The 98,092-nt window shown below is 74.9% G+C and carries 81 protein-coding genes, 3 tRNA genes, 2 pseudogenes and 1 riboswitch; of the genes and pseudogenes, 47 read left to right on the top strand and 39 right to left on the bottom strand.

All coding sequences use genetic code 11. The annotated features are described in order from the left end of the window. Positions 1-352 precede the first annotated feature (352 nt). Positions 353-1,639: pseudogene (locus ACIQWA_RS28580) on the bottom strand (SpoIIE family protein phosphatase); the annotation flags it as partial. A gap of 170 nt (positions 1,640-1,809) precedes the next feature. Then, a complete protein-coding gene (locus tag ACIQWA_RS28575) occupies positions 1,810-3,159 on the bottom strand; it encodes an NAD(P)/FAD-dependent oxidoreductase (protein ID WP_402487389.1) in 1,350 nt (449 codons plus the stop codon). Between the two features lie 676 nt (positions 3,160-3,835). Between ACIQWA_RS28575 and ACIQWA_RS28570 the strand changes: the two genes are divergently transcribed. Both ACIQWA_RS28570 and ACIQWA_RS28565 read left to right on the top strand, forming a co-directional pair. Next, positions 3,836-4,606: a TetR/AcrR family transcriptional regulator gene (locus ACIQWA_RS28570; protein ID WP_402487401.1), complete on the top strand. Its 771-nt coding sequence runs from the start codon at positions 3,836-3,838 to the stop codon at positions 4,604-4,606. Positions 4,607-4,983: 377 nt separating this feature from the next. After that, the gene (locus ACIQWA_RS28565) at positions 4,984-7,251 is read left to right on the top strand and encodes a sigma-70 family RNA polymerase sigma factor (RefSeq protein WP_402487387.1); all 2,268 of its coding nucleotides are present in this window, start codon (positions 4,984-4,986) and stop codon (positions 7,249-7,251) included. A gap of 198 nt (positions 7,252-7,449) precedes the next feature. On the opposite strand, the gene ACIQWA_RS28560 is transcribed toward ACIQWA_RS28565, so the two are convergent. The 4 genes from ACIQWA_RS28560 to ACIQWA_RS28545 form a co-directional block, all read right to left on the bottom strand. After that, on the bottom strand, positions 7,450-8,154 hold the full coding sequence (locus tag ACIQWA_RS28560) for a DsbA family oxidoreductase (protein ID WP_402487385.1): 705 nt from the start codon (positions 8,152-8,154) through the stop codon (positions 7,450-7,452). 160 nt (positions 8,155-8,314) lie between these two features. After that, positions 8,315-8,803, bottom strand: coding sequence for a universal stress protein (locus ACIQWA_RS28555; protein ID WP_402487383.1), 489 nt, complete (start codon positions 8,801-8,803; stop codon positions 8,315-8,317). A 285-nt stretch (positions 8,804-9,088) separates the two neighbouring features. Next, the gene (locus ACIQWA_RS28550; RefSeq protein WP_402487381.1) at positions 9,089-9,220 is read right to left on the bottom strand and encodes a hypothetical protein; all 132 of its coding nucleotides are present in this window, start codon (positions 9,218-9,220) and stop codon (positions 9,089-9,091) included. 709 nt (positions 9,221-9,929) lie between these two features. Continuing rightward, the gene (locus tag ACIQWA_RS28545; RefSeq protein ID WP_402487380.1) at positions 9,930-12,089 is read right to left on the bottom strand and encodes an asparagine synthase-related protein; all 2,160 of its coding nucleotides are present in this window, start codon (positions 12,087-12,089) and stop codon (positions 9,930-9,932) included. Between the two features lie 782 nt (positions 12,090-12,871). On the opposite strand from ACIQWA_RS28545, the gene ACIQWA_RS28540 reads away from it, so the two are divergent. From ACIQWA_RS28540 to ACIQWA_RS28500, 9 genes are all read left to right on the top strand, one after another. Continuing rightward, positions 12,872-14,299 (top strand): MFS transporter, encoded by a 1,428-nt coding sequence (locus ACIQWA_RS28540; protein WP_360237973.1) that lies wholly within the window; start codon positions 12,872-12,874, stop codon positions 14,297-14,299. A 90-nt stretch (positions 14,300-14,389) separates the two neighbouring features. Further along, positions 14,390-14,459, top strand: a tRNA-Ser gene (locus tag ACIQWA_RS28535). A 434-nt stretch (positions 14,460-14,893) separates the two neighbouring features. Further along, positions 14,894-16,471 carry a TROVE domain-containing protein gene (locus ACIQWA_RS28530; RefSeq protein ID WP_402487378.1) on the top strand — a complete coding sequence of 526 codons (1,578 nt, stop codon included), beginning with the start codon at positions 14,894-14,896 and terminating at the stop codon, positions 16,469-16,471. A gap of 479 nt (positions 16,472-16,950) precedes the next feature. Next, positions 16,951-18,186, top strand: a complete 1,236-nt coding sequence (gene lhgO / locus ACIQWA_RS28525; protein WP_402487399.1) for an L-2-hydroxyglutarate oxidase — start codon at positions 16,951-16,953, stop codon at positions 18,184-18,186. 114 nt (positions 18,187-18,300) lie between these two features. Further along, positions 18,301-19,131, top strand: coding sequence for a tRNA (guanosine(46)-N7)-methyltransferase TrmB (gene trmB, locus ACIQWA_RS28520; protein WP_360237969.1), 831 nt, complete (start codon positions 18,301-18,303; stop codon positions 19,129-19,131). Positions 19,132-19,247: 116 nt separating this feature from the next. Then, positions 19,248-20,606 (top strand): PrsW family intramembrane metalloprotease, encoded by a 1,359-nt coding sequence (locus tag ACIQWA_RS28515; protein WP_402487375.1) that lies wholly within the window; start codon positions 19,248-19,250, stop codon positions 20,604-20,606. Positions 20,607-20,678: 72 nt separating this feature from the next. After that, positions 20,679-20,752: transfer RNA gene (locus ACIQWA_RS28510), tRNA-Met, on the top strand. Between the two features lie 196 nt (positions 20,753-20,948). Beyond that, complete coding sequence (locus ACIQWA_RS28505; protein ID WP_360237965.1) at positions 20,949-21,776, top strand: hypothetical protein; 828 nt, start codon at positions 20,949-20,951, stop codon at positions 21,774-21,776. A 400-nt stretch (positions 21,777-22,176) separates the two neighbouring features. After that, entirely contained in the window at positions 22,177-23,373 is a 1,197-nt protein-coding gene (locus tag ACIQWA_RS28500) for a hypothetical protein (RefSeq protein WP_402487373.1), read from the top strand. On the opposite strand, the gene ACIQWA_RS28495 is transcribed toward ACIQWA_RS28500, so the two are convergent. The 4 genes from ACIQWA_RS28495 to ACIQWA_RS28480 form a co-directional block, all read right to left on the bottom strand. Then, positions 23,370-23,816, bottom strand: coding sequence for a GNAT family N-acetyltransferase (locus ACIQWA_RS28495; protein ID WP_360237961.1), 447 nt, complete (start codon positions 23,814-23,816; stop codon positions 23,370-23,372). The two genes, ACIQWA_RS28500 and ACIQWA_RS28495, sit on opposite strands and share 4 nt — an antisense overlap. A 36-nt stretch (positions 23,817-23,852) precedes the next feature. Continuing rightward, the gene (locus tag ACIQWA_RS28490) at positions 23,853-24,608 is read right to left on the bottom strand and encodes a hypothetical protein (RefSeq protein WP_402487371.1); all 756 of its coding nucleotides are present in this window, start codon (positions 24,606-24,608) and stop codon (positions 23,853-23,855) included. Positions 24,609-24,756: 148 nt separating this feature from the next. Then, on the bottom strand, positions 24,757-25,500 hold the full coding sequence (locus ACIQWA_RS28485; RefSeq protein ID WP_402487369.1) for a sensor domain-containing protein: 744 nt from the start codon (positions 25,498-25,500) through the stop codon (positions 24,757-24,759). A gap of 113 nt (positions 25,501-25,613) precedes the next feature. Beyond that, positions 25,614-26,201 (bottom strand): GNAT family N-acetyltransferase, encoded by a 588-nt coding sequence (locus ACIQWA_RS28480; protein ID WP_402487367.1) that lies wholly within the window; start codon positions 26,199-26,201, stop codon positions 25,614-25,616. Positions 26,202-26,243: 42 nt separating this feature from the next. On the opposite strand from ACIQWA_RS28480, the gene ACIQWA_RS28475 reads away from it, so the two are divergent. Then, on the top strand, positions 26,244-27,161 hold the full coding sequence (locus ACIQWA_RS28475; protein WP_402487365.1) for a hypothetical protein: 918 nt from the start codon (positions 26,244-26,246) through the stop codon (positions 27,159-27,161). Between the two features lie 55 nt (positions 27,162-27,216). Here the strand turns inward: ACIQWA_RS28475 and ACIQWA_RS28470 are convergent, their stop codons facing one another. Continuing rightward, entirely contained in the window at positions 27,217-28,083 is an 867-nt protein-coding gene (locus ACIQWA_RS28470) for a M23 family metallopeptidase (protein ID WP_402487362.1), read from the bottom strand. 12 nt (positions 28,084-28,095) lie between these two features. Then, positions 28,096-28,254, bottom strand: a riboswitch (cyclic di-AMP (ydaO/yuaA leader). A gap of 196 nt (positions 28,255-28,450) precedes the next feature. Here ACIQWA_RS28470 and ACIQWA_RS28465 point away from each other — a divergent pair. From ACIQWA_RS28465 to ACIQWA_RS28415, 11 genes are all read left to right on the top strand, one after another. Beyond that, positions 28,451-28,741: a YiaA/YiaB family inner membrane protein gene (locus ACIQWA_RS28465; protein WP_402487361.1), complete on the top strand. Its 291-nt coding sequence runs from the start codon at positions 28,451-28,453 to the stop codon at positions 28,739-28,741. Between the two features lie 102 nt (positions 28,742-28,843). Then, positions 28,844-29,668, top strand: coding sequence for an alpha/beta fold hydrolase (locus ACIQWA_RS28460; RefSeq protein ID WP_402487359.1), 825 nt, complete (start codon positions 28,844-28,846; stop codon positions 29,666-29,668). A 29-nt stretch (positions 29,669-29,697) separates the two neighbouring features. Beyond that, a complete protein-coding gene (locus ACIQWA_RS28455) occupies positions 29,698-30,276 on the top strand; it encodes a TetR/AcrR family transcriptional regulator (RefSeq protein ID WP_402487357.1) in 579 nt (192 codons plus the stop codon). 1,745 nt (positions 30,277-32,021) lie between these two features. Beyond that, positions 32,022-33,134 (top strand): PP2C family protein-serine/threonine phosphatase, encoded by a 1,113-nt coding sequence (locus ACIQWA_RS28450; protein WP_402487355.1) that lies wholly within the window; start codon positions 32,022-32,024, stop codon positions 33,132-33,134. 52 nt (positions 33,135-33,186) lie between these two features. Continuing rightward, on the top strand, positions 33,187-35,529 hold the full coding sequence (locus ACIQWA_RS28445) for a SpoIIE family protein phosphatase (protein WP_402487353.1): 2,343 nt from the start codon (positions 33,187-33,189) through the stop codon (positions 35,527-35,529). Between the two features lie 308 nt (positions 35,530-35,837). Further along, complete coding sequence (locus ACIQWA_RS28440) at positions 35,838-37,064, top strand: sensor histidine kinase (RefSeq protein WP_402487397.1); 1,227 nt, start codon at positions 35,838-35,840, stop codon at positions 37,062-37,064. A 102-nt stretch (positions 37,065-37,166) separates the two neighbouring features. Further along, a complete protein-coding gene (locus ACIQWA_RS28435) occupies positions 37,167-37,580 on the top strand; it encodes a roadblock/LC7 domain-containing protein (protein WP_402487351.1) in 414 nt (137 codons plus the stop codon). Further along, positions 37,577-37,942 (top strand): DUF742 domain-containing protein, encoded by a 366-nt coding sequence (locus ACIQWA_RS28430; RefSeq protein ID WP_360237937.1) that lies wholly within the window; start codon positions 37,577-37,579, stop codon positions 37,940-37,942. Before ACIQWA_RS28435 ends, ACIQWA_RS28430 begins: the two co-directional genes overlap by 4 nt. Continuing rightward, positions 37,920-38,546: an ATP/GTP-binding protein gene (locus ACIQWA_RS28425; RefSeq protein ID WP_360237935.1), complete on the top strand. Its 627-nt coding sequence runs from the start codon at positions 37,920-37,922 to the stop codon at positions 38,544-38,546. Before ACIQWA_RS28430 ends, ACIQWA_RS28425 begins: the two co-directional genes overlap by 23 nt. Before the next feature lie 1,435 nt (positions 38,547-39,981). Beyond that, the gene (locus ACIQWA_RS28420) at positions 39,982-41,229 is read left to right on the top strand and encodes a cytochrome P450 (RefSeq protein WP_402487348.1); all 1,248 of its coding nucleotides are present in this window, start codon (positions 39,982-39,984) and stop codon (positions 41,227-41,229) included. A 154-nt stretch (positions 41,230-41,383) separates the two neighbouring features. After that, the gene (locus ACIQWA_RS28415) at positions 41,384-41,641 is read left to right on the top strand and encodes a hypothetical protein (protein WP_360237929.1); all 258 of its coding nucleotides are present in this window, start codon (positions 41,384-41,386) and stop codon (positions 41,639-41,641) included. A 193-nt stretch (positions 41,642-41,834) separates the two neighbouring features. Here ACIQWA_RS28415 and ACIQWA_RS28410 read toward each other — a convergent pair whose 3' ends face one another. After that, entirely contained in the window at positions 41,835-42,644 is an 810-nt protein-coding gene (locus ACIQWA_RS28410) for an isocitrate lyase/phosphoenolpyruvate mutase family protein (protein WP_402487346.1), read from the bottom strand. 11 nt (positions 42,645-42,655) lie between these two features. Then, the gene (locus tag ACIQWA_RS28405; RefSeq protein WP_402487344.1) at positions 42,656-43,192 is read right to left on the bottom strand and encodes a carboxymuconolactone decarboxylase family protein; all 537 of its coding nucleotides are present in this window, start codon (positions 43,190-43,192) and stop codon (positions 42,656-42,658) included. 175 nt (positions 43,193-43,367) lie between these two features. On the opposite strand from ACIQWA_RS28405, the gene ACIQWA_RS28400 reads away from it, so the two are divergent. The 4 genes from ACIQWA_RS28400 to ACIQWA_RS28385 all read left to right on the top strand — a co-directional run bounded on the left by ACIQWA_RS28400 (position 43,368) and on the right by ACIQWA_RS28385 (position 46,505). Next, positions 43,368-44,147 carry an NRDE family protein gene (locus tag ACIQWA_RS28400; protein WP_402487342.1) on the top strand — a complete coding sequence of 260 codons (780 nt, stop codon included), beginning with the start codon at positions 43,368-43,370 and terminating at the stop codon, positions 44,145-44,147. Positions 44,148-44,388: 241 nt separating this feature from the next. Continuing rightward, complete coding sequence (locus ACIQWA_RS28395) at positions 44,389-44,565, top strand: hypothetical protein (protein WP_360237923.1); 177 nt, start codon at positions 44,389-44,391, stop codon at positions 44,563-44,565. A 120-nt stretch (positions 44,566-44,685) separates the two neighbouring features. Next, positions 44,686-45,603, top strand: coding sequence for an undecaprenyl-diphosphate phosphatase (locus ACIQWA_RS28390; RefSeq protein WP_402487340.1), 918 nt, complete (start codon positions 44,686-44,688; stop codon positions 45,601-45,603). A gap of 143 nt (positions 45,604-45,746) precedes the next feature. Further along, complete coding sequence (locus ACIQWA_RS28385; protein WP_360237919.1) at positions 45,747-46,505, top strand: glucose 1-dehydrogenase; 759 nt, start codon at positions 45,747-45,749, stop codon at positions 46,503-46,505. Positions 46,506-46,614: 109 nt separating this feature from the next. Here ACIQWA_RS28385 and ACIQWA_RS28380 read toward each other — a convergent pair whose 3' ends face one another. Beyond that, positions 46,615-47,511 carry a sigma-70 family RNA polymerase sigma factor gene (locus ACIQWA_RS28380; protein ID WP_402487338.1) on the bottom strand — a complete coding sequence of 299 codons (897 nt, stop codon included), beginning with the start codon at positions 47,509-47,511 and terminating at the stop codon, positions 46,615-46,617. 173 nt (positions 47,512-47,684) lie between these two features. On the opposite strand from ACIQWA_RS28380, the gene ACIQWA_RS28375 reads away from it, so the two are divergent. Further along, complete coding sequence (locus tag ACIQWA_RS28375; RefSeq protein WP_402487336.1) at positions 47,685-49,145, top strand: PLP-dependent aminotransferase family protein; 1,461 nt, start codon at positions 47,685-47,687, stop codon at positions 49,143-49,145. Here ACIQWA_RS28375 and ACIQWA_RS28370 read toward each other — a convergent pair whose 3' ends face one another. The 10 genes from ACIQWA_RS28370 to ACIQWA_RS28325 form a co-directional block, all read right to left on the bottom strand. Then, a complete protein-coding gene (locus ACIQWA_RS28370; RefSeq protein WP_402487334.1) occupies positions 49,146-49,379 on the bottom strand; it encodes a DUF6126 family protein in 234 nt (77 codons plus the stop codon). Between the two features lie 32 nt (positions 49,380-49,411). After that, on the bottom strand, positions 49,412-50,056 hold the full coding sequence (locus ACIQWA_RS28365; RefSeq protein ID WP_402487332.1) for a helix-turn-helix domain-containing protein: 645 nt from the start codon (positions 50,054-50,056) through the stop codon (positions 49,412-49,414). A gap of 80 nt (positions 50,057-50,136) precedes the next feature. Then, positions 50,137-51,870 (bottom strand): pyruvate dehydrogenase, encoded by a 1,734-nt coding sequence (locus tag ACIQWA_RS28360; RefSeq protein ID WP_402487330.1) that lies wholly within the window; start codon positions 51,868-51,870, stop codon positions 50,137-50,139. 127 nt (positions 51,871-51,997) lie between these two features. Beyond that, a complete protein-coding gene (locus tag ACIQWA_RS28355; protein ID WP_402487328.1) occupies positions 51,998-54,403 on the bottom strand; it encodes a glycoside hydrolase family 65 protein in 2,406 nt (801 codons plus the stop codon). Next, entirely contained in the window at positions 54,400-55,158 is a 759-nt protein-coding gene (locus ACIQWA_RS28350; RefSeq protein ID WP_360237905.1) for a beta-phosphoglucomutase family hydrolase, read from the bottom strand. Before ACIQWA_RS28350 ends, ACIQWA_RS28355 begins: the two co-directional genes overlap by 4 nt. A 101-nt stretch (positions 55,159-55,259) precedes the next feature. Next, positions 55,260-56,060 carry a VOC family protein gene (locus ACIQWA_RS28345; protein ID WP_402487326.1) on the bottom strand — a complete coding sequence of 267 codons (801 nt, stop codon included), beginning with the start codon at positions 56,058-56,060 and terminating at the stop codon, positions 55,260-55,262. Between the two features lie 206 nt (positions 56,061-56,266). After that, the gene (locus ACIQWA_RS28340) at positions 56,267-56,716 is read right to left on the bottom strand and encodes an SRPBCC domain-containing protein (RefSeq protein WP_360237901.1); all 450 of its coding nucleotides are present in this window, start codon (positions 56,714-56,716) and stop codon (positions 56,267-56,269) included. Positions 56,717-56,830: 114 nt separating this feature from the next. Further along, positions 56,831-58,594 (bottom strand): LCP family protein, encoded by a 1,764-nt coding sequence (locus ACIQWA_RS28335; protein WP_402487323.1) that lies wholly within the window; start codon positions 58,592-58,594, stop codon positions 56,831-56,833. Between the two features lie 336 nt (positions 58,595-58,930). Then, positions 58,931-59,074, bottom strand: a complete 144-nt coding sequence (locus ACIQWA_RS28330; RefSeq protein ID WP_402487322.1) for a hypothetical protein — start codon at positions 59,072-59,074, stop codon at positions 58,931-58,933. A gap of 175 nt (positions 59,075-59,249) precedes the next feature. Continuing rightward, positions 59,250-60,191 (bottom strand): LuxR C-terminal-related transcriptional regulator, encoded by a 942-nt coding sequence (locus ACIQWA_RS28325; protein ID WP_402487320.1) that lies wholly within the window; start codon positions 60,189-60,191, stop codon positions 59,250-59,252. Between the two features lie 416 nt (positions 60,192-60,607). Here ACIQWA_RS28325 and ACIQWA_RS28320 point away from each other — a divergent pair, with 416 nt between their 5' ends. The 3 genes from ACIQWA_RS28320 (at position 60,608) to ACIQWA_RS28310 (ending at position 62,537) form a co-directional block, all read left to right on the top strand. After that, complete coding sequence (locus ACIQWA_RS28320; protein ID WP_360237893.1) at positions 60,608-60,844, top strand: hypothetical protein; 237 nt, start codon at positions 60,608-60,610, stop codon at positions 60,842-60,844. A 146-nt stretch (positions 60,845-60,990) separates the two neighbouring features. Further along, on the top strand, positions 60,991-61,893 hold the full coding sequence (locus ACIQWA_RS28315) for a hypothetical protein (RefSeq protein ID WP_402487318.1): 903 nt from the start codon (positions 60,991-60,993) through the stop codon (positions 61,891-61,893). Continuing rightward, complete coding sequence (locus tag ACIQWA_RS28310; protein ID WP_402487316.1) at positions 61,827-62,537, top strand: VOC family protein; 711 nt, start codon at positions 61,827-61,829, stop codon at positions 62,535-62,537. The genes ACIQWA_RS28315 and ACIQWA_RS28310 overlap by 67 nt, the downstream gene beginning before the upstream one ends. Positions 62,538-62,568: 31 nt before the next feature. Here ACIQWA_RS28310 and ACIQWA_RS28305 read toward each other — a convergent pair whose 3' ends face one another. Then, the gene (locus ACIQWA_RS28305; protein WP_402487314.1) at positions 62,569-65,379 is read right to left on the bottom strand and encodes an AAA family ATPase; all 2,811 of its coding nucleotides are present in this window, start codon (positions 65,377-65,379) and stop codon (positions 62,569-62,571) included. Between ACIQWA_RS28305 and ACIQWA_RS28300 the strand changes: the two genes are divergently transcribed. The 7 genes from ACIQWA_RS28300 (at position 65,353) to ACIQWA_RS28270 (ending at position 76,552) form a co-directional block, all read left to right on the top strand. Further along, a complete protein-coding gene (locus tag ACIQWA_RS28300; RefSeq protein WP_402487312.1) occupies positions 65,353-67,629 on the top strand; it encodes a TOMM precursor leader peptide-binding protein in 2,277 nt (758 codons plus the stop codon). The genes ACIQWA_RS28305 and ACIQWA_RS28300 overlap by 27 nt on opposite strands. A gap of 21 nt (positions 67,630-67,650) precedes the next feature. Next, positions 67,651-69,177, top strand: a complete 1,527-nt coding sequence (locus ACIQWA_RS28295) for a SagB family peptide dehydrogenase (RefSeq protein WP_402487310.1) — start codon at positions 67,651-67,653, stop codon at positions 69,175-69,177. After that, the gene (locus ACIQWA_RS28290; protein ID WP_360237881.1) at positions 69,174-69,986 is read left to right on the top strand and encodes an HlyD family efflux transporter periplasmic adaptor subunit; all 813 of its coding nucleotides are present in this window, start codon (positions 69,174-69,176) and stop codon (positions 69,984-69,986) included. The genes ACIQWA_RS28295 and ACIQWA_RS28290 overlap by 4 nt, the downstream gene beginning before the upstream one ends. A 12-nt stretch (positions 69,987-69,998) precedes the next feature. Next, positions 69,999-72,290: an NHLP family bacteriocin export ABC transporter peptidase/permease/ATPase subunit gene (locus ACIQWA_RS28285; RefSeq protein WP_402487308.1), complete on the top strand. Its 2,292-nt coding sequence runs from the start codon at positions 69,999-70,001 to the stop codon at positions 72,288-72,290. Then, positions 72,287-75,199: an NHLP bacteriocin export ABC transporter permease/ATPase subunit gene (locus tag ACIQWA_RS28280; RefSeq protein WP_402487306.1), complete on the top strand. Its 2,913-nt coding sequence runs from the start codon at positions 72,287-72,289 to the stop codon at positions 75,197-75,199. The genes ACIQWA_RS28285 and ACIQWA_RS28280 overlap by 4 nt, the downstream gene beginning before the upstream one ends. Before the next feature lie 24 nt (positions 75,200-75,223). Then, a complete protein-coding gene (locus ACIQWA_RS28275; RefSeq protein WP_360237875.1) occupies positions 75,224-75,586 on the top strand; it encodes a YciI family protein in 363 nt (120 codons plus the stop codon). A gap of 246 nt (positions 75,587-75,832) precedes the next feature. Continuing rightward, the gene (locus ACIQWA_RS28270; RefSeq protein ID WP_402487304.1) at positions 75,833-76,552 is read left to right on the top strand and encodes a G1 family glutamic endopeptidase; all 720 of its coding nucleotides are present in this window, start codon (positions 75,833-75,835) and stop codon (positions 76,550-76,552) included. Positions 76,553-76,608: 56 nt separating this feature from the next. Here the strand turns inward: ACIQWA_RS28270 and ACIQWA_RS28265 are convergent, their stop codons facing one another. The 8 genes from ACIQWA_RS28265 to ACIQWA_RS28230 form a co-directional block, all read right to left on the bottom strand. Next, positions 76,609-77,835, bottom strand: coding sequence for an MFS transporter (locus ACIQWA_RS28265; protein ID WP_402487302.1), 1,227 nt, complete (start codon positions 77,833-77,835; stop codon positions 76,609-76,611). 139 nt (positions 77,836-77,974) lie between these two features. After that, positions 77,975-78,748: an alpha/beta fold hydrolase gene (locus ACIQWA_RS28260; RefSeq protein ID WP_402487300.1), complete on the bottom strand. Its 774-nt coding sequence runs from the start codon at positions 78,746-78,748 to the stop codon at positions 77,975-77,977. Beyond that, complete coding sequence (locus tag ACIQWA_RS28255) at positions 78,738-79,679, bottom strand: Rieske 2Fe-2S domain-containing protein (RefSeq protein WP_402487298.1); 942 nt, start codon at positions 79,677-79,679, stop codon at positions 78,738-78,740. The genes ACIQWA_RS28260 and ACIQWA_RS28255 overlap by 11 nt, the downstream gene beginning before the upstream one ends. A gap of 67 nt (positions 79,680-79,746) precedes the next feature. Continuing rightward, a complete protein-coding gene (locus ACIQWA_RS28250) occupies positions 79,747-80,976 on the bottom strand; it encodes a flavin monoamine oxidase family protein (protein ID WP_402487296.1) in 1,230 nt (409 codons plus the stop codon). Further along, complete coding sequence (locus ACIQWA_RS28245; protein WP_402487294.1) at positions 80,973-82,160, bottom strand: cytochrome P450; 1,188 nt, start codon at positions 82,158-82,160, stop codon at positions 80,973-80,975. The genes ACIQWA_RS28250 and ACIQWA_RS28245 overlap by 4 nt, the downstream gene beginning before the upstream one ends. A gap of 20 nt (positions 82,161-82,180) precedes the next feature. Next, positions 82,181-83,050 carry an ABC transporter permease gene (locus ACIQWA_RS28240; RefSeq protein WP_360237863.1) on the bottom strand — a complete coding sequence of 290 codons (870 nt, stop codon included), beginning with the start codon at positions 83,048-83,050 and terminating at the stop codon, positions 82,181-82,183. Then, complete coding sequence (locus tag ACIQWA_RS28235) at positions 83,047-84,039, bottom strand: ABC transporter ATP-binding protein (RefSeq protein WP_360237861.1); 993 nt, start codon at positions 84,037-84,039, stop codon at positions 83,047-83,049. The genes ACIQWA_RS28240 and ACIQWA_RS28235 overlap by 4 nt, the downstream gene beginning before the upstream one ends. Before the next feature lie 93 nt (positions 84,040-84,132). After that, complete coding sequence (locus ACIQWA_RS28230; protein WP_223886012.1) at positions 84,133-84,501, bottom strand: hypothetical protein; 369 nt, start codon at positions 84,499-84,501, stop codon at positions 84,133-84,135. Between the two features lie 337 nt (positions 84,502-84,838). Between ACIQWA_RS28230 and ACIQWA_RS28225 the strand changes: the two genes are divergently transcribed. Genes ACIQWA_RS28225 through ACIQWA_RS28215 form a run of 3 tightly spaced genes read left to right on the top strand, consistent with a single transcriptional unit; the run spans position 84,839 to position 87,293 of the window. Then, positions 84,839-86,224: a cytochrome P450 gene (locus tag ACIQWA_RS28225; RefSeq protein WP_402487291.1), complete on the top strand. Its 1,386-nt coding sequence runs from the start codon at positions 84,839-84,841 to the stop codon at positions 86,222-86,224. After that, positions 86,221-87,066 (top strand): class I SAM-dependent methyltransferase, encoded by an 846-nt coding sequence (locus ACIQWA_RS28220; RefSeq protein WP_402487289.1) that lies wholly within the window; start codon positions 86,221-86,223, stop codon positions 87,064-87,066. The genes ACIQWA_RS28225 and ACIQWA_RS28220 overlap by 4 nt, the downstream gene beginning before the upstream one ends. A 41-nt stretch (positions 87,067-87,107) precedes the next feature. Continuing rightward, entirely contained in the window at positions 87,108-87,293 is a 186-nt protein-coding gene (locus ACIQWA_RS28215) for a hypothetical protein (RefSeq protein ID WP_360237855.1), read from the top strand. A gap of 250 nt (positions 87,294-87,543) precedes the next feature. On the opposite strand, the gene ACIQWA_RS28210 is transcribed toward ACIQWA_RS28215, so the two are convergent. The 4 genes from ACIQWA_RS28210 to ACIQWA_RS28195 form a co-directional block, all read right to left on the bottom strand. Beyond that, positions 87,544-89,565, bottom strand: coding sequence for a carbamoyltransferase C-terminal domain-containing protein (locus tag ACIQWA_RS28210; RefSeq protein ID WP_402487286.1), 2,022 nt, complete (start codon positions 89,563-89,565; stop codon positions 87,544-87,546). Positions 89,566-89,893: 328 nt separating this feature from the next. Next, positions 89,894-90,403: a hypothetical protein gene (locus ACIQWA_RS28205; protein WP_402487285.1), complete on the bottom strand. Its 510-nt coding sequence runs from the start codon at positions 90,401-90,403 to the stop codon at positions 89,894-89,896. 240 nt (positions 90,404-90,643) lie between these two features. Then, positions 90,644-90,716 (bottom strand) — tRNA-Lys (locus ACIQWA_RS28200). Positions 90,717-90,764: 48 nt separating this feature from the next. Then, the gene (locus ACIQWA_RS28195) at positions 90,765-91,589 is read right to left on the bottom strand and encodes a DNA polymerase beta superfamily protein (RefSeq protein ID WP_402487283.1); all 825 of its coding nucleotides are present in this window, start codon (positions 91,587-91,589) and stop codon (positions 90,765-90,767) included. Positions 91,590-91,701: 112 nt separating this feature from the next. Here ACIQWA_RS28195 and ACIQWA_RS28190 point away from each other — a divergent pair, with 112 nt between their 5' ends. The 3 genes from ACIQWA_RS28190 (at position 91,702) to ACIQWA_RS28180 (ending at position 94,473) form a co-directional block, all read left to right on the top strand. Then, positions 91,702-92,919 (top strand): DNA glycosylase AlkZ-like family protein, encoded by a 1,218-nt coding sequence (locus tag ACIQWA_RS28190; RefSeq protein ID WP_402487281.1) that lies wholly within the window; start codon positions 91,702-91,704, stop codon positions 92,917-92,919. 10 nt (positions 92,920-92,929) lie between these two features. Then, positions 92,930-93,691, top strand: coding sequence for an SDR family oxidoreductase (locus ACIQWA_RS28185; RefSeq protein ID WP_402487279.1), 762 nt, complete (start codon positions 92,930-92,932; stop codon positions 93,689-93,691). A gap of 86 nt (positions 93,692-93,777) precedes the next feature. Beyond that, entirely contained in the window at positions 93,778-94,473 is a 696-nt protein-coding gene (locus ACIQWA_RS28180; RefSeq protein WP_402487277.1) for a tyrosine-protein phosphatase, read from the top strand. A 62-nt stretch (positions 94,474-94,535) separates the two neighbouring features. Here the strand turns inward: ACIQWA_RS28180 and ACIQWA_RS28175 are convergent, their stop codons facing one another. Next, the gene (locus ACIQWA_RS28175; protein ID WP_360237841.1) at positions 94,536-95,000 is read right to left on the bottom strand and encodes an RICIN domain-containing protein; all 465 of its coding nucleotides are present in this window, start codon (positions 94,998-95,000) and stop codon (positions 94,536-94,538) included. Positions 95,001-95,083: 83 nt separating this feature from the next. On the opposite strand from ACIQWA_RS28175, the gene ACIQWA_RS28170 reads away from it, so the two are divergent. Next, the gene (locus ACIQWA_RS28170) at positions 95,084-96,178 is read left to right on the top strand and encodes a hypothetical protein (RefSeq protein ID WP_402487275.1); all 1,095 of its coding nucleotides are present in this window, start codon (positions 95,084-95,086) and stop codon (positions 96,176-96,178) included. A gap of 89 nt (positions 96,179-96,267) precedes the next feature. Continuing rightward, positions 96,268-96,603 (top strand): hypothetical protein, encoded by a 336-nt coding sequence (locus ACIQWA_RS28165; RefSeq protein ID WP_360237837.1) that lies wholly within the window; start codon positions 96,268-96,270, stop codon positions 96,601-96,603. A 60-nt stretch (positions 96,604-96,663) separates the two neighbouring features. Here the strand turns inward: ACIQWA_RS28165 and ACIQWA_RS28160 are convergent, their stop codons facing one another. Next, positions 96,664-97,497 carry a TIGR02452 family protein gene (locus ACIQWA_RS28160; RefSeq protein ID WP_402487273.1) on the bottom strand — a complete coding sequence of 278 codons (834 nt, stop codon included), beginning with the start codon at positions 97,495-97,497 and terminating at the stop codon, positions 96,664-96,666. Between the two features lie 162 nt (positions 97,498-97,659). Here ACIQWA_RS28160 and ACIQWA_RS28155 point away from each other — a divergent pair. Further along, positions 97,660-98,092: pseudogene (locus tag ACIQWA_RS28155) on the top strand (hypothetical protein); the annotation flags it as partial.

The following is a 98,092-nucleotide window of genomic DNA, read 5'->3' as shown; positions in this document are numbered from 1 at the left end:
GATGTTTTCCGCTCCGTTTTCCGGGGCTTCGTCATCCAACTCGCCGGTGTCTTCTGCGGCTTGACGCCCCGTCCGACGTTTCAAACTCTAGCCGATCCCCGCTCCGAAAAGCGAATCCAGCCGCAATCCGATAAAACGCGCACGCCGAACAAGCACCGAGTCGAGACGCGAAAAAGCGAAACGACCGGCACGAACCGGAAGTGGTGTTTCAAGGGATTGGCTGCCTCGGGGCCGTCCGCGCAGATGCGTGTCCGGTGCTCCATGACAGGCAGCTCGAAGAACACTAGACCTCTGGAGTGGCCGAGTCAAGCACGGCAAGCGAATTTTCGGTGCCGCCCTCGGTGTCCTCCGTCCCCTCCTCCGCCGGCAGCTGGAAGGCCAGGACGGCGACGTCGTCGTCGTGCTCCGAGGTCACGCCCATCGCCCGGAGGAGCCGGGCGCAGATCACCTCGGGGGCGCCGACCGCGCCGGTGAGGGTGCGGGCCAGCAGGTCGAGGCCCTGGTCGATGTCCTCGTCGCGGCGCTCGACCAGTCCGTCCGTATAGAGGACGCCGGTGGTGCCGGGGAGCAGGCGCAGGGTGTGGGAGACGTGCAGGCCGTCCCCGGTGCCGAGCGGGGGGCCGTTCTGTTCCTCGCTGCGCAGGATGGTGCCGTCGGGGCAGCGCAGCAGCATGGGGAGGTGGCCGGCCGAGGCGTAGGAGAGGGTGCGGCGGCTCGGGTCCCAGACGGCATAGGTGCAGGTGGCGATCTGGTTGGCGTCGATCTCCATGGCGAGGCCGTCGAGCAGGCGCATCACCTCGTGCGGGGGGAGGTCGAGGCGGGCGTAGGCGCGTACGGCCGTGCGGAGCTGGCCCATCACGGCGGCGGCCCGCAGGCCCCGGCCCATGACGTCGCCGATGACGAGTGCCGTGCGGCCGCCGTCGATGGCGATGACGTCGTACCAGTCGCCGCCGACCGCGGCCTCGGCGCCGCCCGGCTGGTAGGTGGCGGCGACCCGCAGGTCGGCGGGCTGGTCGAGCTTCTGCGGGAGCAGGCTGCGCTGGAGGGTGACGGCGGCCTCGCGCTGGCGGCGTTCGGCTTCACGCAGGCGGGCGGCGGCGAGCACCTGGTCGGTGACCTCGGCCGCGAAGATCAGGACGCCGGCGGGCGGGCCCTCGGCGGGGGTGTCGCCGGTGTCGCCCGGGCCGAGCGGGACGCAGGAGACGTTGTAGTAGCGGTTGCCGGTGAGCCCGAGGATGCAGCGCGCCTTGACGCTGCGGGGCCGGCCGCCGCGGATGACCTGGTCCATCAGGGGCAGGACGCCCATGGTGCCGAGTTCGGGGAGGGCCTCCCCCGCGGGCAGGCCGGTGGGGCGTTCGCCGAAGAGTTCGCGGTAGGCCCGGTTGGCGTAGCCGAGCTGGTGGAGCGGGCCGTAGGTGACGGCGACCGGGGCGGGGATGCGGTTGAGCACCTCGCGCAGGTTCTGGGGTTTGTGGGGGTCGAGAAGTTCGGCGGTGGCGGCGGGGCTGGTGGGGTCCCGGGGGCCGGGGACGACGATGCCGTCGGTGGAGGGCGTGCCCTCGTCGGTGCCGGCCCCGTTGGGTGGGGCGGCACGCCAGGGGACTCCGGTGATCCGCGCGCTCCAGCGCATGAGGTTCAAACGACGGCCGCTTCCTCGTTTTCCAGGCATATCATCACTTTTTGTGTGCACAGCAACACATGGGGTAATGACCAGTTCGGGCTGATCCTGTCAGGCGGAGGCCCGGTTCCGGAAGTCGCGCGCCCGGCGTGGCCGTCGGTTGGGCTCCGGACCTCGGACGGCGGGGTCGCTCATCGGGGGGCCTCCGGCCCGGCGCCGGACGACCGCTCCGGCCCGGAATCGAAACCGCCCTCGAAGGACGAACGTGGGTGCGCCATCGCCCCCAGCGAGACCACCTCGCGGGAGAACACCCCGCCGAGCACCCAGTCCATCAGCACCCGGACCCGTCGCTCCGCGCTCGGCAGCCGCCGCAGGTGGCGGGCCCGGTGCAGCCACCACGCCCGCCGTCCGGTGAGCCGGCCGCCGCGCCGGGTGTGGGCGACGGCCCGGTGCAGCCCGAGCGAGGTGGAACAGGCGGCCGGCCCGGGGCGGTACTCGACCAGGCCCGGCGCGTGCGGCCCGCCGGCCAGCGCGACCGCGATGTTGCGGGCGAGCAGCTCGGCCTGGGCGAAAGCGTGCTGGGCGTTGGGCGCGCAGGGGGCGCCGTCCGCGTTCGGGTCGGGTACGGCGGCGCAGTCACCGGCCGCCCAGACCCCGGGCAGCGCCCGCCCGTCCGGGCCGACCGCCTGGAGGGTGGCCAGGCAGCGGACCCGGCCGGCCGTGTCCAGCGGTAGGTCGGTGTCGCGCAGTAGCGGCGAGGGCCGGACGCCCGCCGTCCAGACCAGGGTGCGGGCACCGAAGCGGCTGCCGTCGGAGAGCGCGGCGACCCCGCCGGCGGCGGACTCCAGGGTGGTGCGCAGGCGGATGTCGACGCCGCGTTCGCGCAGCTGGCCGAGGGTGTGCTCGGCGAGGTCGGAGGACTCCTCGGCGAGGATCCGGTCGCCGGACTCGACCAGCACCCAGCGCAGGTCCTCGGCGCGGACGTTGTGGTAGCTCCGCACGGCGGTGCGGGCCATGTCCTCCAGTTCGGCGAGCGCGCCGACGCCCGCGTAGCCCGCGCCGACGAAGACGAAGGTGAGCGCGGACTGCCGCAGGGCCGGGTCGCGGGTGGCGGAGGCGAGGTCGAGCTGTTCCAGCACGTGGTTGCGCAGGTGCACCGCCTCGCCGACGGTGGAGAAGCCGAGCCCGTGCTCGGCGAGGCCCGGTACCGGGGCGGTGCGGGAGACCGATCCCGGGGCCACCACCAGGACGTCGTAAGGGAGTTCGAGCGGCGCCGGGGTCTCGCCGGGGCTCGCGGCGTCGGCCAGGGCGCGGCGGGCGGCGTGTTCGATCCGGGTGATCCGGGCGGTCACCACCCGGCAGTGCGGCAGGGCCCCGCGCAGCGGGACGACCACGTGCCGGGGGTCGATCGAGCCGGCCGCGACCTCGGCCAGCAGCGGGTGGTAGGTGGAGTACGCCTGGGGTTCGACCACGGTGATCTCCACCTCGCCGCGTCGCAGCTGTTCCCGCAGGCCGCGCTGGAGGTGGAGCGCGGTGGCCATCCCGGCGCAGCCGCCGCCGACGATCAGGATCCTGATGGTGCACCTCCAGCCGGTGTGACGATTCGTCCCGGCCTCGCGGCCGGGGGTGTCCCCCCATCACGCCCCCCTATGAAGGACCGTCGGAGGTGGTCTTGTCCACAGTCCGTACGGGGCTGGTTGCGACGGAAGTGACGGGCGTGGCCAGTTGTGCTTCCCGGGCGACTTTCTGACGTACTTTCGGCTTCGAAGAGCCGTGAACTATGGTCGGATTGTGTGCCGGAGCGGCCACCGCCATGACAACCGGCGGCGACGCACCGTGGAGCGGCCACTACGGCCAGTTCCAGCGTTGGCGCGAGATCCCGACTGGGGGAGAGTCATCCGGGGAAGGGTAGTTCCCGGACGAGGCCCCGGTCGGTGCCGACGCGCCGAGCCGGACCCCGAGGCGGTTCGGCGGCACGACCGTGGTCACCGGAACGCGACGGGCGGCACGAGCAATGGGTCATCTGGTCACTTCTGACGGGCTGGGCTGCACCGGGGGGTGCAGGGGCGGGCGACGACAGGGTCCGGTTTCGGACGCCTGCGGGGGAGAGTTGGGATGATGGAACAGAAGCAGGCATTGGGGCGGGCGAGCACACCGCACGCCGGACAGGGCATGGTCCCGGAGCAGCGCGGCCCGGTGGACCTGCCACCGGGCGGGATGTCGTACGCGGCCGTCCCGTACCGGGCGGAGCCCCCGCAGGCCACCGCGCCGGTGCCCGGGGCCCGGCTCCGGGTCGACGCCCGGCGGAACCTGGAGAGCGTGCTGCGCGCGGCCCGGGAGGTGTTCGGCGAGTTCGGCTACGGCGCTCCGATGGAGGAGGTGGCGCGCCGGGCCGGGGTCGGGGTCGGCACGGTCTACCGGCGCTTCCCGAGCAAGGAGGTGCTGGTCCAGCGGATCGCCGCCGAGGAGGTGGCCTGGCTGACCGCGCAGGCGCGGGAGTCGCTGTACGGCGGCGACGGCGCCTGGGAGGCACTGGCCGGCTACCTGGCCCGGGCGGTCGGCACCGGGGCCGGGCGGCTGCTGCCACCGGAGGCGTTCCGGTACGCGGAGGAGCTGGGCCGGGTGCCCGAGCAGCGGGCGGCGGAGGCGTCGGCGGCCGTCCGCTTCGACCTGCGCGGCGAGGAGGCGCGGTCCGGGGCGCCGGTCGAGCCCTCGGCGGCGGACGCCGATCCGCGGCTGCTGCTGCAGCTGTTGGCCGCCCTGGTGGCGCGGGCCGGTGCGGCGGGCGAGTTGCGGCCGGGCGTCACGGTGTCGGACGTGGTGCTGGTGCTGACCGCGTCGGTGCCGGTGCACGCGGCGCGGCCCTCGGTCACGGCGCCGCCGTCGGCCGGGTTCACGGCGACCGGCCCGCAGCCCGACGGGCAGCCGGCTCCGGGGCCGTCGGACCGGCTGCTGCAGCTCCTGTTGGACGGTCTGCGGGCCCGCTGACCCCGGCTCGGACCGCCCCGGGGAACGGGGCAGTGCCGGTCGCGTCGGTACAGGCACGGTCGACGCGCCCGACGGGCACGGGAGTTGGACGGGACACCGGCGCGCGGACAGGTAACGCGCGCCGGGTGCGGGCGTCGTGCGACCCCGCGCAACACGCTGGGAGAACACGACGCGACCGCCCCTCGGAAGAGTGGGTACCGGCCGGTCCGGCTACCGCCCACCCCTGCGCTATGCCATCCTTTGCCCGTGGTTGGAGCCAATGTCCCGATGCGCGCCCTTCGCGCGCCGTCGGCGCCGTACGCCGGGGAACCGTGCGCCTACGCACTCCCGCGCGCCCTGCCACACTACGGGGGCTGTCGTGGAATCTGGGGTCCGTTGTGAGCGCCGAGGAACAGAACGACTACGGGTACGGCCTCGACTTCGGGGGCTACTCCGGTAGCGCGGCCGAAGGGTCCGCCGCGGGCCTCGGCGGCACCGGCGCCGCCCAAGTACCCGGCGCCGCAGCCGGTTCGGGCTCGGCCTCCGGTTCGAGTCCCGGGTCCAGTCCCGGTTCGACCGCCGGTTCGAGCCCCGGACACGTCCCCGACCAGGCCGGGATGCCCAGCCGCGAGACGCTGTCCGCCGCCGCCGCGCTGCCGCCCGGCCGGGTGCCCGGCCAGGCCCCCGCCGGCCGCGGCCGCGTCGCCCCCGAGGCCTTCGTCGGCGACGGCCGGACCGCCCGGCCCACCGTCCCGGCCCCCGCCGACCCGGTCGACGGCGACCGCCCGCCCTCCGACGCCGAGTTGACCGCCCGGGTCCGGGCCGGCGACGACCGCGCGTACGAGGAGATCTACCTCCGGCACGCCGACTCGGTGCGCCGCTACGCCCGCACCTGCTGCCGGGACAGCTTCACCGCCGAGGACCTCGCCGGCGAGGTCTTCGCCCGCACCCTGCAAGCGCTCAAGGCGGGCAAGGGGCCCGAGTTCGCCGTCCGCGCCTACCTGCTGACCGCCGTACGCAACGTCGCCGCCGCCTGGACCCGCAGCGAGCGGCGCGAACAACTCGTCGACGACTTCGGCGTGTTCGCCCAGACCTCGGCCGCCGTGGTCGACTACGACCTGGCCGACCCCGGCGCCGACGCCTGGGCGATGGCGATGGCCGACCAGCGGATGGTCATGCAGGCCTACGCCGAACTGCCCGAGGACGACCGGGTGGTGCTCTGGCACACCGAGGTCGAGCAGGAATCGCCCAAGACCGTCGCCGTGATGCTCGGCAAGACCGCCAACGCCACCGCCGTACAGGCCCACCGGGCCCGCGACCGGCTGGCCGCCGCCTTCCTCCAGGCCCACGTCTCCGGCAGCCAGGCCAGCAGCTGCGAGGCCTACGCCAACCGGCTCGGCGCGTACGCCCGCGGCTCACTGCGCAAGCGGGCCTCGGCCGAGGTCGGACGGCACCTCAAGGAGTGCGACCGCTGCACGGCGGCCTGCCTGGAACTCACCGAGATCAACACCGGCCTGCGCGCGCTGCTGCCCGGCGGCGTGCTGGTCTGGGTCGGGGTCGGCGGGTTCAGCGCCGTCGCGGCCGCCGTGGGCGGGGCCGCCGCCGTCGGCGGTGCGGCCGCGGCGGGTACGGCGGCCGCCGCGGCCGGGTCCTCGGGCACCTCCGCGGGAACGGCCGGAGCGGCCGGCGCCGCGGGTGCCTCCGGCGCGTCCGGCGGCGGGGCCGGCGCGGGTGCCGTGGCCGGCGAGGGCCTCGGCACCGCCGCCAAGGCCGGGATCGCCGCCGCCGTGGCGGTCGCGGCCGCCGCCGTGGCCGCGTACGCGCTGACCGGCTCACCCGAGCCGAAGCCCCCGGCCGCCGCTCCCCCCGTCACCACCGCGCCGGTCGCCCCCGCACCGGTCGCCCCGGCCCCGGCGGCCCCCGCGTCCGCACCGCCCGCCCCGGCCCCCAGCAGCGCCGCCCCGGCGCCGGAGCCGCCCGCGGCCAGTCCGAGCGCCACACCCAGCCCCAGCCCCAAGCCCAGCGCCAGGGCGAGCCGGCCGCCGGCGGCCACCCGGGCACCGCGGAGCGAGCCGCCCGCGGTCACCCCCGAACCGCCCGCCGTCCCCACCCCGACCATCCCGCCGGTGCCGACGCCCGAGGTGCCCGTCGTCCCGACGCCGACCCTCCCGCCGGTGCCCGAACCGACCGTCCCCACGCCCACCCCGCCCGTGCCCAGCGACTACTGGGGCGACTCGCTGCCCGTGGTCAAGCCCGGCCACCACCGGGCCCCGCCCGAGGGGCCGAGCATCCGGCAGCAGGGCAGCGACCGGTTCTGGCAGCGCGACGGCGGCTGGATCGGCGGCGAGTACCAGCGCCACGCCATCACCGTGCACGCGCCGGCCACCACGCTGATCGACCTCAACCGCAGCTGCACGTCCTTCGACGCGGTCGCCGGGGTGGACGATGCCACGCTCAGCCCCGGCGGGGTGGTCTTCACCGTCCAGTCGGGCGACGGCGGCACCCTGTGGCGCTCCCAGGTGCTCGCCGCCGGGGACGACGCGGTGCCGGTGCACGTGCCGCTGGCCGGGCAGAAGTCGATCCGGCTGGTGGTCACGCCGGCGAGCGGGATCTGGTCGGCGCTGAACGTCGCGGACTGGGCGCAGGCCCGGTTCCGGTGCACGTGACGGCCTGAGAGGCGTGACGGCGGGATGGCGTGACGGCCTGAGAGGCGTGACGTTCGGGATGTGAAAGGGCCCGGGGCCCGTTCCGGCTGGTTGCTCGGAACGGGCCCCGGGCCCTTTGTCACTCGGCTGCTGTGCGACGGGCGTCGGGTGACGGGTGACGCCTGGCGTCGGGTGCCCGAGCGCCGCTGCGCCGCTGCGTCAGATGGCGCAGGAGCCGTCCGCACAGGCCTCCCCGGCCGGGGCGACCTGCACCGGTGCCGGACGGCGCTCGCCGATCTCGGCGGCGACCTGCTCCAGCACCTTGCGGAAGGTCTCGGCCTCCTGCCCGCCCTGGACCGCCCACTTGCCCTCGAACACGAAGGTCGGCACGGCGGTGATGCCCAGCTCGCGGGCCTCGGCCAGCTGCGCCCGGACCTCGGCGGTGCCCTCGTCGCCCGCCAGGTAGGCCGCCACCCGTTCGCGGTCCAGGCCCGCCGCGACGGCCACCTCGGCCAGCGCCGCGCGGTCGCCGACGTCCACACCGTCGGTGAAGTGCGCCTTGAGCAGCGCCTCCTTGAGCCGGCCCTGCACCTCGGCGCCGTACTCGGCCTCGGCAAGGTGCAGCAGGCGGTGGCCCAGGAAGGTGTTGGCGTGCAGGGCGGCGTCGAAGTCGTAGGTGATGCCCTCGGCCAGGCCCAGCTCGGCCACCCGCGCGTCCATCGCGACCGACTGCGGGCCGTAGCGCTCGGCCAGCCAGGCGCGGTGCGGGCTCGCCGTCGCCGGAGCGTCGGGGACCAGCTGGTACGGGCGGTAGACGACCTCGACGGCCTCCTTGCCGGGGAAGTCCGCCAGGGCCTGCTCGAAGCGGCGCTTGCCGATGTAGCACCAGGGGCAGGCGATGTCGGACCAGATCTCGACCTTCATGATTCGGGGGGCTCCAAGGGGCGTCTCGTGGCGGATGTACGAGATAGGTGAACGATGAACCATCTCGGTACATTCCCGGCACCGCGCCCGGGGCCGCCGGGGCGGTCAGCCTTCGGCCCGCCCTCGGTCAGCCTTCGGTCAGCCTTCGGTCAGCCCTCGGTCAGCCCTCGGCCGGCGCGGGGACCACCAGGACCGGGCAGGCCGCGTGGTGCACCACCGCCGAGCTCACCGAGCCCAGCAGCAGCCGGACGAAGCCGCCGTTGCCCCGGGTCCCGACCACCAGCGTGTGCTGCCGGGTCGACGCCTCCAGCAGCACCTCGATCACATTGCCCAGCACCACGTGCAGCGACAACTCCCCCTCGTACGGCCGGACCCGCTGCCGCAGCACCGTCCCCACCGCCCGGCGCAGCCCGTCCGCCATGCTCTCGACCAGCGTCTCCACGCTCTCCTGCACCAGCTCCGCCATGCCCGGCGGGTAGCCGGCCGGCGCCGGGTTCACCACGGCCAGCACGTACAGCGGAAGCCCGAACAGCTCCGCCTCCGTCATCGCCCGGTCCAGGGCCCAGAGCGAACCGTCCGACCCGTCGCAGGCCGCCAGCACCCCGGGCGGCCTGCCCGTCGGCGGCCGCCCCAGCACCGACAGCACCACGGGAACCTCCCGCCCCGGGCCCACACCGCCCACCGCACACGCTCCTCACCGCGGACACACAGCCCCGCCATCATCCCGCCCGGCCCGCTCCCCGCCCGGCGACGCCGCGCCGAGCGGGGAGCGGGCCGGGCCGGGGGCGGGGCGGGGACACCCCGGCGGCCCGTCCCTGGCGGGCTGCCGGGCGCCACCGACACCTAGGCCCACGCCACGGACGGAGCCCCGGCACGTCCGCGCCCGGTCGGCCAGGGGCCGACGGGGTGGGGACGGGGCGAAGGGTGCGGGCCGTCAGCGGGCGACCGCCACCGCCCGGCGCCCGGGCACGGGGGCCGGGACGAGGGCCGAAGCGGCTGCCGGGGCCGAGGTCACCGGAGCGGTGGCCGGGGTGGTCCGCCGGGCCGGGACCGTGTGCTCGGCCACGGACTCGGCGTGGCGGCCCGGGCGCTGCGGGGGTGGTGGACCGGGGCACGGGGGCCGGCGGGCAAGGGCGGAGGTCAGGGGTGCGGGCCAGCCCCCGTCGTGGCGGCAGAAGGGGCGGGACGGGAGGTCGGGCCCGCCGACTTCTGGTGACCGCGCAGGCCCGGAACGGGCTCGGCCGAGACGGACGGAGCGCAGCGGCAGGCAGACCAGGCGCAGATGAAGGGCCCCAGAGCTCCGGAGCAGCGGGCACGCGCGAGCGGGAACCGCACCGAGGGATCGCACGGGGAGGGGGCCGTGCACCAGAAGTCGGAGCGGCCGACTTCCGGTGCACGGGAAGGCACGCGACGGGACGGGACATCGCCCAGGGTGACCGGAGATCAGGGGGTCAAGGCCGGGGGCTGGGGATGGGCAAGGCCGGTCCAGCAGGCGCCGTGGCGGCGGAAGGGGAGGGACGGGAGGTCGGGCCCGCCGACTTCCGGTGACCGCGCAGGCCCGGAACGGGCTCGGCCGAGACGGACGGAGCGCAGCGGCAGGCAGACCGGGCGCAGGAGAAAGGCCCCGGGCGGCGGGCATGGGCGAGTGGGGACCGCACCGAAGGGACCGTGCGGGGTGGGGGCTGTGCACCGGGAGTCGGAGCGGCCGACTTCCGGTGCACGGGAAGGTGCCCGGCGGGACGGGACATCGGCCAGGGTGACCGGAGATCAGGGAGTCAGGGGGTCAGGGCCGGGGCCTGGGGGTGGGGGAGGCCGGTCCAGCAGGCGCCGTGGCGGCGGGCGCGGAGGCGGCGGAGCCAGAGTTCGGTGGAGACGAGGTCGGCCAGGCCGGCCAGGGCGGCCGGGGAGAGGGGGGTGGCGGGGTCGGTGGAGTGGGCGAGGCCGGCGCGGACGGCGGGGAGGTCGATGAGGCCGGCCTCGGCGAGCAGGGGGGCGTCGAAGAGCTCGGCGAGGCCGTCGGCGGCGAGGCGCAGGCCGGCCCGGGCGGGGGCGGTGCGGTCGGGGCGGGGGCCGCGGCCCCAGTCGGGGGGCAGGTCGGTGCGGCCGGCGCCGGTGAGGACGGCGTGCAGGAGGGCGTGCCGGGCGCCGGGTTGGAGGCGGACGTCGTCGGGGAGCAGCCGGGCGGCGCGGACCACCTGGTTGTCGAGGAAGGGCGCGTGCAGCCGTTGGCCGGGCTGTTCGGCGGCGTGCAGGAGCGTGCGGTAGGAGCGCGCCTGGCGGTAGAGGGCGTGCCGGGCCCGGTGCGCGCCCGGGTGTTCCTCGGGCGCCGGTCGGCGCGCCGCCAGCCGCAGCCGTAGGGCGACCGAGGAGAGCGCCTCGTCGGAGAGCCAGCGGGCGGCCGGGCCGGGGACGCACCAGGCGAGGTCGACGGCCGAGCGGTCGCCTGCGGTGCCGGCGCCGTCGGGGACGTGCCGGGCGGTCAGCTTGGCGGCGGCCTCGTCCAGTGCCTCGGCGTAGCGGACCCGGGAGAGCCGGTGGGCGGCCCGGACCACGGTGAGCGGGGTGCGCAGCGCGCCGGTCAGCACGCCCGCGGCGGCCCGGTCGGCGCCGGCCAGGGCGGCGACCGGGGGCAGCAGTTCGCGGGGCCGGCCGGCCCGGATCAGGTCGGCGAGCCGGGCCGGGTGGCCGTCCAGGACCTGGCGGGCGCCGTAGCCGGTGAGGTGGTCGGCGCCCCCGGCGTCGAAGCGGGCCCCGGCCCGGGCGGCGGCGACGAGTTCGGGGCCGGGCTCGTCGGTGAGCGGGCCGGACTGCGGGTCGGTGCGCAGGACGGCGTACGGGAGGGTGTCGGGGCCGGGGTCGAGCACGGTGTGCCGCAGCCGCGGGGTGTCGGGGGCGAGCGCGAGGCTGGTGGGCGGTTCGGTCTCGCCGAGCGTGACGGCGGCCAACTGCTCGGGGACGGAGGGGCCCTGGGCGGCCTCCCGGGCCCAGGAGCCCTTGACCGCGCCGCTCCTGGCCCCGGCGGCACCCCGGCCGCCGGTCGCGGCCGGCCCGGTCGGCGCGCCGGGAGCCCCGGCCGGCACCGGCGGCAGCGGTACGGCGGCCGCGAGCAGGGCCACGGTGGCGGAGGCCGTCCCGTACGAGAGGTCGACGCCGAGCCGGGCGCGCCCGGCCGGGTCGGTGGCCGGGGCGGGGGTGCGGACCCGGGAGCGGACGGACTCCAGCAGGGCGCGGGTGAGTTCGCGGATGGCGGGGGCCTCGTCGCGGGGCTGTTCGGCGCCGGGCGGTTCGTCGTAGGCGTCGAGGTACGGGCGGCCGCCGCGGATGGCGAGCACGTGGCCGGGCGGCACCCGCTGGACGCCCAGGTACGGCGTGCCGGTGCCGAGCGCCTCCGGGGACTCCGGGCAGGCGAGCCGGGCGGCGAGGTGGCCGGTGTCCAGCGCGGCGCCGACCAGGTCGGCGAGCGGGAGGGCGGCGGTGGCGTAGGCGGTGCCGTCGGCCCAGGGGGTGTGGAAGACGGGCTGGGCTCCGGCGAGGTCGGTGAGCAGCAGGGTGGAGCGGGTGCCGGTGCGCAGCACGACGGTGTAGCTGCCGGGCCAGGCGGTGAGGTGGCGGACGGCGCCGCCGCGGGCGCCGGCCAGGCCGGCGGCGAGTTCGGCGTCGGTGGCGCCGCAGTGGCCGAGGACGGCGAGCCGGGTGGTGGCGGGGGTGTCCTCGACCGGGTCGGGGGCGGTGGGGCCGGTGCTGACGGCGGGGCGGGCGCCGGGGCGGAGGGTGACCAGGCGGATCTCCTCGGGCCGCCAGTCGCCCACGGCCCAGAGCGGGTTGGGGCCGGTCCACAGGGGGCGGGCGGCGATCGGGGCGACCGTGGCGAGGGCCTCGTGCACCGGCGCGCCCGCCCGGGGCGTGCCCGTGCTCCAGCCCGTCAGCCACCGCATCGCGCCTCCACCGGACGAGGACCTGCACTCGCGCGGCGCGTCCGGCGCCGGGCGGGCGGCCGGGTGGGGGTGCCGGGGGCGGCCCGTGGGCGCGTCCGGGCGTGCCCGCGTTCCGGCGCGCCGTCTGGGGACATCGTGCCACCACCGGGCGCTGCCGGGGCCGGTGTTGTCGGTTCCGCTTCCGTTTCGCGGGGCCCGGTGCGCGGTGTCGGGCGCGGTGAGGCGGCGGGGAGGCGGTGGGACGGCGATGGGGACGGCGACGGGGGCGGCGACGGGGGCGGGGTGGGGGTGGATTCGGGCGGGCCGGGCCTCCCCCTCCCTGGCCCGGACCGCCCGGGCGCACGCCCTTGACATGGGCATCGCGAGATGGCCGAAAGGCGTCGCCCCGCCCGGGAGGGCATCCGCATGCCCTCCCGGACTTCGCCGCCGCCCGCGGGGATTGAGGCGGCGGCGTCCCCCGGCCCGCCGGGTCCTCGACGGCGGGCCGACCCACGACCACCAGCGAATCGCCGAGTGGCCGGTCGGGCCAGGGGGCACGGCCGGGCGCACGTGAACACGGGACCGGAGCACGGCGCTCCGGCGCGCGGCGCGGCCGAACCGCTCCGGGTGGTCCGGACCAACCCCCGCGACGATCCGGCGCGGCAGGGCCGGGTGCGCGATCCCGCCATCCGGAATGCGGCCTCTTAACCGTCGGAACGCGTCCGACTACTCTAGGTACAGCAGCTACGGCCCGGTGCCGCCCGGGCCCCGCGCACAAGGCCGCAGGAGGTGCCGCCGCCACCATGACCGTCAGCCCACGAGGACCGAACGAACGGCTCGGCACGCTCCTGACCCTCGCCCAGATCAGCAACGCGGGACTGGCCCGGCGGGTCAACGACCTCGGCGCGCAACGCGGTTTGACGCTGCGCTACGACAAGACCTCGGTCGCCCGCTGGGTCAGCAAGGGCATGGTGCCGCAGGGGCCCGTCCCGCACCTGATCGCCACCGCGATCGGCGGCAAGCTCGGCCGGCCCGTCCCGCTGGAGGAGATCGGCCTGGGCGACACCGACCCGGCGCCCGAACTCGGCCTGGCCTTCCCGCGCGAGGTGGCCGACGCGGTGCGCTCGGCCACCGACCTGTTCCGGGTCGACCTCGACCTGCGCCGCGGGCCCGGCGGCGGCCGCTGGAGCGACAGCCTGGCCGGCACCTTCTCGGTCGCCGCGTACGCGACGCCCGTCTCCCGCTGGCTGATCAACCCGGCGGACGGCTCGGTGGCCCGCGAGGCGCCGCGCTCCCCCAGCGAGAACTCCTCGTACCGGGTCGGCCACTCGGACGCGGTCAAGCTCCGCGAGGCCGCCCAGGAGGCCCGCCGCTGGGACTCCAAGTACGGCGGCGGGGACTGGCGTTCGTCGATGGTGCCGGAGTGCCTGCGGGTGGAGGCGGCGCCGCTGCTGCTGGCCTCGTACAGCGACGCGGTCGGCCGGGCGCTGTTCGGCGCGACCGCCGAACTGACCAGGCTGGCCGGGTGGATGGCCTTCGACACCGGCCAGCACGAGGCCGCCCAGCGGTACTACATCCAGGCCTTGCGGCTTGCCCGGGCCGCCGCCGACGTACCGCTCGGCGGCTATGTGCTGGCCTCGATGAGCCTCCAGGCCGGCTACCGGGGCTTCGCCGAGGAGGCCGTCGACCTCGCCCAGGCCGCGCTGGAGCGCAACCGCAGCCTGGCCACCGCCCGGACCATGAGCTTCTTCCACCTGGTGGAGGCACGGGCCCAGGCCAAGGCCCGCAACGCGGCGGCGTGTGCGACGGCGCTCGGCGCGGCGGAGAGCGCACTCGAACGAGCGCGCGCCGGGGACCCCGATCCGGCCTGGATCGACTTCTACGCCTACGACCGGCTGGCCGCCGACGCCGCCGAGTGCTTCCGCGACCTCGGCGTGCCCTCCAAGGTCCGGCAGTTCACCCGCGAGGCGCTGGCCAAGCCCACCGAGGGCTTCGTCCGCTCGCACGGCCTGCGGCTGGTGGTCTCGGCGATGGCCGAGGCCGAGGCGGGCAACCTGGACGCCGCGGTCGCCGCCGGCGAGCGCGCCGTCGAGGTGGCCGGCCGGATCTCCTCGCAGCGCAGCCGGGAGTACGTGGTGGAGATGCTGCGGCGACTGGAGCCCTTCCAGGGCGAGCGCCGGGTCCGGGAGCTGACCGAGCGGGCGCGGGCGGTGATCGTCGCTCCGGCGTGAGCCGCTCGGGACGCCGTACGAGGACTTCGCGGAACCCCCGCGATAAATGGGGTGCGCCTGCGGGAGGGGCCTGGATAAGGTCTCTCTCGTCCAGGTGCGCAGGCAGAGGTTACTTCCACTCTTAATGGGCGTGTCGCGGGTTCGAGTCCCGCCACCGGTACTTCTCGTGCCGGTGTAGCTCAGTTGGCAGAGCAGCTATGTCACCTCAGCCGTCCTTGAACTCTGGACACCTACACGTGAATAGAATTCCGCACCTCCCGGTGCGACGGCGGCGGTTACTTCTGTGGAGTGCCCCCTTTTCGGGGCGCGTTGAAGCAAACCCAAAAACCGCAGCCGAATCCATTGATCTCGGGAGGCAGCTGCGCTTCGGAGTGCCCGGTGCGCAGGCGGGGGTTACTTCGGATCTTGCGGTTCCGGGTTCAAATCCCGGGCGTGCCGTGCGCGAGCGCGGCCGCTAGCTCAATCCGGTAGAGCACAAGGCATATACCTCCGCCGACGCCGGTCGTCGCACGACGACCGGCACGATCTCGGGCACCCCGGCCGCAGCATGCCTCCCTCCCGCTGACGACCGAGCACGCCGAGGGGGGCTGCAGCATGTCCAGGTTCAACATCCGCAAGACCAAGGCGAGTCCGAAGTCACCGGTGACCACGACCGGGAAGCGCACCGCCAACCACAACGGCGGCACCGGTCACGTCCGGGACGCCAAGTCCGAGCTCTTCCTGCTCGCCGTGGCCAACATGGTCGGGCAGGACACCTTCTACGAGCGCGGCGGCGCCCGCGACGACCGCTACACGGCGCTGGTGCGCGAACTCGCCGTCAGCGACCCGGAGTGGACCCTCGGGCTGCTGCGCTGGCTGCGCCACGGTGCGCAGCTGCGCACCGCCGCACTGGTCGGCGCCGCCGAGTTCACCCGGGCCCGGCTGGACGCCGGTGCCCACGGGCACTCCCGGCAGGCCGTCGACGCCGTGCTGCGGCGGGCAGACGAGCCCGGCGAGCTGCTCGCGTACTGGACCTCGCGCTACGGCCGGGCGCTGCCCAAGCCGCTCAAGCGCGGTGTCGCGGACGCGGTGCGCCGGCTGTACGACGCCCGCGCGCTGCTCAAGTACGACACCGCGGGCAAGGGCTACCGCTTCGGCGACGTCCTGGAGTTGACCCACCCGGCGCCGGACCCGGCCAAGCCCTGGCAGGGCCCGCTGTTCCAGTACGCGCTGGACCGCCGGCACCGGCCGGAGGAGGCCGCGCCGCCCGCCGCCGACCGGATGCTGACCGCCAACCGCGAGCTGCTCGCGCTGCCCGTCGAGGAGCGCCGGGCGGCCGTGACGGCGAAGGACGGCGCGGAGCGGCTGGCCGCCGCCGGGCTGACCTGGGAGGCGCTGGCGGGCTGGCTGCAGGGCCCGATGAACGCCGAGGTCTGGGAGGCGGTCATCCCCTCCATGGGCCCGATGGCGCTGGTCCGGAACCTGCGCAACTTCGACCGGGCCGGCGTGTCGGACGAGGCCGCGGCCGAGGTGGCCCGGCGGATCTCCGACCGGGGCGAGGTACGGCGCTCGCGCCAGTTCCCGTTCCGGTACCTGGCCGCGTACCGGCACGCGCCCTCGCTGCGGTGGGGGCACGCGCTGGAGACGGCGCTCGGCCACTCGCTCGCCAACGTGCCCGAACTGCCCGGCCGGACACTGATCCTGGTCGACCGCTCCGGCTCGATGTTCGACCGGCCCAGCGCGCAGACCCAGCTCAACCGGGCCGACTCGGCGGCGATCTTCGGCACCGCGTTGAAGGTGCGGGCGGCCGAGGCGGACCTGGTCGAGTTCGGCAGCCTCAGCCGGGTGGTCGAGGTCGGCCGCGGGGAGGCGGTGCTGCGGGTGCTGGAGCGCTTCTCCAGCCTCGGCGGCACCAACACCGCCCAGGCCGTCCGGGACCACTACCGGGGCCACGACCGGGTGGTGATCGTCACCGACGAGCAGCCCGGCGCCGGTTACGGGGGCCGCGACCCGCTCTCCGCGATACCGGCCCACGTCCCGGTCTACACCTGGAACCTGGCCGGCTACGCGACGGGCCACGGCCCGAGCGGCGGTGCCAACCGGCACACCTTCGGCGGCCTGAGCGACGCGGCCTTCCGGCTGATCCCCCTCCTGGAGGCGGGGGCCGACGCCGGCTGGCCCTGGGAGGTCTGACCACGACGCGGCCGGCCGGGGGGCGGCGGCGCCGCGCGGGGCCGGGGGCCCGGCGCGGCGGTGCCACGGCCGCATACGAGAGGTGTGGCGCGCGGAGTCGGGGGACTCGGTGCGCCGCACCACGGCCGGTCCGGGGGGACCGGCCGATGCCCCGGGGGGCGAGGTGGGCGGCAGGACACTGCCGCCCACCTCGGCATGCGCCGGGTCGAACGGACGAAGGACGCGTACCCGCGCAGCGGAGCCTTGACGGGCCGACCGATGCGCGAGATCCGACGCGTGACGTCCCACGGACGCATGACGTCCCACCGACGCGTGACGTCCCACCGACCCGTGGCACCCGCCCCGCCCCGCCCGTCACGCGGTCTCGACCCCCGCCCGGAGCCGTGGCAGCATCTGCGGCGGAAGCCGGGGCGGGGGCGGCGCGCGTCGCCCGTACCGGCCTCGGCGACGGCGACCCGGCGGTGGACGAGGAGCGCAGCGTGGCGGACGACTTCGATGTCCTGGTGGTCGGCGGCGGGATCGTCGGACTGGCCACGGCGTACGCCCTGACCCGGGCCAGGCCCGGACTGCGGCTGGCCGTGCTGGAGAAGGAGAACGGCTTCGCCGCGCACCAGACCGGGCGCAACAGCGGGGTGATCCACAGCGGCGTGTACTACCGCCCCGGCTCGTACAAGGCCCGCTTCGCGGTCGCCGGCGCCGCCGAGATGGTCGAGTTCTGCCGCGAGCACGGCCTCCCGTACGAGGTCACCGGCAAGCTGATCGTGGCGACCGACGACGCCGAGCTGCCCCGGCTGGCGGCGCTGGCCGAGCGCGGGCGGGCGAACGGCATCCCGGTCACCGAGCTGGACCGGGCCGGGATCGCCCGGTACGAGCCGGCCGTGGTCGGGCGGGCCGGGCTGCACGTCGGCACCACCGGCATCTGCGACTTCCCGGCGGTCGCCACGACCTACGCCCGGCTGGCCCGGGAGGCGGGCGCCGAACTGCGGCCCGGCACGGCGGTGCGGGCGGTGGCCCGGCGCCGGGACGGGGTGACGGTCGGCACGGCCAGCGGGGAGCTGCGCTGCGGGGTGCTGGTGAACTGCGCCGGGCTGCACAGCGACCGGATCGCCCGGCTGGCCGGGGACGACCCGGGGGTGCGGATCGTCCCGTTCCGCGGGGAGTACTACGAACTGTCCGAGCACCGGCGGGACTTGGTCCGCGGCCTGGTGTACCCGGTGCCCGACCCGGCCTTCCCGTTCCTCGGGGTGCACCTCACCCGGGGCATCCACGGGGACGTCCACGTCGGCCCGAACGCGGTGCCCGCGCTCGCCCGCGAGGGGTACGACTGGCGCACCGTCCGCCCGGGCGACCTGGCCGAGACCCTCGCCTTCCCCGGCACCTGGCGGATCCTGCGGCGGCACTGGCGGTACGAGGTCGGCGAGTTGCACCGCTCGCTGTCCAAGCGGGCGTTCACCGCCGCCGTCCGACGGCTGCTGCCCGCCGTGACCGCCGCCGACCTGGTGCCGACCACGGCCGGGGTGCGGGCCCAGGCGGTGGCCCGGGACGGCTCGCTGCTGGACGACTTCGCCTTCGCCGGCTTCGACCCGGCGGACCCGCGCTCCCCGCGCCGGGCGGTGCACGTGCTGAACGCCCCCTCCCCCGCGGCGACGGCCTCGCTGCCGATCGGCCGCGAGGTGGCCCGCCGGGCCCTGGCCGCCCTGGAGGCCGGCGGCTGAGCCCGGCTGCCCCCGCCCGGGCCGGACCGGGGGCCACGGTCGCCGGGACCGGTGGATGAACCCCGTCACACACCCCTCCGGGCGCCCCGCGCGGCCCCGTAGACTCGGGTGATTGTGACTGCCACCGCCCCGATCCCCCAGCAATCGCCGTCCGCCCGGCTGTCCGCGGCGCCGGCCGCCTACCCCGCGCCGATGTACCCGCACAAGGCCACCGAGGAACAGCACCGGGAGCGGCGGATCCGCAGCTTCCAGCCGCGCCGGGGCCGGATGACCAACGCCCAGGCGGGCGCCCTGGACCGGAGCTGGGAGACGTACGGCGTCCCGATCGACGGCACCCCGCTCGACCTCGGGGAACTGTTCGGCGGTCTGCCGGTCACCCTGGAGATCGGCTTCGGCATGGGCGAGACCACCGCCGCGATGGCCGCCGCCGACCCGTCGACCGGCATCCTGGCCGCCGACGTGCACACCCCCGGCCACGGCAACCTGCTCGGCCTGCTGGAGCGGGACGGTTCGCAGAACGTCCGGCTGGCCGCCGGCGACGCCGTCATCCTGCTGCGCGACATGCTGCCGGACGCCTCGCTGGCCGGCCTGCGGGTCTACTTCGCCGACCCGTGGCCGAAGCCCAAGCACCACAAGCGCCGACTCGTCCAGCCGTCCTTCCTCGACCTGGTGCTGCCCCGGCTCGCCCCGGGCGCCCTGGTGCACTGCGCGACCGACTGGGAGCCGTACGCGGAGCAGATGCTGGCGGTGCTGTCCGCCTCGCCCGAGCTGGAGAACCTGCACCCCGAGGGCGACGGCACCGGCTGGCTGGAGCCCGCGGACCACCCGGACGGCAGCGTCCCCGGCTACGCGCCCCGACCGGACTGGCGGCCGGTCACCAAGTTCGAGCGGGCCGGGATCGCCAAGGGCCACGTGGTGCACGACCTGCTGTTCCGCCGCCGCTGACCCGTCGGCAGCCGTTCGAACGGGCCGCGGCGGGCTGACCGGCCGGTCGCGCCCGGGACGAACGGTTCGTCCCGAGTCCTCCCGACGGGCCGCCGCCGTGGCCTACCCTGAGCCGCATGGGCAGCCCGCCCGGCGGCGGGCCCCGGGCGACCGTCCGCACCGCCGCCGACGCACCGGGTACGGTCCCGCGCACCGGCGTCACCCGGACCATCCCGGGGCCGCGGAGGCGCCGGGCCGACCGGCTGCTGTCCCGGCCCGGCAGAGCGGCACCGGCCGCCCCGCCCGCCCTCGTCGCCGGTCGGCTCCCGGCCGGCCCGACCGCGGCGGCCCCGGGCCGCGGCCGCTCGCTGGCGCTCTCCTCCGTCACCACCTCCGCCGTCCTGACCCTGGTCTGCTGCGGGGTGCTGATCCTGCACCTGGTCCAGCGGCAGACCGGCACCGTCGGACTGCTGGTGGGACTGGGCCTGGCGATGGTGCCGCTGCCCTTCGTGCTGGGCGGCCTGGCCTGGCTCAACCTGACCGCCCGGGTGCCGCTGCGGCACACCGTGTTCTGCCTCGGCTGGGGTGCCTGCGCGGCCACCACGGTCGCGATCCTCGCCAACAACTGGACCGCCGACTACCTGACCGCCCACCACCACGCCTTCGGCGGGCTGCTCGGCGCCGGTATCGCCACCCCGGTGATCGAGGAGAGCGCCAAGGCCACCGCCCTGCTGGTGCTGCTGCTGCCGCTCGGCCAGCGACTGCGCTGCCACGGCCGCCGCTCCGGCCGCCCCTGCGCGCCGCTGTTGCACCGGGCGCCCGCGCCCCGGCGCCCCCGCCCGTACCAGCGCCGCCCGGCCGGGCCGCACGCCCGGGGCCGGCTGCGGCTCCGCCCGTACCTGCGACCACTGCCCTACCTGCGCCCGGCCCCGCCCGCCCCGGCCACCCCGGGCGGCCCGGGTGGCGCGGGTGGCGCGGGTGGCACGCACCGCCGCTCCCGGCCGCGCACCCTGGCCGCCGGGGTGGTGCTCGGCGGGATGACGGCCTGCGGCTTCGCCTTCACCGAGAACGCCCTCTACCTGGGCCGGGCCTTCACCACCGACCAGCGCAACCGGCTGGACAGCATCGGCCTGGGCGATCCGCCCAGCCTGCGCGACTTCGACAGCACCGTGCAGACCTTCGTGCTGCGCGCCCTGCTCTCCCCGTTCGCCCACCCGCTGTTCACCGCGCTCACCGGGATCGGCCTGGCCGTCGCCCTGACCAGCGGGCGGCGCTGGCTGGCCCGGCTGGCCGCGCCCGCCGGGCTACTGCTGGCGATGGTGCTGCACGGCACCTGGAACGCCGCCGCCGACCTGGGGACGGACGGGTTCCTGGTGGTCTACGGGGTGCTGATGGTGCCCTGCTTCGTGGCGCTGGTCGGCTTCGCGCTCTGGGCCAGAGCCCGCGCCGTGCGGCACGGCGGGCGGTCCGGGGGGCGGTCCGGGGGCCGGCGCTGAGCGTGAGCGGAGGCCGTTCTGCAGAACCGATTTCCCATCTCGGCGACTTCCCCGTAGTGTGGTGTTCACCGACGCGGGGTGGAGCAGCTCGGTAGCTCGCTGGGCTCATAACCCAGAGGTCGCAGGTTCAAATCCTGTCCCCGCTACTCAGTAGCCGTAAGGGCCCGGAGGATTCGTCCTCCGGGCCCTTATGCGTTCCCAGCACGGGTAGAACACGGTCCCGCCACGAAGCGGTAACGGCGCCCTTTTTCAAGATCTGCTGTCAGACCGCTCCCCCATACTGAGGAAAAATTCATCCAAGTGGGGGGCGGCGGGACCGTTCCCTGGACAAGGAACGACCTCATGCTGTCGAAGCGCCTGGTGAGCACTGCCACGATCTGCCTCCTGCTGGGGGCCGGCACGGCCGCCTGTGGCGACAACAAGGACTCGGACAAGGCCGCGGCGCCTGCGGCCACCACCGCCGCGGCGGCCGCGACCCCGACCGCCACGCCGACTCCGACTCCGACCGTGGCGAAGCTCGACACCGACAAGCTGACCGCCCAGGAGATCGAGAAGCAGGCCCGGCAGGCGCTGGCCGCCGCCACCTCGCTCAAGATCGCCGGCAAGATCCCCACCGACGACGGCGTCATGACCATGAACATGGCCATGGACACCAAGGGCAACTGCCAGGGCACCATGGCCATGCCCGGCGTCGGCTCCTTCGAGCTCATCAGCGACGGGAAGCAGTCCTTCATCAAGCCGGACACCCAGTTCTGGAAGACGTTCAGCGGGCCCAAGGGCGACGCGGTCGCCGAGCTCTTCAAGGGCCGCTACCTGACCGGCTTCGACGGCGACCCCAAGATGAAGCCGATGATGGACTTCTGCAAGCTCACCTGGGCGAGCGACATGCTCCAGGACGACGCGGGCAGCACCCCGACCAAGGGCAGCGCCGGGACCGTCAACGGGGTCAAGACGTTCAGCCTCAAGGAGAAGGACGACAAGGGCGAGGAGTCGCTCCTCCACATCGCCACCGAGGGCAAGTTCTACCCGGTGCGGATGGAGAAGACCACCGGCGCGGACAAGGGCCAGATCGACTTCACCGACTACGACAAGCCGGTCACCCTCCAGATCCCGTCGCCCGACAACGTGATCGACTACACCAAGTTCCAGGACAAGGTGAAGGGCGCCTGAGCGACGCCCGCGAATAATCCGTTGCCCTCCCGACAGGGGGCTGCCTACAGTGGCGGCACACTGAAAGGAGGTGATCCTGAATTGAGTTCCATCAGGATGCGTGAGGTGGCTGCTCGCTAGAGCCGCCCCTGCCTGCGCAGGGTGAGGCCCCTGGCCTCCGGCAGGCGAAATCCACAGCAGTCACCCGGCCCGCAGGCTCACCGGTACATCCCCGGTGCCTCGGCGCCAGGCCAGTGCACGGGCCGGCGTCGAGGAGCAGCCTGCGGGCCGTCTGCGTTTGCGCCGGACCGTCGTAGCGGCGGCGCCCCCGGGTCGTTCCCGTGCTGGGGCCGCGGCGCTAGAGTCGGCGCGGGCCCTCGGCCACGACGGGGCGCAGCGGCGCGGACACAGGGGGTGGGCGATGGCGAGGGCGCGGCGACGGGCCGGCGGGTCGGCACTGCGGACGGCGCAGTGGACGGCCGCCGGGGTGCTGACCGGCACGGGCCTGCTCGGCCTGCTGCTGTTCGCGCTCGGCCGGGCGCAGGCCTGGCAGGCGCTCGGCGGCGGCCTGGTGGTGGCCGGTGCCTCGACGGTGCTCGGCGGCGCGCTGGGCTTCCTGTTCGGGGTGCCCCGGGTGAAGAACGGCTCCGGCGAGCCGCAGGGCTGGTACGCGCCCAACACCAATCTGGAGCAGGTCTCCGACTGGCTGACCAAGGTGCTGCTGGGCGTCGGGCTGACCCAGCTCGGCTCGCTCGGCGAACGGCTGCACCAGCTCGGTACGGCGCTGGCGCCCGTGCTGGGCGGGGAGGACGCCGCGGTGCCGTTCGCGGCCGCGCTGGTGCTCTACTTCCTGGTGCTGGGCTTCCTGGCCGGCTGGCTGGTGACCAGGCTGGCGCTGCCCCGGGTGCTGACCGAGACGGACGAGGCGCTGGACCTCTTCCTGGCCGGGCAGGACCGCGACCGGCGCGGCGACAAGGTGGGCGCCGACGACCTGCGGGTACGCGCGATGCAGCAGCTCGGGCTGCTCGGTGGCAGCGCGGAGCAACCCGCCGCGCTGGCAGCCCAGTTGCCGCCGTCCTCGAACTCCCCCGCCGGGCCGGACGGCGTGGTGGCGGAGGTCCGGTCGACCGCGACCCGCTCGGCGCTGACCGCCGACCAGGTGCGGGCCCTGTTCGCGGACGGTTCGGAGGGCCGCCGGATCCAGGCCCTCGCGCTGATGCAGGGCGATCCGTCGCTGGCGGACCTGCCGAGCGTGCTGGAGGCGATCGAGCACCCGCGCTCGGGGTTCGAGCAGTACCACGCGCTGTTGGCCGCCCGGGGCCTGCTCTCCCGGCTGCCCGGAGCGGAGGCGCAGCGGCTGCGGGATGCGGTGGCGGCGCAGTTGGTCGACCCGCGGGGCATTCCGTACGGGTCGGACCGCAGTTGGCTGGCGGAGAAGATACTGTCCCGGCTGCGGGCGGTGGCCTTCGTCCCGGCGCAGCCGACGGGGGCCGCGGCGGAGGGCTCGGGGCCTGCGGCGTCCGAAGCGGTGGCATCCGGGCCTGCGGCATCCGGGCCGGCGGCATCCGGGCCAGGGGCGTCCGGGCCCGCGGCTGTCGACCCGCCGGCGAACCCCTAGACGGTGAAGCGCAGTTCGGGCTGCGACCAGGGGGTCTTGGGCTGCGGCGGGCGGGTGCCGGTGCGCACGGCGCCCATCTGGAGGTAGAAGCCCTCGGCGGGCGGGTGCGAGACGACCTTGACCGCGGCGATCCCGGCGGCCCGGGCCCGGTCGAGCATGTCGGCGATCAACGCCCGTCCGATGCCCAGCCCTTGGGCGTCGTCGGCGACGAACATCAGGTCCAGTTCGGCCGGTTCGTGGATCAGCCCGTAGAAGCCGAGCAGCCGGTCGTCGGTGCGGTCCACGGCCATCCGCACCTCGTGGCGCTCGATGTAGTCGGGCCGCACGGCATAGCCGTCGATCATCGCGAAGTAGTCGCCGCGGTAGGCGGCGGAGGCCTGGATCAGTGCGGTGAGCCGGTCGGCGTCGGCGGGCTGGGCGGGCCGGATCGTGGTCTCGCTCATGTGGGCGAGTATAGGGGCAGACCCGCCCAGTGACCATTACAGAGGGTGTGCCGGTGCGGGCCCCCGTGGTCCCCCGCCGGCGGCCCGGAGCACCAGGATCCTGCGGGTGCGGCCGTCCTCGCGCGGCACCCGGCGGACCTCGCTGGCGATCCGGCGCTCGCCGAGCGCGTACCGCAGCCGGTCGAGGTGGCCGCAGCGGCGGCCCCGGCCGTCGTGCAGCGGCTGGACCCGCACCTCCCCGTCCGCGGCCGTCACCCGGACCAGCTCGGCCAACGCGGCCAGCTGCCGCTCCGGGCCGAACAGTTCGGGGTAGGCGAAGATCAGGTAGCCGCTCAGGGTGAGCGCGAAGGCGCCGTCCGCGAAGGGCAGCCGGGGCAGCGCGGCGGCCAGGTAGCACTGCGGGTGGGCGGCCGAGTCGGCGGCGAACAGCCGACGGGCGCGGTCCCAGCTGCGCAGGTAGCGCTCCGGGCGGGCGGGGCCGCGCGGGCGGGGCGAGGGGTACAGCTGTGGGCGGGCGGCCATCGCGCTGGCCATCGACGCCCGGGCGGCCAGGGCCCTGGCGGCCAGCTCGGGCGGCGGCAGCGCGTACGCCGGGTCGACGGCGATCACCCGGCAGCCCAGCTCGCGCGCCTCGGCGGCCAGGCCGGACGCACCGCCCGGGCAGTCCAGCAGCGGGCCGGGCAGGGCGGCGAGCCGGGCGCGGGTCAGGCCGAACAGGGCGCAGTACTCGTCCAGCGGGCGGGAGGTGACCAGGACGTCCGGCGCGGGCACGGGGGTGGGGGCGGTCGCCACCCGGTCATCCGAACACGGGCCCGCCCCACCCGCATCCGGAGCGCGTCCGGAGCACGGGCGGGGCGGGAGCGGCGCAGGGGCGGGGGCGGCGCAGGGGCGGGCGTACGTGGGAGGTGCGGGAGTACGTGGGAGGGCGCGGGGCCGGGCCTCAGCGGCCGAGCAGCCCCCGGGCGGCGGCCCGGTTGACGTTGGTCAGACCGCGGACCAGCCGCGCGGTGAGGAAGATCAGCAGCACCCCGATCGCCGAGAACGCGGCGATCTGCCAGGTGCCCTCCACGTAGTAGACGTGCCGGACGTGGTGGCTGTCGGTGAAGTCGAACAGCTGGTACCCGCGCCAGGGGGTGTAGCGCGGGAAGACCCAGTGGTAGAGCGGGTAGAGCGCCATCGCCCAGCCGAGCAGCAGGAACGTCAGCGTGAGGCAGAAGCTGAACACCGCCCAGGGGAACATCACCACCTGGTACAGCACGGCCTTCCAGCCCGCCCCGTCGGCCAGCCGCGCGGTGACCGAGCCCCAGCCGCCCGGGCGGACCTGGCGCACCGGCGCCGGGCCGGGCACGTCCAGGGCGAGCATCCCGCGCACCCGGGCCCGCTCCGCCCGGCCGAAGCCCCGGGCGGTGCTGGTCAGGGCGGCCAGCACCGGCAGGCCGAGGACGGTGACGAAGGTGCCGACGCCGAGGCTGAACAGAACGATCGCGAGGACGAAGCCGACGATCGCGATCGGCAGCCCGATGAGCGCGTAGCCGACCTCGCGGTAGTAGTGCCCGGAGAACGGCGCCCGCCAGAAGCCGGGCGGCTCCTCGGTGCGGTGGGCCCTGGCCGGGCGGGCCCCGTCGTCGCCGTAACCGCCCGGGGCGTCCCATCCCTGACCCAGCGTGCTGCCGCTGCTGCTCATTTCCCGGTCCCCGGCCCCTCGTAGTCCTGGTCTTCCGTACTTGCTGACGTGGTCCAGTCTGGCCGGGGCGCGGCCCGGCAAACATCCGGCCGACCGGCGGATCGGGGGTGGGGTTATCCCCCCTGCGGTGGGCCGGCCGGGCCGGACCACTCGTCGGCGAGCAGTGCGTACCGGTACGAGTCGCGCCAGGCGCCGCCCTTGTACAGGTCGTGCCGGACGCGCCCCTCCAGCCGGAAGCCGAGCCGGGTGAGCACCTTGGCCGAGGCCTCGTTCTCGACGTCGACCCGGGCGGCCAGCCGGTGCAGGCCGAGCGCCCCGAAGGAGAGCTCGCAGAGCAGTCCGGCGATCTCGCCCGCGTAGCCGCGGCCCCACACCGGGCGGCTCAGCACGTAACCGAGGTGGGCGGAACGGTACTTGCCGAGGGTGAGGCTGGCGTGCGCGATCGGCAGCGCGTCCTCCGGGTCCTCGGCGTCCTCGCGCCGGACGACGGCGAGCCGGTAGACGCCCCGCTCCTCGGCCATCGCCTCCTCCAGGTAGAGCTCGAGCTGGTCGGCGCAGGTCTCGCGGTCGCGCGGCTCGAAGGGGAGGTAGCGGGTCACCTCCGGATCGCCGTACAGCGCGTGCAGCGCGTCCACCTCCTCCGGGGTGTGGCGGTACTCGCGGAGGGCGAGCCTGGGGCCGGCGAGGCGTACGGGGACCATGGCTGCCGACCCTACCGGCGTCCGGCGGCTACCGTTCGGAACATGAACGACGAAGACCTGCGGCTCGCCCCGCGCACCAGGGCCGCCGACCTGCTCGCCTGGGCGGCCGGCCAGGACCGCGCGCCGGTGGCCGAAGCGCCGCTGCGCGCGGTGCTGGCGCTGCTGGAGCTGGGCGGGGGCAGGATGCACGACGGCTGGCCCGAACTCACCTCCGACGAGGTGGAGCACCTGCTGTACGAACGGCTCCACCTCTACGTCCAACCCGCGCCGGAGCAGGACCCGCTCGCGTACGGCGAGGCCGTACGGCTGCTGGTCGACCACCAGCGGGCGGCGAAGCGGCTCAACGCCAAGCGCCAGGAGCGGCTGCACGCCGAGGCCGAGTGGCAGGGTGAGGTCGCGGCCGGGCTGCTGCGCCGCGCCGACCTGGTGACCTGGCCCCGGCTGTACGCGGTGCTGCTGCACGCGCACGGGGTGGACGTGACAGATCCGGCGACCGTCCGGGACTGGCTGGCCGGCTTCGCGGCGCTCGACGAGGAGCAGCGGCTGGCCGGGTACGAGGCGCTGACGCCGACCGGCTGGCTGGACGACCCGGACGAGCAGGGCTGGGGGCCGGGCCGGGTGCTGTCCGTCGGCATGGCCACCGACGGCGCGCGGCTGCTGCTGGAGCAGGGCCTGATGCGGCGCAGCTACCGCAACCTGGCCGAGCTGAACGCGCTGGGGCGCCCGATGCCGGACGAACTGGCCGGTGGCTTCGAGGAGTTCGAGGCGGCGGCGGCCGAGGCGGCGCTCGACCTGCTCGGCGAGTGGACGGTGCCCGGGCTGCCGCGGCTACTGGTGGAGGAGTTCCCGGAGCTCGCGCCGGAGCCGGGGGCGGCCGAGATCGACGCCTACCTGGCGCAGCTGCCCGCGGACGAGCAGGAGGAGCTGGAGGAGCAGGACGAGCAGGACGAGCAGGAGTGAGCTGACGCGGCAGGGCCCCGGGCGCGCCGCCCGGGGCCCTGCCGCGTCATCGGTCCTACGGGGTGAGGCCGCGCTGCTGGAGCCAGGTCTCCGGGTCGACCGGGGCGCCGCCGCCGGGGCGGACCTCCAGGTGCAGGTGCGGGCCGGTGACGTTGCCGGTCGCGCCGACCTTGCCGATCTGCTGGCCGGCGGTGACCTTGCCGGAGCCCTTGATGATCGAGGAGAGGTGGCAGTACCAGATCTCGGTGCCGTCGGGCAGGGTCTCGACGATCCGGTAGCCGTACGAGCCGGACCAGCCGGCCGAGGTGACGGTGCCCTGGCCGACGGCGTAGACCGCGGTGCCGGTGTCGGCGGCGAAGTCCAGGCCGGTGTGCAGGTGGGCCCAGTAGCGGGCGCTCTGGCCGTAGTGGGCGGAGAGGTTGTAGTCCTTCACCGGCAGGGTGAGGGCGGCGGCCTTGGCCCGCTCGGCCTCCTCGGCGGCGCGCTTGGCCTCCGCCTCCTTGGCGGCGGCCTTGGCCTCGGCCTCCTGGGCGGCCTGGACCCGGGCACCCTCCTCGGCGGCGGTGCGCTGGCTGTCGGCCTGCTGCTGGATCCGGGCGGCGAGCGCGAGGCCGGGGTCGGCGGCCAGGGCGACGGGCGTCTCGTCCGGGGCCTCGACGGCGGGTGCGGCGGCCGGGGTCGCGGAGGCGAAGCCGGTGGCGCCCAGGGTCGCGGCGACGGCGGTGACGCCGAGCAGCGGGGAGGCCCCGCGGGCCTGACGCGGCATCCGGTGGCGGTTGGCCTCGGCCTCCGGGGCGAACGGCTCGGCCGGTCCGGCGGACCCGCCGTCGCGGGGCTCGGCACCGTGCGGGCCGGGGTGGTCGAGGAGCTGGGTACCGGCTGCGGGGCCGGCCGGGTGTGCCGGGGTGTGCGTCGACGCCACGGAGGCGCGCTCCTTTCCTTCCTTCGCGCCTACCGGGTTAGCTGACGGGTTCGGAGCAGGAAGGTCTCCTACGGCCGGGCCGGAGCCCCGCCGATTCACCCCAAGGAACGTGGTTCCCCGGCTCCCTGACCTGCCCGGAGGCCGGTCGGCGGGATTAGGCGACGGCGCACGGTGCCGTCTGGGTACGGCGTTGACGACCGCGCTGCGTTATCAAACGTTAATCCTAGGACGCTCTGATTCCAAGCCATCCGCCCGGGGCCACTGTGGAACAGGTGATCGGACGTCAACGAACGACCCCTCAGCCACCGGGCCCATCTGAGTACTCCTACTCATGTGCGACCCGGCCGCCCCGTCGCATCCTGGCGCCATGAGCGCACCGATGCAGTCACGGACCACGGCCGCGTACTTCGTCCAGGCCGTCCTCTCCTTCGCCCTCTCCGGCACCGCCCTCGCCGCCGGGATCGCCTACCTGCCGGTGGGCGGCTGGACCCGGGCCTTCCTCGGGATCGGCCTCCTCTACACCGTCACCTCCTCGTTCACGCTGGCCAAGGTGATCCGGGACCGACAGGAGTCCTTGGACACCGTCGCCCGGGTCGACCAGGCCCGGCTGGAGAAGCTGCTCAGCGAGCACGACCCCTTCCGGGTCGAGGGGGCGTGAACGGGAAGCGCCCTCGTCGTCGGCCGGACGCTTGACGGCTAAGGCTATTAGCCTTAGCTTTATGGCTACAGGCAGAAACGAGCGAGCCGGCGGAGGCCCACCATGAACGGCACCAGCACCCCGAGCACCCAGTTCCTCGACGTCCCCGGCGGCCGCCTCGCGTACGACGACACCCGGCAGGGCGACGGCACCCCCGTCGTCCTCCTCCCCGGGATGCTCGACTCCCGCCACGCCTACCGGCACCTGCACCCGCTGCTCACCGCCGCCGGCCACCGGGTCGTCACCATGGACCTGCGCGGCTTCGGCGACTCCTCGATCGTCTGGGACGACTACGGGCCCGCCGCCATCGCCACCGACGTCCTCGCCCTGCTCGACCACCTCGGCATCGAACGGGCCGTCCTGGTCGGGCAGTCCTACACCGGGGCGACGGTCGTCAAGGTCGCCAGCGACGCACCCCAGCGGGTCGCCGGGATCGCCCTGATCGACGCCTTCGTCGAACACCGGTCCAACGCCCTCATGCGGGGCGTCATGGTCGCCATGGGCGCCGCCATGGTCCGGTGGCCCGGCGTCTGGGGCTTCTACCTGCGCAAGATGGCCTACCCCGGCCCCCGCCCCGCCGACCTCGACGGCTACGTCGACGGGCTCGTCGCCGCCCTGCGCACCCCCGGCCGGCGGACCGCCACCCGCGGCCACGTCACCGGCGACTCCGCACCCGTCGGCTGGTGCGCGGCCGTCCGCTGCCCGGCCCTCGTTCTCATGGGCAGCAAGGACCCCGACTTCCCGAAGCCCGAGGCCGTCGCCGACCTCCAGGCCGAGAAGCTCGGCGCCCGCAAGGTGATGATCGAAGGGTCCGGGCACTACCCGATGGCCGACAACCCGCAGGCCGTCGCCGACGCCCTGCTGCCCTTCCTCGCCGAACTCGCCTGAACCCCCGCCCGTACGGAGAGAACCAAGCCATGCCCCGCGTAGGACTGACCCCCGACCAGGTCGTCGACCACGCCCTCGCCCTCATCGACGACCAGGGCGGTGAAGCCCTCACCCTCGCCTCCGTCGCCACCCGGGCCGGCGTCGCCACCCCCTCGCTGTACAAGCACGTCAGCGGCGGACTCGGCGAGTTGCGGCGCCTCATCGCGGTCCGGGTCACCGAGGAGCTCGCCGACCGGCTCGCGGACGCCGCCGTCGGCCGCAGCGGGGACGACGCCGTCACCGCCGTCCTGCGCGCCTACCAGGCCTACGCCACCGCACACCCCCACCGCTACGCCGCCCTCCCCCAGGCCCCCCAGCCCGACGACGACCTCACCCGCGCCGCCACCCGGCTCGTCGGCGTCATCGTCGCCGTCCTCCGCGGCTACGGCCTCGACGGCCCCGAAGCCATCCACGCCGCCCGCACCGTCCGCTCGCTCGCCCACGGCTTCGCCTCCCTCTCCATCGCCGGCGCCTTCCAACTCGCCGAGGACCCCACCACCTCCCACGACCGCCTCATCACCACCCTCACCACCGCCCTCCACACCTGGCCCGGAACGGCCACCGCCTAGACCGCGCCCCGCGGCTCAGGCCGGGGCCCGCGACGCTCCCCCAGCCTTCGGCCGGGAGGTACCCCCACCGCAGAGACCCTGGCCGAAACCCGCGCAGCACCCCGTGAGAAAGGGGCCACCGGGCGCCCGGTGGGCGCGCCAGAAGTCGGCCCCATCGACTTCTGGCGCGAGGCAGGCTGAGAAGGGGTCTTCCGGCGCGGGCAACCGGGGCGCTGGAAAGGCACGACCCCACCAGGCGGGCGCCTCTGCAAGGGAAGTCGGCCCAGCCGACTTCCTGATACGCAGAAACGGCGGAGGGAGCACGGAGCTACGGGGCCTCGGCGGGTGGCGGCGCCTACTGGGCGCGGGCGCGCGTCAGAAGTCGGGCGGACCGACTTCTGGTGACCGCAGGCCCAGAACGGGCCTGGCGGAGACGGCCGGAACGCAGCAGCACGCAGACCAGGCAGAGGAGAACGGGCTGCGGGGCGGCAGGCATCGGCGGGCGGGCAAGCCGGGAGGTGCCCAGGAAGTCGGCCCGGCCGACTTCTCGCGCAGCACCCCGTGGGAAAAAAGAGGCCACCGGGCGACCAGCCGCGCCTCTCGGGCCTCGGAGGAACGCGGCGGCGGCAGTGAGCGCGCCAGAAGTCGGCCCCATCGACTTCTCGTGCGAGGCAGACCGAGAAGAAACCTTCCGGCAGAGGTAGCCGGGGCATTGAAAGAGTGCGGCCCCACCGATCGACGAGATCCGGCGGGGCCCCTCCGCGAGGAGGCCGACTCTCCCACGGGCGGGGGCTGCGCGCGGGAAGTCGGGCCGGCCGACTTCCTGTTACGCGGAAACGGCGGAGGAAGCACGGGGCTACGGCGGAGGGCGGCGCCTACTCGGCGCGGGCGGCCGGGATGCTGCGGTAAGAAGCGGCGTACCAGAAGTCGGGCGGGCCGACCTCTGGCGTCAGCGGGCCACCTGCCCCGAACCGTCGGGGCGAGGAAACGCAGCAAGGAAACGCAGCAGCATCGGCGGCCGGGACTCGGGCGCGCACCAGAAGTCGGGCGGGCCGACTTCTGGTGACCGCAGGTCCGGAACAGGCCTGGCGGAGACGGCCGGAGCGCAGCAGCACGCAGACCGGGCAGCGGAGAACGGGCTGTGGGGCGGCGGCAGGTGGGGACGGGCGGCCACCGTGCTGAGGGGGCGGGCAAGCCGGGAAGTGCGCGGGAAGTCGGGCCGGCCGACTTCCTGTTGCGCGGGAGCGGCGGGGGGAGCACGGGGCTTCGGCGGGGGGCGGTGGCTACTGGGCGCGGGCGAACGGGGCTCGGGCGCGCGTCAGAAGTCGGGCGGGCCGACTTTTGGTGACCGCAGGTCCGGAACGGGCTTGGCGGAGACGGGCGGGGCGCAGCAGCAAGGAGACCGGGCAGGGGAGAAGAAGGGGCTGCGGGGCGGCAGGCGCGGGCGGGCGGCCACTGTGCTGAGGGGGCGGGCAAGCCGGGAAGTGCGCGGGAAGTCGGGCTGGCCGGCTTCCTGTTGCGCGGGAGCAGCGGCGGGGGGAGCGCGGGGCTTCGGCGGGGGGCCGGGGCTCGGGGGCGCGTCAGGAGTCGGGCGGGGTGACTTCTGGTGACCGTGGGCCCGGAACGGGCTTGGCGGGGACGGGCGGGGCGCAGCAGCAGGCGGGGCTGCGGGGCGGGAGGTGGGGGGTGGGAGGGGAGGGGTTAGTGTGGCCGGGCTGACTGGTGGTCATGACAGGGGACCGCCCACGCCTTCGCGGAGGTCCCGGGTGCCCGCACTGATAGCGAGGGTGCGGCGGTGGTACGGCCGGTTGCTGGACGGGGACGTCCGGGCCGGGCGGGTGGCGCTGGGGGTGCTGCTCGGAGTGACGGCGGTGCTGGGCGTGTTGCCGGTCCTGTTGCCGTACGGGTGGCCGCCGTCGGCGCTGGTGCTGCCGGTGGTGGGTGGCGGGTTGGTGCTGCGGCGCGGGCAGTTGCGGGTGCTGGTGTGCGCGGCGCTGGCGGGCGGTCTGCTGGGGGCGGTGGTGCAGGACCCGCACGGGGTGCGGCTGGGGGTGACGGTGGTGGTGGCGGCGACGGGGGCGACGGTGCTGACCGCGAACCGGTTCCGGGACCGGCTGGGGCTGCGCGGCACCCAGGGCGATTCGATGCTGCTGGAGCTGGCGGAGCACAACCGGGCCCTGGCCCGGCTGCCGGAGCGGCTGCTGGACTGGCACTTCGACAGTGCGCTGGCCCCGGCGGGCGGCGCGTCGTTCTCCGGGGACTTCCTGCTGTGCGCCCACCGGCCGGAGGAGGACCTGCTGGAAGTGGTGCTGGTGGACGTGTCGGGCAAGGGCACCCGGGCGGCGGCCCGGTCGACGCACCTGTCGGGGGCGTTCGCGATGCTGCTGGGCCGGGTGCCGCCGGAGGCGTTCCTGCCGGCGGCCAACGACCACCTGGTACGGATGGGCTGGGAGGACGACTTCGCCACGGCCGTGCACCTGGCGCTGCACCCGGCGACGGGCCGCTACCGCCTGTTCAACGCGGGCCATCCGCCGCCGGTGCGGTTCTGCCGCCGGTCGGGCTGGGTGCCGTCGGAGCACGGCGGTCCGGCGCTGGGGCTGGTGCCGGGGGCGCCGTACCCGGGGGTGCCGGGGCGGCTGGCGCACGGGGATTCGCTGCTGCTGTTCAGCGACGGCCTGGTGGAGGTGCCGGGCCGGGACCTGGACGAGGGGGTGGGCCGGCTGCTGGCGGCGGCCGAGCCGGAGGTGCGCACCCACCGGACACAGCAGCAGCTGGTGCGGGGTGCGGCGGGGCGGCTGGTGCGCACGGTGGCGCAGGACGTGGCGGACGACCGGACGCTGGTGCTGGTGCGACGGCTGGGCACGGCCGCGACCGGATGAGGCTCCGGGCCGGACTCCGGCCGCGGCTATGGAAATGGGGTATGAAGATTTAGTGCCCATCCCCGAGGACGAGAGCCGGACGCCGGCCGGCAGCCCGGCCGCCCGCGGCCCGGCCACCCGCAGCCCGATGCGCTGCGTGCGCCTGCTGCTCGGCTGCACCAGCGCCGCCGAGCTGCTCGGCACCGTCCTCGCCGAGGGCCCGAACTGGATCACCGGCGAAGGCTCCGCGCTGTACCTGCTGGACCCCGCCGGGATGCTCCGGCTGACCGCCTCGCACGGGCTGCCGGACTGGGCGCACGAGCGCTACGGCCTGGTCGACCCGGCCGGCGAGCTGCCCGCCGCGATGGCGCTGCGGCTGCGCCGCCCGTACCTGCTCGGCCCGGAGCACACCAGCGTCGACTACCCGAACCGGAACGCCGGGCTGGGCACCGGGATGGTCGCCGTGGTCAGCCTGCCGCTGGTGGTGGACGAGCGGTCGATCGGCGTGCTGGCCCTCGCCCTGGCGCACCGGGGCACCGTCCCGGGGCGCGACCTGGACGTGCTGGAGACGATCGCCGGGGCCTGCGCCCACCGGCTGCACCACCTGCTGGACCACACCCTCGACCACACCGGCGACCGCGCCGGAAACCACCCCGGCGACCGCACCGCAGGCCACACCGGCGACCGGCCCGCGCAGCGGCTCGCGCCCGCGCCGGACGCCGCCCCGGCCCGCCCGCTGCTGTCGCTCGCGGTGCGGGCCGCCGGGCACGGCGCCTTCGAGCGCGACCTGGTCACCGGGGAGAGCTACTGGGACGCGGCCGCCTTCGCGGTGGCCGGCCGGCCCGTCGAGCCGGACGGGACCGCCCCGGAGCTGGAGCGGATCGTCCACCCCGAGGACCTGCCGGACGTGCAGGCGGCCCTGGCGGAGGCGCTGGCGAGCGGCGGCCGCTACCGGATCGGCTACCGGCTGCTGCGCCGGGGCGGGAAGGTCGCGCGGGTCGAGGAGTCCGGCGAGGTGATGCTGGACGTGCACGGCCGCCCGGTGCGGATGGCCGGGCTGCTCGCCGACGTGGAGCACCGCCGGGCCCGGGACGCCGAGCCGCCGCACGACCCGGCCGGGGCCCGGACGGCGCTGCTGCTGTCGCTGACCCGGGCGCTGTCCCGGGCGGTGACCGTCCGGGACGTCACGGCCGCCGTCACCGACGTGGCCCGCCCGGCCCTCGGCGCCGCCGGCATCGTGCTGGACCTGGTGGACGAGGGCCGGCTGCTGCCGGTCTCGCACACCGGGTACGGCGGACCGCGCCGGGCCGAGCTGACCCGGCTGGCGGACCTCTCCGAGCAGGTCCGCTCCGAGCAGGTCGGCTCCGAGCAGGTCCGCTCAGAGCACGCGGTCTCCGAGCAGGCCGTCTCCGAGCAGGTGAGCCAGCCCTCGCCGCCGGCCCGCTCGGCCCCGCTGTTCAGCGAGCCCGGCGCCGGGCCGGTGGGGGCCGACGCCCCGGCGGCCTGGGCGGTGCTGCCGCTGGTCGCCTCCGGCCGGCAGGTCGGCTCCTGCCTGATCACCTTCGCCACCGAGCGCGTGTTCAGCCGCGCGGACCGCACCCTGTACTCGACCTTCGCCGGCATCCTCGCGCAGTCCCTGGAGCGGGCCCGGCTGTACGACACCCACCACCACCGGGCCGGCGAGCTGCAGCGCGCGATGCTCCCGCGCACCCTGCCCCGGCTGCCGGGGATCGCCAGTGCCGCCCGCTACCTGCCGAGCACCGAGGGCATGCAGATCGGCGGCGACTGGTACGACCTGCTGAAACTGCCGGACGGCCGGATCGGGCTGGTGATCGGCGACGTGCAGGGCCACAACGCCGAGGCGACCGCCGTGATGGGCCAGCTGCGCAGCGGCCTGCGGGCGTACGCCACGGACGGTCACGACCCGGCGGCGACCCTGGCCCGGACCAGCCGGCTGCTGTCCGAGCTGGACACCGAGCTGTTCGCGACCTGCCTCTACCTGACCCTGGACCCGGCCGACGGCGGCCTGACCGCGGCCCGGGCCGGGCATCCGGCGCCGGTGCGGATCGCCGCCGACGGCACGGCCGTAGAGCTGGAGCTGCCGGGCGGCCCGCCGCTGGGCGTGGACCCGGGGCAGCCGTACCCGCTGGCCACCGCCCGCTTGGCGGGCGGCGAGACCCTGCTGGCCTACACGGACGGGCTGGTCGAGGACCGCGAGGAGGACTACGACGAGTCGGTGCACCGGATGATCGGCGGGCTGGAGCTGTGGGCCCGGCGGACCGGCCCGGAGCGGATCGGCGCGGCCCCCGCGCTGGAGCGGCTGGCCGACCTGCTCACCCTGAACGTGACCGAGCGCCGCTCCCGGCCGGACGACGTGGCGCTGCTGCTCCTGCACCGGATGCCGCCCGACGCCTGACCGCGCGCTCCTGCACCGGATGGCGCCCGACGCCTGACGGCGCGCTCCTGCACCGGATGCCGCCGGTTCGGCGACACCGTGCACACCGGCCCCACACATCCCGGGACCCGAACCGGCCACCACGCGTCACGTCGAGGGAGGTCAAAAGACCCTGGACGAACGATCGGACGGCTTGTCAGGGCTCCGCGGTCGGGGTCGAACGACGCCGGAACGGCGGCGTATTGACTCGATATTGACGAGATCCGGTCACATGGCGAGATCCGTTCACACCTTCGTAGGATCATCGCCCTAGAATTCGCGGCGTGACGATGACTCAGTGGTGCGCAACGGCTACCGGCGTGCTCGCCGTCCTCGCCCTCGTGGCCGCCGCGCGGTACCGCGCCGTGTCCGTCACCCAGCGCGGCCGGGCCGACCGGCTGGCGGGCGAACTCGCCCGGCTCGAGGAGCAGCTGACCGCCGAACTCTCCCGCCGGGGCGCCGACCTGGCCGCCGTCCAGCAGGAGCAGGAACTCACCGCCTCCAGCCAGCGGGCCTTCCTCAGCGTCGCCCGCCGGATCCTCGTCATGGCCCACGACCAGCAGGCCCTGCTCGACGAGATGGAGCGTACCCACGACGACCCGGCGCTGCTGGAGGGCCTGCTCAAGGCCGACCACGCCGCCGCCCAACAGGCCCGGCTGGCCCAGACCCTGGCCGTGCTGTGCGGCGCCCGGGCCGGGCGGCACTGGCCGGAGCCGGTGTCGCTGGAGGACGTGGTGCGCGGCGCCCAGTCGCGGATCCTGCCGTTCCAGCGGGTGGTCGTCCGCAGCCGGATCGAGACCGCGGTGGTCGGCGCCGCCGCCGAGGCGCTGATCCACGCCATCGCCGAACTGCTGGACAACGCGACCCGCTACTCCCCGCCCAGCACCCAGGTGTTCGTCACCCTGATGCCGGTGCACAACGGCGCGGTCATCGAGATCGACGACGGCGGCGTCGGCATGCCGGAACAGGCCGTCGCCAAGGCCGCCGCCGCCCTCGCCGGGGGCAGCAGCCTGGAGGTCTCCCGGCTCGGCGAGGTGCCGCAGCTGGGGCTGGCCGCCGTCGGCCGGCTCGCCGAGAGCTACGGGTTCCGGGTCACCCTCAGCTCGGCGCCCTCCCCGTACGGCGGCGTGCGGGTGGTCGTGCTGCTGCCGAACGCCCTGCTCACCGAGCCGCTGCCGCCCACCGTGCCCGGACTCGGGCCGGACGACCGGGCGTTCACCCCCGACCCCCGGCCGGCCGTCGGCCCCGACCACCCCGGCGCCGCCCACCCGCTGGTGGAGACCCCGCCCGCCGGCCGGGCCCCGGCGCCCGACTCCCCTCCGCCGCTGCCCCGCCGGAGCCACCGGCGCGACCGCGCGAACCGGCCCGCCCAGCACGCCGCTCCCCCGCCCCCGCCCGAGCCGCCGTACCGCTCGGCCCGGGACGCCCAGGCGTTCATGGCGATGTTCCAGGCCGGCACGGCCAGCGGCCGGTCGGCGGCCCGCACCCGGGCCCAGGGCCCGCCCGGCCCGCACTGAACCCGGCCCGCCCTGAACCCGCCCCGCCCTGAACCCGCCCCGCACTGAACCCGCCCCGCTCCCCCGACCTCCCCCGACTTCCCCATCGCCCCGGAGAGTTCCATGACCACCACCCCCGATCTCGGCTGGCTGCTCGCCGACATCATCGCCGTCCCCCAGGTCCAGCACGCCGTCGTCGTCTCCAACGACGGCCTGGAGATCGGCCGCAGCGCCGACATCGCCCGGGAGGACGCCGAACGGCTCGCCGCCGCCTGCTCCGGGCTCCAGTCGCTGGCCCGCGGCGTCGCGACGGGCTTCGGCGGCCCCGGCAGCGCCACCCGCCAGATCATCATCGAGTACGGCGGCGGCTACCTGTTCATCGTCGCCGCCGGGGCCGGCGCCCACCTGGCCGTGGTCACCAGCGAGGCGGTCGACGCCGGGCTGGTCGCCTACCAGATGCAGGTCCTGGTCGAACGGATCGGCGCCCACCTCACCAGCCCGCCGCGCGTCGATCACGCGGCGGGGGGCCACCGGTGAACGGGCCGGTCCGGCCCTACGTCATCACCGGTGGGCGCAGCCGCCCCACCCGCGCCGACCTGGCGATCGAGAGCCTGGTCAGCGCCCTGCCCGGGCCGTTAGGGCCGGCCGATCCCCCGGAACTGCCCGAGCACGCCCTGCTCAACCGGGAGCACCGGCGCATCCTCGGGCTCTGCCACAGCCTGCTGTCCGTCGCCGAGGTGGCGGCCCACCTGGGGCTGCCGCTCGGCGTCGTCAAGGTGCTGGTCGGCGACCTCTGGGACCTCGGCGCCGTGCAGGTGCTCCCGCCCGTCCCGCAGGCCGAACGCCTGCCCACAACCCTCCTGGAAGAGGTGCTCGTTGGCCTCCGCCAACTCCGCTGAAGCCCCCACCGACGCGCCGGCCGGACCGCAGTACCTGCCGTCCACGGTGCAGGGCGCGGTGAAGATCCTGGTCACCGGCCCGTTCGGGGTCGGCAAGACCACCCTGGTCGGCTCGCTCAGCGAGATCACCCCGCTGCGCACCGAGGAGACCATGACCGCCGCCAGCAGCGGCGTGGACGACCTCACCGGGCGCAGCGGCAAGACCACCACCACGGTCGCGCTGGACTTCGGCCGGATCACGCTCAACTCCCGGCTCGCGCTGTACCTGTTCGGTACGCCGGGGCAGCAGCGCTTCTGGCCGCTGTGGGACGACCTGTCGCGTGGCGCGCTCGGCGCCATCGCGATGGTCGACCTGCGCCGGCCGGACGAGGCCTTCGACGTGCTCGGCCGGTTGGAGGAGCAGCGCATCCCCTTCGCGGTGGCCGTCAACACCTTCCCGGACACGCCGAGTTACCCGGAGGAGGAGCTGCGCTCCGCGCTGGACGTGCTGCCCGAGGTGCCGATCCTGTACTGCGACGCCCGGGACCGGCGGCAGTCCTACGACCTGCTGATCGACTTCGTCGACCACCTGCACCGCAGCTCGCTGCTGGAGCTCCAGCCGTGACCGCCCCCGAGCCCCCGCGGTCCTCGGGCTGCCCGGTCGCGCACGGCACCGGCGGGCCGCACGGCGCCGGCGGGCCGCAGGGCACCGGCGGCCCGTACGGCGTCGGTGGCCCGTACGGTGCCGGTGGCGCGTACGGCGTCGCCGGTGGGTACGGGACCGGAGCCCCGTACGGCGCGCCGCCCGGTGCCGGGCTGCCGGTCGGCGTCCCGCTCACCCCGCTGCACGGGCAGGCCGTCGCCGACGACCCGCACGGTCTGTACGCCCGGCTGCGCGAGCGCCACGGCCCGGTCGCGCCGATCGAGCTGGAGCCCGGGGTGGAGGCCTGGCTCGTCCTCGGCTACGCCGAACTGCTCGAACTCACCCGCAACGAGGCGCTGTTCTCCAAGGACTCGCGGCAGTGGCGGGTGCCCGCCGAGGGCCGGCTGGCCGCCGACTCCCGGCTGCAGCCGATGACCGCCTGGCGGCCCACCCTGCTCAACCTGGACGGCGCCGAGCACCAGCGGCTGCGCGCCGCCGTCTCGGACACCCTGGCCCAGATCGACCACCGGCAGCTGCGCGAGACCACCGAGGCCGCCGCCGACGGGCTGATCGACAGCTGGGGCCCGGACGGCACCGCCGACCTGATCGGCCAGTACGCCCGCGCCCTGCCGCTGCTGGTCTCCACCCAGCTGGTCGGCCTGCCCACCGGCAGCGGGCCCCGGATGATCGAGCTGATCAGCCACTTCGTCGACAGCGGGCCCGAATCGGTGCGCGCCGCCGGGGAGTTCCAGAACACCCTGACCGAACTGGTCCGGCAGCGCCGCACCGCCCCGAGCGCCGACCTCACCTCCTGGCTGCTCGCCCACCCGGCCGCGCTGACCGACGAGGAGGCGGTGCACCACCTGGTGGTGCTGATGGTCGCGGGCAACGAGACCTGCATCAACTGGATCGGCAACACGCTGCGGCTGCTGCTCACCGACCGCCGCTTCCGGGCCACCCTGACCGGCGGGCGGCTGACCGTCTCCGACGCGCTGGAGGAGGTGCTCTGGCGCGACCCGCCGACCCAGAACTTCCCCGGCCGCTGGGCCACCGGCGACACCGTCCTCGGCGGCCAGTACATCAGCAAGGGCGACATGCTGGTGCTCGGCCTGGCCGCGGCCAACGCCGACCCGGCCGCCCAGGGCGCCTCCTCCGCCGCCCAGGGCTCGCTCGGCGGCAACCGGGCCCACCTCGCCTGGGGCGCGGGCCGGCACGTCTGCCCGGCCCAGCACCCGGCCCGGATCATCGTCGAGACCGCGATCGAGACCCTGCTGCACCGCCTTCCGGACCTCCAACTGGCCGTACCGCCGGGCGAGTTGTCCTGGCGTCCGTCCCCGTGGTCGCGGGCCCTGGTCGCCCTTCCGGTGCTCTACAGCGCCTTCACCCCGCCCCGCCCGCCCGCCCCCGAGAGGCCCGCATGGACACCGCCGACGACCCCCGCGGCTCCCGCCCCGAGCCCGTCCGGCTCGACCCCTACGGACGCGACCAGCACGGCGAGAACGCCCGGCTCCGGGCAGCCGGCCCGGCCGTCCTGGTGGAGCTCCCTGGCGGGGTGGTGGTCTGGGCGGTAACCCACCACGACACCCTCCAGGCGCTGCTCGCCGACCCCCGGGTCGGCAAGAACCCCCAGCTGTGGACCCTCTTCCGGGAGGGCCGGCTGCCCTACGGCTGGCCGCTGCTCAACTTCGTCGCGGTGCCCGGCATGATCACCGCCGACGGCGAGGACCACAAGCGGCTGCGCGGACTGGTCAGCCAGGCCTTCACCCCGCGCCGAACAGCCGCCTTGGCCCCCGCGATCGAGGCCCGGACCGTCGCACTGCTCGACCGGGTCGCCGAACTGGAGGGCGAGTTCGACCTGCGCGAGCACTTCGCCTACCCGCTGCCGATGCAGGTGATCGGCGAACTCCTCGGTCTCGCGGCGGAGCAGCAGGACGAACTGCACCACCTCTCCGACACCCTGGTCTCCAGCTCGGCCACCCCCGAGGCGGCGCTCGCCGCCCAGCGGGACCTCAACGCGCTGCTGGCCTCGGTGGTCGCCGCCAAGCGGGCCCGGCCCGGGGACGACCTCACCACCGACCTGATCGCCGTCCGCGAGGCCGGGGACGGGCTCAGCGAGGCCGAACTGGTCGGCACCCTGCTGCTGATGCTGGTGGCCGGGCACGAGACCACGCTCAACCTGATCACCAACGCGGTCCGGGCCCTGCTCGCCCACCCCGACCAGCTGCGACTGGTGCTGGACGGCGCGCAGCCGTGGTCCGCGGTGGTGGAGGAGACGCTGCGGTACGACTCACCGGTCGGCCAGTTCCCGCTGCGCTACGCGAGCGAGGACATCGAGGTCGGCGACGTGGTGATCCGCCGCGGCGAGGCCCTGCTCGCCTCGTACGCCGCGGCCGGGCGCGACGCCGGGCACTACCCGGACGCCGACCGCTTCGACCTCACCCGGCAGCCCGCCCGGCACCTCTCGCTCGGGCACGGCCCGCACTTCTGCCTCGGCTCGGGGCTGGCCCGGCTGGAGGCGGAGACGGCGCTGCGGCACCTGTTCGCGCGGTTCCCGGCGCTGGCCCTGGCGGAGGGCGAACGGCCGGAGCCGATCGGCTCGTTCGTGAGCAACAGCGTGCGGACGCTGCGGGTGACGGCCGCAGGGGCGGGAGCGGCAGCAGGGTGACGGCCCGAGGGGCGGGAGCGGCAGCAGGGTGACGGCCCGAGGGGCGGGAGTGTGACCCGCAGGACGGGTGCGCGATCCGGGGGCGGACCCGGCGGCGGGGGTGACGGTGGCCGCCAGCCGGTTACCTGAGGGCGGCCCGGTCGTTCGGCAGGGCATGAAGAAACTCGCCACCCTCGCCGCCCTCACCATGGCGGGCCTCGCCCTCGCCGCCCCGGCGGCCTCCGCCACCAGCCAGGTCGCCAGTTCGCCGGACGCCACCGGCGGCCTCACCGACGGTCTCAACCTCTCCCCCGCCGACCTCGCCCTGCAGACCGCGGGCAAGCTCCCGGTGGTCGGGCACACGGCCGACGAGGTGGAGGCCATCGGCACCAACCAGATGTCCCACCCGGGGATCAGCGGGCAGATCGGCTGACCCGTCCGGCGCCCCTGACCCGTCCGTCGCCCCTGACCCGTCCGGCGCCCCCTGACCCGTCCGGCGCCCCCGGGCGACCCGCCGCTCCGGGGCCGCCCGGGCGCACCGTGGAGCGGGCGGCCGACCGACCCCCGTGCGGTCCGCCGCCCGCTCCTGCCTGTCGCCTGCTCCCGTCCCACGCCCGGGCCGGGGCTCAGCCCGTGAACAGGCCGTTGAGCTCCGGGTAGGTCAGCCCGCCGTCCAGGGAGGCGTACGTGCCACTCGCGTACACCTCTTCGGCCGCCCGGCGCACCGCCGCGTAGGCCACCTTGGCCAGGCCCGGGCCCAGGCTGATCCGGGCCACGCCCAGCTTCGCCAGCTCGGCGACCGTGGGTGCGCCCGGCGCCGCCAGCACGTTCAGCGGGGCCGGGACGGCCGCGACCAGGGCGGCGATGGTCTCCGGGTCGGCGACACCGGGGACGAACACGCCGTCCGCGCCCGCCTCGACGTACGCCCGCAGCCGGCGGACCGCCTCGTCCAGCCGGCCCTCAGGCTCGCCCAGGCCGTGCAGGAAGACGTCGGTCCGGGCGTTCAGGAACAGCGGGACGCCGGCCGCGTCGGCCGCCGCACGGGCCGCCGCGACCCGTTCCGCGGCCTGCTCCGGGGTGTGGTCCGCGTCCTCCAGGTTCACCCCGACCGCGCCGGTGGCGAGCAGCGCGGTGACGGTCGCGCCGACCCCGGCCGCGGTGTCCGCGTAGCCGCTCTCCAGGTCCGCGGTGACCGGCAGGTCGACCGAGCGGACCACCTCGGCGGTACGCGCCAGCACCTGCTCGCGGTCGGCGCCGCCGCCGTCCGGGCTGCCGAGCGACCAGGACACGCTGGCGCTGGCCGTCGCCAGCGCCCGCGCCCCGGCGCCGGCCACCAGCCGGGCGCTCGCCGCGTCCCACACGTTGGCCAGCACCAGCGGCTCGCCCGGGCGGTGCAGCTGCCGGAGCAGCCGGGCCTTCTCCTGCTGGGTGGTCATGGCGGCCCCGCTCACTTCGCGGCCGGGCTCATGCGGGTGGACACGCCGATCCGGTTCCAGGCGTTGATGGTGGCGATCAGCGCGATCAGCTGGGCCAGTTCGGCCTGCTCGAAGTGCGCGGCGGCCTCGGCGTACACGGCGTCCGGCACGTGCCCCTGGGTGAGCAGGGTGACCGACTCGGTGAGGGCGAGGGCGGCGCGCTCACGGGCGGTGAACCAGGGGGTCTCGCGCCAGGCGGGGAGGGAGACCAGGCGGTGGTCCTGCTCGCCGTTCTTGCGGGCGTCGGTGGCGTGCATGTCGATGCAGAAGGCGCAGCCGTTGATCATCGAGGCGTGCACCTTGACCAGCTCGGCGAGGACCGGGTCCAGGCCCTGCCGGGAGGCCCGGTCCACGGCGATCATGGCCTGGTAGAACTCGGGGGCGAGCCGCCCCAGCTGCAGGCGCAGCTCGGGGGCGGGCACGGCGGAGTCGGTCTGGTGCGTCTCGGTCTGGTGCGGCTCGGTCTGGTGCGTCTCGGTCTGGTGCGTCTCGGTCTCGTTCGTCGTCACGGTCGCCAGCCTAGGGGCCGACTGGCCCGCGCCACTGGTGCATTTGCCGCCCGGATCCTTGGGCCACTTCCGGCACGCGAACGGGCGTGCGAGGATCGCTGGTGGATCTTCGCATCTTCGGAGCGGATCGGACCAGCGGATCGGACCGGCGGATCGGACCAGGGGGAACGGGACCGTGTGCACGGCGTTCATCAGCATCGAGCCGGAGGCAGCGGTACCGGTGCTGCTGCTCTCCGTCCGGGACGAGTACCTCGGCCGCGCCTGGCTGCCGCCGGACCACCACTGGCCGCAGCGGCCCGAACTGCTCGGCGGACTGGACCTCGCGGCCGGCGGCACCTGGCTGGCCGTCGACCCGACCCGGCGCACCGCCGCCTGCCTGCTGAACGGCTTCGGCCCGCTCGCCCCCGCCGACAGCCGGCTCAGCCGCGGCGAACTCCCGCTCACCGCGGTCCGCGAGGGCGGGATCGGCCACCTCGACCTCACCCCGTACGACCCCTTCCACCTCGTCCAGGTCCGCCCCGACGGCGCCCGGGTCACCAGTTGGGGCGGCGGCCGGCTCGCCGAGCACGAACTGCCCACCAGGCTCAGCGTGGTGCTCAACGACGGGCTGGAGGGGATGGCCGCCAACCGCACCGCCTCCGAGCGGATCCGCTCGCTGATGGCCGCCCGCGCCGACCACTTCCGGGCCCGGTTCCGCGCCGAACCCCGGCCCAACCCCACCGCCGACAGCCCGACCGAACGGGCCTGGGGCGGCTGGCTGCCGGTCATCACCGGCGACGGGCTGGCGCCGGACGAGGACGCCGCACTGATCCAGCGCCGGGACTTCGGCGACGGGCGGATCTGGGGCTCCTCCTCGATCTCCCTGCTGGCGCTCGGGCCGGACCTGCTGCGCTACGACTTCGCCACCGCCCCGGTGCCCGCCGACGGGTCGGGGTGGCGGCGGGTGGAGGTCTGACGGGACGGACGTGCGTCTTGGTCGGACGTACGTCTTGATCGACCGTCCGATCGTCCGGACGCCTGGCCGATACGGACGTCCGTGTCAGACCAACGTCCGTGTCAGACCGACGTCCGTGTCAGACCGACGTCCGAGTCGGACGATCGTCCGCGCCAAGTCCCTGAAAAGGACTTGAAGCTGACGCTGCGGGAGGCTGCATCGTAGGGCTCCGTCGACCCCTCGCCCCAGAAGGAGGCGCCCGATGGGCCGCCCGCCCCGCCTGTCCGCCCTGCTGGCCGTCGCCCTGCCGCTGCTGGGCGTCCCGCTCGCCGCGACCGCCGGTCTGCTGCTCGGCGCCGCCGTGCACCGGAGCGTGCCGTTCGGCAGTCTGCTGGGCACCGTGGTCGGCGCGCTGTTCGGGTGGGACGGGCCCCGGTGACGCCCGGACATACGCTCGATGAACTTCTGGGAGCGGGCCTGCCAGGCGTCTACATGCCCGTAGTAGCTTCGCGGTGGCCACCGGGATCGGGCGGCCGCAGACCCCGAGCGAAGGTGCGCGATGTCCACCCTGACCTACCCGGAAGCGATAGGCGTCGGCCTGCTGCAGGGTGTGACGGAACTCTTCCCGGTCTCCAGCCTGGGCCACAGCATCCTGCTCCCGGCCGTGCTCGGCGGGAAGATCCAGCAGGACCTCGACATGACCGCCGACGGCTCCCCCTACCTCGCCGCGCTGGTCGCCCTGCACCTCGCCACCGCGCTCGCCCTGGTGGTGTTCTTCCGGCGGGACTGGGTCCGGGTGGTCAGCGGCCTGGTCAGTTCGATCCGGTACCGCCGGGTGCAGACCCGGGACGAGAAGCTCACCTGGCTGCTCATCATCTCCACCATCCCGGTCGGCGTGGCCGGACTCGTCCTGGAGAAGGCCCTGCGGCACGCCCTCGGCAAGCCGCTGCCCGCCGCCGTCTTCCTCGCCCTCAACGGCCTGGTGCTGCTCGGCGCCGAACGGCTCAAGCGCGGTGGCAGCGGCCGCCGCCGGGCCGGGTTCGCCGCCCCCGTCGACGAGCCCGGCCTCGACCCGGCGATCGCCTCCGACATCCGGCTGACCAGGCTCGGTTACGGCCAGGGCGCCTGGATCGGCGCCGCCCAGATCCTCGCGCTGTTCCCCGGCATCAGCCGCTCCGGCGTCACCATGAGCGCCGGCATCCTGCGCGGACTGCACCACGAGGACGCCGCCCGGTTCTCCTTCCTGCTCGCCACCCCGGTCATCCTGGCCGCCTCGGCGCTGAAGGTGCCCGAGCTGTTCAAGCCGGAGAACTCCTCCGTGCTCGGCCCGGTCGCGGCCGGCAGCGTCTCCGCCTTCGTGGCCGGCTACATCTCGGTGCGCTTCCTCACCAAGTACTTCGAGACCCGCAGCCTGACCCCGTTCGCGGTGTACTGCTTCCTGGCCGGCCTCGGCAGCGCGGTCTACCTCTCGGTCTGAGGCCCCACGCAGCTCCGGCACCCGCCCGTCCCGCCTGTCCTGTCCCGCCCGTCCCGACCGTCCCGCAGGAAATCCCGCGCGCCGAACGGTCGCCTCGGCGACCATGTCACCGGCAGGACAGGCGACTTCACGGTGGAGGAACGGTGGCAGGACAGGTGCGCGGGGTGGCCGAGGGCAGGGCGGCGGTCGTCACCGGCGGCTCGCGGGGCATCGGACGGGCGATCGTCGAGCGGCTGGCGCGCGAGGGCGCGGACGTCGTCCTCGGCTACGCCACCGACCGGGCGGCCGCCGAGGCGGTGGTCGACGCGGTCGCGGCGGGCGGCGGACGCGCCTGGGCCGTACCTGCCGACCTCGGCGAGCCGGGCGCCGCCGAGCGGCTGATGGCCGCGGCCGAGGAGCGGCTCGGCGGGCTGGACATCCTGGTGAACAACGCCGCGCGCTCCTTCACCCCCACCCCGCTGGCGGACCTCGACGACACGGCCTTCGACGCCGTGCTGGCCGTCAACACCCGCGCCGTGTTCGCCACCGTCCGCTACGCGGCCCGCCGGATGCGCGACGGCGGACGGATCGTCAACATCTCCAGCGTGAACACCGCCCGCCCCGTCCCCGGCATCGCCGCGTACGCCGCCAGCAAGGGCGCCGTCGAGCAGCTCACCGCCGTCGCCGCGGCCGAACTCGGCCCGCGCGGCATCACCGTCAACACCGTCTCCCCCGGCGCCACCGACACCGACCTGCTGCGCGCCACCAACCCGCCCGAGGCGCTCGACCGAGTCGCGGGGATGACCCCGCTGCGCCGGCTCGGACAGCCCGAGGACATCGCCGACGTGGTCGCCTTCCTGGCCGGGCCGGACGCCCGCTGGATCACCGGGCAGAACCTCCGCGCGACCGGCGGCCTGGGCTGACCGACGGCCTGGGCCGACCAGCAGCCTGGGCCGACCGACGGCCGTACCCGATGCCCCCCGGGCCGTCCGGCGAACTGCCGTACGGCCCGGGGGAGTTGCCGGACGCGACTCAGGCGCCGAGCCCCAGGGCGCCCAGCCGGGCCGGGTCGGTGAGGATGTCCAGTCCGGTGATCCGGCCGCGGTGGATCGTGAAGGACATGACCGACAGCGGACGGCCCTCGGCGAAGGACACCACTCCGGGCGAGCCGTTGACCAGCACCAGGTGTCCGTCGGCGGCGAACCGGGCGAAGGCGATCGCCTGGGCGGCGACCTCGGCCGCGCCCCGGCGCAGCGCGCTCGGCACCAGCGTGCCGCCGTCGGACCGGGCCACCACCTCCGGGTCCAGCACCGCCAGCAGGGCGTCGAAGTCGCCGCCCCGGGCGGCGGCCAGGAAGGCCTCCACCACCGCGCGCTTGAGCCCTTCGTCGGTGTCGCCGGCCGGGGTGGCGCCCTGCACCCGGCGGCGGGCCCGGCTGGCCAGTTGGCGGGTCGAGGCGGCGGTCCGGCCGAGCACCTCGGCGATCCCGTCGAAGGGCACGTCGAACATGTCGTGCAGCACGAAGGCCAACCGCTCCGCCGGGGAGAGCGTCTCCAGCACCACCATCAGCGCGATCCCCACCGAGTCCGCGACCAGGATCCCGTGCACCGGGTCCAGCGCCGCCGACCCGGTCACCACCGGGTCCGGGAGCCGCACCCGCCCCTCCTGCTCGGGCAGCGGATCCTCCCGCCGGGAGACCCGGGAACGCAGCTGGTCCAGGCAGATCCGGCCGACCACCGTGGTCAGCCAGGCCCCGAGGTTGCGCAGCTCGCCCGCGTCACTGCGGCTCAGCTTGAGCCACGCCTCCTGGACGGCGTCCTCCGCCTCGGCGACCGACCCCAGCATCCGGTAGGCCACGGAGCGCAGTTGGGGGCGCTCCGCCTCGAACCGCGCGGCCAGCAGCTCCGCTTCGGAGTCTTCCTCGCCCATCTGTCACATCCTCGCCTCGGAATCCGTCGGATCGCTGACGGGCACCGACCGTCCCGACCATCCCACTGGTCCCACCAACCCCGACGACCCCACCCGATTCTGCCGAACCCGAAGGAGGGCGGCCACCGCTTCGAGCACATCGGCACCCACCGCGACAGGTCAGAATGGGGCCCGTGAACGGCTCCTGGACCTCCTTCGGCGGCGATCTGCACCTGGACCTCACCGAGCGACGCGCTGCCGGCGCCGGCCTGCGGGCGGCGCTGGAGGACGCGCTGCGCGAGGCGGTGCAGGACGGGCGGCTGGCGCCCGGAACGCGCCTGCCGTCCTCGCGGGCGCTCGGGGAGGACCTCGGGATCGCCCGCAACACGGTGGTCGAGGCGTACGGGCAGCTCGCCGCCGAGGGGTGGCTCAGCTCGCGGCAGGGGTCGGGGACCACCGTGGCGCGGCGGGCCGTACCGGTGCGGGGCGCGCGGTCCGCACCGGCCGGGGGGCGGCCGCGGAGCGTCCGGCACGACCTGATGTCCGGGCGGCCCGACCTCTCGCTGTTCCCCCGCACCGCCTGGCTGGCAGCCGCCCGCCGGGCCCTCGCCACCGCGCCGCACGACGCGTTCGGCTACGGCAGCCCGCTGGGCCGGATCGAACTGCGCGAGGCGCTGACCGGCTACCTGGCCCGGGTCCGCGGGGTCCGCACCGACCCGGACCACCTGCTCGTCTGCGGCGGCTTCCAGCAGGGCCTGGGCCTGCTGTGCGCGGCGTTGAAGGAGCGCGGGGCCCGGTCGCTCGGGGTGGAGGCGTACGGGCTGCCGCCGCAGCACGCCGTGGTGCGGGCCGCCGGGCTGGCGACCGTCCCGCTGCCGCTGGACTGCGAGGGCGCCCTGGTCGACCGGCTGGACGCCGGCCCCGCCGCCGTCCTGCTCACCCCGGCCCACCAGTACCCGACCGGCGCGCCGCTGTCCGCCGACCGGCGGGCGGCCGCGGTGCGGTGGGCGCGCGAGCAGGACCGGTACGTGATCGAGGACGACTACGACGGCGAGTTCCGCTACGACCGGCAGCCGCTCGGCGCGATGCAGGCGCTCGACCCGGAACGGGTGGTGTACGCGGGCACCGCCGCCAAGAGCCTGGCCCCGGGCCTGCGGCTGGCCTGGCTGGCACTGCCGGACGCGCTGGTGGAACCGGTCGCCCGGTTGAAGGCGCTGGCGGACATGATGTCCCCGGTGCTGGACCAGCTGACCCTGGCCGAGTTGATCACCTCGGGGACGTACGACCGGCACGTGCGGCGCTGCCGACTGCACTACCGGCGCCGACGGGACCGGCTGGTCGCCGCGCTCGCCGAGCACGCCCCGCGGGTCGAGGTCACCGGCATCGCGGCCGGACTGCACGCCGTCCTGCAACTCCCGCCCGGTGCAACGCCGGAGGCGGAACTGCTGGCCCGCGCCCAGGCCGCCGGGCTGGCCCTCAGCGGCCTCGCATCGCACCGCGCCGACCCGACGACGCCGGGGGCGCCGGGGGCGCCGGGGGCGGAGGGGGCGGAGGAGAAGGCCGGGCCCGCGCTGGTGATCGGTTACGCGTCCCCGCCGGAGCACGCCTTCCCGGCGGCCCTGGAGGCCCTCTGCCGGGTGCTCCGCGACGCCTGACTACCTGTTGCGGGTGCCCAGTTCGAACAGCAGGATGATGAACCCGGCGAAGAGGTGGCAGCCCACGGTGTAGATCACCAGGCGGTGGTAGACCCGCTTGTTCGCCCACTTGCCGGCGTCCACGGTCTTCGGGCCGGCGGCGGTGTCGGGGGCCGCGGTGCTGGTGGCAATGGCGTTGTCGGCAGTGGTGCTGCCGGCAGTGGCGCTGTTGGCAGTGGTGGTGGGATCGGCCATGGTGATCTCCTCCGAGGTGGTCCGACGGCGGGTCAGTGGCTCGCGGCGGGGCCGCCGCCGAGGCAGAGTTCGCCGCCGGGGCTCTGCAGCAGGGTGTGGACGAAGAGCAGTTCGACGCCGGTGCCGGATTCGGCGGCGATGCAGTGCGGGGTCAGCGAGTCGTAGTGGGCGGAGTCGCCGGGAGCGAGGTGGTGGACGCGGTCGCCGAGGGTGACCCGCAGCTCCCCGCGCAGGACGTACAGCCACTCCTCGCCGGGGTGGACCCGGACCACCGTGTCCTGGACGCCCGGCGGGACGTGCACCCGCAGGGCCTGCATGGCGCGGCCGGGGGCGCCGGCCCGGCGGTAGCCCCAGCCGCCGGCCCGGCCGGGCTCGATGGCGCCGCCGCGGACCACCGGGTCCGGTTCGACCAGGGCCTCGCCGAGCAGCCCGGAGACCGAGGTGCCGTAGGCGCGGGCCAGGCCGAGCAGGACGGGCAGCGAGGGCTGGCGGCGACCGGTCTCCAGCCGGGACAGATAGGCTGGGGAGAGGCCGATCCGGCCCGCGGCGACCTCCAGGGTGAGCCGACTGCTGAGCCGGTGCTCGCGGAGGCGGGCGGCGAGGCCGGCGACCTCCTGGTCGTCGATCCGGCCGTCGTCGGCGGGAGTGCCGGTGGCACCGGTGGTGCTGCTGGTCATGTGAACCAGTGGACACCCGCCCTGCCGCAGCGGCAAGAAATTTGCCTCAGGGGCAAACCGCTACCGCTGGCACGAGAGGTTCACGGCCGAGGGATGTTCCGCAGGTTGCTGCGCGCCAGGTCGACCATCCGCCCGACCCCGCCGGACAGCACCGTCCGCCCGGCCGCCAGCGCGAAGCCCTTGACCTGGGCGGCGGTGATCCGCGGCGGGATGGACAGCGCGTTGGGGTCGGTGACCACGTCCACCAGGGCCGGCCCGGGCCGCTCCAGCGCCTCCGCCAGCACCTCCCGGACCCTGGCCGGCTCGGTGACCCGCTTGGCCGGGATGCCCATCGCCCGGGCGATGCCCGCGTAGTCCACGTCCCCGTTGTCGATCTCGTACTCCGGGTAGCCGGAGACCAGCATCTCCAGCTTGATCATGCCGAGCGCGCCGTTGTTGAAGACCACCGTCTTCACCGGCAGCCGGTGCTTGGCCACCGTGAGCAGTTCGCCGAGCAGCATGCCGATCCCGCCGTCGCCCGCCATCGCGATCACCTGCCGCCCGGGGCAGGCGAGTTGGGCGCCGATCGCGTGCGGGAGGGCGTTCGCCATCGAGCCGTGCAGGAAGGAGCCGATCACCCGGCGGCTGCCGTTCGGCTGGAGGTAGCGGGCGGCCCAGACGTTGTTCATGCCGGTGTCCACGGTGAACACCGCGTCCTCGGCGGCGACGTCGTCCAGCACCGAGGCGACGTACTCCGGGTGGATCGGCAGGTGCTTCTCGATGTCCCGGGTGTAGGCGCCGATCACGTCCTCCAGCGACTTGCAGTGCTTGCGCAGCAGGCCGTCCAGGAAGGAGCGGTCCGACTTCGCCTCCAGCAGCGGCAGGACGGCCCGCAGGGTGGCCGCGACGTCCCCGTGCACGGCCAGCTCCAGGGCGGTGCGCCGGCCCAGCCTGGTCGCGTTGTGGTCGACCTGGACGGTGTGCGCCTGCGGCAGGAAGGAGTCGTACGGGAAGTCGGTGCCGAGCAGCAGCAGCAGGTCGGCGGAGTGCAGCGCCTCGTGGCAGGCTCCGTAGCCGAGCAGGCCGCTCATCCCGACGTCGTACGGGTTGTCGTACTGGATCCACTCCTTGCCGCGCAGTGAGTGCCCGACCGGCGCGTGCAGGGCCTCCGCGACCGCCATCACCTCGGCGTGCGCCCCGCGCACCCCGGCACCGCAGAACAGGGCGACCCGGCGGGCCTCGTTCAGCAGCCGGGCCAGCTCCTGCACCTGGGACCAGGGCGGCGCGGCCACCGCCTGCTCGGTGAGGAAGTGGCTGCTGCCGGTCGGCCCGGCGGCGGGCAGCGCGGCGACGTCCCCGGGGAAGGCGAGCACCGAGACGCCGTGCGAACCCAGCGCGTGCTGGATGCCGACCCGCAGCAGCCGGGGCAGCTGGGCGGGGGTGGAGAGCATCTCGCACCAGTTGCTGCAGTCGGTGAACACCCGCTCGGGGTGGGTCTCCTGGAAGAAGCCGGTGCCGATCTGCTCGGAGGGGATGTGCGAGGCCAGCGCGAGCACCGGCAGGCCGCTGCGCTGGGCGTCGTACAGGCCCTGGACGAGGTGGGTGTTGCCGGGGCCGCAGGAGCCGGCGCAGACCGCGAGCCGGCCGCTGAGCTCGGCCTCGGCGGCGGCCGCGAAAGCGCCGGCCTCCTCGTTGCGCACGTGCACCCAGCCGATGCCGTCCGCCCGGCGGATCGCGTCGACCACCGGGTTGAGGCTGTCCCCGACCACGCCGTAGACCCGCTCCACCCCGGCCTGCCGGAGCACCTCCACCATCTGTTCGGCCACGGTCGCCACGGGCGCACCCCTTCGCCGGGCGCCGGGCGTCGGCCGGGCGCCGGTTGTCACCGGACGTGCCCACCCTCCGGGGTGGGGGCCCGCCCCGCATCCGGAGCGGGCCCGAACAGGCGAGCGAGCGGCGCGGCTACTCCGCCGCCAGGTGGTCCTGCTGGCCGAGCTTGCCGGTCACCAGGCCCGCCTGGGGCTGGCGGCGGGCCGGCTCGCGGCCCGGCGGCTGGACGCAGCGCTCCTGGGCGGGCGGGACGGTGGTGGGCACGGTGACCGGGGAGCCGGCCTTGACCTGGACCGTCTCGCCGTCGTGCCGCAGGTGGATCACCTCGCCGCGGCGCAGGGTGTAGGTGGTGCCCTCGTGGGTGATCCGGACGCCGAGCAGGTGGCCGCGGACCAGCAGCGAGAAGCTCAGCCGCATCAGCCCGGAGGGCAGCCGGGGCCGGAAGTCCAGCGTCTCGCCGTGGTCGCGCAGCCCGCCGAAGCCGGCCACCAGGGCGATGCAGGCCCCGGCGAGCGAGGCCATGTGCAGGCCGTCGCGGGTGTTGCCGCCGAGGTCGTGGAGGTCCATCAGGGCGGCTTCGGCGGTGTAGTCGTAGGCGAGGTCGAGCTGCCCGACCTCGGCGGCGATCACGGCCTGGGTACAGGCGGAGAGCGAGGAGTCCCGGACGGTGAGCCGCTCGTAGTAGGCGAAGTTGCGGGCCTTCTGCTCGTCGGTGAAGGCGTCGCCGCGGGTCTGCATGGCGAGCACCAGGTCGGCCTGCTTGACCACCTGCTTGCGGTACAGGTCGAAGTACGGGTAGTGCAGCAGCAGCGGGTACTTCTCCGGCGGGGTGCCCTCGAAGTCCCAGACCTGGTGGTGGGTGAAGCCGTCGGCCTGGGGGTGGACGCCGAGGTCCGCGTCGTACGGGACGTACATCGCGGCGGCGGCGTCGCGCCAGGCGGCGGTCTCCTCGGTGTCCACGCCGAGCGCGTCGGCCTCGCGCGGGTGGCGGACGGCGGCCTCGGCGGCGGCGCGCAGGTTCGTCTGCGCCATCAGGTTGGTGTAGACGTTGTTGTCGGCGACGGCGCTGTACTCGTCGGGGCCGGTGACGCCCTCGATCCGGAACCGGCCGGCGCTGTCGTGGTGGCCGAGCGAGCGCCACATCCGGGCGGTCTCCACCAGGAGTTCGAGGCCGTACTCGCGCTCGAACTCCGCGTCCCCGGTGGCCCGGACGTACCGGGCGACGGCGGCGGCGATGTCGGCGCCGATGTGGAAGGCCGCGGTGCCGGCCGGCCAGTACCCGGAGCACTCCTCGCCGCGGATCGTCCGCCAGGGGAACACCGCACCGGCCAGGCCGAGTTGGGCGGCGCGTTCGCGGGCCAGCGGGAGCGTGGTGTGCCGCCAGCGCAGCGCCTGGTTGACGGCGCCGGGCAGGCAGTAGGTGAGCACCGGCAGGACGAAGGTCTCGGTGTCCCAGAAGCTGTGCCCGTCGTAGCCCGGGCCGGTCAACCCCTTGGCGGGGATGGCGCGTTCCTCGCTGCGGGCACCGGCCTGGAGGACGTGGAAGACGGCGAACCGGACGGCCTGCTGGAGTTCGACGTCGCCCTCGATCTCGACGTCGCTGGTCTCCCAGAACTCCCTGAGGTAGTCGGCCTGTTCGGCGACCAGGCCGTCCCAGCCGGTGTACCGGGCGGCGTTCAGCGCGGCCTCGACCTGGTCCCGGACGGCGGGCAGCGAGCGGGTGCCGGACCAGCCGTAGGACATGAACTTGACCAGCCGCAGCCGCTGTCCGGGCGCCAGCACGGTGGTGACGCTGATCCGGCAGTGGTCGGCCTCGGCCTCGGCGACGGTGTCCAGCCGCTCCGGGCCCTCGATGACGTGGTCCATCCCGGCGGCGACCCGGATGCCGCTGAACCGGGTGCGGTGCACCAGCACGGCCTTGGTACCGCTCGCGTGGTGCGCCTCGGCCTGCAGCGGCGCCTCCAGCACGGCGGAGGCCCGCGGGTCGCCCTCGGGACCGCCGGGCAGCTGCTCGTTGGCGACCAGTTCGGACTGGAGCACGATCCGCACCGGCCCGTCCACCGCCTCGACGGTGTACTCCACGGCGGCGATGGCCCGTTGGGTCAGCGAGACCAGCCGGGAGGAGCGCACCCGGATGGTCCGCCCGGCCGGGGAGGTCCACTCGCACTCCCGGTGCAGCACGCCCTCGCGGAAGTCCAACCAGCGGGTGTGGCTGACCAGTTCGCCGTAGCGCAGGTCGAAGGGCTCGTCGTCCACCAGCAGCCGGATGATCTTGCCGTTGGTGATGTTGATGACGCTCTGGCTGGACTCCGGGTAGCCGTAGCCGCCCTCGCCGTAGGGCAGCGGGCGCAGTTCGAAGACACCGTTGAGGTAGGTGCCGGGCAGGCCGTGCGGCTCGCCCTCGTCCAGGTTGGCGCGCAGGCCGATGTGGCCGTTGGAGAGTGCGAAGACGGACTCGGCGCGGGCCAAGGAGGCCGGTTCCAGGCCGTGTTCGGTGATCTGCCAGGGATCGATGGTGAAGTTGTCCGCCGGGCTCATGCCTGCTCCCCTTCGTCCTCCGACAGCAGTTCGGCGAGGTCGTCGACGACCACGGTGGCGCCGTCGCGGCGCAGTTCGGCGGCCTGCCCGGTGCGGTTGACGCCGACCACCGCGCCGAAGCCGCCGGCCCGGCCGGAGGCGACTCCGGCCAGCGCGTCCTCGAAGACGGCGGCGTGCGCGGGCTCGACGCCCAGCTCGCGGGCCGCGTACAGGTAGGTGTCCGGGGCGGGCTTGCCGGGCAGGGCCCGCTGCTTGGCGACCACGCCGTCCACGATCACGTCGAACAGGTCCAGGATGCCCGCCGAGCGCAGCACGTCCCGGCAGTTGGCGCTGGAGGAGACCACCGCGCGGGGCAGTCCCAGCTCGCGCAGCCGGTGCACGTACGCGACCGAGCCCTCGTACGGGGCGACGCCCTGCTCGCGGATCAGCCGCAGCACGGTGTCGTTCTTGGCCCGGCTGACGCCCTGCAGGGTGCGGGTGTTCGGCGGGTCGTCCTCGGTGCCCTCGGGCAGGTCGATGCCCCGGCTCCGTAGGAAGGCCCGGGTGCCGTCCAGGCGCGGGCGGCCGTCCACGTAGGTGTCGTAGTCGGTGACGGCGTCGAAGGGGACGAACGGCCCGCCGGTGCGGGCGGCTTCGGCGCGCAGGAAGGCGTCGAAGGTGTCCTTCCAGGCCGCGGCGTGCACGGTTGCGGTCCGGGTGAGCACCCCGTCGAGGTCGAAGAGGAAAGCGCGGATGTCGTCCGGTAGCCCCAGCATGGGTGCAGTCTGCCCCGGGAACGCGGGGGATGCCGCCCATTCCCGGCGGCGCGTCGCCGGAAGGGCGGCATCCGGTCGCCCGCCGCGTCCGGGGGCGGCGGTTACGGCGAGTCCGGCAGCTGCGCCTCGGGCAGCTGGACGACGACGAACAGCGCGCCCTGCGGGTCCCTGACCACGGCCATCCGGCCGGACTGCATGTCGAACGGCGGCTGGAGCACCGAACCGCCGGCCTTGACCAGGGCATCCACCGTGGAGTCGGTGTCGTCCACCGAGAAGTACGTCATCCAGTGCGAGGGGGTGCTGGGCTCCAGGTACCCGGGGATCGCCTGCATGCCGCCCACCGTGCGGTCGCCGACGTTCAGCGAGTAGTAGCCGTCCATGCCCTGGACGGTGGCCGGGCGCAGTCCGAGGGCCGACCGGTAGAAGCGGCCGGCCGCCTCGGTGTCGGCGGTGTTCAGCTCGTTCCAGAGCAGCGCGCCGGGCTCGTTGACGACGCCCGCGCCGATGAAGTCCATCGCCTGCCAGACCCCGAACCTCGCGCCGACCGGGTCGGCGGCGACCAGCATCCGGCCCATCGTGCCGACGTCCATCGGGGAGTAGACCATCGTGCCGCCGGCGCCGGTGATGGCGGCGCCGGCCGCCTCGACGTCGTCCGAGGCCAGGTAGGTGGTCCAGCCGACCGGCGGCAGCGGCTCGCCCTCGGGCGCGGACTGCTGCATGATCCCGGCGACCGGGCGGTCGTTGAGGGTACACACGGAGTAACCGCCGAACTCGGCCGGGCCGAGCTCGCCCTGCCAGCCGAACAGGTCGCGGTAGAAGTCGAGCGCGGCCTGCTGGTCGCTCGCCATCAGGTCGATCCAGCACGGGGTGCCCGGCTGGTACGGATCGGTCACTGGGGGCATCGCGGGGCCTCCCGGAGGCGGTGGTGGGCGGCTGGGTCGTCGGGCGGGCGGGCGGACGGCCCGTACAACGGCGGTACGACGGCGGTACACCGCCCACCCTCGGGCCGGCACCGGCTTCCCGCCACCGGACGGCGCCCTGGTGGGCGACCGGTGGCGGGGCGGTGGCGGGGTGGTGGGCGCCCGGTGCCCGGGCCGTGGCCGGGCGGTCACTCCTCGTCGTGGCGCAGGGCGGTGACGAAGAGCGGTTGCGCCTTGCCGCTCTGCGCGTAGTCCTTGAGCCGGACCAGCAGTTCGGCCCAGGTACCCGCCACCATCGGGACGCCCTCCTCGCTGCCCGGCTGCCAGCCGCCGTGCCGGAACAGCAGCCGGGTGCGGCCGGGGGCGTCGGGCTGGTCGGAGAGCTCCCAGCTGATCCAGGTGCCGGCCCAGTGCGGCGGGAAGGCCCCGGCATTGGCCCACAGCACCCGGTCCCGGTCGGCCCGCTCGCGGCGCAGCCGGAACGGCTCGGGGACCCCGGGGAAGTCGAGCAGCAGCACCTCGCCCTCGCGGTCCACCCCGGTGGTCCACCAGCCGGTCAGGCCGTCGTGGGTGTTGAGCGCGGCGAGGACGGCGTCCCGGGACGCGGCGATGTCGAACTGCATGGCGATCTCGGGCATGGGGTCCGCCCTTTCGGTGCCGTGGCCGGTGGGTCCCCCGCTACCGCCACCATGGCACGACCCCCGGAGCCACGCGCTCCGGGGGTCGTGCGGTCGGTCGTCCGGCGGGCGGGATCAGCCGCCGCTGCCGTAGGTGGTGTTGGCGCAGATGTCGTCGTCCGCCGAGCGGGCGTCGTTGGTGACGGTGGTGGGCAGCGGCTGCGCGGGCGTCTGGGCACCGGCGGTGGCGGGCGCGCTGGACGCGCCGGCCCCCATGCCGTTGGCCGCGGCGAAGTCCTGGCCGACGATCAACGAGATGCCGCGCGAGCTGCCGGGCTCCAGGCTGGCGCCCGGGAACAGCGCGGCGAGCTTCTCGGCGTTCGCCTTCTGGCTGGAGCTGTACTCGATGGTGGTCGTCCGGTACTTGGTGTTCGCCGCCTGGCCCGCGGTGCTGGCCGTGTACTTGGCGCCCTTGAGCAGGTCGGTCGCCTTGCCGGCCAGGCCGTTGACCAGCGTGCCGTTGTAGACCGCGACCTTGACCGAGGCGTTGGAGGCGTCCGCGGCCGCCGCGGCGGGCGTGCTGGGGGTGGTCGGCTGGGGGGCGGCGCTCGGGCTGGCGGCGGCGTCCGGCTGCTGGCCGGTGGCGTTCTGGCCGTCGATGGTCTGGTCGGCCTTGAGGGTCTCCCAGAGCTTGTTGGCGTCCGGCTGGACCAGGTCGATGTTGGCGTCCTGGGTGCGGTAGCGCCAGGGCGCCGTCACGAACTTGAGGTCGTGCATGTCGATGTTCTTCAACGACAGGCCGAAGGAGAGCAGCTTGTCCGCGGAGTCCAGCCCCGGGTCGACGGTCAGCGACTTGGTGGCCGCGTCGGCCAGCGGCAGCAGGTTGGTGGGGCTGAGCCCGTCCTTCTTCATCTTGGTGGCGAGCGAGCTCATGAAGGCCTGCTGGCGCTTCATCCGGCCGATGTCGGAGCCGTCGCCGATGCCGTGCCGCAGGCGGACGTAGTCGAGCGCCTGCTGCCCCTGGACGGTCTGCTTGCCCTGCGGGAGGACGAGGTTGCCCTTCTTGTGCAGGTTGGGGTTGATGTCCCCCTCGTAGATCGGCTTCGGCAGGCAGACGTCCACGCCGTTGACGGCCTTGGTCATCGCGGAGAAGCCGTTGAAGTCGACCACGATGGTGTGGTCGACCCGGATGCCGGTGACCTTCTCCACCGTGTTCTGGGTGCAGGCCGGGTTGCCGTCGTCGCTGCCGCCGACCGAGAAGGCGGCGTTGAACAGATCGTTGCCGCCCTTGGTCCACTTGCCGTTGGGGAGCTTGCAGGACGGGATCGGCACGATCGTGTTGCGCGGGATCGAGATGCCCACGGCGTGTTTGTGGTCGGCGTAGACGTGCAGCAGGATCGTGGTGTCCGAGCGGGCGCCGCCGTCCTCGCCGCCGCCGAGGTCGGCGTTGTTCTTGCCGCGGCTGTCGGAGCCGATCAGCAGCACGTTCACCGGCTTGTTGCCGTCCGCGTCGGCCTTGGCCTCGGGCGGGCGGTCGGTGGCTATCGCGTCGGCGTCGAAGGACTTGATGTTGGCGTTCAGCTTGTAGTAGATCGCGCCACCGGCGCCCGCGATCAGCACCAGCACGCCGGCCGCGGACCAGGCGACGATCTTCTTCACGTTCTTCTTGGGCTTGGCGCCGCGCCGCGCCGCCGCCCGTCCGCCGGTGCCGCCGCCGGGGGTGCCGGAGCCGGCGGAGCCGCTGTCCGCCCGGCCGCCGCCCTTGCCCTGGGCGGCGCGGCGGGCCTCGGCCCGGCCGCCGGAGCGCGGTCCGGGCACGCCGCCCGCCGCACCGTCCGCCGGGAGTGCCCCGGGCGCGTCCTCGCCCCGAGCCGGGCTCTCGCCCCTGCGACCTGCCATGCGCGTACCTTTCACCGACGGAAGCGACGCCCCGGACGATCTGGCGCACCGCACCCAGGGAGACGACCCGAACCGCTCCCTGGTTGTACGTACGAAGGTCAGTACAGACCGACCATCGTGGCTTCCGATCATATGGAGATCGAAGGTGATCACCGACCCCCGGTGCACCACCCACCCCGGCGGCCACGGGACGATCCCGTCACAGACCATCTGAAAAGGGCTGATTCCGGCGGACCGCGGCGCCGGCCCGGGAGGGGGCGGAACGGACGCCGGAAGGCGGTCGGAAGGGGGCCGGAAGGGGGCCGGAAGGGGGCCGGAAGGGGGCCGGGAGCCGGGTCAGAACACGCAGGGAATGCCGCCGTCGGCCTGGGCGTCGACCATCGGGCCCTGCTGGGCCACGTTGGTGCCGGGGTCGGTCGGGGCACCGGTGGGGCGGTCGGAGGCGACGCCGGTGAACCCGGTACCGAGGGTGACGACCACCTTGTCCGGGCCGGCCGAGGCGGACTCGGTGGCGGTGACGCCGTAACGGGCGGCGATCCGGTCGGTGGATCAGGCCAAAACGATTCGACGTCAAACCGGCGGCAGCGCAGGCGGTTTGACGTCGAATGCCCGGACTTGGGCCGCAGGCGGGTGGCGCGGTCGGGACGCGGCGGGCTCAGAGCCAGCCGCGCCGGCCGGCGAGCAGGCCGGCCTCGAAGCGGCTGCGGGCGCCGAGGCGGTCCATCAGGTCGGCCATCATCCGGCGGGTGGTGCGCAGCGAGACACCGAGGTGCTTGCCGGCCGCCTCGTCGGTGTAGCCCTGGCCGAGCAGGCGCAGCAGTTCCTGCTCCTGGCGGGTGAGGCCCTCCTCGTCGCGCTCGGTCGGGGTGCCGAAGGGGGTGGCGTCGGACCAGGTCTGGTCGAAGAGCGAGACCAGGGCGGCGAGCACGCCGGGTGACGAGATCTGGACGGCGCCCTTGAGGGTGTTGGCGGGGTCGATCGGGACGAGGGCGACCTGCCGGTCGATGACCAGCATCCGCAGCGGCAGCGCGGGCACGGTGCGCACCTCGCAGCCGAGGCCGGTGAGCCACTCGGCGTGCTGGACGGTGGCCCGGTCCTTGCGCACCGCGTCCAGGTAGACGGTGCGCATCGACACCCCGCGGGCGAGCAGCTCCTCGTTGTCGGGGCGGCTGGCCTGGAGGGAGGCGGCGGGCCGGGCGCGGCCGGGGGCGAAGGTGAGCAGTTCGTCGCGGACGGAGCTGACCAGTTCCTCCATCCGGGCCTGCACGGTGGCCATGCCGAGCAGTCGCTCCAGCTGGCTGTCCTCGGCCGACTCGTCGCGGAACTGGGCGAGCATGCCGGAGATCTCGGCCTGGCGCCGCTCGAACTCCAGCTGGGCGCGCTGCTGCACGGATTCGTAGTACCGCAGCAGGGCCGGGAGTCCGACCCTCGGGTCGACCGGCCGCAGGGCGCCGGAGGGCGTGCCCGGGGCCTCGACCTCGGAGGGGCGGAGCAGGCGCAGGTCGGCGAGCTGGTCGAGGGCGGCGCGGACCTGCGCCCCGGTGAGGCCGAGCTTGCCGGCCAACCCCTCGACATCCAGTTGAGGATCCGTCAGCATCAATCGATAGACCGCTTGCGCGGCATCGTCGATCCCCCGCGTCATCGGCGCACCACTCCCCCGCAGCCGGTTACCGATTTCCGGCACTTGGCCGGACAAGTCCGCTGCCCGATCATGCCAGGACGGACAGGTCAGGGACAACTGCGGAAGCGTTTCTTTCGGGCCCCCGGATCGACCGGCCGGGATAAAGGTAATGAGAAGGTAATGGCACCAAGGTGCCACCGCGATCTTCCTGCCGCCCCGAACACCTTCCGGCAGCCCTCGACATCCTCCAGACTTTCGGTTGTCGGGGAGCCGCGAGCTCCCCGGCCGGGCCCGCCGATGATTACGGACCGTCATCACCGACGGCCGACCGATCAGGTCGGTGAATTGGCCGGCACCCGCTTCCGAATCGCACTTTGTCCTGGGGGACCCTCATGCTGCTTTCGTACCGCAAGCTCGCCTGTACCGCCGCCGTCGCCGCCGTCGCCGCCGCCTTCGCGAGTGGCGTGCTGACCGGCGCCGCGTACGCCACGCCGGGCTCCGCCCCGGCCGTCGGCCCGGCCACCGCCTCGGTGCAGCAGTTCACGAACGGCCTGACCACCCACCTCCGCGCGTCCCAGCTGGAGATGCTGCACGGTGCCGCGACCCCGGCCGACTGGCACTGGAACTGACGGCCGCTTCCGCAGGCCACGACGGCTGACGCCACCCCCGCCACGACCGGCCGACGGGCAGTACGGCCGGGCGGCGGGGAAGGCCCGTCGGCGGAACTCCGGACCGCCGCATAAATTGAATGTGCAACAATCCGCCAGGAGCGACAGTGCCGGTTATCGAACCGATCGTGCTGGACTTCTTCGGCTCGGAGATCGCCCTCGTCCGGGCCGACCGCGACGAGATCTCGTTCCATTTCGGGCCGCACCTCACCGGGATTTCCCGGGACCCCGACCAACTGCGGGTGGAATTCTCCCGCACCCCGGGGAAGGACGCGCCCGGCGATTTCCTGGTGCGCCGCAGTGACGGAACGCCATTGCTGCGCCGCACCTTCCGGGGCTGGGGGAACCTCCCCGGCGCGGTGCCGCCGTTCGCGGCCCTCCAGGACCGGTTCTGCCTCACCCCCGCCGTGGTGCTGGCCAAGGGCGACGCCACCGTGGCACTGGTCGGCGGACCGTACTCGGAGCAGGCCAACGTCGGCGCCGCGCTGGCGCAGCGCTCCTGGGCGTTCGTCTCCGGACGACTGCTGGTGCTGGACCGCCGCACCGGGCACGTGCTGCCCTACCTCGCGCCCTTGGAGGCGCGCGGGCCGGCCGCGGCCCGGCTGCGCGGCGCCGGGCTGCCGGACGGCACCTGGCGCACCGTCACCTCCCCGGTCGGCGGCGAGGTGCTGCTGGTGCGGCCGGAGAGCCTCGGCCCGGTCGTCCCGGTCCGGGCCCGACTGGCCCCGCCCGCGCTGGTCCGGCTGTGTCGCAGCGTCGACGAGGAAGTACGGCTGGCACCATGGGAGTTCACCACCAGGACCTGGCCGGCCGGGTCCTCGGGACTGCTCGCCGACGCACCGACCCACTGCCTGCACCTGCCCGGCGTGAGCGGGGCGGAGGAGGCCGCCGGACTGATCGATCACGCCATGACCCACGCCATGACCAAGGAGAAGGACGACTCGTGCCTCGACGTACCAGCTATGCCATCGGCGCACCGTGCTGGGCTGACTGCATCACTCCCGATCTGAGCGGCAGCCGGGAGTTCTACTCGGCGCTGCTGGGCTGGGAGTTCGTCACCGAGTCGCCGGACTACCAACTGGCCGTGCTGGGTGGGGAGGTCATCGGCGGATTCGGCGCCGCGCCGGTCGGGCTGCCGCCGCAGGCCGCGTGGAACGTCTACCTGGCGACCAAGGACGCGGAGCACTGCTGCGTGCAGGTCGGCCGGCTGGGCGGACGCGTGGTGATGCCCCCGGTGCCCGCCGGGGAGAACGGCCGGCTGCTGCTCGCCGTCGACTCCTCCGGGGTCACGGTCGGCTTCTGGGAGGGGGCCCGGGCCGAGGGCGTGGTGCTCGCCGACGAGCCGGGCGCGATCTGCGGCCACGAGCTGCGGGTGCCGTCCGCGACCCAGGCCGAGGCCTTCTACGGGCCGCTGTTCGGCTACCGGCTCGGCGCGGAGGGGGAGTTCACGCTGGACGGCTTCGTGCACGCGCGCGTGGTGGAGAGCGACCAGGGCCGTCCGTGCTGGCTGCCGCACTTCGGCGCGGTCGACCCGGCGGACGCCGTCCACCGGGCGGTCCGGCTGGGAGCCCGGTTGATGCGGCCCGGCACGGACGAGCCGCCGGTGCTGCGCGACCCGTGGGGCGCGGAGTTCGGACTCGTGGCGGCGCTCTGAGCCGGGCGCGCGCCTCGGACGGACGCGTCTGTCACAACGCCTTGACCGCGGCCCCCAGTTCGGGCCGGCCCTTGATCGCCAGCTTGCGGTAGATCCGGCCCAGGTGGGTGTCCACCGTGCGCTTGCTGAGGCAGAGCCGCTCGGCGACCTCCAGGTTGCTCAGGCCCTGCAGCACCAGCTCGGTGACCCTGCGTTCGCTCGGGGTCAGCCGGACCGGACCGGCGTCCCGGGTGCCGATCGCCGGGCCGCCGCGCTCCTCGACCGGGCGCGGCCGGGCGTCACCGCCGGGCAGCGGGTCGGCCGCGATGGTCCGGGCGGCGGCGTGCTCGCCGAGCGCCTGGTAGGCCTGGGCCGCGTGGGCGCGCCACGGCACGCAGGCCGGGTCGGCCACGCCCCGGGCGGCCAACTGGTGCCCGCACTCCAGGAAGAGCCGCAACGCCTGCTGGTGGTCGCCGCGGTGCGCGGCGACCAGGCCGCGGGCCTCCAGCAGCACCGCGCGCAGCAGCGGGTGCGCCTCGGCGGGCAGCTCGACCCCGGCCAGTGCGGCGGCGTCCACCGGCAGGCCGCGGCGCAGCCGGGCCCGTACGGCCAGCGCCTGCGCGGCGCCCGCGAGGTCCTCGGCCCGGATCTGCCGGGCCAGGTCGGCGGCCTGCTCGGCGTCGGCGAGCGCGGCGTCGGGGCGGCCCTGCCGGTGGGCGATGTCGGAGCGGGCCAGCAGGGCGAGGGCGAGTTCGCCGCGGTGGTTCCAGCGCTGGGCGGAGCGGACCGCCCGCCCGGCCCAGGCGGCCGCCTCGTCCAGCCGCCCGGTCCAGGCGTAGGCCATCGCGGCGCCCAGCACCTCCGTACCGGCTTCGGCGGGCGAGACCCGGCGCACGCAGCGCCCGGCCAGCCGCACCGCCGTACGGGGCTGGCCCCCGGCGGCGGCCAGCGCGGCCAGCGCCCCGAGCAGGGCGGTGCCGGCGGGCTCGGCCGGTTCGGCGCGCAGGGCCGCCAGGGCGGGCCGCAGGGCGGTGCGCCGGCCGGTGAGGGCGGCCTGGGCGGCGAGCGGCAGCAGCAGTTCGGCCGGGGGGCCGGGGGTGGCGGCGAGCGCCGCGGCGGCCTCGGCGAACGGGACGGCGGCGGCGCCGGCCGCGCTGAGGGCGAGCACCGGCCCGGCGAACGGCCGTAGCAGCCGGGCCCGTTCGGCCGGGTCGGGGGTGGCGGCGAGGCCGGCGGCGCAGCGGGCGGCGGCGGCCACGTCGCGGTGGAGTTCGACGGTGCCGAGCTGCCCGGTGAGCGAGCGGACCAGCTCCGGGTCGGCGGCGTCGGCGAGGGCACGCTGGAGGTAGCGGGCGGCGTCGTCCCAGTGGCCGTCGGCGGCGGCGTCCCGGGCGGCGGTGCGCAGGACGGGGACGGCCCAGTCCAGCCCGGTGGTGCCGGAGGACATCAGGTGTTCGGCGGTGCGGGCGGCGGGGGCGCCGAGCCGGGCGAGCAGGGCGGCGGCCCGCTCGTGCAGGGCGACCAGGACGCGCGGGTCGGTGCGGGCCAGCACGGCGGTGCGGACCAGCTCGTGCCGGAAGGTCTCCGGCGGGCCGGGTTCGATCAGGTCGGTGCGGTGCAGCGCCTCCCGGGCCTCGTCGGCGAGGAGTTCGCCCTGGCCGGTCAGCAGGGCGGCGGTGGCGAGGTCGGCGCCGGTGCCCAGGACGGCGAGGCCGGTGAGCAGTTCGGCGGCCCGGGGGTGGCTCTGCCGCAGCCAGCTGAGGGTGGTGTCGGCGAGGGTGCCGGCGCCGATCCGCAGGACCGTGTCGAGGTCGGGCGAGCCGGGGTTGATCCGGGCGGCGGCCAGCCGGGCGGTGAGCTCCTCGACCACCAGCGGGTTGCCGCGGGAGAGGTCGTGGCAGACGGCGGCGAGTTCCGGGTCGACCGGGGCGTCGAACTCCTCGGCGACCCGCTCGGCCACGCAGCTGTCGCAGAGCGGGCCGGGGGTGAGGGTGCGGGCGTGGCGCAGGGCGGCGAGTTCGGCGGCGAGCGGGTCGGCGGCCTCGTCGGCGGTGCTGGCGAGCAGGGCGACGGGCAGGCCGTCGAGCCGGCGGGCGAGGTAGGAGAACCACTGCCGGGACTCCTCGTCGGCCAGGTGGAGGTCGTCCACGGCCATCACGACGGAGGTCCGGGCGGTGAGTGAACGGGCCGCGTGGAAAAGGTCGTTCAGCACCCTTTCGCGCCCGTTGCCGGTGTTTTCGGAACCAGCCGGGAGGGCTCTTCCGAGGGCGTCCGGCAGATCTCCGCCGAGGGCCGTCGCAGGGAATTCCCGGGGTGTTTCGCCCGGGAATTGCGGAGCCGGCGCCGGATCTGTTGTCATGCGCATGAAGGGGTCGAAGAGCTGGCGCACCACGCCGTACGGAAAGTCCCGCTCGTTGTCGTGACATCGGGCCCGCAGCACCACCGCGCCCTCCGGCAGCCGGGCCAGCGCGGCCCGCAGCAGCGCACTCTTCCCCGTCCCGCGCGCGCCCCTGACCAGCACGACAGCGGAACGGCCGGCGGCCGCCCCGGCCACCGCGCGCGCCAGCTCCGCCAGCTCCGTTTCCCGGTGCAGCAAAACTCCAGTCGGCACCGCAACCCCCCGTCGTACCCGCGTGCGGACACACCAGTATCGCCTGTCGCACCCCCCTGTCAACGCACCGGGCGAATACGTACCGGGATACGTACCGGCCGAGCGGAATACGCAATTCCAGGCGATGCGTAACTCGACGGCGCCGACGGATATGCAGTATGTACAGCCCAATTGGCGCCGTGCTCGAATACTCGCGACGAACTTGTGAACACAGGGGGATGACTTATGGAGCGACCGCGGCTCAAGGCCCATTTCCTCACCGAGACGGTGGGCGAAAAGGTCTTCCTGCTCGGAGAGGGTCAGGACTACCTCGTCCCGGGGGCCGCCGCGGTGCGCCTCCTGCCCTACCTGGACGGACGGCGCACCGTCGCCGAGATCCTCCAGGAACTGGGCGGCGAGGTCCCGCTCGGCCAGGCGCTGACCGCACTGCGCCGCTACGAGGCCGCCGGGCACCTCGCCGAGGGCCGGCCCGAACTGCCGGACCACGTGCTCGCCTACTGGGACGCCCAGGGCGTCGACCCGGCCGTCGCCCTGGAGGCCGCCCGGGCCACCGAGCTGCTGGTGCTCGCCCTCGGCGCCGCCGAGGCCGCCCCGCTGGTCGAGGCGCTCACCGCCACCGGCCTGCGCGCCCGCGCCGTCACCGAGGACCAGGCCGTCGAGGGCGGCCCGGACACCATGGTCGTCGTCCTCACCGACGACTACCTGGCCCCCGCCCTGGAGCGGCTGAACACCGCCCGGCTGGCCGACCGGCGCCCCTGGCTGCTCGCCAAGCCCACCGGCACCTCCCCCTGGCTCGGCCCGCTGCTGCGCCCCGACGAGACCGGCTGCTGGACCTGCCTCGCCCAGCGGATCAGCGGCAACCGCCAGGTCGAGCGCTACCTGGCCGGCAAGCGCGGCGAGACCGTGCCGCTGCACCCCACCCGCGCCGCCATCCCGGCCGGCCCGGCGATGACCGCCCAGCTGCTCGCCACCGAGACCGCGCGCATCCTCGCCGACGAGTGCTGCTCCGCCCTCTCCGGCACCATGGTCAGCCTCGACCTCAACACCCTGCAGACCACCGAGCACACCCTGGTCCGCCAGCCCCAGTGCCCCAGCTGCGGCGACCCGGCGCTGCTCACCGAGCGCAGCCCCAAGGTCGTCCTCCAGCCCAGCCCGGCCCGGCACACCACCGACGGCGGCTACCGCGTCCAGGCCCCGCAGTTCACCTACGACCGGCTCAAGCACCACATCAGCCCGCACCTGGGCGCGATCACCCGGCTCGGCGCGCACGACGACACCGGCAACGGCATCACCTACAGCTTCACCGCCGGCCACAACTTCGCCATGGTCAACGACAACATGGACCTGCTGCGCCGCAACATGCGCGGCCAGAGCGGCGGCAAGGGCCGCTCCGAGATCCAGGCCAAGGTCAGCGCGATCTGCGAGGCGATCGAGCGCTACTCGGCGGTCTGGCGCGGCGAGGAGCCGGTGGTGCGCGCCGCCTACCGCGACCTCGACCCGGCCGTCGCCGTCCACATGGACGCCCTGCTCCAGTTCTCCGACGCCCAGTTCGCGAACCGCGCCGAGTGGAACGCCGACCCCAAGCACCGGCTGCACCTGGTGCCCGACCCGTTCCCGGTCGACGCCGAACTGGACTGGACCCGCGCCTGGTCGCTCACCCACGACGAGGAGCGGCTCATCCCCTCCGGCTACGCCTGGTACGGCCACCCCGACCTCCAGCAGCACTTCTACTGCGTCGGCGACTCCAACGGCTGCGCCAGCGGCAACACCCTGGAGGAGGCGATCCTCCAGGGCTTCTGCGAGGTCGTCGAGCGCGACGCGGTCGCCCTGTGGTGGTACAACCGCACCTCCCAGCCCGAGTTCGACCTCGACTCGCTGAACGACCCGTACGTGGACACCATGCGCGCCTTCTACGCCTCGGTGGACCGCGAGCTGTGGGTGCTCGACCTCACCTCCGACCTCGGCGTGCCGGTGTTCGCCGCCGTCTCCCGGCGCCTCCACGAGGTCGAGGACATCATGGTCGGCTTCGGCGCCCACCCGGACCCGCGGATCGCCGCGATCCGCGCACTCACCGAGGTCAACCAGTTCCTGCCCTTCATCGACCGGCGGGACGAGAACGGCAACACCCTCTACCGCACCGACGACCTGGAGACCCTGGAGTGGTGCAGGACAGCGACCGTCGCGGACGAGCCCTGGCTGCTGCCGGGCCGCGAGCTCGCCGCCACCACCCTCGCCGACTTCGCCCCGCTCGAAGGTGACGACCTCGCCGGACACGTCCGGGACTGCGTCGAGCGCGCCCGCGCCGCCGGCGTCGAGGTGATCGTGCTCGACCAGAGCCGCCCCGACCTCGACCTCGCCGTGGTCAAGGTGATCGCCCCCGGCATGCGCCACTTCTGGCGCCGCCTCGCCCCCGGCCGGCTCTACGACGTGCCGGTCCGCCAGGGCCGACTGGCCGCTCCGCGGACCGAGGAGCAGCTCAACCCGAAGAACGTCTTCTTCTAGGAACGGCCGGGTACCGACGCGATGACCACCGCCCTTGACCGGATCCACCTGCCCGCCGCCGCCCGTACGGTGCGCCGGCTGCGGCTGCGCCCCGACGGCGCGTTCGCTCCGCTCGGCCCGAAGGCCGTCCGGCTGACCGCGCCGGTCGGTGCGCTCAACCTGCCCGACCTGGCGCCCGGCGCCCGGGAGGCGGTGGCCGCGCTGGCCGCCGGGGAGCACACCGAGGAGGAACTGGCCGCCCTGGTCGCGGCCCGGGACGGCGACGCCGGGCTGCTGCGCTGGCAGCTGACCCGCCGCCGGCTCGGCATGGCCGGGATGCTGGAGCACTCCGTCCACCTGGCCGTGGACGGCCCGGACGGCACCGCCGGCACCGACGAGCCGCTGGCCCGGCTGCGCCCGGTCGGCCGGGGCGCGGCCGAGCCCGGCCCCACCCCGGACCCGACCGGGCAGGTGAAGCTGTCCCGCTTCGCCACCGCCGCGGTCGAGGACGGCGCCCTGCTGGTGCGCTCCCCGGGCAGCCCGCTGGCCGTCCAGCTGACCACCCGGGCGGCCGGCCTGCTGGCCGCCCTGGCCGGCTGGACCAGCCCCGCCGCACTCGCCCAACTCCCGGGCGCCCTGCCGCTGGACGCCGTCCGGCAGACCCTGCGGCTGTTCGCCGCCGCCGGGCTGCTGGCCTACGGCGCCCCCGGCGCCGAGCCCGAGGCCGAGGAGCAGCGGTTCGCCCAGTGGACCGCCGCCGACCTGGCCTTTCACTCCCGCACCCGGCGGCCCACCAGCGTGGCCGGCTACGGCGGCACCTACCGGTTCGGCGACCGCTTCGCCCCCGAGCCCGCCTCGCCCGCGCCGTTCGCGGGCGAGAAGGTCGCCCTGCCCGTCCCCGACCTGGACGAACTCGCCCGCACCGACCGGCCGTTCACCGAGGTGCTGGAGCAGCGCCGCTCGGTGCGCGACCACGACGAGCAGGCGCCGATCACCCTGGAGCAGCTCGGCGGGCTGCTCTACCGCAGCGCCCGCCGGCGGCAGACCTTCACCGGCGGGGACGGCCAGGAGCTGGCCGACCGGCCGTACCCGAGCGGCGGCGCGGTGCACGAGCTGGAGCTGTACCCGCTGGTGACCTCCTGCGCGGGCCTGGAGCCCGGGCTGTGGCACTACGCGACGGACCGGCACGAGCTGGAGCTGGTCAGCGCGCCGAGCCCGGCCACCGCCCAACTGGTCAGGAGCGCCCGCGAGTCCTGCCTGATGCAGACCGACCCGCAGGTGGTGCTGCTGGTCACCGCGCGGTTCGGCCGGGTGATGTGGAAGTACGAGACGGTCGCCTACCCGCTGATCCTCAAGCACGTCGGCGCGCTCTACCAGACCCTCTACCTGGTCGGCACCGCGATGGACCTCGCGGTCTGCGGTCTCGGCGGCGGCGACGCGGCCGACTTCGCCGCGGCCAGCGGCCTCGACTACTTCACCGAGGGCACCGTCGGTGAGCTGGTGATCGGCAGCCGACCGCCGACGCTGCGCCAGGACGTCGGCGTCCCACGGAGAGAAGCCAGAAGATGAAGTTCCGTTTCAAGGCGCTGCAGCGGATGCGCGAGCCGGACGAGCTCGACTCGCCGACGCTGCTCGCCGCACCGCGGGGCTGGATCGCCCTGTTCGTCGTGATGATCACCATGGCCGCCGCGCTGCTGTGGACCTTCGCCGGGACGATCCCGATCACCGTCGACGCCCCCGGCCTGCTCACCCATCCGCACGGCACCGCGATGATCCAGAGCCCGTACGGCGGGATGGTCCGCACCGTCCTCGCCAAGCCCTCCGACCAGGTCCGGCAGGGCCAGTCCGTGGCCCGGGTCGAGGACACCGAGGGCCACAGCCGGGAGATCACCAGCCCGTTCGGCGGACGGGTGGTCGGCCTGTCGGTCACCGACGGCCAGGTCGTCGCCCCCGGCTCGCCGGTCGCCTCGGTCGAACGGGTCGACGACCCGCAGGAGCGGACGGTCGCGATGGTCTTCGTGCCGGCCACCCGCGCCGTCGGGCTGGAGCCCGGCGACCAGGTCGACCTCAACGTGTCCACCACCCCGGCCGGCGCCTTCGGCCTGCTGCGCGGCACCGTCAGCTCGGTCAGCCCGTACGCGCTCACCCGGGAGGCCGTCTCCGGCCTGGTCGGCGGCGACCTCGCCGCCCAGCGCTACCTCGGCAAGGACGCGCCCCGGCTGGTCGTCGTCGACCTCACGCCCGACCCGAACACCCCGAGCGGCTTCGCGTGGACCTCCCAGAGCGGCCCGCCGAACCCGCTGGGCACCCAGGTCGCCGTCACCGCCACCATCAACGTCGGCAAGCAGACCCCGTTCAACCTGATCCTCGGCCGCTGAGAGGAGGCACCGATGACCGCCACCGTCCCGGAGAGCACCCGGGCCTCCGCCCCCGTGCCGGAGCCGGACCCGAACAAGCCGGAGAAGTCGAAGCGCCGCCGCGGCCGCCCCACCCGGGCGGCCGCGCCGCGGCGCTGGCGGCACGCCGTCCCCACCGTCCTGCAGATGGAGTCGGTGGAGTGCGGCGCCGCCAGCCTCGCCATGATCCTCGGCTACCACGGCCGCTGGGTCCCGCTGGAGGACCTGCGCGGCGTCTGCGGGGTCTCCCGCGACGGCGCCCGCGCCTCCACCCTGCTGAACGCCGCCCGCACGTACGGGCTCACCGCCCGCGGCTACCAGACCGAGGCCGAGAAGCTCCGCGACCTCGACGGCCCGGTCATCATCTTCTGGGCCTTCCAGCACTTCATGGTCGTCGAGGGCATCCGCACCCGGTACGGCCGCACCGTCGTCGCCGTCAACGACCCGGCCAGCGGACCCCGGCTGATGGAGTGGGACGAGTTCGACTCCGGCTTCACCGGCATCGTGCTCTCCTTCGAGAAGGGCCCCGACTTCCGGCCCGGCGGCGACAAGGGCGGCATCGGCCGCGCCCTGCTGGAGCGCCGCCTCCCGACCGGGCGCGCCATGCCGCTGGTGCTGCTCGCCAGCCTGCTGCTGGTGCTGCCCGGCATCGCGATCCCCGCCTACACCCGGGTGTTCATCGACCGGGTCCTGGCCGGCAGCGGGAGCGGCTACCTCCTCCCGCTGCTGGCCGCCATGACCGGCACCGCCGTCGTCGTCTTCGTGCTGACCTCCGTCCAGCGGCACTACCTGCTGCGGATCGAGATCCGGATGGGGCTGGTCAGTTCGGCCCGGTTCTTCCGCCACCTGCTGCGGCTGCCGGTCGACTTCTTCCTCCAGCGCCGCCCGGCCGAGGTCGCCAAGCGGGTGTCCGGCAACGACGTGGTCGCCGAGATCCTCTCCCGGGACCTCGCGCTCACCGTGATCAACCTCGGCCTGGTGCTGTTCTACGCGGCCGTGCTGATCCGCTACGACATCCTGCTCGGCGTCGTCGGCGTCGGCATGGCGCTGCTCAACGTGGTCGTGCTGCAGGCCGTCGCCCGGGCCCGCACCGACGCCGTGGCCGCGCTGCGCACCGACCGCGGCAACCTCACCGCGACCACCTTCACCACCCTCTCGCTGATCGAGACCGTCAAGGCCACCGGCGCCGAGCAGGACGCCTTCGGCCGCTGGGCCGGCTTCCTCGCCAAGGTCGTCACCGCCAAGCAGAAGCTCGGCATCCCCAGCGCCGTGCTCACCGTCGTGCCGCCGATGCTCGCCGCGCTCAACAGCGGGCTGATCCTGCTGGTCGGCGGCCAGCGGGTGGTGGACGGCGCGATGAGCGTCGGCATCCTGGTCTCCTTCCAGACCCTGCTGGCCGCGCTCAGCCGCCCCGTCACCCAGCTCACCAACCTGGGCGGCCGGCTCCAGGACGTCACCGCCGACATCAAGCGGCTGTACGACGTCGAGCGCTACCCCGTGGCCGCCGCCTTCGCCCGGCCCGAACCGCCCGCCGGGCCCAAGCTCGACGGCACGCTGGAGTTCGAGTCCGTCCGCTTCGGCTACAGCCCGCTCTCCGAGCCGATCATCAAGGACCTCAGCCTGACCGTCGTCCCCGGCCGCCGGGTCGCCGTGGTCGGCGGCTCCGGCAGCGGCAAGTCCACCCTGGGCCGGCTGCTCACCGGCCTGTACGCCCCGTGGTCCGGCCGGATCCTGCTCGACGGGCGCCCGCGCGAGGAGATCTCCCGTACCGTGCTGGCCTCCTCCCTGGCCTACGTCGACCAGGACATCTCGCTGTTCGAGGGCACCGTCCGGGACAACCTGACGCTCTGGAACGACGACGTCCCGGACGAGGCGGTCACCGCCGCACTGCGCGACGCCGCCGTCTTCGACACCGTGATGACCCGCCCCGGCGGCATCCACAGCCCGGTCCTGGAGGGCGGCCGCAACTTCAGCGGCGGCCAGCGCCAACGCCTGGAGCTGGCCCGGGCGCTGGCCGGCGAGCCGACCCTGCTGGTGCTCGACGAGGCGACCAGCGCGCTCGACCCGGAGACCGAGCGGGTGATCATGGACAACCTGCGCCGCCGCGGCTGCGCCTGCCTGATCATCGCCCACCGGCTCTCCACCGTCCGCGACGCCGACGAGATCATCGTGCTGCACGAGGGCTCGATCGTCGAACGCGGCACCCACGACGAGCTGTTGGCGCTCGGCGGGCACTACACGGCGCTGATCGAGTCGGCGCGCCGCGAGGAGGAGGACGAACTGTGAGTCTGTCCACCGAGGCGTTCTCGCCCGCCCTCACCGAGGCGGCCGAGGCGCGGTCCGAACGCTACCTCGTGCTGGACGACCCCGGGCAGCTGCTGCTGGTCCGCTCCGGGGCCGTCGACCTGTTCGCCGTCCGGCTCGACTCCGGTGCGCCCCAGGGGCGTTGGCACTTCCTCTGCCGGATCGAGGCGGGCACCCTGGTACCCGGCGCGGCCGCCGACGGGGCCCGCCGGGGCATCGTCGCCCGCCCGGTGCTCGGCGCCGACGCCGCCTTCCTCCCCGCCTCCCGGGTCGAGACGCCGGGCGCCGACCGGAGCCGGGAGCAGGACGGACCGCGGCTCGCCGCCGACCAGTTCCTGGCCGGCCTGGCCCGCGGCCTCACCGCGCTGGCCGGCGCGCTGCGCGACACCCTGCCGCCACGCGAGTTCACCCCGCTCGACCCGGCCGGGCCGACCGCCCTCAAGAAGGGCCAGGCCCTGCGCTCGGTGGACGGCCTCCAGTGGGTGCGGGTCGAGCAGGGCACCGTCGAGGCGCCCGAGGGCGCGACCGGCGAACTCACCGAGGGCGCCGAGGTCCTGCTGACCGAACGGGACTGGCTGGTCGCCGCCGGCCCGGCCACCGTCCGGGCCCGCTCCCCGCGCGAACTGCTCGACCAGGGCGGACTCTGGGAGCGCCTGGCCGCCCACTGCGGGCGACTGCTGGACACCGTCGACCGCCGGATCGAGGGCCGCCGCGACACCGAGACCGAGCAGATCGCCGCCCGCCAGGAGCGCGACGCCGGCACCCTCGCCGACTCCGCGCGCGGCTTCGAGACCATCCTGCGCGACACCTCCTCCCGGCTGCGGATCGGCGACGCCACCGGCGACGAGCCCACCCTGGCCGCCGCCCGGCTGGTCGCCGCCCACGAGGGCTTCGGCGTCACCGCCCCGGTGGCCGGCACCGGCCACCACCACCGGCTGGACCGGCTCCAGGCGATCGCCCTGGCCTCGCACGTGCGCACCCGCTCCGTCCGGCTGGACGGCACCTGGTGGCGGGACGACCTCGGCGCGATGGTCGGCTACCGCAGGACCGGCGCCCCCGTCGCCCTGCTGCCGCTCGGCACCGGCTACGTGCTCGCCGAGGGCGGCAGCGTCACCCCGCTGACCCCGAAGCTCGCCGCCGAACTGCAGAACAAGGCCACCGTCCTCTACCGGCCGCTGCCCTCCGCCGTGCGCTCCGTCTCCGCCCTGCTCCGCTTCGGCCTGCGCAACAACCGGCAGGACCTGTGGATGTTCACCGGGATGGCCGCCCTGGTCGCGCTGATCGGGCTGCTCGTCCCGATCATGACCGGCGAGGTGCTGGGCACCTTCGTCGCCCACGCCCAGCGCAACCTGATCACCGAGGGCGCCCTGGTCGTCATCGGCTCCGCGATGGCCGTCGCCGCCCTCTCCATCGTGCAGAACATCGCCGTGCTGCGGATCGAGAGCCGCTCCACCGCCGCGATGCAGGTCGGCGTCTGGACCAGGCTGCTCTCGCTGCCCGCGCCGTTCTTCGCCAACTACTCCACCGGTGAGCTCGGCACCACCGTGCTCGGCGTCAGCGCCGCCCAGGAGACCCTCTCCGGGATGATGACCACGGCGACCCTGGGGCTGCTGACCGGCCTGGCCAACCTCGTCCTGGTCTACTTCTACGACCTGCGGCTGGCCGGCCTGGCCACCCTGCTGGTGCTGGTCGGCGTGGGCGTCGGCCTGGCCGCCGGCCGGCTGGAGGTCCGCTGGCAGCGCCGGCTGTACTCCCACGAGCAGGCCATGTCCGCCCGGGTCTTCCAACTCCTCACCGCCGTGCCCAAGTTGCGGGTCACGGCGGCCGAGGACCGGGTGTTCGGGGTGTGGGCCGCCGAACTCGGCAAGGGCCGCGGCCTGGCCGCCTCCTCCCGCCGGGTGCAGAACGCCGTCACCACCTTCAACGCGGGCTTCCCGCTGGTCTGTTCGGTGGTGGTGTTCGGGGTGATCGCCGGGCCGCTGGAGGGCGACGTCCCGGTGCCGGTCTTCCTCTCCTTCTTCACCGCCTTCAACCTGCTGATCGCCTCCAGCCTCCAGTTCACCTCCGCGGCCGTCACCGCGATGGGCGTGGTGCCGATGCTGGAGCGGCTGCGGCCGATCCTGGAGGAGAAGCCCGAGGTCGACGACAGCAAGGCCGACCCGGGCGACCTCTCCGGCCGCCTCGGCCTCAGCCATGTGACCTTCCGCTACGGCGAGGACGGCCCGGCCGCGCTCCAGGACGTCACCCTGAGCATCGAGCCCGGCGAGTTCGTCGCCGTGGTCGGGCCGTCCGGCAGCGGCAAGTCCACCGTGCTGCGGCTGCTGCTCGGCTTCGAGCGCCCGGAGAGCGGCACCGTGCTCTACGACGGCCAGGACCTCGGCGAGCTGGAGGTCTCCGCGGTCCGGCGCCAGTGCGGGGTGGTCCTGCAGAACGGCGCCCTGCTCGCCGGGGACATCAAGGCCAACATCGTCGGCTCCACCAACCACACCCTGGACGACGCCTGGGCCGCCGCCGAGATGGCCGGCATCGACAAGGACATCGCCGCCATGCCGATGGGCATGAACACCGTGCTGTCCGAGGGCACCAGCACCCTCAGCGGCGGCCAGCGCCAGCGCCTGATGATCGCCCGGGCCCTCGTCTCCCGGCCCCGCATCGTCTTCTTCGACGAGGCCACCAGCGCCCTGGACAACCCCACCCAGCGGCTCGTCACCGAATCCACCCGAAGACTCAACGCCACCCGGGTGGTGATCGCCCACCGGCTGTCCACCGTCGCCGAGGCCGACCGGATCATCGTGATGGACCAGGGCCGGGTGGTGCAGCAGGGCCGGTACGAGGAGCTGTTGGCCGACCGGGACGGGCTCTTCGCCCGGCTGGCGAGCCGACAGATGTAGCAGCTGGACGGAGAAGAGGGAACGATGGAATACACCCTGCTCATTCACGGCGACGAGCGGGTCTGGAACGGACTGGGCGAGGCCGAGCAGGCCGAACTCGACGCCGCCCACGCGCGGTTCGGACGGGCGCTGCACGAGGCCGGCGTCACCGTCCGCTACGGCGGCGGCCTGCGCCGCAGTTGCAGCGCCCGTCTGGTGGTGCCCGGCGGCATCCCGGGCGGCGCGCAGACCCCGGTCTCGGACGGCCCCTACCGCGAGGGCCACGAACACCTCGGCGGTCTCTGGGTGATCGACGTGGCCGACGAGGCCGAGGCCGTCGCCTGGGCCCGCTGGATGCCGGCCGCGCCCGGCGACCTGGTCGAGGTCCGCCCGGTCCGGGTGACCTGATCCCCTTCCGCCCCGGTTCGTACCGCGCCCCGTCGAGCAACTGCCGCCGGGGCGCGGTCGGTTGGCGGCTCGGACGGTTCGTCAAGAAGTGCACTCGACCGTGCAATGGCTTGGCCAACCTTCCCCCTGATCCTCTTGCCCCGGTCATGACAGTCGGCTCAAGCTGTACTGCCACCCGTCAACGGCCGCCCCCAAGGCCATCGTTGGCGCGTGCGCTCCTGTTCGTCCCCTCACGAAGGAGCCACCATGCGCAGATTCCTGGTCCGCGTCGTCACCCTCGCGGCGGCCGCCACCTCGCTGGCCGCCCCCGCCGCCCCCAGCACCGCGGCAGCCGTCCAGGGGCTCGCCTTCCGCCCCCTCTCGTACAACACCAACGGCTACAACTGGGGCGGCTACGCCGCGACCGGCAGCGGTTTCAGCTCGGTCTCGGCGTCCTGGACCGAGCCCGCCGCGACCTGCAACTCCACCAACGACCTCTACGCCCCGTGGGTCGGCATCGACGGGTACGGCTCCTCCAGCGTGGAGCAGACCGGGGTGGCCACCGACTGCTCCAGCGGCAGCCCGGTCAACCAGGCCTGGTACGAGATGTACCCGGCGGCCCCGGTCTACCTGAGCCTCAGTTCGTACCCGGTATCGGCCGGCGACCACATCAGCGCCTCGGTGACCTACGCCGGCAGCAGCCGGTACACCCTCAAGCTGACCGACTCCTCCAAGGGCTGGACCTACACCACCACCAAGTCCACCAGCGCCCAGCGGACCAGCGCCGAGGTCATCATCGAGTCGCCGACCGGCGCCTACCCCGACTTCGGGACGTTGAACTTCACCTCGGCCACCGTCAACGGCAAGTCCCTCGGCTCGTTCAGCCCGGTCGCCCTCGACCCCAGCTCCAACAGTGGCTACGAGGCCACCACCAGTGGCCTCGGCTCCGGCGGCACCAGCTTCAGCGAGACCTTCCTCCAGGAGTAGCGCCCCCGGTTCCGGAGCGGGAAGTCGGTGGGGCCGACTTCCCGCTCCTCGGGCTTTCAGGCGGTGGCCTTTCCGGGGGTGGCCTTTCCGGGGGTGGCGCTGACGGACCGCGAGCCGACCTGCGCCACCGCCGCGGCGAGGAGCGCGACGCACCCGCCGACCACCAGCACCGCGGACGGCGAGGAGGCGTCGACGACCGCGCCACCGGCCAGGGCGCCGAGCGAGATGGTGGCCTGGAAGGAGGAGGTGAACACCACCGTGGCCGCCTCCGGGGCGCGCGGGGCCGCGCGGACGAACCAGGCCTGCACGCAGACCGGGACGGCGCCGTACGCGAGGCCCCAGGTGACGAGCAGCAGCACCGCACCCGGCCGGGACGCCCCGAGGACCGGGAGCAGCAGGACCGAGGCCGCGAGCAGGCCGATCGCGAGGGTGAGGGCGCCGCGGCGCCGACCGGCCCACAGCCCGCCCGCGAAGTTGCCCGCGACGCCGGCGGCCCCGTAGACCAGCAGGAGCACGGAGACGGCGTCCGGCCCGGCGTGTGTCACGTCCTCCAGGAAGGGCGTGACATAGGTGTACGTGCCGAAGTGGGCGGTCACCAGCAGCAGGGTGACGACCAGGCCGGCCCGGACCGGCCCGGTGCGCAGCAGCCCGCGCAGCACGGCGAGGCGGGTGGGGGCCTGCGGCGGCAGCGCGGGCAGGGTCACGGCGAGGGCGGCGGCCACGGCGAGGCTCAGCAGCGCCATCGCCGCGAAGGCGGCCCGCCACCCGGCCAGGTGGCCGAGCAGGACCCCGGCGGGTACGCCGAGGACCGAGCCCAGGGGTACCGCCGAGAAGATGACGGAGTTGGCCCGCGCCTGCCGCTCGGCGCCGACCAGACGCGGGGCGAGCCCGGCGCCGAGCGACCAGAACGCGCCGATGACGACCCCGAGCACGATCCGGGCGGTGAGCACCGCCCAGTAGCCGGGGGCGAGCGCGTTGAGGAGGTCGGCGAGCGCGAGGGCGAGCATCAGGCCGCAGAGCACGGCGCGCCGGTCGGCCCGCCGCACGGCGACCGTGACGGCGGGGGCGGCGACCGCCGCGACGGCGCCCGGCAGGGTCATCATCAGCCCGGCGGTGCCGTCCGAGATCCGGAAGGTGGCGCCGATCGGGGTGAGCAGGCCGATCGGCAGGATCTCGGTGGTGACGATGGCGAAGATCCCCGCCATGACGGAGCCGACGGCCGGCCAACCCCGGCCTGGCGTACGGGCGGTGGCGGGTGAGGTGGGGCGGAGGGTGGTGGACACCCGTCCAGTGCAGCAGCGGGCCGGCCCCGGCGCTGGCGTGAATGCGACCTGGACGACCCTGGACTCGGGCGAGGTGGACGACCCCGGGCTCGGGCGAGGTGGACGGCCCGGGGCTCGGGCGAGGTGGACGGCCCTGGGCTCAGGCGAGGTGGTCCGCGAGCAACTCGGCGCAGGCGTCGGGGCGTTCGAGGAGCGGGAGGTGGCCGGTCTCCGGCAGGGTCGCCAGCCGGCAGTCCGGGACGGTGTCGCGGAGCAGCTCGGCGTTGCGGGTGAAGGCGGGCATGTCCTCCTCGCCCAGGACGACCAGGGTGCGGGCGGTGATCCGGCGCAGGTCGTCCACCGTGTGCCGGTGGGCGGTGAGGGCGTCCATGGCGCGGTTGCCGAGCTCGGCCCAGCTGTGCCGGGCGACCACCTCCCGCAGGGCGGCGCGGAGTTCGGGGTGGCGCCGGGTGCCGGTGAAGATGTCCGGCGGGGACTGCATCCAGAGGTCGGCGAGCTGTTCGCCGGGGCCGACCATGCGGTGGAGCATGGTCAGCTGCCGGTAGCGGACCCGGGCGGAGTCCTCGTTGGGGGTGCCGGCCAGGGTGGGGGCGGCGAGGACCAGCCGGTCGAGCGCTCCGGGCTGCTGGATCGCGAGCTGGAGGGCCGAGACGGAGCCGAAGGAGAGGCCGACCAGTCGGCGGGCGCCGGTCTCCTTCGCCACCTCGGCCAGCTGCCCGGCCAGGGCGGGGAGCGTCAGCCCCGGGGGGAGCGGGGCGGAGCCGCCGTGGCCGGGCAGGTCGACGCCGATGTGGGTGAAGCCGGGGAGGCGGTCCCACAGCGGCTGCCAGGTGGTGGAGTCCATGGTGTAGCCGTGGATCCACAGCACGGCCGGGCCCTCGCCCTGGCGGCGGAGGTGCAGGTCAGTCGTCAAGTCGGGCTCCGAAGTCGGCGCAGAACCGGCGGAAGGCGAGCACCGGCTCGTCGCGGGCGTCGTAGCGCGGGGTCATGGTGTGGTCCAGGTGCTCCCAGACCACCTTGTCCTCGGCGAGCGCCTTCTCGCTGCCGCCGAGCAGGGCCGGCAGCGCCGCCCGCTGGTCCTCGCGGACGCCGATGGCGACCCGGGCGACGCAGCCGCCGTCCCCGGTCGGGACGGAGCCGGTGACGATGACCTGCCGGGTCTCGGGCGGGCCGAACTCGGTGACCACCACGTTGGGGCTGAACGCCTGGGCGTGGAAGCGCGGCTTGAAGTCCCAGCGGACCCGGCCGGTGCGCACCGCCTCCCAGCGGATCTCCTCCAGCGTGCGGGCGTCCTGCCAGGGCGAGGTCTGCATCAGGAACTCGCCCTCGATGACGAGCTCGCCGTGCTCACCCGCCCGAGTGGCCATCCCCCGGTTGCCGGGGACGCCGTGGACGGCCTTGAAGTGGTCCGGGTCGAAGGCGTTCTCGACGACGTACTCGGACGGCACCGCGACCGGCAGGGCGACGGCCGCGACCAGCGGGTACTCCTGCTGCCAGCCCTGGACCGACCGCTCGAAGCCGCGGTCGCCGTCCGGGTGCTCGGAGAGCCGGACGAACACGGCGTCGCCCCACTCCAGCACCCGGTGCTCGGCGACGGACCAGTGCTTGGACGGGTCGCCGAGGCCGATCCGCTTGCCGTGGAAGGGGCAGACCACGCAGTCGCCCTCGCGCCGCCCGCCGTAGCCCAGGTGGGCACCGCGGTGCGGGCAGTTGGCGTCCAGGACGCGGACCCGCCCGCCGTCGCGGACGGCGATCAGGCGGCGCGGACCGATCGCCAACGGGGTGATGTCGTCGGCCAGTTCGGATCGGAAGGCCAGCAGGTACCAGCCGTGGTGCACGGTCATCGGGCTCACGTTCATCGGAGGGCGTTCATCGGCGGGCGATCATCGGAGAGCGTTCCTCGGCGGGCGTTCACCGGAGCGCCTTGAGGACTTGTTCGGCGGCCCGCTCGCCGCTCGCCAGGGCGCCCTGCACCCAGGGCAGTTGCTCGCCCGCGACCGTCGCCTCCCCGGCGAAGAAGAGGGTGTCGTCGACCGGCTCGGCCCACCGCCCGGCGGCGTCCTCCAGCCCGGCCCGGGGGGCGGTGAACGCCCCGCGCGCGTACGGGTCCTGGCCCCAGTCGGCGACCGCGACGTCCAGCACGGTGGCACCGGAGGTCCAGGGCAGGGCGGTGGCCAGCAGCTCGGCCAGCGCCGTACGGTCGGACTGCGCCGTACGGTCGGCGACGGCCGCGCGCAGCGATGCCGCGGCGCCCGCCTTGGCGACCACCAGCACCTCGGGGCGCCCGGCGGCGCAGCGGGTGAAGCCGGTGCGGCCGTCCACGTCGAAGACGATCACGGTGTCGGGCGCGGGCCGGTCCAGGGTGACCACCGCGCAGCAGCCGTCCCCGGCGGGCAGGTCGGCGGCGGCCGCCAGCTTCCACGCGGGCAGGCCGGGCATCGCGGCGGCCGGCGGGACGGTGAGCACGACAGCGCGGGCGACCGCGCTCCCGGCGTCCGTCCGTACCGTGACCCGACCGGGCTCGTACGACAACTCCCGGACCACCGAGCCGAGTCGGACGTCCAGCCCCCCGGCCAGCCGCTCGGGCAGCCGGGCGAAGCCGCCGTCGACGGCGAACTCGCCCTCGCCGACGGCGTCCCCGCGGTGTGCGGCGGCGACTCCGGCGGCGCTCAGCTGCTCCGGGTCGGTGGCCCAGTTCTGCCGGAACCACTCGGTGGCGGCCGCGGCCTCGGCGCCGGTGCTGCCGCAGGCGCGCAGCCAACTGCCGACGGACAGGCCGGTGACACCGGGCGTGCGCAGCAGTGCGGCCTCCAGCTGCCAGGGGGCGCGGCGGCCGGTGCTCAGCGCGCCCATCGACCGCTCGGCACCGTCCTCGACGATCCGGGCGGTGACCCGGCGCGGGACGGCCGCGGTACGGCCGGGGCCGAGCAGTTCGTGGACCGGGTTGTGCTCCCCGTGCACCACCTGGGCGCCGAGTTCCAGCGGCGGGCCGCCGTCGGCGGGCCGGAAGGTGTGGATCCGCCCGCCGAGCCGCTCCCGGGCCTCGTGCACCACGACCCGCAGGCCCTCCCCGGCCAGCAGTCGGGCGCAGTTGAGCCCGGCCGCTCCGGCACCGACCACGATCACGTCGTAGGTGGTCACAGCCCACCCCCGAGCTCGATCGGAAGGGCCCGCAGTCGGCGGGGGACGAGGCACTGGTCCCAGTCCGGGGCGCCGTCCGGGCCGCGCAGGGCCGGGAAGCGGCGGACCAGCCGGGGCAGCAGCAGGGCCGCGGTCTGCCGGACCAGCGGGGCGGCCAGGCAGAAGTGCGGGCCGCCGCCGAAGCCGAGGTGGGGGTTGGGGCTGCGGTCGAGGCGCAGCGCGTCCGGGTCGGCGAAGACCTCCGGGTCGCGGTTGGCGGCGGTGAGCACCGCGAGGACCCGGGCGCCGGGCGGCAGCACCCCGCCGGCCAGTTCGACCCGGTCGGTGGTGACCCGGGCGGTGAACGGGATCGGGGCCTCCAGCCGGAGCAGTTCGTCCACCGCGAGGCGGGCGAGGTCCTCGTCGGCGGCGGCGAGCCGGGCGACGGCCGGGCGGTCAGGCAGCAGCAGGTGCAGCGCGTTGCCGATGAACTCGGCGAGCGGCTGCCAGCCGCCGATCACGGCGAGGTTGAGGACGCCGAGCATCTCGGCGCGGCTGAGCCGGTCGTCGGCGGCCAGGGCGGCCAGCGGGACGTCCCGGCCCTCGACCCGGGCGGTGTGGCCGTCCAAATAGTGGGTGAGCGCGGTGGCGGCGCTGCGGCCGAGGGCGGCGCGGGCCGGGGGCACCATCGGGTCGAGGTTGACGGAGGCGGCCCGGGCGAGCGCCTCGAAGCGCTTCAACTCGGCTGCGGGCAGGCCGAACAGCCGCGCGTACACGGCGGTGGCGAGCGGCCGGCCGAGGTCGGCGACGGCGTCCACCCGCCCGCCTGCCGGCAGCCGGTCGAGCAGCGCGTCCACGTCCGCGGCGAGCCCGTCGGCGAGGGAGCGGACGGCCGCCGGCCCCAGGAGCAGCGCCCCCGGGGCCCGGAGCCGCTGGTGGTCCGGCGGGTCGGTGGTGAGCATGGACGGCGGCAGGGCGTCCTCGCGGGCGCGCTCCCGCTGGCCCTGGGCGGCGGAGAAGCGCGGGTCGCGCAGCACCGTCGCGCAGTCGGCGTGCGCGGTGACCAGCCAGAGCCGGGACGCGGGGTCGTGGTGGACCGGGTCGTTGGCCCGGAGCCACCGGTACGCCGGGTGCGGGTTCGCCCGCCCGGCGGGGGCGAACGGGTGGATCAGGTGCTCCGGCAGGCGCACCGGTGCCGTCGTCATGTTCCAGCTCCGAGGAGGTCTCAGCGGACCCGGGGTCCGCGCCAGCGGAAGGAGAAGGCGGTCAGCACCAGGCCGGCCAGCGACCAGGCGACCAGGACCATGGCGATGTGGCCCAGTTCCCAGTTCCCGGCAGGCTCCACGGCGGTGAAGGAGTCCGGCAGGAAGACCGAGCGGAAGCCCTGGGCCATCCACTTGACCGGGAAGAACGCCGCCACCGTCTGCATCCAGGCCGGGAGTTGGCCGAACGGGAAGAACACGCCGGAGATGAACTGCAGCACCATGAAGACCGGGGTGACGATCGCCGCCGCGGACCGGCTGTTGGGGATCAGCGCCGAGTAGGCGGCGCCGGCCATCGCGCAGGCGACGGTGCCGAGCGCGAGGTCCCAGCCGAGGGTGAACCAGCGTTCCGGGGTGCTGGGCAGCGGCAGCCCGAACAGGGCCAGCGCGATGCCGATCAGCAGCACGGCCTCCAGCGCGGTGGTGACGATGACCCGCACCAGCTTGCCGACGAAGTACGCCGACTTGGGCATCGGGGTCATCGCGAGCCGGCGGACGGTGCCGGTGTCGCGCTCGATCGCGATGTTGATCGCGAGGCCGGAGAAGGAGGTGCTCATCACGCCGGCGGCGATGATGCCGGCCATGAACACCTGCTTGAGGTCGGTGTCGGTGCCGGCCACCTTCCCGGAGAAGATCGAGCCGAAGACGACCAGCAGGATCACCGGGAACATCAGGGTGAAGACCAGCGACTGCTTGTTCCGGAAGAACGCGCGCAGTTCGACCTTCGAGCGGGCCGCGCCGGCCCGCCAGATGCCGGGCAGCCGGCCGGTGTGCCGGGCCGCCCGGGGGGTGCCGGTGACCGGGGCGGTCGTGCTGGGCTGGGTGAGGGTCATCGCGTGCCCGCCTCGGAGATGAGCTGGGTGGTGTCGGCGCCGCGGTCGGTGCCGTCGGCGTGCTCCCTGATCAGGTCCAGGTACACGTCCTCCAGGGTCGGCCGGTGCACCCGCAGTTCGGGCAGCTCGCCCACCCCCGCCTGGTGCGCCCACGGGACCAGCGCCGCGAGCAGCGCGGTCGGGGCGTGGGTGCCGATCCTGAGCACGCCGTCCGCGCCCACCGGGGCCGGGTCGGCCCCGGGTGGCAACGACGGCAGCGTGCGGCCGGCCAGCTCCGGCGGAATCCGGAAGGAGACCGTGGTCGGAGTCTGCGTTCGGCCGCCGAACTCGGCCAGCGGCCCGCACTGGACCACCCGGCCGGCGACGATCACCGCGGCGCGCTCGCACAGCGCCTCGGCCTCGTCGAGGTAGTGCGTGGTGAGCACGGTGGTACGACCGCGCTCGGAGAAGTAGCGGACCAGGTCCCAGGCCTCCCGGCGAGCCACCGGGTCCAACCCGGTGGTGGGTTCGTCGAGGAAGATCAGGTCCGGGTCGCCGACGATGCCCACCGCGACGTCGAGCCGACGGGCCTGTCCCCCGGAGAGGTCGGTGCTCTGCTTCTTCTCGTGCTTGCCCAGTCCGACCATGTCGATGACCTGGCCGACCGGGAGCGGGTTCGGGTAGAACGCCGCGAAGTGCTCGACCACCTCACGGACCGTCAGGTCCGAGTAGGCGCCGGTGGTCTGCGGGACCACCCCGATCCTGGCGCGCCAGTCGCGCCGGTCCTCGGCTGGGTCACAGCCGAGGACCCGCACGTCACCGCCGGTTCGCTGGCGGACGCCTTCCAGGATTTCGACGGTCGTCGTCTTGCCCGCGCCGTTCGGCCCGAGCAGGGCGAAGACCTCACCCTGGTGGATGTCCAGATCCAGACCCTGGACCGCGTGCCAGTCGCCGTAGCTCTTGCGAAGGCCGCGGACTGAGACGGGGTGTTCCCCGACGGCAGTCGCCACTGTGGATCGCTCCTTGGTGGGGTGATCAGGTCGGCCTGGTCATCAGGTCGACCGGCCGGGCGCCTTGCCCGGCTTGCGGGTTTCCCGGCTGGATCAGGTGCAGCAGCAGCACGGGCAGCAGCAGGAGTTGCCGCCGGCCGCGATGTCCGACAGGTCGCCCTCGCTGAGCTCGGCGGTGTCGATCTGCGGGGTCTCCGGGATGTGGAACTCGTAACGGCCGGTCGCCAGACCGATCTCGTACAGCTCCACCTGCACCTCGAGGTTGCCCTCCTGCTCGCCCTCGGCGGCAGTCTGGACGATGACGATCTCGGCGTCGGCCGGGAGCTCCAGGCCGGCCTCGGCGAGGGCGGCGCGGGCGTCGGTACGCAGGCGGGCCGCGTACTCCTCGCTCGACCAGGCGCTGATCAGGGCGCGGGTGTAGCCGTTGACGAACTCGGCCCGCTTCCTCTGGTCCAAAGCCATGAGAATTTCCTTTTCTCTGGTTTCCGGTTGGCCGTCGGCCGGCCTCGGCACTTTCGTACTTCCCGGCGCTGCCGACGAATGAAGAATGACACGGCCGCAATTGGCCGCCAAGACCTCACTTCCGGTGCCCGGACTAAGTATTGAGCACGTGCGGCCGGTGCGGTAGATTTCAGGCGTCCCGCGCCCTTGAATACGCATCAGAATACGTATCGACATACGCATCCGAATGCGTACCGGGAAATCGACGGGAAATGCGTACGTACGTGTTCGCCGGGCGCGTACGCATTCCGGAAGTCCCGGGTGAGCACCGAGAGGAAACACGGGGGTGGTCCGCACCGTGCCTACGCACACCGTCCCGCCAGGCCCTGCCGACGACATCGACATGGCGCTGATGAGGGAGTCGCCGCTCGACTTCATCACCGGCCTGGCCCGCAGCTACGGCGACGTCACCCGGCACCGTGCCGACGGCGACACCGTCTACCTGCTCAACCGGCCCGAGTACGCCCGGCACGTCCTCAAGGACAACGGCGCCAACTACACCAAGGAAGGCACCCCGGACGACGCCATGCTGCGCCCGCTGCTCGGCAACGGGCTGCTGACCAGCAACGGCGCCGACTGGGCCCGCCAGCGGCACCTCACCGCGCCCGCGTTCCGCCCCACCGCCGTCCGCACCTTCGACGGCATCGTCACCGACGCCACCGCCGGGATGCTGGAGCGCTGGCGGCCCGCCATCGAGGCCGGCACCCCGCTGGAGGTGGACCAGCACCTCACCGCGCTCACCCTCGGCATCCTCACCCACGCCATCCTGGGCGCCGACCTCGACGGCATCGGCGAGGGCTTCGCCCGCGCGGTGGACGCCGTCAACCGCTGCATCGGCCACTACGTACCGACCCCGGACCCGGACCCGGCCGACACCGCCCGCCGGTACGCCGACTTCGGCCGCGCCCGGGTGTTCCTCAACACCGTCACCCGCACCCTGATCGCCGCCCGCCGCGCGGGCGGGGGCAGCACGGGCGGGGGCGCGGGCGGAGGCAGCGCGGGCGGAGGCAGCACGGGCGGCGGCGCCGCCGGAGCGGGCGGCGACCTGCTGGACACCCTGATGTCCAGCCACCACCTGGTCTCCGACGAGGACCTCCGCGACCAGGTACTGACCATCGTGATGGCCGGCCACGAGACCACCGCCAAGTCCCTGACCTGGACCCTCTACCTGCTCGACCGCCACCCCGAGGAACTGGCCAAGGTCCGCGAGGAGGTCGACCGCGTCCTCGGCGGCCGCCCGCCGACCGCCGCCGACCTGGCCGCGCTGCCGGCCTGCCGGCGGGCGATCCAGGAGGCCATGCGGCTCTACCCGCCGGTCTGGCTGATCTCCCGCCGGGCCGTCGGGCCGGACGTCATCGGCGGGTACCACGTCGAGCCCGGCACCCTGGTCTGCGTCAGCCAGTGGGTGCTGCACCGCCACCCCGAGTACTGGGAGCGGCCGGACGCCTACCTCCCGGACCGCTTCGACGGCGCCGACCTGCCCAGCCACCTCTACCTGCCGTTCGGCGGCGGCGACCGGATCTGCGTCGGCCAGCACTTCGCGATGCTGGAGGCCGTCCTGGTGCTCGCCTCCCTGCTCCAGTCCGTCCGGCTGGAGCTGGTCGAGGGCTTCCCGGTCGAACCCGAGGCCCTGGTCACCCTCCGCCCCAAGCACGGCATGACGATGATCGCGAGGCCCCGATGAGCACGCCCGTACGACCGGTCGGCGGTTCCTACGACCCCGCCCGCACCACCGGCGGCGGCCTCGCCGCCGAACTCGACCGGCTGGAGGCGCAGGCCGCGCTCTCCTTCCCCGAGGAGCTGCGCATCCTGCGCGAGCTCGGCCTGTCCTCGGCCCGCACGGTGCTCGAACTCGGCGCCGGGCCGGGCGCGGTGACCCGCCGGCTGCGCGCCGCGCTGCCCGCCGGTACCGAACTGGTCGCCGCCGACATCGACGGCGAACTCCTCGCCCACGCGGCCGGCCCCGGGGTGACCCTGCTGGTCGCCGACGGCGCCGAACTGCCGCTGCCGGACGCGAGCGTGGACTTCGTCCTGCTGCGCTACGTCCTCCAGCACGTGCCCGACCCGGTCGCGGTGCTCGCCGAGGTCCGCCGGGTGCTGCGTCCCGGCGGCACCGTCGCCGTCACCGAGGTCGACTCCGCGCTGTGGGGCGCCGCCGAGCCCTCGTACCCCGAACTCGCGGGCGTGCACGCCAAGATGGCCGCCGCCCAGCGGGCCGACGGCGGCGACCGCTCGATCGGGCGCCGGCTCCCCCGGCTGCTGCGCGCGGCCGGCTTCGAGCGGCCGGTGCTGCGCCCGTTCGCCACCACCAACGACGACCACCCGACCGACGCCTTCGCCCCGCAGCTCGGCCCGCGGCGCCTGGAGCCGCTGGTCGCCCGGGGCGTCCTCTCCCTGGCCGAACTCGCCCTCGCGGCGGACCGCTGGAACCGCTTCCGGTCGGACCCCGACGCCTGGGTGATGCTGCTCGGCCTCACCGCCGCCGCGACCGCACCCGCGGGCCGCGGACCGCAGGAAACCGCCTGACCGCACCACACCCCTCCCGGAAACCGGAAAGGAACACCTCCATGCACCCCAAGGTGAAGATCTTCATCACCATCTTCTGCTACATCAGCGCCGTCGCCGGCCTGGTCACCGCCGTGATGGACGCCAGCCACAAGCCCGCCGACACCACCTCCGCGGTGGTCGCCGGTGTGCTCGGGGTGGCCTTCCTGCTGGGCGGCCTGGCGCTGACCCGGAAGCCGCGCTACTGACGATGGCGCCCGGAGGCTTAGCAGCGGGAACGGGTCGGGGGGGGGGGGGGGGGAAGCCCCCCCCCCCCCCCCCCCGCCCCCCCGCCCCCCCGCCCCGCCGCCCCCCCCCCCCCGCCCCCCGCCGCCCCCTTTAGGGCGGTTGCCCGGGGGGGGGGTTGGGGGGTTTGGGGGGGGGGGGGGGGGGCTCCCACCCCCCCCCCCCCCGACCCGTTCCCCGACGGCTCAGCGACCCTTGCTCAGCGACCCTGGCTCAGCGGCCCTTGCGCAGCGGGTTGATCACCCCGAACGCCCCGGTCAGCGTGGACGGGTCGACGAAGGAGCCGCCCGGCCCGTGGGTGCGGACGAAGTTGTTCACCAGCCCGGAGAACGACGGGTCCACCTTCGCCCGGTACGCCGCCAGCAGGTTCACCCGCTCCGGCGTGGACAGCTCCTGCTCGGCGCGCAGCTGGTGGCTGCGCGAGAGGTGGTACATGCCCTCGACGGTGTAGCCGGCGTCCAGCCAGCCCTGCCACAGCGCGTCGCGGTCCGCCTCCTGCCCGGCGAAGTGCTCCAGCGCGCGCGGCCGCGGCTCGGTCGGGGCCACGGGCGCCGGCACCCCGGCGGTCGGCACCGGCTCGGCCCGCAGCTCGACCCGCCGCCCGCTCAGGTAGAGCACCGAAACACCCTTGCGGACACAGAAGTTGAGCGCCTGCGCGGCCTGGTCGACGACCGCCTCGGCCTTGTCGTTGAGCGAGGTGTTGCACAGGATCGGCACCCCGGTCGCGGCCCGGAAGGCGTCCAGCGCCCGGTGCAGCCGCGGGTTGGACGCCGCGGTGACGGTCTGGTGCCGGGCCGAGCCGTCCAGGTGGACGATCGCGGGCACCAGCTCCCGCACCTGCGGCCGGACCTGCACGGCCTCCAGCATGTACGGCGACTCGCGGTCGGAGGCGAACCAGTCCCCCGCGTGCTCGGCCATCACCATCGGCGCGACCGGCCGCCACCACTGGCGCCGCTTGTACTCGTTCAGCAGGTCCTTGACCTTCGGCGAGCGCGGGTCGCCGAGCAGGCTGCGGTGGCCCAGCGCGCGCGGCCCGAGCTCGGCCCGGCCGTCCACCCAGGCGACCACGCCGTCCGAGACGTCGGCGACGAAGCGCTCGTCCTCGAAGTCCGTCACCGAGACGATCCACGGCGCGAACTCGGCCAGCGCCTCCTCGGTGTCCAGGACGTCCCGGCCGTAGTACGGGGAGGTGATCCGCAGCTCGGAGCCGTCGAGCGCGCCGGCCCCGTACAGGCCGAGCAGGCCCAGGCCGATGCCCTGGCCGGAGTCGTTGGCGCACGGCGGGGTGACCAGGCCGCGGAAGCCGAAGCGGTCCATCAGCAGGGTGTTGGTGGGGCAGTTGAGCGCGTAGCCGCCGGTGGTGGCCAGGTGGGTGTCCTCGGCGCGGATGCCGCCGACCTCCAGCAGCCGCTCCACGTTGCGGATCGCGACGCCCTCGCAGCAGCGCTGGATCACCTTCATCACGGCGCTGCGCAGGTGGTCCTCGCGGCTGAGCGAGTCGTCCAGCTCCGCGTCGGCGAGCTGCTCCTCGGCGGCGTCCACCACCGAGCGCACCAGGTCGTGGGCGGCCTTCCAGGGCTGGGTCGCCGAGCCGCCGAAGAAGGTGACCCCGGCGATCGCGGCCTCGGCGTCGAACTCGATCGCGGCCGTCGAGGCGGAGGCGAGCGCCATCAGCGAGCCCGGCTCCAGCCCGAACACCGTCTCGGCCGCGGTGTACAGCGGCCCGGGGGACTCCACCGGCTCGAAGGTGATCTCGCCCTGCTTCACCACGCAGCCCGCGTACCAGTACGGGTTGGGGCGGCTCTCCTGGGCGTAGTCGGGCAGCGCGTCGATCGCCAGGCCGACGATCTGCCCCTCACGGAACAGCGGGACGTCCCGCAGCACGCCGCTGAACAGGTGCGCCAGGCTGTGCAGCGGGAAGTCCTCGGCCCCGGCCGGCTTGGGCACCGGCTGCGCCTTCGGCAGGCCGGGCGTGCCCCAGGTGGCGGTGACGTCGTCGAGGGTCAGCCCCTCCTCGGCCAGCAGCGCCGACAGGAAGGCCGCCGAGCGGCCCTCGGTGTACAGCGGCCAGAAATGGTGCTTCTGCCCGCTGACCCGCTCCAGTTCCCAGACCCGGACGAGTTCGACGTCCGCCCCGTCCCGGCGCCACAGCGCGACGTTCTGGTCGTGCCGGACCGAGAAGACCGCACCCGGCCCCGGCGGCGTGAGATAGGCGGAAAGGAAATGCTCGGCCACGGTTACCTCTTATTCCTCGGTCTGCCAGGTTCTGTCAGGACGAGGTATTTCCGGCCCGTGCGCGAAGGGATGTCCCGGGATTTCCGGTACCCCGCCCGGGCCGGCCGCCTGCCCCCGGCACCAGCGACTACCCGGTCATTCGACCACGCGTGCGGAGGCCCGGTACATACTGAAATCCCCGTTTACGCACGGCCCCGGGCCCGGGCGTACGCATGCGCAGCGGGGGCCTCGGCGGCCTCCCGGCAGAACGGCCCGGGCCCCGGGCAGCGGCTGATCCACTGCCCGGGGCCCGGGCCGTTGGTGGGGAAGTTCCCGGCGCTCCGGGAGGTCAGGCGCCGGCGCCCGCCCTGGCGTCCTGCGCGGCGAAGAACTCGTCGGCGATCGCCCGGGTCCGCGGCAGCTCGGCGACCGGCTCGCCGATCACCCGCCCCGCCAGCTCCGTGGCCAGCCGGATCACGTCCTCCCGCAGCTCGGCCTCGGCCAGCACCCGGTCCGCCGCCAGCTGCACCTGCGCCTCGGCCAGCATCCCGTCCCGCAGCGCCTGCCCCTCGGCCCGCAGCCGCGCGATCAGCGCCGCCCCCTCCTCGGTGGCGGTCTGCCGGATCGCCGCCGCCTCGTGCCGCGCCGCGAGGAGCTCCGCCTGGAACTCCTCGTACACCCGCCGGGCCTCCGCCCGCGCCTCCTCGGCCCGCTCGACACCCCCCTCGGTGGCGTCCCGCCGCTCCCCCAGCACCTTCTCGATCCGCGGCAGCAGCACCGCCCCGAGGATTCCGAATATCAGGAAGAAGCAGACGAGTCCGATCACCAACTGCGCTGGATCAGGCTTCAAAGGTCCCATGGCCGCATGGTAGTTGAGTCCACATCACTCAATCCGGGCGGGGCCTTCCACCGGGTCCGCGCCGGTCGGGCGTGCCCGCACCGGGGGCTCCGGCCCGTCCACCTGGCCGCGGGCACCGGCGGATTCGAGGTGATCACCGGTGCCGGCGTCGGCCTCTACGGCCTCTGGCGCGCCCACCGTTGAACGGCCGGAAACGGCAGCATCCCGGCCGATCGTGCCGGCCGGGATGCTGCGCTGATGTGGGCCACCAGGGGCTCGAACCCTGAACCTACGGATTAAAAGTCCGCAGCTCTGCCAATTGAGCTAGTGGCCCGCGGCCCTGCGCCCCGGAGGATCCCGGGTGGAGAGGGCCACGGCGATCCTACCCGGTGGGCCCCAGGGCTCCGCCAGTGGATTGGGTGGGCGCGCCGGGTGCCGGGGCTGCGGCCCGGGGCGGGGCGTAGTGGGCGGCGCGGACGCGGCGCAGCCAGGCCTCGGCGGGGCGGGGGTCGGGGGCGTCGGGCAGGACGCCGGGGCCGGCGAGCCGGTCCGCGGCCTCGGCGAGCAGCTGTTCGGCGGTGGCGGGGCGGTCGGCGATGCGTTCGCCGAGCTCGCGGACGCGCTCGGGGTCGGGCAGCCGGATCAGGTTGCGGCCGGTGCGGTGCAGCCGGACGGCCTGCTCGACCAGCCGGACGAGGTGCCGGGCGTGCTTGGCGGCCCGGCGGCGGGTGGCCGGGTCGGTGGTGTCCCGGGTCAGCAGCTTGCGGAACTGCTGGTCCGCGTAACCGAGATAGGCCCGGCGGACGGCGGGGGCGCTGAGGAAGCTCGACCGGATCGCGACCAGTTCCCGGCCGAGCGGGGTGGCGGTCTCGTACAGCTCCTCGGGCAGCCAGACCAGTTCGGAGGCGGTCGGGTTGCAGGACAGCGCCAGGCGGCACCACTTGGCGGCCTCGTGCAGGGTGACGTCCGGCTCGGTGGTGACGTGCGACTCGGCCGGGCGGTGCAGGCCGTGCAACTCCTCGGTGGGGACGGCGAACAGCCCCAGCCGGTCGACGTCGGAGCCCGCGTGGGCGAAGCCGTAGGCGGTGGAGCCGACAATGCCGGAGAGCAGCACAGTGCCGGAGAGCAGCACAGTGCCGGAGAGCAGCACAGTGCCGGAGAGCGGCACGGTGCCGGAGAGCGGCACCGTGCCGGGTGCGTCGGTCATGCGTCCTCCTCTCGATCACCGGTTCCGCCGGGTACCGCATCCTCCCCGGAACGGGCCGCGCCGGGCGAGCGATTTCCGGTCCGGGGCCCGCCCGGCCGCCGATACTGGGCCCATGGAGCACGATCCCCGCCCGGAAGCCGTCGGTGTCGAGAAGCTGCGGGCCTGGTGGTCGCACCGGCAGTGGCTGGACCGCCCGCACCCCGGCGCGTCCGCCGCCGAGGTGCTGGCCGCGACCGGCTGGGCCCGTTCGGTCGGCGGCGCCGCCCCGTACCTGGGCCTGTTCGCCCGGGCCGGGCTGGGGCGGGCGGCCGTGGACGCGGCGGTGGCCGACCTCTCGGTGCACGAGCTGCCGTCCGCCCGGGGCTGTACGTACCTGCTGCCGGCCGCCGACTTCGCGCTCGGCCTGGCGGTCGGCGCGGCCGCCCCGGAGGGCGAACTGGCGGCCGCGGCCAAGCACCTGGGCGTCGGCCGGGACGAGGTGGAGCAGCTCTGCCTGGCCGTCGAGCGGGCGCTCGCCGACGGCGGGCCGCTGGATCCGACCACGATCCGGGAGGCGGTCGGCGACGCCGTCCGGCCGCTCGGCGAGCCGGGCCGCAAGCGCGGCCTGGCCACCACCCTGCCGCTCGCCCTCGGGCTGCTGCAGTCGCGCGGCCGGATCCGCCGGGTGCCCGTCAACGGCCGCCTGGACCAGCAGCGTTACGGCTACGTCGGCTGGGACCAGCCGGTCCTCGGGGACGCCGTGGACCTCGCCCGCCGCTACTTCTCCTGGGCCGGGCCGGCCACCCTCGGACACTTCCGCTGGTTCTCCGGCTTCTCCGCGGCCACCGCCCGCCGGGCCGTCGCCGAGGCCGGCCCGGTGCCGGTCGCCCCCGGCTCGGACCTGCTGCTGCCGCCCGAACTCGCCGAGGAGTTCGCCGGGTTCGAGCGGCCGGCCGAGCCGCACTACACCCTGCTGGCCGGCATCGACGGCATCCACCTGCTGCACCGCGACCTGTCCCGGCTGCTCGACCCCGCCGACGCCGCCCGCCCGCTGCCCGCCGGCCGGGCCGGGCGCACCTTCGGCGGCGAGACCGACCCGCAGACCCACCTGGTGCTGGACCGCGGCCGGATCGTCGGCCTGTGGGAGTACGACACCGAGCGGGCCGAGCTCGTCCACCTGTCCTTCGTCCCGCCGGACGACGCGCTGCGCGCCGCGGTGGCCCGCACCGAGGCGTTCGTCCGGGACGAACTGGGCGACGCCCGCGGGTTCAGTCTCGACTCGCCGAGGAGCCGCGCCCCCAGGGTCGCCGCGCTGCGGGAGGCCGCCGCGCGGGGGTGGCCGGCCGGGTAGCGTACGGCCCATGTCGAACACCAGCACCGACGAAGTCCTGCTCGTCACCGGCGCCGGTCGCGGCATCGGCGCCGCCACCGCCCTGCTGGCCGCCCGCCGCGGCTACCGGGTGTGCGTCAACTACCGTACGGACGAAGCCTCGGCCGCCGCCGTGGTGGACGCCGTCCGGGCCGAGGGCGGCACCGCGGTCGCCGTCCGGGCGGACGTCACCCGCAGCGCCGAGGTGGAGCGGCTGTTCGCCACCGTGGACGCCGAACTCGGGCCGCTCACCGGGCTGGTGAACAACGCGGGCACGCTGGAGCGGCAGTGCCGGCTGGAGGAGATCGACGAGGAGCGGCTGAACCGGATCTGGGCGGCGAACATCACCGGCCCGTTCCTGTGCGCGGCCCAGGCCGTCCGCCGGATGTCCACCCGGTACGGCGGGCGCGGCGGCGCGATCGTCAACGTCGGCTCGGCCGCCTCCCGGATCGGCTCGCCGAACGAGTACGTCGACTACGCGGCGGCCAAGGGCGCGGTGGACTCGATGACCCGCGGCCTGGCGCTGGAGGTCGCGGCCGAGGGCATCCGGGTCAACTGCGTGCGCCCGGGCCTGATCCACACCGGCATCCACGCGCTCGGCGGCGAACCGGGCCGGGTCGACCGGGTCGCCCCGGGCCTGCCGATGCGGCGCGGCGGGGAGCCGGAGGAGGTCGCCGAGGCGATCCTGTTCCTGCTCTCCCCGGCCGCCTCGTACACCACGGGGGCGTTCCTGGAGGTCTCCGGCGGGCGTTGACGGCCCCGGCCGGGGGGCGGGGATTCGGCGAACGGTCCTCTCCGGTTTCCTTCCCCCCGCTCCGTCCGCGCCCGTACCGTGGGGCCATGACCGCTGCCTTCATCGACATCGCCGGTGTGCGCAACTTCCGTGACGCGGGCGGGATCGGCGCCCTGCGCCGGGGCGTCCTGTACCGCTCCGGCTCCCTCCACACGCTCACCGAGGAGGGCGCCCGGAAGCTCAAGGAGCTCGGCCTGCGGACGGTGATCGACCTGCGCAGCCCGTTCGAGCTGGAGGTCTGGCCGGACCAGCGGCACGGCCTCGACCACGAGTCCCTCAACCTGCCGACCCTGCCCGCCAACCGCGAGGACCTCGACCGGCCGTGGCCCGAGGACCAGGCCGCGCTCTACACCTTCATGCCCGAGACGGCCGGCCCCTCGCTCGCCGCCGTGATCCGCCGGCTGGCCGCCGCGGAGGCCGTCCCGGCGATCGTGCACTGCGCCGTCGGCAAGGACCGCACCGGCCTCACCGTCGCCGTCCTGCAGTCCCTGCTGGGCGCCTCGGACGCCGACATCACCGCCGACTTCCTGCGCTCCAACGCCGGCCTCGGCCTGGAGGACGGCCCCACCCCGTACATCGACGAGACCGGCACCGAGCGGGTCTCCCGCCCGGTCGACGCCGACCTCATCGCCTCCTCCCTCGCCTGGATCCGCACCCACCACGGCACCGTCCCGGCCTACCTCGCCGCCCACGGCACCACCGAGGCCGAGCTCGCCGCCCTCCGGGCCAACCTCTCGGCCTGAGGGCGGCGGCCCCGGGGGTCAGGGCCCCCGGCCCGGGCCGGAACGGCCGAGGCCCCCGCGGGTCAGTCCTGGCGCTCGAACCGCCACCACTGGGTCGGGGCGTCGGTGTCCTCCCACTGCTGGACACCGGCGTCCGTGGCGGTCAGCGGCTTACCGCTGATGAAGCTGGTGACGGTGTAGGTGCCCGGGGCGTCCACGTGGGCCTCCAGCAGCCACTCCTGGGCGCCGAAGGCGTTGGCGGACCACTGCTGGACGGGAACGCCGTCGTCCGGGGAGGCGCCGGTCACGTCCAGGCGCTTGCCGCTGTTGACGTTCTCGATGTGGAAGAGCGCGCCGCCCGGGTGGACGGCGGTGAGCCGCCAGAGCTGGGCGTCGGTGCCGTCGGCCGCGCCGAGGCGGATCCGGGCGCCGCTGCGCCGGGAGGCCTCCGCGACCTCCAGCAGCAGGCCGCTGCCGACGTTGCGGATCCGGTAGCGGCCGTCGGTGACCGCCCGGTCGGCCGTGCTGTCAGGGGCGCTGTCCGTCATGGCCGCAGTCTCGCACCCGCGGCTGACAGCCCGGCTCGCACCCACGGCTGACAGCCCGGCCGGCTGCGCCTATGCTGCGGCGGATGTCCTCCCAGAACCTTCCGCCGACCCGTCAGCAGCCCACCCTCCTGGAGGCGGTGGCCGAGCTGGAGGCGGTGGTCGCGGCCGGTGACGACGAGGGCTTCGGCCCGGCCCTGAGCCTGGTCGGCGGGCTGTTCGGCCCGGCCGGCCCGGCCGAGCGGCGGGCGGCCGGCCCCCGGCTGGCCGCGCTGCTGCCGGACGCGCCGCCGTTCCCCCGGGCGCACCTGGCGATGGTGGTGGGCGCCTGCGTGGAGTCCGGTGCCGATCCGGTGGCCTGCGCCGGCCCGGTGCTGGCCGGTCTGCGCGGGGCGCTGACCGGTGCCCAGCGGCTGGTCGAGCACTGGGCGCGGACCGGCGGCGGGCCGCTGCCGGACCAGGAGGCCGACGATCCGGCCGAGGCGCACGCCCGGATCGAGCACCCGGAACACCTCGACCCCTGGCAGGCGCACCTGGCCGTGGTCGCCTGGTGGACCCTGCACCTGTGGCAGCAGGCCGCCTGGGCGGTCTACGCGCACCCGCCCGTCCGGGCCGAGGCCCGCGCCTCGGGCGTCACCGAGGTGCTGCTGGAGCTGTTCGACCGGTACGGCGGCGAGCGGCACGACTTCAAGGGCCTCACCCACCTGGCGCTGGTGCTCGACGACGAACCGCTGCTGGTCCTCGACCGCCCCACCGGGACCGGCTACCTGCTGCGGATGAGCGGCCTGAGCGACACCTTCCAGCTGCACACCCTGCTCGCCGACGTGCTGATCGGCGGCGGCCACCTGCCCGGCCTCCCGCAGGACCCGGAGGTGGTGGCACTGGCCCGGACGGCGTTCCCGGACGGCCGCCGGCTCACCGCCACCGGCGCCTTCAACCTGGTCGCCCCGGACGGCTCCTGGCTGTGGAACGAGGGCACGCCCAGCGACGTCCCGCTGCTGGACGGCGTGCGCACCCTGGTGCTGGAGCCGCTGCCGTACGAGCGCAGCTGGTCGGCCGGGCGCTTCCTCCCGGAGGTCCCGGGCGACCTCCGGCTGGAGCGGGTGCTCGACCCGGCGGAGGCGGCCCGACTGCTGGCCCGCACGGTGCCGGGGGTGCCCACCGCGGCGGCCTTCGGCTGAGTCCTCCGGGGCCCCGGCGGGCCGCTCCGTTCACCGGGTTAGGGTCGGAAGCCGACACGTCCTTACGAGCCCCACGAGTGGAGTCGACGATGGCGAAGGTCCCGAACGCGCTCGCATCCGCCGCGCCCGCCGCGCTGACCGCGGCGAGCGGCCTGGTCGGCGGTTACGGCGTGGCCCGCTGGAGCGGCCGGCGCGAGCTGGGCGGCGCGGTGCTGGCGGTGGCCGGGGCCGGCGCGGCCGCGCAGTGGCGCCGCAGCTCGGGCACGGCGGCCGCGGCGGCGCTCACCGGCCTGTACGTGGCGGCCTTCGGCGGTTCGCACCCGCTGGCGAAGCGGATCGGCGCCTGGCCGTCCGTGTTCGCCGTCACCGGGGTGGTCGCGGCGGCTTCGACGGCCGCGACGGTGCTCTCCGCGCGCAAGCGCTGAGCCTCTCCGCCCGCAAGCGCTGAGCCCCACGGCGCGCAAGCGCCGAGCCGCCCGCCCGGTTCAGGACGGGACGACCGCCGGGCCGAACCGGGCCTCGAAGGCCGCCCGGTTCGCCGAGACCGGCGTGCGGTCCCACACCGCGAACACCACCCGCTCGAACGCGCCCCCGTACCGGGCCAGCGCGCCCTCGAAGGCCTCGGCGACCTGGGCCGGGTCGTTGCGGAACACCCCGCAGCCCCAGGCGCCGAGCACCAGGGCACGGACCTCGTGCCGGGCCGCCGCCGCCAGCACCCGGACGGCCCGCTCGGCGAGCACGCCCCGGACGTCCGTACCGGCCGAACGCCGTTCCAGCTGACCGGCGTTGGGGGCGGGCGAGGTCAGGAAGGTGACCGGGTACGGCCGGGCCAGCAGGCCGCCGCGGCCGTCCCGGACCACCGGCACGCCGGGCGAGACGACGACCCGGTGGCTGTACCGCAGGTCCGTCGAGGCCCGGTGCGCCTCGTAGTAGTCCGGCGCCTCCAGCAGGCAGCTGTACAGCAGCGCGCTGCGGCACAGGTCCTCCTCCTGGGCGCGGGCGCCGCGCAGGTACCCGCCGCCGGGGTTGCGTGCGGAGGCGAAGTTCAGCACCCCGACCGGCCCGGCCCCGGCCGCGACCAGCCGCCGGGCCGCCTCGACGCTGCCCTCGGCCGTGACCTCGACCGGCCCGCCCGCGGGCCCCCGCTCCCCGGCGGCCAGCAGCGCGTCCAGCCCCTCCGGGGAGTACGACACCGTGCCGGCCCGGGCGGCCGCCAACTGCTCCCCCACCTGCACGAGTTCGCCCCCGGCCGTCCGGTAGCTCCCCCGCGCGGCGATCTCCTCGTTCTCCCGTGCCACGTCGTGCAGTCTGCTGCTCATGTCCGTGACGCTACGGGACTACCCTCGGCGCGCGCCACAGGTTATTCTCACTTCCAGAACAACACCTCGGGGGGCGAGCGGTAGCGAGGTGTGGGGGGGTATCGGGGGATACCGGGGGAACACGAAGGGCCCGCTCCGGGGGACGGAGCGGGCCCTTCGTGTGTGGTTCAGTCAGCCGGCCGGCGGTCGATCACCGACCGGGCCGCACGACCTCGTCCGAGGTCAGTTCTTCCAGCGCGGCTTGCGGTCGTCGCGGTTGAAGCCGCCACCGTTGAAGCCACCGCGGTCACGGTCGCCGAAGCCACCGCGGTCACGGTTGAAGCCACCGCGGTCGGCCTGCGGACGGCCACCGGCGCGGTGGTCGTCGCGGCGCGAGAACGGACGGCTGTTGCTGCCGCCGCGCTCGTCGCGGTCCCGGCCGAAGGACGGGCGGTCGCCGAAGGAGCGGGCCGGACGGTCGCCGAAGCCACCGGTGCGGCCGCCACGGTCGTCACGGTCGCGGTTGAAGCCGCCCGAGCGCTCGCGGTCACCGAAGCCACCGGAACGGCCACCACGGTCATCGCGGTCACGGTTGAAGCCACCCGAACGGCCACCC

Source organism: Kitasatospora sp. NPDC098652, from assembly GCF_044760155.1.
In the GTDB taxonomy this organism is placed as follows: Bacteria; Actinomycetota; Actinomycetes; order Streptomycetales; family Streptomycetaceae; genus Kitasatospora.
Note: the sequence above shows the minus strand (reverse complement) of the source record. Positions and strands in the feature narration are given on the sequence as shown.

What these genes read in the sequence shown, in the direction of transcription:
- ACIQWA_RS28205 (WP_402487285.1), bottom strand. Translation starts at nt 90,403, where the DNA reads ATGGGACCTTTGAAGCCTGATCCAGCGCAGTTGGTGATCGGACTCGTC.
- ACIQWA_RS28350 (WP_360237905.1), bottom strand. Translation starts at nt 55,158, where the DNA reads ATGCTGGGGCTACCGGACGACATCCGCGCTTTCCTCTTCGACCTCGAC.
- ACIQWA_RS28435 (WP_402487351.1), top strand. Translation starts at nt 37,167, where the DNA reads ATGACCACCACCCCCGATCTCGGCTGGCTGCTCGCCGACATCATCGCC.
- ACIQWA_RS28485 (WP_402487369.1), bottom strand. Translation starts at nt 25,500, where the DNA reads ATGAGCAGCAGCGGCAGCACGCTGGGTCAGGGATGGGACGCCCCGGGC.
- ACIQWA_RS28540 (WP_360237973.1), top strand. Translation starts at nt 12,872, where the DNA reads ATGACCGTCAGCCCACGAGGACCGAACGAACGGCTCGGCACGCTCCTG.
- ACIQWA_RS28560 (WP_402487385.1), bottom strand. Translation starts at nt 8,154, where the DNA reads ATGAAGGTCGAGATCTGGTCCGACATCGCCTGCCCCTGGTGCTACATC.
- ACIQWA_RS28345 (WP_402487326.1), bottom strand. Translation starts at nt 56,060, where the DNA reads ATGCCCCCAGTGACCGATCCGTACCAGCCGGGCACCCCGTGCTGGATC.
- ACIQWA_RS28275 (WP_360237875.1), top strand. Translation starts at nt 75,224, where the DNA reads ATGGAATACACCCTGCTCATTCACGGCGACGAGCGGGTCTGGAACGGA.
- ACIQWA_RS28440 (WP_402487397.1), top strand. Translation starts at nt 35,838, where the DNA reads ATGACTCAGTGGTGCGCAACGGCTACCGGCGTGCTCGCCGTCCTCGCC.
- ACIQWA_RS28255 (WP_402487298.1), bottom strand. Translation starts at nt 79,679, where the DNA reads ATGACCGTGCACCACGGCTGGTACCTGCTGGCCTTCCGATCCGAACTG.
- ACIQWA_RS28300 (WP_402487312.1), top strand. Translation starts at nt 65,353, where the DNA reads ATGGAGCGACCGCGGCTCAAGGCCCATTTCCTCACCGAGACGGTGGGC.
- ACIQWA_RS28415 (WP_360237929.1), top strand. Translation starts at nt 41,384, where the DNA reads ATGAAGAAACTCGCCACCCTCGCCGCCCTCACCATGGCGGGCCTCGCC.
- ACIQWA_RS28215 (WP_360237855.1), top strand. Translation starts at nt 87,108, where the DNA reads ATGCACCCCAAGGTGAAGATCTTCATCACCATCTTCTGCTACATCAGC.
- ACIQWA_RS28320 (WP_360237893.1), top strand. Translation starts at nt 60,608, where the DNA reads ATGCTGCTTTCGTACCGCAAGCTCGCCTGTACCGCCGCCGTCGCCGCC.
- ACIQWA_RS28180 (WP_402487277.1), top strand. Translation starts at nt 93,778, where the DNA reads ATGACCGCTGCCTTCATCGACATCGCCGGTGTGCGCAACTTCCGTGAC.
- ACIQWA_RS28515 (WP_402487375.1), top strand. Translation starts at nt 19,248, where the DNA reads ATGGGCAGCCCGCCCGGCGGCGGGCCCCGGGCGACCGTCCGCACCGCC.
- ACIQWA_RS28325 (WP_402487320.1), bottom strand. Translation starts at nt 60,191, where the DNA reads ATGCTGACGGATCCTCAACTGGATGTCGAGGGGTTGGCCGGCAAGCTC.
- ACIQWA_RS28365 (WP_402487332.1), bottom strand. Translation starts at nt 50,056, where the DNA reads ATGACCAGCAGCACCACCGGTGCCACCGGCACTCCCGCCGACGACGGC.
- ACIQWA_RS28305 (WP_402487314.1), bottom strand. Translation starts at nt 65,379, where the DNA reads ATGGGCCTTGAGCCGCGGTCGCTCCATAAGTCATCCCCCTGTGTTCAC.
- ACIQWA_RS28500 (WP_402487373.1), top strand. Translation starts at nt 22,177, where the DNA reads ATGGCGAGGGCGCGGCGACGGGCCGGCGGGTCGGCACTGCGGACGGCG.
- ACIQWA_RS28335 (WP_402487323.1), bottom strand. Translation starts at nt 58,594, where the DNA reads ATGGCAGGTCGCAGGGGCGAGAGCCCGGCTCGGGGCGAGGACGCGCCC.
- ACIQWA_RS28395 (WP_360237923.1), top strand. Translation starts at nt 44,389, where the DNA reads ATGGGCCGCCCGCCCCGCCTGTCCGCCCTGCTGGCCGTCGCCCTGCCG.
- ACIQWA_RS28570 (WP_402487401.1), top strand. Translation starts at nt 3,836, where the DNA reads ATGTCGTACGCGGCCGTCCCGTACCGGGCGGAGCCCCCGCAGGCCACC.
- ACIQWA_RS28185 (WP_402487279.1), top strand. Translation starts at nt 92,930, where the DNA reads ATGTCGAACACCAGCACCGACGAAGTCCTGCTCGTCACCGGCGCCGGT.
- ACIQWA_RS28530 (WP_402487378.1), top strand. Translation starts at nt 14,894, where the DNA reads ATGTCCAGGTTCAACATCCGCAAGACCAAGGCGAGTCCGAAGTCACCG.
- ACIQWA_RS28290 (WP_360237881.1), top strand. Translation starts at nt 69,174, where the DNA reads ATGAAGTTCCGTTTCAAGGCGCTGCAGCGGATGCGCGAGCCGGACGAG.
- ACIQWA_RS28160 (WP_402487273.1), bottom strand. Translation starts at nt 97,497, where the DNA reads ATGAGCAGCAGACTGCACGACGTGGCACGGGAGAACGAGGAGATCGCC.
- ACIQWA_RS28295 (WP_402487310.1), top strand. Translation starts at nt 67,651, where the DNA reads ATGACCACCGCCCTTGACCGGATCCACCTGCCCGCCGCCGCCCGTACG.
- ACIQWA_RS28575 (WP_402487389.1), bottom strand. Translation starts at nt 3,159, where the DNA reads ATGGCCACCGCGCTCCACCTCCAGCGCGGCCTGCGGGAACAGCTGCGA.
- ACIQWA_RS28195 (WP_402487283.1), bottom strand. Translation starts at nt 91,589, where the DNA reads ATGACCGACGCACCCGGCACGGTGCCGCTCTCCGGCACCGTGCCGCTC.
- ACIQWA_RS28340 (WP_360237901.1), bottom strand. Translation starts at nt 56,716, where the DNA reads ATGCCCGAGATCGCCATGCAGTTCGACATCGCCGCGTCCCGGGACGCC.
- ACIQWA_RS28475 (WP_402487365.1), top strand. Translation starts at nt 26,244, where the DNA reads ATGAACGACGAAGACCTGCGGCTCGCCCCGCGCACCAGGGCCGCCGAC.
- ACIQWA_RS28420 (WP_402487348.1), top strand. Translation starts at nt 39,982, where the DNA reads ATGGACACCGCCGACGACCCCCGCGGCTCCCGCCCCGAGCCCGTCCGG.
- ACIQWA_RS28455 (WP_402487357.1), top strand. Translation starts at nt 29,698, where the DNA reads ATGCCCCGCGTAGGACTGACCCCCGACCAGGTCGTCGACCACGCCCTC.
- ACIQWA_RS28170 (WP_402487275.1), top strand. Translation starts at nt 95,084, where the DNA reads ATGTCCTCCCAGAACCTTCCGCCGACCCGTCAGCAGCCCACCCTCCTG.
- ACIQWA_RS28390 (WP_402487340.1), top strand. Translation starts at nt 44,686, where the DNA reads ATGTCCACCCTGACCTACCCGGAAGCGATAGGCGTCGGCCTGCTGCAG.
- ACIQWA_RS28460 (WP_402487359.1), top strand. Translation starts at nt 28,844, where the DNA reads ATGAACGGCACCAGCACCCCGAGCACCCAGTTCCTCGACGTCCCCGGC.
- ACIQWA_RS28410 (WP_402487346.1), bottom strand. Translation starts at nt 42,644, where the DNA reads ATGACCACCCAGCAGGAGAAGGCCCGGCTGCTCCGGCAGCTGCACCGC.
- ACIQWA_RS28230 (WP_223886012.1), bottom strand. Translation starts at nt 84,501, where the DNA reads ATGGCTTTGGACCAGAGGAAGCGGGCCGAGTTCGTCAACGGCTACACC.
- ACIQWA_RS28545 (WP_402487380.1), bottom strand. Translation starts at nt 12,089, where the DNA reads ATGCGGTGGCTGACGGGCTGGAGCACGGGCACGCCCCGGGCGGGCGCG.
- ACIQWA_RS28355 (WP_402487328.1), bottom strand. Translation starts at nt 54,403, where the DNA reads ATGAGCCCGGCGGACAACTTCACCATCGATCCCTGGCAGATCACCGAA.
- ACIQWA_RS28245 (WP_402487294.1), bottom strand. Translation starts at nt 82,160, where the DNA reads ATGACGACGGCACCGGTGCGCCTGCCGGAGCACCTGATCCACCCGTTC.
- ACIQWA_RS28220 (WP_402487289.1), top strand. Translation starts at nt 86,221, where the DNA reads ATGAGCACGCCCGTACGACCGGTCGGCGGTTCCTACGACCCCGCCCGC.
- ACIQWA_RS28505 (WP_360237965.1), top strand. Translation starts at nt 20,949, where the DNA reads ATGCTGTCGAAGCGCCTGGTGAGCACTGCCACGATCTGCCTCCTGCTG.
- ACIQWA_RS28480 (WP_402487367.1), bottom strand. Translation starts at nt 26,201, where the DNA reads ATGGTCCCCGTACGCCTCGCCGGCCCCAGGCTCGCCCTCCGCGAGTAC.
- ACIQWA_RS28270 (WP_402487304.1), top strand. Translation starts at nt 75,833, where the DNA reads ATGCGCAGATTCCTGGTCCGCGTCGTCACCCTCGCGGCGGCCGCCACC.
- ACIQWA_RS28165 (WP_360237837.1), top strand. Translation starts at nt 96,268, where the DNA reads ATGGCGAAGGTCCCGAACGCGCTCGCATCCGCCGCGCCCGCCGCGCTG.
- ACIQWA_RS28175 (WP_360237841.1), bottom strand. Translation starts at nt 95,000, where the DNA reads ATGACGGACAGCGCCCCTGACAGCACGGCCGACCGGGCGGTCACCGAC.
- ACIQWA_RS28380 (WP_402487338.1), bottom strand. Translation starts at nt 47,511, where the DNA reads ATGGGCGAGGAAGACTCCGAAGCGGAGCTGCTGGCCGCGCGGTTCGAG.
- ACIQWA_RS28240 (WP_360237863.1), bottom strand. Translation starts at nt 83,050, where the DNA reads ATGACCCTCACCCAGCCCAGCACGACCGCCCCGGTCACCGGCACCCCC.
- ACIQWA_RS28285 (WP_402487308.1), top strand. Translation starts at nt 69,999, where the DNA reads ATGACCGCCACCGTCCCGGAGAGCACCCGGGCCTCCGCCCCCGTGCCG.
- ACIQWA_RS28495 (WP_360237961.1), bottom strand. Translation starts at nt 23,816, where the DNA reads ATGAGCGAGACCACGATCCGGCCCGCCCAGCCCGCCGACGCCGACCGG.
- ACIQWA_RS28465 (WP_402487361.1), top strand. Translation starts at nt 28,451, where the DNA reads ATGAGCGCACCGATGCAGTCACGGACCACGGCCGCGTACTTCGTCCAG.
- ACIQWA_RS28190 (WP_402487281.1), top strand. Translation starts at nt 91,702, where the DNA reads ATGGAGCACGATCCCCGCCCGGAAGCCGTCGGTGTCGAGAAGCTGCGG.
- ACIQWA_RS28370 (WP_402487334.1), bottom strand. Translation starts at nt 49,379, where the DNA reads ATGGCCGATCCCACCACCACTGCCAACAGCGCCACTGCCGGCAGCACC.